The 115,343-nt window shown below is 40.5% G+C and carries 110 protein-coding genes, 1 tRNA gene and 6 pseudogenes (2 of these 117 only partly in view); 108 read left to right on the top strand and 9 right to left on the bottom strand.

Features of this window, described 5'->3' with window-relative positions; all coding sequences use genetic code 11:
* The 11 genes from RIL182_RS19655 to RIL182_RS19605 all read left to right on the top strand — a co-directional run.
* Positions 1 to 661, top strand: the 3' portion of a protein-coding gene (locus tag RIL182_RS19655) for a type II secretion system F family protein (protein ID WP_006855371.1). It extends 77 nt beyond the left edge of the window; the window shows 661 of its 738 coding nt (coding positions 78-738); the start codon falls outside the window, past its left edge; the stop codon is at positions 659 to 661.
* 39 nt (positions 662 to 700) lie between these two features.
* A complete protein-coding gene (locus tag RIL182_RS19650) occupies positions 701 to 1,945 on the top strand; it encodes a type II secretion system F family protein (RefSeq protein ID WP_242863460.1) in 1,245 nt (414 codons plus the stop codon).
* 83 nt (positions 1,946 to 2,028) lie between these two features.
* Complete coding sequence (locus tag RIL182_RS19645) at positions 2,029 to 2,199, top strand: Flp1 family type IVb pilin (protein WP_015561190.1); 171 nt, start codon at positions 2,029 to 2,031, stop codon at positions 2,197 to 2,199.
* On the top strand, positions 2,196 to 3,734 hold the full coding sequence (locus RIL182_RS19640) for a DUF5702 domain-containing protein (RefSeq protein WP_006855368.1): 1,539 nt from the start codon (positions 2,196 to 2,198) through the stop codon (positions 3,732 to 3,734). The genes RIL182_RS19645 and RIL182_RS19640 overlap by 4 nt, the downstream gene beginning before the upstream one ends.
* Positions 3,735 to 3,743: 9 nt before the next feature.
* On the top strand, positions 3,744 to 4,622 hold the full coding sequence (locus RIL182_RS19635) for a TadE/TadG family type IV pilus assembly protein (RefSeq protein WP_006855367.1): 879 nt from the start codon (positions 3,744 to 3,746) through the stop codon (positions 4,620 to 4,622).
* A 4-nt stretch (positions 4,623 to 4,626) separates the two neighbouring features.
* Positions 4,627 to 5,067, top strand: a complete 441-nt coding sequence (locus RIL182_RS19630; protein WP_006855366.1) for a prepilin peptidase — start codon at positions 4,627 to 4,629, stop codon at positions 5,065 to 5,067.
* Positions 5,064 to 5,264 carry a hypothetical protein gene (locus tag RIL182_RS19625; protein WP_006855365.1) on the top strand — a complete coding sequence of 67 codons (201 nt, stop codon included), beginning with the start codon at positions 5,064 to 5,066 and terminating at the stop codon, positions 5,262 to 5,264. The genes RIL182_RS19630 and RIL182_RS19625 overlap by 4 nt, the downstream gene beginning before the upstream one ends.
* The gene (locus RIL182_RS19620; protein ID WP_242655442.1) at positions 5,261 to 6,364 is read left to right on the top strand and encodes a DUF6382 domain-containing protein; all 1,104 of its coding nucleotides are present in this window, start codon (positions 5,261 to 5,263) and stop codon (positions 6,362 to 6,364) included. Before RIL182_RS19625 ends, RIL182_RS19620 begins: the two co-directional genes overlap by 4 nt.
* A 127-nt stretch (positions 6,365 to 6,491) precedes the next feature.
* Entirely contained in the window at positions 6,492 to 7,538 is a 1,047-nt protein-coding gene (locus RIL182_RS19615) for a rhomboid family intramembrane serine protease (protein ID WP_044998448.1), read from the top strand.
* 64 nt (positions 7,539 to 7,602) lie between these two features.
* Positions 7,603 to 8,598, top strand: coding sequence for an SCP2 sterol-binding domain-containing protein (locus RIL182_RS19610; protein ID WP_006855362.1), 996 nt, complete (start codon positions 7,603 to 7,605; stop codon positions 8,596 to 8,598).
* Between the two features lie 91 nt (positions 8,599 to 8,689).
* Positions 8,690 to 9,106: an HIT family protein gene (locus RIL182_RS19605; RefSeq protein WP_015561195.1), complete on the top strand. Its 417-nt coding sequence runs from the start codon at positions 8,690 to 8,692 to the stop codon at positions 9,104 to 9,106.
* Between the two features lie 96 nt (positions 9,107 to 9,202).
* Here RIL182_RS19605 and RIL182_RS19600 read toward each other — a convergent pair whose 3' ends face one another.
* Positions 9,203 to 10,273 (bottom strand): undecaprenyldiphospho-muramoylpentapeptide beta-N-acetylglucosaminyltransferase, encoded by a 1,071-nt coding sequence (locus RIL182_RS19600; RefSeq protein WP_044998477.1) that lies wholly within the window; start codon positions 10,271 to 10,273, stop codon positions 9,203 to 9,205.
* A gap of 265 nt (positions 10,274 to 10,538) precedes the next feature.
* On the opposite strand from RIL182_RS19600, the gene RIL182_RS19595 reads away from it, so the two are divergent.
* The 8 genes from RIL182_RS19595 (at position 10,539) to RIL182_RS19560 (ending at position 19,371) form a co-directional block, all read left to right on the top strand.
* Positions 10,539 to 10,895, top strand: a complete 357-nt coding sequence (locus tag RIL182_RS19595; RefSeq protein ID WP_006855359.1) for a hypothetical protein — start codon at positions 10,539 to 10,541, stop codon at positions 10,893 to 10,895.
* 156 nt (positions 10,896 to 11,051) lie between these two features.
* Positions 11,052 to 12,470: a cell wall hydrolase gene (locus RIL182_RS19590; protein WP_006855358.1), complete on the top strand. Its 1,419-nt coding sequence runs from the start codon at positions 11,052 to 11,054 to the stop codon at positions 12,468 to 12,470.
* A 320-nt stretch (positions 12,471 to 12,790) separates the two neighbouring features.
* Positions 12,791 to 13,840 (top strand): 3-deoxy-7-phosphoheptulonate synthase, encoded by a 1,050-nt coding sequence (locus RIL182_RS19585; protein WP_006855357.1) that lies wholly within the window; start codon positions 12,791 to 12,793, stop codon positions 13,838 to 13,840.
* Positions 13,841 to 13,845: 5 nt separating this feature from the next.
* The gene (locus RIL182_RS19580) at positions 13,846 to 14,517 is read left to right on the top strand and encodes a response regulator transcription factor (RefSeq protein ID WP_044998476.1); all 672 of its coding nucleotides are present in this window, start codon (positions 13,846 to 13,848) and stop codon (positions 14,515 to 14,517) included.
* On the top strand, positions 14,514 to 15,557 hold the full coding sequence (locus tag RIL182_RS19575; protein WP_006855355.1) for a sensor histidine kinase: 1,044 nt from the start codon (positions 14,514 to 14,516) through the stop codon (positions 15,555 to 15,557). Before RIL182_RS19580 ends, RIL182_RS19575 begins: the two co-directional genes overlap by 4 nt.
* Positions 15,558 to 15,778: 221 nt before the next feature.
* Positions 15,779 to 16,546: an ABC transporter ATP-binding protein gene (locus tag RIL182_RS19570; protein WP_006855354.1), complete on the top strand. Its 768-nt coding sequence runs from the start codon at positions 15,779 to 15,781 to the stop codon at positions 16,544 to 16,546.
* Positions 16,539 to 18,578 (top strand): ABC transporter permease, encoded by a 2,040-nt coding sequence (locus RIL182_RS19565; RefSeq protein ID WP_006855353.1) that lies wholly within the window; start codon positions 16,539 to 16,541, stop codon positions 18,576 to 18,578. The genes RIL182_RS19570 and RIL182_RS19565 overlap by 8 nt, the downstream gene beginning before the upstream one ends.
* Before the next feature lie 157 nt (positions 18,579 to 18,735).
* Positions 18,736 to 19,371 (top strand): HAD family hydrolase, encoded by a 636-nt coding sequence (locus tag RIL182_RS19560; protein ID WP_006855352.1) that lies wholly within the window; start codon positions 18,736 to 18,738, stop codon positions 19,369 to 19,371.
* Between the two features lie 215 nt (positions 19,372 to 19,586).
* Here the strand turns inward: RIL182_RS19560 and RIL182_RS19555 are convergent.
* A tRNA-Gly gene (locus RIL182_RS19555) sits at positions 19,587 to 19,657 on the bottom strand.
* A 108-nt stretch (positions 19,658 to 19,765) separates the two neighbouring features.
* On the opposite strand from RIL182_RS19555, the gene RIL182_RS19550 reads away from it, so the two are divergent.
* Positions 19,766 to 20,848, top strand: coding sequence for a S66 family peptidase (locus tag RIL182_RS19550; protein ID WP_006855350.1), 1,083 nt, complete (start codon positions 19,766 to 19,768; stop codon positions 20,846 to 20,848).
* Positions 20,849 to 20,859: 11 nt separating this feature from the next.
* Here RIL182_RS19550 and RIL182_RS19545 read toward each other — a convergent pair whose 3' ends face one another.
* A complete protein-coding gene (locus RIL182_RS19545) occupies positions 20,860 to 21,588 on the bottom strand; it encodes a hypothetical protein (RefSeq protein ID WP_242655441.1) in 729 nt (242 codons plus the stop codon).
* A gap of 136 nt (positions 21,589 to 21,724) precedes the next feature.
* Here RIL182_RS19545 and RIL182_RS19540 point away from each other — a divergent pair, with 136 nt between their 5' ends.
* The 3 genes from RIL182_RS19540 to RIL182_RS19530 are packed head-to-tail and all read left to right on the top strand — an operon-like array spanning position 21,725 to position 23,999.
* Entirely contained in the window at positions 21,725 to 22,183 is a 459-nt protein-coding gene (locus RIL182_RS19540; protein ID WP_006855348.1) for an NfeD family protein, read from the top strand.
* Between the two features lie 2 nt (positions 22,184 to 22,185).
* Complete coding sequence (locus tag RIL182_RS19535; protein ID WP_006855347.1) at positions 22,186 to 23,037, top strand: patatin family protein; 852 nt, start codon at positions 22,186 to 22,188, stop codon at positions 23,035 to 23,037.
* 17 nt (positions 23,038 to 23,054) lie between these two features.
* On the top strand, positions 23,055 to 23,999 hold the full coding sequence (locus RIL182_RS19530; protein ID WP_022111722.1) for a D-2-hydroxyacid dehydrogenase: 945 nt from the start codon (positions 23,055 to 23,057) through the stop codon (positions 23,997 to 23,999).
* A gap of 176 nt (positions 24,000 to 24,175) precedes the next feature.
* Here RIL182_RS19530 and RIL182_RS19525 read toward each other — a convergent pair whose 3' ends face one another.
* Positions 24,176 to 25,144 (bottom strand): zinc dependent phospholipase C family protein, encoded by a 969-nt coding sequence (locus tag RIL182_RS19525; RefSeq protein ID WP_044998447.1) that lies wholly within the window; start codon positions 25,142 to 25,144, stop codon positions 24,176 to 24,178.
* Between the two features lie 335 nt (positions 25,145 to 25,479).
* Between RIL182_RS19525 and RIL182_RS19520 the strand changes: the two genes are divergently transcribed.
* The 14 genes and pseudogenes from RIL182_RS19520 to RIL182_RS22215 form a co-directional block, all read left to right on the top strand.
* Positions 25,480 to 26,877, top strand: coding sequence for a radical SAM protein (locus RIL182_RS19520; RefSeq protein WP_015559611.1), 1,398 nt, complete (start codon positions 25,480 to 25,482; stop codon positions 26,875 to 26,877).
* 6 nt (positions 26,878 to 26,883) lie between these two features.
* Positions 26,884 to 27,918 carry a lysylphosphatidylglycerol synthase transmembrane domain-containing protein gene (locus tag RIL182_RS19515; protein WP_330368861.1) on the top strand — a complete coding sequence of 345 codons (1,035 nt, stop codon included), beginning with the start codon at positions 26,884 to 26,886 and terminating at the stop codon, positions 27,916 to 27,918.
* Between the two features lie 99 nt (positions 27,919 to 28,017).
* Positions 28,018 to 28,950, top strand: coding sequence for an SPFH domain-containing protein (locus tag RIL182_RS19510; RefSeq protein WP_006855342.1), 933 nt, complete (start codon positions 28,018 to 28,020; stop codon positions 28,948 to 28,950).
* A 100-nt stretch (positions 28,951 to 29,050) separates the two neighbouring features.
* The gene (gene argF, locus RIL182_RS19505; RefSeq protein ID WP_022111725.1) at positions 29,051 to 30,040 is read left to right on the top strand and encodes an ornithine carbamoyltransferase; all 990 of its coding nucleotides are present in this window, start codon (positions 29,051 to 29,053) and stop codon (positions 30,038 to 30,040) included.
* Between the two features lie 79 nt (positions 30,041 to 30,119).
* The gene (locus RIL182_RS19500) at positions 30,120 to 31,097 is read left to right on the top strand and encodes a biotin--[acetyl-CoA-carboxylase] ligase (RefSeq protein ID WP_006855340.1); all 978 of its coding nucleotides are present in this window, start codon (positions 30,120 to 30,122) and stop codon (positions 31,095 to 31,097) included.
* Positions 31,090 to 31,431: a DUF6145 family protein gene (locus tag RIL182_RS19495; RefSeq protein ID WP_006855339.1), complete on the top strand. Its 342-nt coding sequence runs from the start codon at positions 31,090 to 31,092 to the stop codon at positions 31,429 to 31,431. The genes RIL182_RS19500 and RIL182_RS19495 overlap by 8 nt, the downstream gene beginning before the upstream one ends.
* A gap of 21 nt (positions 31,432 to 31,452) precedes the next feature.
* Positions 31,453 to 32,244, top strand: coding sequence for a type III pantothenate kinase (locus RIL182_RS19490; RefSeq protein ID WP_006855338.1), 792 nt, complete (start codon positions 31,453 to 31,455; stop codon positions 32,242 to 32,244).
* 72 nt (positions 32,245 to 32,316) lie between these two features.
* Positions 32,317 to 33,309 carry a tRNA dihydrouridine synthase DusB gene (gene dusB / locus RIL182_RS19485; protein ID WP_006855337.1) on the top strand — a complete coding sequence of 331 codons (993 nt, stop codon included), beginning with the start codon at positions 32,317 to 32,319 and terminating at the stop codon, positions 33,307 to 33,309.
* 167 nt (positions 33,310 to 33,476) lie between these two features.
* Complete coding sequence (locus tag RIL182_RS19480; protein WP_242655440.1) at positions 33,477 to 33,959, top strand: hypothetical protein; 483 nt, start codon at positions 33,477 to 33,479, stop codon at positions 33,957 to 33,959.
* Positions 33,960 to 34,031: 72 nt separating this feature from the next.
* Positions 34,032 to 34,511 carry a transcription elongation factor GreA gene (gene greA, locus RIL182_RS19475; RefSeq protein ID WP_006855335.1) on the top strand — a complete coding sequence of 160 codons (480 nt, stop codon included), beginning with the start codon at positions 34,032 to 34,034 and terminating at the stop codon, positions 34,509 to 34,511.
* Between the two features lie 58 nt (positions 34,512 to 34,569).
* Positions 34,570 to 36,507 (top strand): lysine--tRNA ligase, encoded by a 1,938-nt coding sequence (gene lysS, locus RIL182_RS19470; RefSeq protein WP_006855334.1) that lies wholly within the window; start codon positions 34,570 to 34,572, stop codon positions 36,505 to 36,507.
* A gap of 252 nt (positions 36,508 to 36,759) precedes the next feature.
* A complete protein-coding gene (locus tag RIL182_RS19465) occupies positions 36,760 to 37,644 on the top strand; it encodes a MerR family transcriptional regulator (protein WP_006855333.1) in 885 nt (294 codons plus the stop codon).
* 133 nt (positions 37,645 to 37,777) lie between these two features.
* The gene (locus tag RIL182_RS19455; RefSeq protein ID WP_006855332.1) at positions 37,778 to 38,035 is read left to right on the top strand and encodes a zinc-ribbon domain-containing protein; all 258 of its coding nucleotides are present in this window, start codon (positions 37,778 to 37,780) and stop codon (positions 38,033 to 38,035) included.
* Positions 38,016 to 38,249: pseudogene (locus RIL182_RS22215) on the top strand (reverse transcriptase domain-containing protein); the annotation flags it as partial. The gene RIL182_RS19455 and the pseudogene RIL182_RS22215, both read left to right, overlap by 20 nt.
* A gap of 44 nt (positions 38,250 to 38,293) precedes the next feature.
* On the opposite strand, the gene RIL182_RS19445 reads toward RIL182_RS22215, so the two are convergent.
* Positions 38,294 to 38,983 (bottom strand): IS630 family transposase, encoded by a 690-nt coding sequence (locus tag RIL182_RS19445; protein WP_118210885.1) that lies wholly within the window; start codon positions 38,981 to 38,983, stop codon positions 38,294 to 38,296.
* Positions 38,980 to 39,444, bottom strand: a complete 465-nt coding sequence (locus RIL182_RS19440; protein ID WP_006855331.1) for a helix-turn-helix domain-containing protein — start codon at positions 39,442 to 39,444, stop codon at positions 38,980 to 38,982. The genes RIL182_RS19445 and RIL182_RS19440 overlap by 4 nt, the downstream gene beginning before the upstream one ends.
* Positions 39,445 to 39,535: 91 nt before the next feature.
* On the opposite strand from RIL182_RS19440, the pseudogene RIL182_RS19435 reads away from it, so the two are divergent.
* The 23 genes and pseudogenes from RIL182_RS19435 to RIL182_RS19325 all read left to right on the top strand — a co-directional run.
* Positions 39,536 to 40,291 (top strand): annotated as a pseudogene (locus RIL182_RS19435) (reverse transcriptase domain-containing protein); the annotation flags it as partial.
* Between the two features lie 228 nt (positions 40,292 to 40,519).
* Positions 40,520 to 44,164 carry a M64 family metallopeptidase gene (locus RIL182_RS19430; RefSeq protein ID WP_006858468.1) on the top strand — a complete coding sequence of 1,215 codons (3,645 nt, stop codon included), beginning with the start codon at positions 40,520 to 40,522 and terminating at the stop codon, positions 44,162 to 44,164.
* Positions 44,121 to 44,375, top strand: coding sequence for an InlB B-repeat-containing protein (locus RIL182_RS22365; RefSeq protein WP_082241386.1), 255 nt, complete (start codon positions 44,121 to 44,123; stop codon positions 44,373 to 44,375). Before RIL182_RS19430 ends, RIL182_RS22365 begins: the two co-directional genes overlap by 44 nt.
* 455 nt (positions 44,376 to 44,830) lie before the next feature.
* Positions 44,831 to 45,184 carry a DUF5640 domain-containing protein gene (locus RIL182_RS19420; protein WP_006858465.1) on the top strand — a complete coding sequence of 118 codons (354 nt, stop codon included), beginning with the start codon at positions 44,831 to 44,833 and terminating at the stop codon, positions 45,182 to 45,184.
* Positions 45,185 to 45,199: 15 nt separating this feature from the next.
* Complete coding sequence (gene srtB / locus RIL182_RS19415; RefSeq protein ID WP_082241384.1) at positions 45,200 to 45,973, top strand: class B sortase; 774 nt, start codon at positions 45,200 to 45,202, stop codon at positions 45,971 to 45,973.
* Positions 45,974 to 46,019: 46 nt separating this feature from the next.
* Complete coding sequence (locus RIL182_RS19410) at positions 46,020 to 47,003, top strand: helix-turn-helix transcriptional regulator (protein WP_006858463.1); 984 nt, start codon at positions 46,020 to 46,022, stop codon at positions 47,001 to 47,003.
* A 183-nt stretch (positions 47,004 to 47,186) separates the two neighbouring features.
* Positions 47,187 to 48,476 carry an IS110 family RNA-guided transposase gene (locus RIL182_RS19405; RefSeq protein WP_006858462.1) on the top strand — a complete coding sequence of 430 codons (1,290 nt, stop codon included), beginning with the start codon at positions 47,187 to 47,189 and terminating at the stop codon, positions 48,474 to 48,476.
* 421 nt (positions 48,477 to 48,897) lie between these two features.
* Positions 48,898 to 50,760 (top strand): Eco57I restriction-modification methylase domain-containing protein, encoded by a 1,863-nt coding sequence (locus RIL182_RS19400; RefSeq protein ID WP_006858483.1) that lies wholly within the window; start codon positions 48,898 to 48,900, stop codon positions 50,758 to 50,760.
* 164 nt (positions 50,761 to 50,924) lie between these two features.
* On the top strand, positions 50,925 to 51,317 hold the full coding sequence (locus RIL182_RS19395) for a pyridoxamine 5'-phosphate oxidase family protein (RefSeq protein WP_006858461.1): 393 nt from the start codon (positions 50,925 to 50,927) through the stop codon (positions 51,315 to 51,317).
* Positions 51,317 to 51,682, top strand: a complete 366-nt coding sequence (locus RIL182_RS19390) for a DUF4186 domain-containing protein (RefSeq protein ID WP_006858460.1) — start codon at positions 51,317 to 51,319, stop codon at positions 51,680 to 51,682. Before RIL182_RS19395 ends, RIL182_RS19390 begins: the two co-directional genes overlap by 1 nt.
* A gap of 11 nt (positions 51,683 to 51,693) precedes the next feature.
* Positions 51,694 to 52,065 (top strand): VOC family protein, encoded by a 372-nt coding sequence (locus tag RIL182_RS19385; protein ID WP_006858482.1) that lies wholly within the window; start codon positions 51,694 to 51,696, stop codon positions 52,063 to 52,065.
* A gap of 21 nt (positions 52,066 to 52,086) precedes the next feature.
* A complete protein-coding gene (locus tag RIL182_RS19380) occupies positions 52,087 to 52,560 on the top strand; it encodes a YaiI/YqxD family protein (RefSeq protein ID WP_006858459.1) in 474 nt (157 codons plus the stop codon).
* Positions 52,547 to 52,765, top strand: a complete 219-nt coding sequence (locus RIL182_RS19375; protein WP_006858458.1) for a hypothetical protein — start codon at positions 52,547 to 52,549, stop codon at positions 52,763 to 52,765. The genes RIL182_RS19380 and RIL182_RS19375 overlap by 14 nt, the downstream gene beginning before the upstream one ends.
* A 3-nt stretch (positions 52,766 to 52,768) precedes the next feature.
* Positions 52,769 to 53,290 (top strand): O-acetyl-ADP-ribose deacetylase, encoded by a 522-nt coding sequence (locus RIL182_RS19370; protein WP_006858457.1) that lies wholly within the window; start codon positions 52,769 to 52,771, stop codon positions 53,288 to 53,290.
* A gap of 89 nt (positions 53,291 to 53,379) precedes the next feature.
* Positions 53,380 to 53,805, top strand: a complete 426-nt coding sequence (locus tag RIL182_RS19365) for an EMAP domain (protein WP_015559630.1) — start codon at positions 53,380 to 53,382, stop codon at positions 53,803 to 53,805.
* Between the two features lie 241 nt (positions 53,806 to 54,046).
* Complete coding sequence (cls, locus tag RIL182_RS19360) at positions 54,047 to 55,606, top strand: cardiolipin synthase (RefSeq protein WP_006858456.1); 1,560 nt, start codon at positions 54,047 to 54,049, stop codon at positions 55,604 to 55,606.
* A gap of 254 nt (positions 55,607 to 55,860) precedes the next feature.
* Positions 55,861 to 57,225 carry a citrate/2-methylcitrate synthase gene (locus RIL182_RS19355; protein ID WP_006858480.1) on the top strand — a complete coding sequence of 455 codons (1,365 nt, stop codon included), beginning with the start codon at positions 55,861 to 55,863 and terminating at the stop codon, positions 57,223 to 57,225.
* Position 57,226: 1 nt separating this feature from the next.
* Entirely contained in the window at positions 57,227 to 57,652 is a 426-nt protein-coding gene (locus tag RIL182_RS19350; protein WP_006858455.1) for a MarR family winged helix-turn-helix transcriptional regulator, read from the top strand.
* A gap of 127 nt (positions 57,653 to 57,779) precedes the next feature.
* Positions 57,780 to 59,213 carry a phospholipase D family protein gene (locus RIL182_RS19345; RefSeq protein ID WP_006858454.1) on the top strand — a complete coding sequence of 478 codons (1,434 nt, stop codon included), beginning with the start codon at positions 57,780 to 57,782 and terminating at the stop codon, positions 59,211 to 59,213.
* Positions 59,192 to 59,902, top strand: coding sequence for a response regulator transcription factor (locus RIL182_RS19340; protein ID WP_003693048.1), 711 nt, complete (start codon positions 59,192 to 59,194; stop codon positions 59,900 to 59,902). The genes RIL182_RS19345 and RIL182_RS19340 overlap by 22 nt, the downstream gene beginning before the upstream one ends.
* Positions 59,902 to 60,945 carry a HAMP domain-containing sensor histidine kinase gene (locus RIL182_RS19335; protein ID WP_006858453.1) on the top strand — a complete coding sequence of 348 codons (1,044 nt, stop codon included), beginning with the start codon at positions 59,902 to 59,904 and terminating at the stop codon, positions 60,943 to 60,945. The genes RIL182_RS19340 and RIL182_RS19335 overlap by 1 nt, the downstream gene beginning before the upstream one ends.
* A 31-nt stretch (positions 60,946 to 60,976) precedes the next feature.
* A complete protein-coding gene (locus RIL182_RS19330) occupies positions 60,977 to 62,041 on the top strand; it encodes an FUSC family protein (protein ID WP_006858452.1) in 1,065 nt (354 codons plus the stop codon).
* Positions 62,031 to 62,603 carry a CDP-alcohol phosphatidyltransferase family protein gene (locus RIL182_RS19325; protein ID WP_006858451.1) on the top strand — a complete coding sequence of 191 codons (573 nt, stop codon included), beginning with the start codon at positions 62,031 to 62,033 and terminating at the stop codon, positions 62,601 to 62,603. Before RIL182_RS19330 ends, RIL182_RS19325 begins: the two co-directional genes overlap by 11 nt.
* Positions 62,604 to 62,835: 232 nt before the next feature.
* Here RIL182_RS19325 and RIL182_RS19320 read toward each other — a convergent pair whose 3' ends face one another.
* Positions 62,836 to 63,018, bottom strand: coding sequence for a hypothetical protein (locus RIL182_RS19320; RefSeq protein ID WP_044999425.1), 183 nt, complete (start codon positions 63,016 to 63,018; stop codon positions 62,836 to 62,838).
* A 160-nt stretch (positions 63,019 to 63,178) separates the two neighbouring features.
* Between RIL182_RS19320 and RIL182_RS19315 the strand changes: the two are divergent.
* The 13 genes and pseudogenes from RIL182_RS19315 to RIL182_RS19255 form a co-directional block, all read left to right on the top strand.
* Positions 63,179 to 63,361 (top strand): annotated as a pseudogene (locus RIL182_RS19315) (hypothetical protein); the annotation flags it as partial.
* 21 nt (positions 63,362 to 63,382) lie between these two features.
* Positions 63,383 to 64,372, top strand: coding sequence for a choloylglycine hydrolase (gene bsh / locus RIL182_RS19310; RefSeq protein WP_134523456.1), 990 nt, complete (start codon positions 63,383 to 63,385; stop codon positions 64,370 to 64,372).
* A 50-nt stretch (positions 64,373 to 64,422) separates the two neighbouring features.
* Positions 64,423 to 66,237, top strand: a complete 1,815-nt coding sequence (gene ftsH, locus RIL182_RS19305; protein WP_006858448.1) for an ATP-dependent zinc metalloprotease FtsH — start codon at positions 64,423 to 64,425, stop codon at positions 66,235 to 66,237.
* Between the two features lie 332 nt (positions 66,238 to 66,569).
* Positions 66,570 to 66,821: pseudogene (locus RIL182_RS19300) on the top strand (DUF4368 domain-containing protein); the annotation flags it as partial.
* Between the two features lie 98 nt (positions 66,822 to 66,919).
* A complete protein-coding gene (locus RIL182_RS19295; protein ID WP_082241383.1) occupies positions 66,920 to 67,615 on the top strand; it encodes a class I SAM-dependent methyltransferase in 696 nt (231 codons plus the stop codon).
* 104 nt (positions 67,616 to 67,719) lie between these two features.
* The gene (locus tag RIL182_RS19290; protein WP_044999424.1) at positions 67,720 to 68,433 is read left to right on the top strand and encodes a lantibiotic protection ABC transporter ATP-binding protein; all 714 of its coding nucleotides are present in this window, start codon (positions 67,720 to 67,722) and stop codon (positions 68,431 to 68,433) included.
* Positions 68,426 to 69,157: a lantibiotic immunity ABC transporter MutE/EpiE family permease subunit gene (locus RIL182_RS19285; RefSeq protein ID WP_006858445.1), complete on the top strand. Its 732-nt coding sequence runs from the start codon at positions 68,426 to 68,428 to the stop codon at positions 69,155 to 69,157. The genes RIL182_RS19290 and RIL182_RS19285 overlap by 8 nt, the downstream gene beginning before the upstream one ends.
* 1 nt (position 69,158) lies before the next feature.
* On the top strand, positions 69,159 to 69,899 hold the full coding sequence (locus tag RIL182_RS19280) for a lantibiotic immunity ABC transporter MutG family permease subunit (protein WP_005330844.1): 741 nt from the start codon (positions 69,159 to 69,161) through the stop codon (positions 69,897 to 69,899).
* A gap of 14 nt (positions 69,900 to 69,913) precedes the next feature.
* Complete coding sequence (locus tag RIL182_RS19275; protein WP_006858444.1) at positions 69,914 to 70,576, top strand: response regulator transcription factor; 663 nt, start codon at positions 69,914 to 69,916, stop codon at positions 70,574 to 70,576.
* Positions 70,564 to 71,940, top strand: a complete 1,377-nt coding sequence (locus RIL182_RS19270; RefSeq protein WP_006858443.1) for a sensor histidine kinase — start codon at positions 70,564 to 70,566, stop codon at positions 71,938 to 71,940. Before RIL182_RS19275 ends, RIL182_RS19270 begins: the two co-directional genes overlap by 13 nt.
* Before the next feature lie 204 nt (positions 71,941 to 72,144).
* Complete coding sequence (locus tag RIL182_RS19265; RefSeq protein ID WP_006858475.1) at positions 72,145 to 72,645, top strand: DUF5597 domain-containing protein; 501 nt, start codon at positions 72,145 to 72,147, stop codon at positions 72,643 to 72,645.
* A gap of 304 nt (positions 72,646 to 72,949) precedes the next feature.
* Positions 72,950 to 74,143 carry an ATP-binding protein gene (locus RIL182_RS19260; protein ID WP_015559645.1) on the top strand — a complete coding sequence of 398 codons (1,194 nt, stop codon included), beginning with the start codon at positions 72,950 to 72,952 and terminating at the stop codon, positions 74,141 to 74,143.
* 288 nt (positions 74,144 to 74,431) lie between these two features.
* A pseudogene (locus RIL182_RS19255) lies at positions 74,432 to 74,614 on the top strand (transposase); the annotation flags it as partial.
* Between the two features lie 171 nt (positions 74,615 to 74,785).
* Here RIL182_RS19255 and RIL182_RS19250 read toward each other — a convergent pair.
* On the bottom strand, positions 74,786 to 75,628 hold the full coding sequence (locus tag RIL182_RS19250; protein ID WP_006858442.1) for a helix-turn-helix domain-containing protein: 843 nt from the start codon (positions 75,626 to 75,628) through the stop codon (positions 74,786 to 74,788).
* A 170-nt stretch (positions 75,629 to 75,798) separates the two neighbouring features.
* On the opposite strand from RIL182_RS19250, the gene RIL182_RS19245 reads away from it, so the two are divergent.
* The 15 genes and pseudogenes from RIL182_RS19245 to RIL182_RS19175 form a co-directional block, all read left to right on the top strand.
* Complete coding sequence (locus RIL182_RS19245) at positions 75,799 to 77,178, top strand: MFS transporter (protein WP_006858441.1); 1,380 nt, start codon at positions 75,799 to 75,801, stop codon at positions 77,176 to 77,178.
* A 24-nt stretch (positions 77,179 to 77,202) separates the two neighbouring features.
* On the top strand, positions 77,203 to 77,955 hold the full coding sequence (locus tag RIL182_RS19240; protein ID WP_006858440.1) for an alpha/beta hydrolase: 753 nt from the start codon (positions 77,203 to 77,205) through the stop codon (positions 77,953 to 77,955).
* Between the two features lie 29 nt (positions 77,956 to 77,984).
* On the top strand, positions 77,985 to 79,919 hold the full coding sequence (bilR, locus tag RIL182_RS19235; protein ID WP_006858439.1) for a bilirubin reductase, long form: 1,935 nt from the start codon (positions 77,985 to 77,987) through the stop codon (positions 79,917 to 79,919).
* A gap of 278 nt (positions 79,920 to 80,197) precedes the next feature.
* On the top strand, positions 80,198 to 81,013 hold the full coding sequence (locus tag RIL182_RS19230; protein WP_006858438.1) for a class I SAM-dependent methyltransferase: 816 nt from the start codon (positions 80,198 to 80,200) through the stop codon (positions 81,011 to 81,013).
* 312 nt (positions 81,014 to 81,325) lie between these two features.
* Positions 81,326 to 82,639: an IS4 family transposase gene (locus RIL182_RS19225; protein WP_118413678.1), complete on the top strand. Its 1,314-nt coding sequence runs from the start codon at positions 81,326 to 81,328 to the stop codon at positions 82,637 to 82,639.
* A gap of 162 nt (positions 82,640 to 82,801) precedes the next feature.
* Positions 82,802 to 83,014 carry a hypothetical protein gene (locus tag RIL182_RS21835; RefSeq protein ID WP_243128717.1) on the top strand — a complete coding sequence of 71 codons (213 nt, stop codon included), beginning with the start codon at positions 82,802 to 82,804 and terminating at the stop codon, positions 83,012 to 83,014.
* Between the two features lie 88 nt (positions 83,015 to 83,102).
* Entirely contained in the window at positions 83,103 to 83,909 is an 807-nt protein-coding gene (locus RIL182_RS19215) for an ABC transporter permease (RefSeq protein ID WP_006857425.1), read from the top strand.
* 99 nt (positions 83,910 to 84,008) lie between these two features.
* A complete protein-coding gene (locus tag RIL182_RS21830) occupies positions 84,009 to 84,641 on the top strand; it encodes a TetR/AcrR family transcriptional regulator (protein WP_006857424.1) in 633 nt (210 codons plus the stop codon).
* A complete protein-coding gene (locus RIL182_RS19205) occupies positions 84,622 to 85,443 on the top strand; it encodes an alpha/beta fold hydrolase (protein WP_006857423.1) in 822 nt (273 codons plus the stop codon). Before RIL182_RS21830 ends, RIL182_RS19205 begins: the two co-directional genes overlap by 20 nt.
* A gap of 78 nt (positions 85,444 to 85,521) precedes the next feature.
* Positions 85,522 to 85,671, top strand: a complete 150-nt coding sequence (locus RIL182_RS21420; protein WP_157579701.1) for a hypothetical protein — start codon at positions 85,522 to 85,524, stop codon at positions 85,669 to 85,671.
* Between the two features lie 19 nt (positions 85,672 to 85,690).
* Complete coding sequence (locus RIL182_RS19195; protein WP_006857422.1) at positions 85,691 to 85,891, top strand: hypothetical protein; 201 nt, start codon at positions 85,691 to 85,693, stop codon at positions 85,889 to 85,891.
* A gap of 402 nt (positions 85,892 to 86,293) precedes the next feature.
* Positions 86,294 to 88,021 (top strand): ABC transporter ATP-binding protein, encoded by a 1,728-nt coding sequence (locus RIL182_RS19190; RefSeq protein WP_044999092.1) that lies wholly within the window; start codon positions 86,294 to 86,296, stop codon positions 88,019 to 88,021.
* Positions 88,021 to 89,868: an ABC transporter ATP-binding protein gene (locus tag RIL182_RS19185; RefSeq protein WP_006857421.1), complete on the top strand. Its 1,848-nt coding sequence runs from the start codon at positions 88,021 to 88,023 to the stop codon at positions 89,866 to 89,868. The genes RIL182_RS19190 and RIL182_RS19185 overlap by 1 nt, the downstream gene beginning before the upstream one ends.
* Before the next feature lie 7 nt (positions 89,869 to 89,875).
* Positions 89,876 to 90,316, top strand: a complete 441-nt coding sequence (locus RIL182_RS19180; RefSeq protein WP_242655572.1) for a MarR family winged helix-turn-helix transcriptional regulator — start codon at positions 89,876 to 89,878, stop codon at positions 90,314 to 90,316.
* 52 nt (positions 90,317 to 90,368) lie between these two features.
* A pseudogene (locus tag RIL182_RS19175) lies at positions 90,369 to 90,506 on the top strand (adenylate kinase); the annotation flags it as partial.
* A 60-nt stretch (positions 90,507 to 90,566) separates the two neighbouring features.
* Here RIL182_RS19175 and RIL182_RS19170 read toward each other — a convergent pair.
* Entirely contained in the window at positions 90,567 to 91,160 is a 594-nt protein-coding gene (locus RIL182_RS19170) for a hypothetical protein (RefSeq protein WP_006857455.1), read from the bottom strand.
* Between the two features lie 308 nt (positions 91,161 to 91,468).
* Here RIL182_RS19170 and RIL182_RS19165 point away from each other — a divergent pair, with 308 nt between their 5' ends.
* From RIL182_RS19165 to RIL182_RS19070, 20 genes are all read left to right on the top strand, one after another.
* Entirely contained in the window at positions 91,469 to 92,977 is a 1,509-nt protein-coding gene (locus tag RIL182_RS19165; protein WP_006857419.1) for an ABC transporter substrate-binding protein, read from the top strand.
* Positions 92,978 to 93,039: 62 nt separating this feature from the next.
* On the top strand, positions 93,040 to 93,957 hold the full coding sequence (locus RIL182_RS19160; RefSeq protein WP_006857418.1) for an ABC transporter permease: 918 nt from the start codon (positions 93,040 to 93,042) through the stop codon (positions 93,955 to 93,957).
* Positions 93,958 to 93,971: 14 nt separating this feature from the next.
* Positions 93,972 to 94,874 (top strand): carbohydrate ABC transporter permease, encoded by a 903-nt coding sequence (locus RIL182_RS19155; protein WP_006857417.1) that lies wholly within the window; start codon positions 93,972 to 93,974, stop codon positions 94,872 to 94,874.
* 27 nt (positions 94,875 to 94,901) lie between these two features.
* Positions 94,902 to 95,699, top strand: coding sequence for a hypothetical protein (locus RIL182_RS21485; protein WP_197730451.1), 798 nt, complete (start codon positions 94,902 to 94,904; stop codon positions 95,697 to 95,699).
* A gap of 224 nt (positions 95,700 to 95,923) precedes the next feature.
* Positions 95,924 to 96,160 (top strand): hypothetical protein, encoded by a 237-nt coding sequence (locus tag RIL182_RS21480; RefSeq protein ID WP_197730450.1) that lies wholly within the window; start codon positions 95,924 to 95,926, stop codon positions 96,158 to 96,160.
* 46 nt (positions 96,161 to 96,206) lie between these two features.
* Positions 96,207 to 97,256: a sensor histidine kinase gene (locus tag RIL182_RS19145; RefSeq protein ID WP_134523454.1), complete on the top strand. Its 1,050-nt coding sequence runs from the start codon at positions 96,207 to 96,209 to the stop codon at positions 97,254 to 97,256.
* The gene (locus RIL182_RS19140) at positions 97,253 to 98,857 is read left to right on the top strand and encodes a response regulator transcription factor (RefSeq protein WP_006857415.1); all 1,605 of its coding nucleotides are present in this window, start codon (positions 97,253 to 97,255) and stop codon (positions 98,855 to 98,857) included. Before RIL182_RS19145 ends, RIL182_RS19140 begins: the two co-directional genes overlap by 4 nt.
* On the top strand, positions 98,854 to 101,067 hold the full coding sequence (bglX, locus tag RIL182_RS19135) for a beta-glucosidase BglX (RefSeq protein ID WP_006857414.1): 2,214 nt from the start codon (positions 98,854 to 98,856) through the stop codon (positions 101,065 to 101,067). Before RIL182_RS19140 ends, bglX begins: the two co-directional genes overlap by 4 nt.
* Before the next feature lie 279 nt (positions 101,068 to 101,346).
* The gene (locus RIL182_RS19125) at positions 101,347 to 101,580 is read left to right on the top strand and encodes a hypothetical protein (protein WP_006857413.1); all 234 of its coding nucleotides are present in this window, start codon (positions 101,347 to 101,349) and stop codon (positions 101,578 to 101,580) included.
* A gap of 193 nt (positions 101,581 to 101,773) precedes the next feature.
* Entirely contained in the window at positions 101,774 to 102,946 is a 1,173-nt protein-coding gene (locus tag RIL182_RS21825) for a histidine kinase dimerization/phospho-acceptor domain-containing protein (protein WP_243128716.1), read from the top strand.
* Complete coding sequence (locus tag RIL182_RS21820) at positions 102,906 to 104,372, top strand: response regulator (RefSeq protein ID WP_243128715.1); 1,467 nt, start codon at positions 102,906 to 102,908, stop codon at positions 104,370 to 104,372. Before RIL182_RS21825 ends, RIL182_RS21820 begins: the two co-directional genes overlap by 41 nt.
* Complete coding sequence (locus RIL182_RS19115) at positions 104,267 to 104,947, top strand: response regulator (RefSeq protein ID WP_134523452.1); 681 nt, start codon at positions 104,267 to 104,269, stop codon at positions 104,945 to 104,947. The genes RIL182_RS21820 and RIL182_RS19115 overlap by 106 nt, the downstream gene beginning before the upstream one ends.
* Positions 104,948 to 105,182: 235 nt before the next feature.
* Positions 105,183 to 107,123 (top strand): LTA synthase family protein, encoded by a 1,941-nt coding sequence (locus tag RIL182_RS19110; protein ID WP_006857410.1) that lies wholly within the window; start codon positions 105,183 to 105,185, stop codon positions 107,121 to 107,123.
* 94 nt (positions 107,124 to 107,217) lie between these two features.
* On the top strand, positions 107,218 to 108,246 hold the full coding sequence (locus tag RIL182_RS19105; protein ID WP_006857409.1) for an aldo/keto reductase: 1,029 nt from the start codon (positions 107,218 to 107,220) through the stop codon (positions 108,244 to 108,246).
* Between the two features lie 56 nt (positions 108,247 to 108,302).
* A complete protein-coding gene (locus RIL182_RS19100) occupies positions 108,303 to 108,959 on the top strand; it encodes an HAD family hydrolase (RefSeq protein ID WP_172606729.1) in 657 nt (218 codons plus the stop codon).
* A gap of 130 nt (positions 108,960 to 109,089) precedes the next feature.
* Complete coding sequence (locus RIL182_RS19090) at positions 109,090 to 109,989, top strand: PdaC/SigV domain-containing protein (protein WP_006857453.1); 900 nt, start codon at positions 109,090 to 109,092, stop codon at positions 109,987 to 109,989.
* A 23-nt stretch (positions 109,990 to 110,012) separates the two neighbouring features.
* On the top strand, positions 110,013 to 110,837 hold the full coding sequence (gene larE / locus RIL182_RS19085; RefSeq protein ID WP_006857408.1) for an ATP-dependent sacrificial sulfur transferase LarE: 825 nt from the start codon (positions 110,013 to 110,015) through the stop codon (positions 110,835 to 110,837).
* Positions 110,838 to 110,990: 153 nt separating this feature from the next.
* Positions 110,991 to 111,743 (top strand): tRNA threonylcarbamoyladenosine dehydratase, encoded by a 753-nt coding sequence (locus RIL182_RS19080; RefSeq protein WP_006857407.1) that lies wholly within the window; start codon positions 110,991 to 110,993, stop codon positions 111,741 to 111,743.
* Positions 111,744 to 112,589: 846 nt separating this feature from the next.
* Complete coding sequence (locus RIL182_RS19075) at positions 112,590 to 114,305, top strand: peptide ABC transporter substrate-binding protein (protein ID WP_006857405.1); 1,716 nt, start codon at positions 112,590 to 112,592, stop codon at positions 114,303 to 114,305.
* Positions 114,306 to 114,612: 307 nt separating this feature from the next.
* Positions 114,613 to 115,343, top strand: the 5' portion of a protein-coding gene (locus tag RIL182_RS19070; RefSeq protein ID WP_006857403.1) for an ABC transporter permease. 205 nt of this gene lie beyond the right edge of the window; the window shows 731 of its 936 coding nt (coding positions 1-731); the start codon lies at positions 114,613 to 114,615; the stop codon falls past the right edge of the window.

The raw sequence follows: 115,343 nt of genomic DNA, 5'->3' as shown, positions 1-115,343 counted from the left end.
GATCGCGTGGCTGTTTTACCGTTCATGGTATGGAATGGTGCTGGTTATTCCTGTAAATTATCTAATCGTTTCTTATTACAAAAATAAAAAAAGAGATGAACGTGCAAAAAAGCTGATGATTGAATTTCGGGATGCGATCCAGGCCGTTGCAGCGGCATTGCTTGCAGGATATTCCATTGAACATGCATGGAAAGAAGCGGAGCGGGAAATTATGGATCTGTATGGAAAAGAGGCAATGATCACTAAGGAATTGATTCAGATGAATGCAGAAATAAAATTAAACCGGAATGTAGAAGAGATTCTGCATGATCTGGCAGTGCGGAGCGGTGTGGAAGAAATCCAAAGTTTTGCAGAGATTTTTGGTTTTGCAAAAAGGAGTGGGGGAGACTTCCCTCAGATTATCCGGACAACAGCAGCACGCATATCCGCAAAGATAGAAGTAGAGAGGGAAGTGGATACAGTCATTGCCGGAAAGAAGCTGGAGGGGAAGATTATGAGTGTGATGCCATTTTTTATTCTCGCCTATCTGAATCTTGCATCAAGAGAATTTATCGATCCGTTGTATGGCAATCTGGCAGGTGTTCTTGTCATGAGTGCAGCATTATTGGTTTTTGTGGGGGCAATGGCAATAAACAGACGAATTTCAGATATCAGGGTGTAAGGGGAGAAACGGATGATTTTGTGTATTGGAGTTTTGTGCGTGGCAGTTTTGGTGCCGGTTGTGGGAAGAAAAAAAGTATCATCAGAAGTAAGACGTGCGGCAGTTGTTATGATTTTAGTATCGGCTCTTGCAATTTTAGCACAAATTTCAGAAGAAATGGAAAGCGGTGGAATAGAATTAGAACTTGTGCGCCCATCATATGGGGAAGGGGATTATGAGGAAGAAATGACGGTCGATGCAGAAGGTATTTTAGATGGGTATTCCTATCAGGTGGTGGTTCCGGAACGTATTTTGTCGAAACAGGAGGAACAAAAATTACTTGAGGCTGCACAGCAGGAAATTGATGATGAATTTGTGAAAAACAATGGGGAAGTGCGGGAAAAGGCAGAGATAAGAAAAAATTACCAGGAGGGAGCGGTAAGCGCAGACTGGGAATTTGAACCGTATGATGTAGTGGACGATGAAGGGAGAGTGGTTGAGGAAAATATACCCGAAAATGGGATTCTGGTAAAAGCTGCAGTAACGTTAAGATGCGAATCATCAGAGTGCATCAGTGAACGGTATTTTCGTGTAATGCCAAAGGAGCTTGATGAAGAACACAAAATGATCCGTGAAATAGAGAATTATTTAAAGAAGCAGTCAGCAGATCCGGGGGATAGCATCAAACTTCCGGAGCAGCTAAACGGAAAAAAACTGATCTGGAATACCAAAAAAGAACATTTATCTGAAAAAATTCTGTTCCTTGGAGGGGGAATAGTAATCATCCTTCCTTTTGTGGAGCAATCGCGTAAAAAAGAAAGAGAAAAGAAGCGCAAAGCGTTGTTGGAACTGCAGTATGCGGATATGGTAAGTAATCTGGTACTTTTACTTGGCGCAGGAATGACTGTTTCTAAAGCATGGAACAGATTGACAGAAAATTATATGAATGAGCGGCAAAAAAGGACAATTTGCAGAAAAGAAGTCTATGAAGAGATGCAGCGGACTTCATTTGAAATAAAAAATGGAATGGGGGAAGAACGTGCTTATGAGCGTTTTGGAGAAAGATGTGGCGGCTACCGCTACCGCAAATTTGGCAATCTTTTGGCGCAGAATCTGAGAAAAGGAAGCAGGGGTCTGACAAGGCTGTTAGAGCAGGAGGCGGAAGATGCCTTTGAAGAACGAAAAAGTATGGCGCGAAAGCTGGGGGAGGAAGCCGGGACAAAGATGTTGTTTCCGATGATTCTGATGCTCGGTGCGGTGATGTTAATACTGGCATTTCCAGCTATGCGTTCCATGGAATTATAATTTAAAACAAAGGATTTGCCGGTAAAGTGTGTAATGATCATTTCATGAAATTATGGATTGTAAGATTAGAAAGGAGAAATTGTATGAAGGGGTTTAAAGAATTTTTAGGGGAAGAAGACGGGGTGGCCATTATTGAGATCGTGTTGATACTTGTTATTTTAATTGGGCTTATCGTTGTATTTAACACGAAAATCAAGAGCTTAAATACAAAAATTCTTAAGAAGATAACAATAGAGAGTAACAAATTGTTATGAAGACAGAGGAAGAAGGAAGTCTGACCATATTTTCTGCCCTGAGTCTGTTGTTGATTTTATCTTTTCTGCTTGCATTACTGGAAGGAGCAAGGGTATCGGGATTGCAAATGATGGATACCCTTGCGGCAGATACAGGAATGGACTGTGTGGCAGCGGAATATCAGACGGTATTATGGGATAAATATCATTTACTGTATTTGGATGGTGCATATGGTTGGGATCAGTTTGATGAGAATAAAGTGAGCTCCCGTGTCATGGACTATGTGGCTGGAAATTTGTCTGAAACCGGGGAAAACAGTGTGTTTCGAACAAAGCTGTGCGAAGCTTCCCTGCTGGAATATATGTTTGCAACGGATAATGATGGTACAGGTATGCTGCGTCAGGCATCTGCATATATGAAGAGGCATCTGCCGGAGGATGTTGCAAAGAAAATGTATCAGCAATATCAGGATGGAAAAAAGGCGGAGGCAGATGGAAAAACAGAATATAGTGTAGAGGATGCAGATCAGGCCATCATAAATGCAAAAAAGGAAAAAGAACAGGCGGATCAGAATGCCAAAGAGGGTGCGCCGCAGGAGGAGGCTGGAGAAAAAAACATCCAGGACAATGAGAATAATCACGCACAGGATGCAGAAGACAGCAAAAAGGAAAGCCCAATCCAGATTGTCCTGCAATTAAAACAGAATGCGCTCCTTGGAATGACGGTATCAGATATGTCGTCTTTATCGGCGAAAGCAGTTGAAGCAAAAGATATGGTTTCGAACAGACAGTGTGAAACTGGGCGGTATGATATGAAAAAGGCAGAAAAAATGAATGTATCTGATCGTGTCATGGTACTGGAATATATTGGAAAACATTTTTCGGATTATACAGAGCCGGGAAAAGGAGATCTAACTTATGAGATGGAATATATCCTGTGTGGTAAAGATACGGATAAGAAAAACCTGGAATCATCCATAGAACGTCTGATGCGGATGCGCGAAGCTGCAAATGTTGCACATATTATAGCGGATAGAGAAAAATTAAATCAGACATTAATGATTGCAACATCACTTGCCGGTTTTTCCGGGAATCCGGCAGTTGTCAAGATTGTTCAAATTGGTGTGGTGGCAGCGTGGGCATATGTGGAAAGTATACTTGATCTGCGAACTCTTCTTTCCGGTGGAAAAATTTCACTCATTAAAAGTGCAGCAGAGTGGACCACGGATCTAAAAAAGCTGGGTGAAATAGTGACGGGTGAGGGAAAAGCAAGAGAATGTAAAAACGGCTTATCCTATCAGGCGTATATAAAACAGCTGCTATTTGCGATGAAAGAGAAAAAAATGGCATATCGTATGATGGATATCATGGAACTTGCCATGCAAAAGGAGCAGAATGGTAAAAATGCCAGAATGGATCATATGATAGACAATATGATCTGCGAACTGCGGTTTGAAGCTAAGCCGTTATTTGCAAAGAGAAGCTTATATGGAGATATGGAAATGGGGGGATATACGTTTTTTAAAAGACAGAAACTGTCATACATAAATGAATAAGGAGGGGATATGGCGGTGTTTCTTACAGAGAAGGGAAAAAAGAAATATAAAATATACAAAAAAGGATCTCTCCCGGAAAGTAATAATATTCTTTCTCATCAGGCGGAGGCCTGCCGCCGTCAGGAGACACCGCCATGTCTCTGGCTGGAAGGATCATTTACATTAGAGGCGGCTGTTATCTTGCCGGTTATGGCATTATTTTTTGTAATGATTCTAATGTTTTTCCGGGTAATGCAGGTTCAGATGGATGTACAAAAGGCATTGGATGATACCGGGCGTAAACTTGCAGTTATGGCAGCGCAGGAGGGTGAAGATCATGAGAAGATCGTTGGGATGGCTGCAGCAAATGTACTTTTCAAGAAAAATATAAAGAAAAGTGACAATATCAACCACTATGTAGTTAATAAAGTGGCAGGTATTAATCTTTTGAAATCAAAATTCACGGAGGATAAAATTTATCTTGTAGCATCTTATGGTGTCAAAATGCCGGTGTGGCTGCCCGGAAAGCCGTATCTTAAAATCAGACAGCATGTCATTTGCCGTAAGTGGACAGGATGGGTGGAAGATAACGGTAATATGGAGATATGGGTGTATGTGGCAGAAAAGGGGAGTGTATATCATACATCGAGAGAATGTACATATTTGAAATTATCAATATCAGCTGTTAATTATACAGATATAAAGAATAAAAGAAATAAATATGGAGAAAAATACCGCGAATGCGAAGTCTGCGCGGAAAAAATAAAAGGCAAAAATACGGTGTTTATTACAGATCAGGGAAACAGATTTCATTATGATTTAAATTGTGGTGGAATTAAACGCACAATTTATATGATACGTCTGTCAGAAGTGGGAAATAGAAAAAAATGCAGTAGATGCGAAACTTAGAAGAATGCAGGAGGATTATGGGAAAATGCTGCAAAATACATTAATACTTGGATTTTTTTCGATATCTGCATTTCAGGATTACAGAAATAGAAAAATAAATATATATTTTTTACTGACCGGAGGTATTATAGGACTCTTATTTCATCTCTATAGTATGGAGTTGAGTATCATAGAGATTTTACTCGGAATGGGGATTGGAATGATGATCTTGTTTTTTGGGTTATGGTCAGGTGGAAGTGTCGGGCGTGCAGATGGAATGATTCTGGTGGTCAGCGGGATATTTTTGGGATTTGAAAAAAATGTGGAGGTATTTGTTATGGGACTATTTTTAGCTGGGATAACATCTTTATTTTTATCGGTGATCAGAAGGAAAGGACGAACCTACAGGATTCCCTTTGCCCCTTTTTTACTGGCGGGTTATCTGTTCGTAATGGTGATGGAATGAAGGAATGGGAAGCATCCATTACCATTGAGGCCGCAATCATTATGTCAATGGCGATGTTATTATTTTTCGTTATTATGAAACTTGGACTGCAGTTGTATGACGAGACGAGAACACTTGCAGGGGGAATTATAAAAGATCAAACAGTAAATGCGGTAAAATTGTTTTATGAGCTGGAAAGGGTGAGAGAATTATTTTGAGTATTCAATTTAGTTATTACAGAAATATTCATGCCAGTCATATGATTTTAACACCGGCATTAGAAGGAGAACCATGGGAAAAAGAAATGCTCTGGAGAAACAGACCCAGGGAACTTATATTGCCGGAGTATAATAGCAGAAACGGACAGACACAGTTGTGGTATGACATAACAGGAAAACAGGCAGTGGATATGTTAGCGGAATTGTCAGATATCAGTTATGAGATATTTATTAAAATATGTGAGGCGGTTGTTGCGATGGCGGAGGTACTGGATGGCTTGCTGATATCTCCGGATATATTGCTGCTGCGCCCGGAAAGTATTTTTTTTGACAATCAGACAGAAAATGTCAGTTTTTGCTGTTATTTTGGAAATGAAAAGGAGATAGGAAAATCATTTCATGAGCTATTAGAGTATCTTCTGGCAAAATTAGACCATAAAAATGTGAATGGAGTTCAGACGGCATATGAGTTATTTGAATATACCAGAATGGATGGATACTGTATTGCAGAAATAAAAAAGATACTGAGAAAGGCTGAATATACAGAGAATGTACCGGAAAAAATTACAGAGACGGTGTGGAAGGAAGAGGAGTCTGAGTATATGTCGATTCCTGTGGAAAATAAGAAAAAAGGGATCCTGCGTTTGTGGCAGCAAAAAGAGCAGAACATATTTGGAAGGATCCGTAAATTATTACAAGGGGGAAAAATACCGGAGAAAAAAGTGGAGCCATTTGTATTTGAACCGGAACCAGAAATTAACATGCACCAGCAGAATCCAACTGTTTTACTTGCTGATCTACCCAAAAAGGAATATGGAATACTAAAATATGAAGGAAATGGCACCTGCAGTGAACTTTCGATAGATCATACCCCATATATTATAGGAAGTGAATTGGATTGTGATGGTGTGATACCGAGTGGAACAGTGAGCAGGCATCATGCGCGGATCACCAGAAAAGGGGAGGTTTACTTTATAGAGGATCTTAATTCTTCCAATGGGACCATGGTAGGCGGAGAGTTACTGAATTGCAGGGTAAAAATGAGCCTTCAGGCGCAGGAAACGGTTATGTTTGCGGACGAAAAGTTTAGATTTATTTAAGAAAATAAAAAGACATACATATTTGCAATCTTTTTTTGCTACGTTATAATGAACTTTAGCAAGTTCATATTATGTGTGGAAAACATGCACAATAAATACGGCTATAATTAAATCAGAGGGCAAATATATGAACAGAGAGATAGAACAGGCAATACTTACAGAAGGTTACCGGTTTTGCAGGGTACAGCCGGAAAATATCGGCGTTTTTTATAAATACTACCAGCAGGGATTTCATGTGGTAATGATGATATCGCTGGAAGATACACAGGCTTTGACAGTAGAACAGCATCAGGTAATGCAGGAACGTGTGATGGATCTGTTTTATCATCCGCAGGGAAGACTTGCAGATTTTCCGGAAGGCTATCCGGTTTATCATGTGGAATTGCTTACACTGCTGTCTGGTAATAATACGGATATGATGCATCAGTTATGCTGTATGCAAAAAAACGTCTGGGGTTACGACATGAAGCAGGGCAGACTGATCATTTATGAGAATCAGCCGGGGGATTTCTGGGGACTTAAAAATGCACTGGAGAATTGCAGAGCCGAATCAAAAAGTACCGGAAGTACAAATCCAGGTTTTTCTCTGAAGGGACTCTCCTATACTACGATAGCGATTGCTGCCATAAATGTGATCGTATATCTGATACTGGAAATTCTGGGAGATACGCAGGATCCGTTTTATATTGCATCCCATGGCGGAATGTACCCGGAGTTCATACAGATCAATCATCAGTGGTGGAGGATATTTACAGCGATGTTTATTCATTTTGGTTTACCACACCTGGTAAACAATATGGTAATATTCTTCTGTGTTGGATCGAGACTGGAGCGGGCAGCAGGTCATTTTAAAATGTTTGTAATATACATGTTATCCGGAATTGGTGGAGGATTATTATCCTATTTTATGATGTTATACAGCGGAGATTATGCAGTATCAGCAGGCGCATCCGGTGCGGTGTTTGGCACGATTGGCGGTTTGATCTGGGTAGTGATAAGACATCGGGGCAGATTTGAAGGTTTAACGGTAAAAGGAATGATCCTTATGGCGGTATTGAGTCTGTACTATGGTTTTTCCACAATTGGAATTGATAACTGGTGTCATGTTGGAGGAATTCTTACCGGATTTCTTGCGGCGATGATTTTATACCACAAAAAAGTGGAAAATTGTTGATTATAAGAATAAAACTTTATATACTGAAAACAGTATTTGGTGAACATGCAGGAAGAGGTAGAATATGAAAGTAAACATTTATTATGGTGGACGGGGATTGTTAGATGATCCTACATTATATGTGTTGAACAAAATGGAAGAAGTATTGCAGGAACTTCGCGTGACAGTGGAACGCATTAATATTTATGAGCATAAAAATGAGATCGCAACGCTTCCGCAAACGATGAAAGATGCGGATGGTATTATTCTTGCGACCACCATCGAGTGGCTTGGGATAGGCGGCTACATGCAGCAGTTCCTGGATGCCTGCTGGCTGTATGGCGATAAGGAAAAGATAAAAACGACTTATATGCAGCCGATTGTCATGTCTACAACATATGGAGAGCGCGAGGGCGAACTGACATTGCAGAGTGCATGGGAGATTTTAGGTGGACAGCCATGCCCGGGACTTTGCGGATATGTTGAGGATCTTGTCAGTTTTGAGATGAATAAGGACTATACCGTTCTGATTGAGAAGAAAGCAGAAAATCTTTACCGGACGATCTCGCAGAAAGTAAAATGTCTTCCAACCAGCAATCAGGCAGTAAAACAGACCATATTAAGGACTCCTCAGTTAGAGCTTACCCCACAGGAGAGTGAGCAGTTGTCAAAGTATGTGTCGGATGACACATATGTGAAAAAACAGAAGGAAGATATCGAAGAACTTGCAACGATGTTTAAGGGAATGCTTGGTAAGTCCGAAAAAGAGGATGAAGAGGCTTATATTGAAACATTTCGTGCACAGTTTGCACCGCAGCCAGAATTTAGGGCAAGATATCTGTTTATTATAGAGGGCAGGAAAAAACCGCTGTTTCTGGAAGTAAATGAAGGCGAGCTTACCATTCACTATGGCCAGGAAGAAAATATTGATGTCTATGCAAAATTAAAACCGGAAGTTATGGACAGTATCGTAGATGGACGGATGACATTTCAGAGAGCATTTATGACAGGGGAAATGACTGCGAAAGGAAACTTTAAGATCCTGCGTATGTTAGATACCATGTTTAATTTCGCACATTGATGCACAAAATCTGCAGGACGTCGCAGCAAATACGTTGATTACGCAAATAAAAGGAAGTGCAGATGCACGGAAATGGAGGATAATAGATAAAATGAGAGATGCAAATTGTATTTTTTGTAAAATTATTGGAGGCGAGATTCCGTCCAATACGATTTATGAAGATGATGAGTTCAAAGTAATTCTGGATGCAAGCCCGGCATCAAAAGGACATGCATTGATCCTGCCAAAGGAACATTATGCAGACATTTATGAGATTGATGAAAAGACTGCAGGACATGCAATGCAGCTTGCAAAAAAACTTGCAAAACATATGACGGATGTTTTAAAGTGCGATGGATTTAATATTGTGCAGAATAATCATGAAATTGCTGGACAGACAGTATTTCATTTTCACATGCATCTGATCCCTCGTTATAAGAATGCAAAAAATAATGATATTCTGATCTGGGATCATGAAGAGTTTACACCAGAAGAGATGGCGGAGATCAGAGATTCTTTAAAGATGTAAAAAGATTGCTGAATAATCAGTTTTTTGACCATAGTTATACAACGAAAGAGGAACAGACATATAAAAAATATATATCCGTTCCTCTTATCTTAAAAATCATTTTTTAGATGCGTCTAAAATCAGTCCGATAATCGTATCAATGGAATTACGGCTGTTACTGTTTTCCATTGCCTCAATATATGCTTCCTTTTTGTGGAAGACATGTTCAATTGCTTCAAGAAGTGTTGTGTTTGACAGTTCTTCTTCCTCTAACACATAACTAAATCCCTGGGAACGAAACGAATTTGCATTCAGAATCTGATCTCCACGGCTGGCAGCGGCGGAAAGAGGAATTAAAATATTAGGCTTGCGCAACGCAAGAAGTTCACAGATTGCGTTTGCACCTGCGCGGGAAATGACAAGATCTGCAAGAGCAAACATATCGGAAAGCTCTTTGTTGGCATATTCAAACTGTGCATATCCATCTGTCGCAGTTAATGTATCGTCCAGATTACCTTTTCCACAGAGATGAATCACATTATAATTTTTCAAAAGTTCAGGAAGCAGGCCGCGGATCGCTGTATTTATTACACGGGAGCCGGAACTTCCACCAACGATCAGAATTGTCTGTTTACTGTGATCTTTAAAATGACAGAGCGAAAAAGCAAAGTCGGCATTTCCTGTTAAAAGTTCCTGACGAATCGGGGAACCGGTCAGTACCGCCTTTTCTTTCGGAAGATAAGAAAGTGTTTCAGGAAAATTACAGCAAACTTTTGTTGCGCTCGGAATGGCAAGTTTGTTTGCAAGTCCCGGAGTCAGATCAGACTCATGTATAATGGCAGGAACTTTGCAGTGTTTTGCAGCTAAAACAACTGGGACAGAGACAAAGCCGCCTTTAGAAAAAACGACATCCGGTTTTATCTTTTTTAAAAGCCGGATCGACTGCGCATATCCTTTTAATACTTTAAATGGATCTGAAAAATTCTTAGGATCAAAGTAACGTCTTAATTTTCCAGAAGAAATGCCATAGTAAGGAACACCCTGTTCCTCGATCAGCCGTTTTTCAATTCCTTCATAGGAACCTATATAAGAAATTTCAAAACCTTCATTTCGCAAGGCTGGCATCAATGCGATATTTGGTGTGACATGTCCTGCAGTGCCGCCCCCGGTCATTACGATTTTTTTCATAGAATAATCCCTTTCCTGTAACATTTTGCACTTCCCTATTTATAATACCCTTATGCATAAAAGTCAAGAAAAGACTTATAAAATGGAAAACAGGAAGAGAGAGAATTGATAAAAAGCAAAGAATTGAAAGGGAAAAATGTCGGAAGTTGCGGTCAAAACACGGCCGAAAGACCTTTTCAAATGGTTCTGTTCTTTCTATAATTAATAAGAAAAAGGGACAATACATAAATTTATTGATAAGTCCCGGAAAAGAGAGGTGGTATACATGGAGCAGATGGGAACCTTTATGGCAGAATATGCAGAATGGTTTTATATGGGAAGCAGTATTGTGATATTGATCCTTCTGATTTATGTATTACACAGGATAAAAAAAACAGAGCGAAAAAACCTTATGATGAACAGGGAAATAGAAAAAAGATTGCAGCAAATAGAAAAACAAAACAGACAAAAAGAAACCGAAGATAGAACAGAAAACGAACATGAAAAAATGACCGGTAAAATAAGGCTGAAGGAAGACACTGATTTACACCAGACGCAGGTATTGCAAGGTCTGGAGAAAGGAAAGCAGAATGCAGAGTCCGTGACCGTGATCCATGATGTTATAGAGGAGGTTTTTTCGTAAAATTTGGAATAAAATGTCAGATGCTTGACATTTCATGTTTGCTTTGCTATAATCCTCATTGTAATAAATCCGTAATAATTGTAACAAAGATGAATAAAACGAAACAAAGGTGTAATACTATTTACATAAGATGGTAAACACTGATGGAGGTTTTCTATGAATTTAAGAAAAAGAGCAATCAGCGGAATCATGCTTGCCGGTTCTATGGTAGTGATGTGCGCGATTGCAGATGCAGCCAGTACAGTTTCAGCAGAGGCAGTAGCGGTTGTAGCAGACACAAGGACGGACTTAGCTACAGATGGGACAGCAGGTGTTGTTGCACAGTTAAACCAGATAAACACAGATATAGTGGAGATGGCAGCAGCAGGGATTGAACACTCCCAGACCATACTTGTTGCTTCAGCAGATGAGGAAGCGCAGGCAGTGGAAGATACAGATACATTGGAAAATGCATCTGTAGTACAGAATGAAGCAGCATCCATAGAGGAATCTGCACAGATTGAATCAGAGGAAGATGGCACGGCACAGGATGCGGGTACTACAGAAGATATACAGGAAACAGTTGAAGAAAACGCAACAGATATAGAAAATACAGAAAACACTGAGACCGAGAATACAGAAGAGACAGAAAACATCGAGAATGCTGAGGATGCCGGGAATACGGAGAATACAGAAGATGCTGAGTGGCAGAACCGTCTGATGGCAGATGTTGATGAGTTTTTATATGTCAGGGCATCTGGCGATGCGGATGCAGAGATTATCGGTAAATTATATAAAGGTGATGTGGCAGATGTTGTCGAGAGCGGAGATACATGGACTCATGTGGTATCCGGTGATGTAGACGGATATGTCAACAATGATTATTGTGTATCCGGTGAGGACGCACTTGCCTATGCACAGGAAAATGTTGAAACAGAGGCACAGGTCAATACGAATGGACTTCGTGTCAGAAATGAAGCGTCCGAGGATGCGTCCGTTATCACTGCAGTTTCCGAAGGAACGACATTGACGGTCGATACAGATGCTGAGGCAGAAGATGGCTGGGTAGCTGTAAAATATAAAGGACAGACCGCATATGTCAGTGCAGATTATGTTACGACAGAACTTGCACTTGGCGAGGCAGTTACAATCGAAGAAGAAAAGGCAGCATTAGCAAAGAAAGCTGAGGAAGAGGCAGCGGCAAAAGCAGCACAGACTACAGAGACATCCACCGTACAGAATGCTTCAGTTTCAGCATCTTATGATGATGTGACACTTCTTGCAGCACTGATCCAGTGTGAAGCAGGAAATGAATGTTATGAAGGACAGCTTGCAGTTGGGGCAGTTGTTATGAACAGACTTCGTTCCGGTGCATATCCATCCAGTATTTCTGGTGTTATTTACCAGAGCGGTCAATTCCCGCCGGCAGGACAGGGAATGGTTGCGAGTATCGCAGCAAACGGACCAAAGAGCAGCTGCGTACAGGCAGCACAACAGGCATTGGGCGGTTCTGATAACACTGGTGGTGCAACCTGTTTCTCAAGAGCAAGTTCCGGACGCGCCGGTGTTGTAATTGGAAACCATGTATTTTATTAAAAACGGCATAATATGATTTTAGACAGGTATTTCGGAAACGGAATACCTGTTTTCGCGTTTTCCTATGTTAAGGAAGAAGCTGTTAAATTATTCAAAAGGGATTGACAGATCACAAAGAACAAAGTATTATTTAAAGGAACTTCATACTGCAATGCTTTAAAGTGAAAAAGAAAAACGCATTATGAACACAATAGATTCAATGTTTTACAGGCAAATCTATTGATATAAATAAAAAAGTCAGCGCAAAGAGTACAAAATGTCTTTTAACAGGATGATATCGATAACTGATATAGAAAAACGGCGCAGAAACGGAGGACAAAATGGAAATGGAAATGGAGTTCTTACGGAAACTTCCGACACCGGCAGAATTGAAGGAAGAATATCCGGTAAGTGCACAGGTTGTTGCAACTAAGGCAGAGCGTGATGATGAGATCCGCGCAATCTTTGAGGGAAAAGAAGATAAATTAATTCTGGTGATCGGACCGTGCTCTGCGGACAACGAGGATGCGGTAATTGATTATATTTCAAGACTTCGCAAAGTACAGGATAAAGTTGCAGATAAGATTTTTATGATTCCACGTATTTACACGAACAAACCAAGAACGATTGGAATCGGTTATAAGGGTATGCTGCATCAGCCGGACCCGGAAAAAGAAACGGATATGTTAAAAGGAATCATAGCGATTCGCCAGATGCATAAACGTGCAGTGGAAGAGACCGGTTTTACCTGTGCGGATGAGATGTTATATCCGGAAAATCACAGATATTTGTCAGATCTGCTTTCTTATGTAGCAGTAGGTGCACGTTCCGTGGAAAACCAGCAGCACAGACTGACGGCAAGCGGTGTTGGCATTCCGGTAGGTATGAAAAATCCAACCGGCGGTGACATTGCAGTCATGATGAATTCCATCATTGCTGCACAGAACAGCCATACATTTTTATACCGCGGCTGGGAAGTAAAAACACAGGGAAATCCATATACGCATGCAATTTTGAGAGGTTATGTGGATAAATTCGGAAGAAATATTCCGAATTATCATTACGAAGATCTGCAGAATCTGCTGGAGCATTATGAGGATGCCAATTCGTCAAGCAATCCGCTTGCAAATCCGGCAGTTATCGTGGATGCAAACCATTCCAATTCCGGTAAGAAATTTGAGGAACAGATCAGAATCAGCAAGGACGTACTGCATAGCTGTAAGATGTCGGCAGATATTCATAAGCTGGTCAAGGGACTGATGATCGAGAGTTACATCGAGGACGGAAACCAGAAAGTTGGAGAGCACTGCTATGGCAAATCCATTACAGATCCTTGTCTTGGCTGGGAGAAAACAGAGAAGCTTATTTATGAGCTGGCAGAACTGTGGTAAATGCCATGTACCGTATTTTGATTGTAGAAGATGACGAAAGTATAGCACGGAGTGTCAAAACTCATCTGGAAAGTTGGAATTATGAGGTATGCTGTGCCGAAGATTTTTCCAATGTGGCCGGTACGTTCGCGGCGTTTGATCCGCAGCTTGTACTGATGGATGTGAAACTTCCTTTTTTCAATGGCTACCACTGGTGCAGTGAGATCCGTAAAGTATCAAAAGTGCCTGTTATTTTTGTATCGTCCGCGTCGGATAATATGAATATTGTCATGGCAGTCAGTATGGGCGGAGATGATTTTATCGCAAAACCATTTGATCTTGAGGTGCTGACTGCAAAGGTACAGGCAATGCTTCGCAGAACCTATGATTTTACAGGACAGAGTGCTGTTTTAGAGCATAAGGGTGCCATGCTGAATCTGACAGAGGCAGCATTATTTTATGAGCAGGAAAAAATAGAATTGACGAAAAATGAATTTAAGATCCTGCAGGTACTCATGGAAAATAAACAGAAAGTTGTATCAAGAGATACGCTGATGGTAAAATTATGGGAGAGTGACAGTTTTGTGGATGAAAATACGCTTTCTGTCAATGTAAACCGTTTGCGGAAAAAACTGGAATCAGTGGGGCTTTGTGATTTTATTGTAACGAGAAAAGGAATCGGGTATCAGATCGGATGAGCGGAATTATTTCTTATGTAAAAAGAATTGGTGTCTGGCTGTGCATTGTCATTGCATGTGAAACGATCATGATCATCACGATGATGCTCAATAAAATACCATTCGCAGAAATTGGTTATGGAATATTTATTTCACTGTTTCTGCTGCTGATACTTCTGGCTTTTGATGCGATGAGGTATTACAGGCATTATCAGAAGGTAAAGGAGTTAGAGCATACCATCATGCTCTCCACGGACGGGATGCCGGAAAATGCAGACCTGCTGGAAAATGAATACCAGAAGCTTCTTCGGATATTATCGGATGAATATACAGGGGCGCAGAGCCGGGCAGCCACAAGACAGAAAAATATGCAGGAATATTATGCCATGTGGGTTCACCAGGTCAAGACACCGATCGCAGCACTGCGGCTTCTGCTTCAGAATAAAAATGATGAGGGGCAGATGACAGAGGAACTTTCCGAGCTGTTTGGGATTGAACAGTATGTGGAGATGGCATTGCAGTATCAGCGTCTTGATTCGGAAACGACGGATTTTGTATTTGAGGAGACCGATTTAGATGAGATCATACGGACTTCCGTGAGAAAATACGCCAGGCAGTTTATTGCAAAAAAAATCAGTCTGAGCTATGAGCCGGTTGAAACAACGGTGATCACCGATAAAAAATGGCTCTCATTTGTCATAGAACAGGTGATATCGAATGCGGTCAAATATACAAAAACAGGCGGTATTAAAATTTATCTGGAGGATGGGGATGGAACCATGTCGGTGCCAGTGCAGAAAGCATCTCATAGAAAAGAAGATGATGGGGAGAACAGCGGCATGAAATCGGTTCGCCTTGTCATTGAGGATACCGGAATCGGGATCCGGGCAGAGGATCTGCCGCGTATCTGTGAGATGGGATATACCGGCTGTAACGGACATGAGGGACAGCATTCGAGTGGAATCGGTCTGTATTTGTGCAGCCGTATTTTAAAGAAACTGGGTCACACATTTTCCATTACTTCAAAAGAAGAGGTGGGAACGGTTGTAAAAATTGGTTAAAGCGGCTATTTCAGGTAAGAATGTATAATGGAATAAAAATGCAATCTTACAGGAATGTAAGATACGGCAGGGAAATGTAAGCTGGTTCGATGGCATACATTTCCCTGTTTTGCTATACTGGGTACAGTCCTTGAGAAAATGAAATAAAATTGCTGCGGTAAAAACGATGCTTACAGCAGCAGAAAAAATATGAGAGTAGAAAAGACGGGGAGGAACCTGATATGGCACTTTTAGAGGTAAATAATTTAAAGAAAATATATACCACGCGGTTTGGAGGAAACCAGGTGGAGGCATTAAAATCGATGAATTTTTCGGTGGAGGAAGGCGAGTATGTGGCGATCATGGGAGAGTCCGGCTCTGGAAAAACGACGCTTCTCAATATTCTTGCCGCACTGGATAAGCCGACTGCGGGAGAAGTCCTTTTGAACGGGAAAAATATTGTGACGCTCCGTGAGAAAGAGATCTCTGCATTCAGACGGGATCATCTCGGATTTGTTTTTCAGGATTTTAACTTATTAGATCAGTTCTGCTTAAAGGACAATATCCTGCTCCCGCTTGTACTTGCCGGTGTAAAACCGGAGCAGATGGAGCCAAAAGTATATCCGCTTGCAAAAAAACTTGGAATTGAAGAACTTTTGGAAAAATATCCGTATGAAATCTCCGGTGGACAAAAACAGCGTGTGGCAGTGGCGCGTGCACTGATTACAAATCCACAGCTGATCTTAGCGGATGAACCGACCGGGGCACTTGATTCGAAGGCGACCGACAGTATCCTGGCATTATTTAACCAGATCAATGAGGATGGACAGACGATCCTTATGGTAACACACAGTATCAAGGCAGCAAGTCATGCGAAACGGGTGCTGTTTATCAAAGATGGAGAAGTATTCCATCAGCTGTACCGCGGAGATATGAGTACCGAGGAACTTTATGCGAAAATATCCGACACACTCACTATTTTAACGACAGGTGGTGAGCGTCATGAATAAACTTTATCTGAAACTTGCATGGAGCAACTTAAAAAACAGCAGACAGTTTTATCTGCCATATGTGATCGCAGGAATGTTGTCAGCCATGATGTTTTATACGATGTGTGCGATCCAGGGGAATGAAGGGCTCTCAAAGATGCGCGGAGGAACCAGTGTCCAGATGGTTCTTTTCTTTGGAGTGATCGTCGTAGGTGTGTTTGTCAGTATCTTTTTGTTTTATACGAACAGCTTTATTATGAAGCGCAGAAAAAAAGAACTTGGGATCTATAATATTCTTGGCATGGAAAAAATCCATATTGCCAAAATCATGGCATGGGAAACGTTTTTTTCTTTCCTGATCGCAGTTGGCGGCGGCCTGATACTCGGTATCGTATTCCAGAAATTACTGACTATGTTTTTGTACCGGCTGACCGGATTAGATGCAGCAATTCCGTTTTACATTTCAGGATGGGGATGCCTTCATACCGCAGAACTTTTTGGTGCCATTTATGTATGTATTCTTCTTTACAATCTGATGCAGATCCGGCTTTCAAATCCGGTGGAATTGCTGCATAGCGGAAGTACGGGAGAACGTGAACCGAAAACCAAAATTCTGCAGGCAGTGCTTGGAGTAGTTTGTATTGCAGCCGGTTATTATATGGCAATCACTGTGGATAACCCGGTAAAGGCGATTACTCTGTTTTTCGTTGCAGTCATGCTGGTTATTATCGGAACCTACTGGCTGTTTAATGCCGGCAGTATCGCATTTTTAAAATTACTTCGGAAAAACAAGCGTTATTATTACCAGACCAGACATTTTACAACGGTTTCCGGCATGATCTACCGGATGAAACAGAATGCTGTGGGACTAGCAAATATCTGTATTTTGTCAACAATGGTACTGGTTGTGATTTCTATGACAGTATGTATGTACGCCGGACTTGAAGATGAGTTAAAAACACAGTATCCGGCAGAGCTGGAAGTACTGTTTTATGACCCGGATGGACAGCAGGATTCCGGGACATTTGACCGGATGACAGATGAGATTGAAAATGTGATAAAAGAAAATGGCAGAGTAATAACAGGCAGACAAAAAGGAATCTATGCGGGGGCGGCAGTCATGCTGTCTGGAAATAAGGTTATAGCACTGGATCGTTCGAATATGGATTTTTCCAATATGTATATGCTTGAAGTTATGACAAAACAGGTATTTGAGGAATATATGCAGGAATCAATCCCGGATATTTCAGATGGAAGCGTGGCAATAATGGCAGATCCTGTGTATGAGCTGGAGAGCATTGTGATTGGTGATGATGAGTATCCGGTGGAACAGACCATGAAAATTCCGGGGAAAGATGCAATGACGGAATTAGTGGGAGGTACTGTAATCGTGATTGCAAAAGATGAAACTGCATTAGAAAAGATGCGTCAGCAGTTATCAGATATGGAGACGGCTGCCTATGGGGAAGATCGAAAAGTTGACCTTACCTATATGATGAACTTTGATATGAGTGGATCTGTGGAAGAAAAAATTGCCTGCGCAAATGCTGTGCGGGAGCACCTCAATGAATGGCAGAATGATGAGACAAATCCACAGATCATGCGGCTGGATTGCAACGTAGTGTCAAGAGCGGAGGGCCGCATAGATTATGAGTCAAGCAATGGCGGTTTGTTTTTCCTTGGATTGTTTTTGGGAAGCATGTTTTTGATGATCACGGTACTGATTATTTATTATAAGCAGATATCCGAAGGTTATGAAGACAAAGAACGGTTTGCCATCATGGAGAAAGTCGGAATGAGCAACGCCGAGGTAAAGGCCTCGATCCGTTCCCAGGTGCGCACGGTATTTTTCCTGCCGCTCGTCACGGCAGCATGTCATCTTGCAGCAGCATATCCGATGCTGAAAAAACTGCTTGCACTGGTGGCTTTGTATAACGGAACCCTGTTTGCATGGTGCTTAGCAGGCACAGTGCTGGTATTTGGACTGATCTATCTGGCTGTCTTTGCAGTTACATCAAGAAGTTATTATAAAATTGTGGGAAATCAGGTATAAGACGGCTGCCGCATCTGTTTTGCAATGGACAGATGCGGTATTTTTGACATTGGAATCCGTTCTGTGTTAGAATCAGTCGAAATTAAAAAATGAGAGTTTGAAGATGGAGATCGTGTGACTGTGCATTGTCCCTAAAAGGATAGAAACGAGGAAGATTATGGAACAGATAAAAAATATTATTTTTGATGTGGGGGATGTTTTACTCTCCTACCGGTGGAAATATATGCTGATGGATTATGGTCTTACAGAAACGGAAGCAGTACGCATTGGAACGGAAATGTTTGATGATCCGGAAGGATTGTGGGGACTGCTTGATCTGGGAACCGTCCCGCAGCAGGAGATCATTGAGCGTTATTGTAGAAAATATCCGGCAGATGAAAAGGTGATCCGCTGGTTTATCGGGCATGGAGAGTATATGCCCGTAGCAAGACCTGCAGTCTGGGAACTTGTACACAAATTGAAAAAGCAGGGGTACGGGGTGTATCTGCTATCCAACTATTCAGAGGAATTATTCAAAAAGCATACAGAATACGCGGATTTCATGAATGATATTGACGGACTGATCGTGTCCTATATGGTGCACAAAGCAAAACCGGATCCGGCGATTTATGCGGCACTCTGCGAGAAATATGAGTTAAATCCATCTGAATGTTTGTTTTTTGATGACCGTCTGGAAAATGTACAGGCGGCGATAAGCTACGGCATGCAGGCGAAGCAGGTGTTGTCGAAAGAGGGGCTTGCGGAGGATCTGGAGGAAATTGTGCAGGTGTATAAGAGTTTGCAAAAGAAATAGGGGTTGTTTTTTTTCCTATTATCTCTAACAAGCGTAATGATCGCACATATCAGGATAACAAATGTAAATAAGTCTGAGTATGTAACCATATTGCCGTCCTCCTATATCAAGACTCGGAGGAGCAGGTGCAACCGTCCACCGGCTGCCTGGGTAAATATATTATATTGTCAATGTGTCACAAGGGAAAATAAGAACTTCTATGAAAAATAAAAGAGAGCAGACAACGGGAATCGAACCCGCCTCCTCAGCTTGGGAAGCTGATATACTACCGATGTACTATGTCTGCCCGTAATGAAATAACTACTAATTATTATAGCAAAACGAAAAAAGATTGCAACCGTTTTTTTGACGGTGTAAACTGAGAGAGAGAAACATTGGAGGAAACGATAACGATATGAAATATCCAGAATTTTTACCGGAAAACGGAACGATCGGTTTTGTGGCACCATCTTTTGGCTGCAGTATAGAGCCGTACCATACAGCATTTTTAAATGCACAGAAGAAATTTACCGGACTGGGACATAGATTAGAACTTGGACCAAACTGTTATGCGTCGGAAGGAATCGGCATCAGCAGCACTCCGGAAGCATGCGGGGCGGAGCTGACAGAATATTATTGCAGCGATAAAAATGACATACTGATCTCCTGTGGCGGCGGTGAACTGATGTGTGAAATCTTAGACAAAGTAGATTTTGACAGGATCAGGGTGACAAAACCAAAGTGGTATATGGGATTTTCCGATAATACTAATATGACATTCCTGCTTGCCACGCTGTGCGATACAGCATCTATATATGGACCATGTGCGGCGGCATTCGGCATGGAACCGTGGCATGAGAGCCTTTGGGATGCCTATCATCTTCTGCGTGGAGAAAAAAGCAGTATAGAGGGCTATGCACTGTGGGAAAAAGAAGGAAAAAAAGACGAGGAACATCCGCTTGAACCATACAATGTGACAGAAGAGAAAAAACTTATGGTATGTCTGCCTGAAAGACAGAAAAATAATGTGCAGTACAAACCATTGGTGCAGCCGGCAGAGGAATTACAGGAAGAAATCACCATGCAGGGAAGACTGCTTGGCGGCTGCATGGATTGTCTGGTCAACCTGCTGGGAACAGAGTTTGATAAAGTACAGGAATTTACAGAGAAGTATCAGGATGACGGAATCATCTGGTTTTTAGAGTCCTGTGATCTGAATGTGATGTCTATCCGCAGGGCGGTCTGGCAGATGAAACATGCCGGATGGTTTTCGCATGTAAAAGGTTTTTTGATTGGAAGACCGGCGGTGTTCGGACAGGAAATGATGGGATTAGACCAGTACCATGCGGTTACAGACCTGCTTGCCGGGTATCAGGTACCGGTCATTATGGATGCGGATATCGGACATATCCCACCGATGATGCCGCTTGTCTGCGGAAGTTATGCGGACATCAGTGTCAGTGGAAATGCGTTGAAAGTAAATATGCAGTGGAAATAGATTCCCCCAAATTATAAAATGACATTCACATTGCTGCCGATTCCGGTGTTGAGCAGTGTGTTTAAATCAGCAGTTACCGGTGTAACAGATGCGATGTTAAGTGCATTCACAGCGGTAGAACCGGTATCAGCAGAATCGGTTTTGCCGGTGGTGCTGTCGGAAACAGACGAGGATGTCTGTTTATTTGCATTGCGCTTTGCCAGTGCATCATTGTATTCGATCTGTGTCAGAATATTGCTTCTGTTTTCCAGACGTCTGGCATAGGAATTGACACGCTGCATGTACTCTGAATCTGAAGAAAACAGAGACTCAAATTTTGAAATATCCGCGGAACCAAAAAGAGAACTGCGCGATTCGAGCGTGCCGTTGCCTTTTACGGTAATACCGATCTTGTCAAGCTGGCTTTCATACTCTGCAGTCAGATTCTTCAGATTTTTCTGGGTGTTTTTGACGGTACGGTCGTCTGATGCACCGGATGAGTTTATCATATTATTGTAGGTGCTGATGAACGCTGAAACACTGTTTTTGATATTTATTTCATTATCGTCATCATATGTAAATGAGCCAAGGGAACGTATCGCACGGCGCAGCGCATGCGAATCGGCACCCGTGAGGGTGGAATTGGACAGATTACTGCGTGATGTGGTGGTACGTGCATCCGCATTTGCTGCATAAAAACGACGCATATAATAGGATGTACCAAGTGTGGTTCCGGCTCCGACATAAGCGGTATTGGCCATAAGAAAGACCTCCTTAAAAATCATCTGTTATATGTTTCGGTCGAAAAGCGTAGATAATTAACCATGGCATTGAAAATTTATTTGCGTTATACTACTATAGAAACAGCAGAAATATTACGACAGGAGGGAGAAGATTATGGAGATAATAGTTTGGTTGGCATTGATCATTTTCTTTGTGGTATTGGAGATCGCTACCGTTGGTCTGACATCGATCTGGCTGGCAGGAGGAAGTCTTGCAGGACTGATCTGTGCGGCATTTGGAATGGGAATCACGGGACAGATCATCGTGTTTGCAGCAGTGTCATTTGTACTGCTTTATTTTACAAGACCCTGGGCTCTGAAATATTTAAAACCGCATCTGGTTAAGACAAATTATGAGGAAGCAGTTGGAAAAAATGTCTGTGTCACAGAGCAGATTGATAATGTCAGGGGAACCGGAACCGCGGTTATGAATGGTCTGGAATGGACAGCCCGCTCGGTGGATGATGAAAAGACCTTCGAGCCGGGGATGATCGTGATGGTAAAGGAAATCAAGGGTGTCACTCTTTATGTGACGGAGAGCAGTGATATGCCTCAGATGAATGGAGATAAATAGAAATGAAACTTGGAATGGTATTTGAAGGCGGGGCAAACCGCACGGTTTTTTCCTGTGGAGTAATGGATAAATTTCTGGAAGAAAATATCATGCCGGATTATTACATCGGTGTTTCCGCTGGAATGGCATATGGATTGTCGTATCTTTCCGGGCAGAAAGGACGTAATCTGGAACTGATGGAAAAATATATGGCGGATAAGCGCTATATGGGTATGCGCCATCTGCTAAACCGCAAAGAACATGCGTATTACAATACGAAGTTTGTGTTTGAAGAAGTACCGAATGAGCTTCTTCCGCTTGATTATGATGCTCTGGCACGTTTTCCAGGAGAGATTGAAGCGGCAGTCACAAATATTCACACAGGAAAAGCAGAATACATGGAAGTCCCGCGTGGGAAAGAGATGAAGGATCTGCTGATCGCAACCTGTTCACTGCCGATTCTTTTTCAGCCGGTAAAGATCGGCAGACATTATTATCTGGACGGCGGACTTGCAGATTCGGTTCCTTATGAACATGCTATGGAAATGGGCTGTGAAAAACTGGTTGTTGTTCTGACAAGGGAACGCGGCTATGTAAAGACACAGGAAAAGGCGGCAGGCGTTATGAACCGTCTTTATCAGCGATATCCGAAGATCGTGGAGGATATGAAACTTCGCGCGGAGCGCTACAATGTTTCCATGGAAAAACTGATGCAGTTAGAGAAAGAGGAAAAAGTATTTGTGATCGCACCGGAGTCGACCTATGGAGTTGGCAGGACGGAGACGGATACCATAAAATTGCGCAGGCTTTATGATGAAGGTTATCGTATTGCCACAGAACAGACAGACGCCCTTCGCGCCTATTTGAATAAATAATGCAAAGGAGAAAAAAGATGAACATTGTATTTCTGGATGCAAAAACTATCGGGGAAGACATTGATCTCTCCGGGTACGACAAACTTGGAACAGTTATAAAATATGGATTTTCCACAACGGAAGAGGCAAGAGAGCGCACCAAAGATGCCGATGTGGTGATCGTAAATAAAGTACAGATCAATGAGACATCGATCGGTGAGGCAGAGCACTTAAAACTGGTCTGCGTGACTGCAACCGGAACGAACAATCTGGACAAAGCATATCTGGATGCACATGGCATTGCCTGGAGAAATGTTGCCGGATATTCCACGGAGACGGTGGCACAGCACACATTTGCCCTGTTATTCTATCTCTGGGAAAAATTAAGATACTATGATGACTATGTCAAATCAGAAAAATACGTTGGAGATATCACATTTACCCATTTTGATAATGTATTCCATGATCTGAATGGTAAGACATGGGGAATTATTGGGCTTGGAGCGATCGGACGAAGAGTTGCGGACATTGCCAAAATGTTTGGCTGCCATGTGATCTACTATTCTACAACAGGGAAAAATAACCAGCCGGGTTATGAGCGTGTGGAGTTTGATGAGCTGCTTGCAAAATCAGACATCGTGTCCGTACATGCGCCGCTGACAGAGCAGACAGAAGGGCTGATGAATGCAGAGGCATTTTCTAAAATGAAACCGTCTGCCATCTTTTTAAACCTCGGCAGAGGACCGATCGTTGTGGAAAGAGATCTTGCAGATGCGTTGGAAAATAAAACGATCGCAGGAGCCGGACTTGACGTACTTACCGTAGAACCGATGAGTGCAGAAAATCCATTGAAACGGATCAAGGACAGCGACCGTCTGATCATTACCCCTCATATTGCGTGGGCAAGCCTTGAGGCGCGCACCAGACTGATGAAAATCATTGAGGGACAGATCCGTGACTTCTTTGGCGGAAGTGATAAATAAACACTAGAAGGTACACTTTGCAAACAGCCTATTAGCCTGTTATCAGAAGTAATATACAAAAACAAAATACAGAAATAAAAATACCGCGCAGATTTGCGCGGTATTTTTATTTGAGGTGAGCTGCCTTTTGTCACATGGATCTTCATAGAAAATTGTAGAGTCGTTACTTCAGGCAATCAGCTCGGAATCGTAGCACTCAACCCGCTGTGAAACGAAAGATTTCCATATTCCTGCAAAAAATCTTGTATAGCAGCGTCCTGCCTTGCTGAATCAGCACCTGCATGAAGTGCAGCATACAGCGAATGGATCCGGGACAGGTACAGCTCTTTGGATTTATCATACAGTTCAAAGAAACTCTCATTGGAAGTAATGGAAGAATCCCATGGATTTTTCCACAGTGCATGTCTTAAATTAAATGGATCCGTGCGGAAAAACAAGGTATCACTCGGGATCAGTGGTGAAAACAGCGGATATCCGAGACAGATCCGCTCCGTCAGCCGGACAATGGCCTTTTTCTTTCCGGAATCATCGTGCATCAGCCAGAGACCAAGCTGCATGGAAAAAATAGCAAGGTACATGGTATATTTGCGGAATTTGACATCCGGAAAGGCATAGCGGTAGGCATAATAGAGCATACTTGCAATAACATGTTTCTGGCGGTGTGTCAGCCGGATCGTGTCCTCGGTATGGAAATTGCAGGGCTGGCGGTGCAGTTTTAAATCGAGCAGTGCGGTATCGATATCTGTTTCCAGATAGGCATGTCTTGAAAAATAGGCGTTTTCCTTTTTATCCTTATAGTGTGTCATGGCATAAATATACGGATGACATATTGTATCCAAGGTATAGTGCCCGAGAAAACCAATCAGGTAGGCTTCTGCAATGTTAAGATCCGTGCGGGAGGAAAACTGGTTACGGCTTTCAATCAGACCCTGGAAAAAGGCACTGGTCTCGCGGACATGGGCAAGAGCACCGATATTGTGACCTTCTAACACATAGGAAGGAAGATAATAAAAGAAAATATCCGGTCCCTGAAGTCCGAGACCGTAGGCAGCGCGATTATAATAAAGATTCTTTTTTAAAGAATTATTTTTCAGGTTATGATAAACCTCTCTTCCGAATATATAATGGGTAACATATCCAGGCATGATTAAAAATCTCCTTTCCATGAAATGAACCATCGTTATTATAACCAGTTTGGAAAGAACTGTTAAGCATGGTAGTTAAGATTTAAGAAAAAAGTAATAATCGCTGATTGACAAAGTTTATTGGAATGATATAATACAACATAGTTATCAATACTACATGATGACACATGAATGCTATGCAAATATTGCCTGATGTAGTCGGAAAATAGACAAAAAAGCAAATTTGTATATTAGATGGCTACATTAAAAAGTCATTGCATATTTAAAAAAGAGTGCAATTTTTTTATACTTGCTTCTAGTAAAAGAATGTGAAAAAAATAACGGAGGTCGGAGTTATGGCAAATTTAGCACTGACAGTAGAGAGAAAAGCATTCAGCGTCGCAATCGATGCTGCACTGAAAAGTCTGAACAAGGATCGTGAGAAAGGATTGTTACAGATCGTAGATCTTACAGAGAAATTTATGGGAGATAACTTCCGTAAAGAAGCTTATGATGGTGTAAGAAAAATGATCCAGAATCCGGATCACAAATGGATGCGCTATGTCAATCGTCTGTTGGATGAGACAGATCCGCATGTTGCAAAAATGACCGCATTAAACCTTGGTTTTCAGGCTGCATTTTATGGAACAAAGACCATCCGTAAAATGAGAGAGGTTCATGACTGTAATATCCCGTGGCTGATCTTAATGGATCCGACAAGTGCATGTAACCTTCACTGTACCGGATGCTGGGCAGCTGAGTACGGTAATAAATTAAATCTTTCCTTTGATGAACTTGACAGCATCGTAACACAGGGAAAAGAACTTGGTATTTATTTTTACATGATGACCGGTGGAGAGCCTCTGGTTCGTAAAGCAGACATCATCAAACTCTGTGAGAAACACAATGACTGTGCATTCCACTGCTATACAAATGGTACACTCGTAGATCAGAAACTCTGCGATGATATGAAACGTGTCGGCAACCTTTCCTTATCCATCAGCCTTGAGGGATTTGAAGATGCGAATGATTTCCGCCGTGGAGAGGGCGTATATGATAAAGTTCTTCATGCAATGGATCTTTTACATGAGAACGGATTGATTTTCGGAAACAGTGTATGCTATACTAGCAAAAACATGGATGCTGTTACATCTGACGAATTTTTTGATCTTCTGATCGAGCATGGAAGCCGTTTTGCATGGTATTTCCATCTGATGCCGGTAGGTATGAAAGCTGCTCCGGATCTGATGCCGACCAAAGAACAGCGTGAATATATCTATCACAGAATCCGTGAGGTTCGTGCGATGGAAGGTGGAAAAGAAATCTTTGTTATGGATTTCCAGAATGATGGTGAGTTTGTAGGCGGATGTATTGCAGGAGGAAGAAACTACTGCCATATCAACCCGAAGGGTGACGTGGAGCCATGTGTATTCATTCATTATTCCGGTGCAAATATCCGTGAAAAATCACTGTTAGAATGTTTGAAACAGCCATTGTTCATGGCATACAGAGATAACCAGCCATTCAACGACAACATGCTGCGCCCATGTCCGATGCTTGAGAATCCTGAGATCTTACAGCGTATGGTACATGAAACAGGTGCGCACTCCACAGATGTTGAGGAGGCAGAGCCGGTAGAACATTTATGTGGAAAATGCGAAGCATATGCATGTGAATGGAAAGAAACGGCAGACAGACTCTGGAAAGAGCATCCATATAAACAAAAAGGATACACCAACTTCAAAAAGAAATAAGGGGCGATTGTTATCAGTAAAGTACAGAAGCAGCTTTTAAAATGGGGACTGGTACTGGCGGTCATCGGGATCATTGTATATACATTCCGCGATTCGGCAGGACCGATTTTAGAACAGCTTACGAAAACATCACCGGCCGTTGTCATTGGCATTTGCCTGATGGCAGCGGTATATCAGATCATAGAAGGCATAATCACGACCGTGCTCGCAAAGCAGTATCGGTCGTCTTTTGCATGTAAAAATGGTATTACGAATGCGTTTTTATGCTCTTTTTACCGGGTGGCGACATTGGGGAGCGGTTCTGGTGTTGCGGCGATCATTTATCTGGGGGAGCAGGGAATCGAATACGGCGGTGGATTTGGGCTGTATATGATACAGTATGCACTCCATAAAATGAGCATAGCGTTGTTTTCCGCGATTCTTTTTGTGATGAACTGGGAATTTATGAAAAGCTGGTTTGGAGATTACGCGGGACTTTTAGCAGGCGGATATGCGGTCACATTTGTGATCACCATCGGTCTGTTCCTGTTCTGCTGTTCAAAGAAATTCCACCGGCTGATCTTCCGGCTGCTGGATATCGTAAATCAAAAATTCCACGGAAGATTTGAAATAATGGAAGCGGAGATCAAAAGACAGTGCATGATGCTTGAGGATGCCTCGAAGCATTTACTGAAAAATAAAAAAGCAACCACAGGCGTGATCTTTCTTTGTCTGTTGAAATGCTGTTTCTGGTATGGAATCCCGTATCTTCTTTTTAAAGGCGTCCAGTTTCAGGGAAATCCGGCATTGACTCTGTCGCAGGTGCTTGCGATCACGTCACTGTCCGTTATGCTTGCGGCGGTGATTCCGTCTCCGGCGGGAATTGGCTCTACAGAGTTTGTGTTTACGACACTTTTTGCCGGAATCGTTGGGACAGGCATGGCGGGATCGGCATCGCTTTTGTACCGCTTTGGCACATTTGTATTTCCATTTCTGGTGGGAACCGTTGTCGTGCTTATCAGGCATTTTAGAAGAAAAAAAATATCTGGTAACCGCATATGAAAAGATTAGTTGTAATCTCAAAGTAAATATAGTAATATGAATAAAGGCACAAAACAGATAGTATACTGTATTTAAAATTGAATTAGGGAGGAGTTTTATATGCCAGGAGTAATTGTAGCACTGATTATTTTAATTATTGTAGCACTGCTGATCGCAGTATCCTGTGTTAAGATCGTTCCACAGGCGACTGCATGCGTGGTAGAACGTCTGGGAGGTTATCTCGCAACATGGTCTGTAGGTATTCATTTCAAAGCACCGTTTATCGACCGTGTGGCAAAGAGAGTTGTATTAAAAGAGCAGGTGGTGGATTTCCCGCCACAGCCGGTTATCACAAAAGATAACGTAACGATGCAGATTGATACCGTTGTATATTTCCAGATCACAGATCCGAAACTTTATGCATATGGAGTGGAAAATCCGATCATGGCGATCGAGAATCTGACAGCAACCACACTGCGTAACATCATTGGTGATCTTGAACTTGATGAGACACTGACATCGAGAGAGACAATCAACACGAAGATGAGATCTTCTTTAGATGTTGCGACTGATCCATGGGGAATCAAAGTCAACCGTGTTGAGTTAAAGAATATCATCCCGCCTGCAGCGATCCAGGATGCGATGGAGAAACAGATGAAGGCAGAGCGTGAGCGACGTGAAGCGATCCTGCGTGCAGAGGGTGAAAAGAAATCAACAGTCCTCGTTGCAGAAGGTAAGAAAGAATCTGCAATTCTTGACGCAGAGGCAGAGAAACAGGCAGCAATTTTACGTGCAGAGGCAAAGAAAGAGGCAACGATCCGCGAGGCAGAAGGTCAGGCAGAAGCTATTTTAAAGATCCAGCAGGCAAATGCAGACGGACTTCGCATGATCAAAGAAGCTGCACCGGATCAGAATGTGATCCAGTTAAAGAGCTTAGAGGCATTTGCAAAAGCAGCAGACGGAAAAGCAACCAAGATCATTATTCCGTCCGAGATCCAGGGAATCGCAGGTCTTGCAAAATCTGTTACGGAAATTGCAGCAGATCATAAATAAAATCAGAAAAATTTATCAGAACGGATGGTGCGCATGGTGTACCATCCGTTGTGGCATAAAAAGAAAATATGCGCAGCCATGCAAAAGGAGAGAAAAGGACATGAACTTAAAAGGACGTAATTTTTTAAAACTAATGGATTTTACACCGGAAGAGATTACATACATGATCGACCTTGCGGCAGATCTGAAAGCGAAGAAAAAACAGGGCATCCCGCATGACAGCCTGACCGGAAAAAATATTGCACTTATCTTTGAAAAGACAAGCACCAGAACACGCTGCTCTTTTGAGGTGGCAGCACATGATCTCGGCATGCATGTTACTTACCTTGACCCGTCAGGTTCCCAGATCGGCAAAAAAGAGAGCATCCCGGATACCGCCCGTGTGTTAGGACGTATGTTTGATGGTATTGAATACCGTGGATATGGACAGGATATCGTCGAGGAGCTTGCAAAATATGCAGGCGTACCGGTATGGAACGGCCTGACCAACGAGTTTCATCCGACACAGATGCTTGCAGATATGCTGACGATCCGTGAGCACCTTGGCAGATTAAAAGGTGTGAGACTGGTTTACATGGGCGACGCACGTTATAATATGGGTAATTCCCTGATGGTGACCTGTGCAAAACTCGGTATGGATTTTGTTGCATGTACAAGCAAAAAATACTTCCCGGATGCAAAACTGGTAGAGTATTGCGAAGGTGTTGCAAAAGAAACGGGCGCTTCTATTACCCTGACAGAGGATGTTAAAGAAGGAACAAAAGATGCAGATGTTATTTATACGGATGTCTGGGTATCCATGGGTGAGCCGGATGAGATCTGGGAGGAGCGTCTCCACGATCTGATGCCATATCAGGTAAATAAAGAAGCTATGGCAAATGCAAAAGAGGGTGCCATTTTCATGCACTGTCTGCCGGCATTCCACGACTTAAAGACCAGGATCGGCAAGGAAGTTTATGAGAAATTCGGTTACAGTGAGTTGGAAGTAACGGATGAAGTATTTGAGGGCAGACAGTCTGTCGTATTTGACGAGGCGGAAAATCGTATGCATACGATCAAGGCAGTGATGCTTGCAACGCTTGGAGATTAGTGTGAAAATTTGTGCTGGCACACAAATGTAAGATGAGCAAAGAACAGTGTACCGGGTATGGATATTTTGGAGGAAACAGATGAGGACACAGCTACTAGCGGCATTAAAGGAAGCCGATGATTATATTTCCGGTCAGGAACTGTGTGAGCACTTTGGAGTATCGCGCACTGCAATCTGGAAAGCGGTGAAGCAGTTAAAAGAGGCTGGATATGTGATCGAGGCAGTGCAGAATAAAGGATACAAGATCGTGTCGACACCGGACTGCCTGAATACGGCAGAACTGGAAAGCATCCGGAAAACAAAGTGGGCAGGTCGTGAAATTTTTTATTTTGATACAATTGATTCCACAAACACAAAGGCAAAACAGCTTGCGGAGGAAGGACATCCGACTGGAACGCTGGTTGTTGCGGAAAAACAGGAAGCAGGCCGCGGCCGCCGTGGAAGAGGATTTGAATCACCGGCGGGTGTCGGGATATTTATGACTCTGGTGCTCAAACCGGATTTTGCACCGGATCGCGCTTCTATGCTGACGCTCATAGCAGCGCTTGCAGTATCGAAAGCCATCTCGGAGAAAACTGGACAGGAAGCAGAGATCAAATGGCCGAACGATATTGTGATGAACGGCAAAAAAGTTTGTGGAATCTTAACGGAGATGAGCGCACAGTTAGATTATATCAACCATGTTGTCATCGGTATCGGTATTAACGTCCAGAATGAGTCATTTCCAAAAGAAATTGAACAGGTGGCGACCTCGATTCTGATGGAGACCGGACAGCATGTGAACCGTGCAGAGCTGATCGAGGCAGTGTTAGAACAGTTTGAACGTTATTATGAAATATTTTTAGAAACCGAAGATTTAAGCGGTCTGGTCAAAGAATATAATGCACATCTGATCAATATGCAAAAACAGGTCAGGGTATTAGATCCCAAAGAACCTTATGAGGCAAAAGCAATGGGAATCACGCCGCATGGTGAGCTGATCGTGGATACCTGGGAAGGCAGAAAACTGGTATCCTCCGGCGAAGTTTCCGTGAGAGGAGTATACGGATATGTCTGAGAGAGAAGAAGTGGTGCTCTGCGGAGCGAGCGCTTACAATAAAAAATTTTATCTGAATCAGGATTTTAAGGGACTGCCGGACTCGATCAAAGATGAATTAAAGATTATGTGTGTCCTTTTCACGGAGGATATCGGTGGTATTTTTCAGGTCGTCTTTGATGAGGAAGGCAATTTAGAGTTCCGTACTTCCAGTGATGAGAATGATCTTTTGTATGATGAGATCGGATGCGGACTAAAAATACGTGAGCTGCAGCGCACAAAAGAAGAACTGCTTCGCGCTTTAGAGATGTATTATAAAGTGTTATATATTGGTGTGGACGAATCAGAAATGTAAAGAAAAAGGTAGGAAAATACGATGGTAATCACGATTGACGTAGGAAATACAAATATCACTGTAGGAGTATTCCGTGGGGATGAGGTAATGGCAACTTTTCGTATCACGACGAAGATGCCGCGTACTTCGGACGAGTATGGAATGCTTTTGTCAAATCTGTTAGAGCAGAATAAGATCAGACATGATGACATCGAGGATGCAATCATAGCTTCTGTTGTTCCAAATGTTATGCATTCCTTAGAGGGTGCGATCATCAAATATTTTGGTATCAATCCAATCATTGTGGAGCCGGGTACCAAAACAGGAATCCGCGTGGTAACCGAGAACCCGCGGCAGATCGGTGCAGACCGTATCGTGGATGCGGCAGCAGCATATGAGCTGTATGGCGGACCGGTACTGGTACTTGATTTTGGCACTGCCACTACTTATGATCTGGTCGATAAAAACGGAGCATTTGTTTCCGGGGTAACTGCACCGGGAATCCGCATTTCTGCAAAGGCACTGTGGGAAGATGCGGCGAAACTGCCGGAGATCGAAATTCGCAAACCGGAGAGTATTCTGGCAAAAGAGACGATCTCAAGCATGCAGGCTGGTCTTGTATATGGACAGATCGGACAGACGGAATATATCGTGAAACATATGATCGAAGAGGCTGACATGGGACCGGTCAAGGTTGTTGCAACCGGTGGATTGGGACGTATCATTGCAAATGAGACAGATGTGATCGATGTGTATGATCCGAACCTGACATTGAAGGGAATGAACCTTATTTATAAGAAGCAGAACCGTAAATCAGGTAAGATTAAGAAATAAGAGATATCTGACCGGGAGATTCAGGATGCCCGGATCGGGTATAAGAGAGCGAATTATTTAGGAAATGGTGGCATGGGAGAAATCAGACGACTTCAGATTGGAAATGTAACGTTAGAAAATAACCTGATATTAGCACCGATGGCAGGCGTGACAGACCTGCCATTTCGTTTGCTTTGCAAGGAACAGGGAGCGGGACTGCTGTGCATGGAGATGGTCAGCGCAAAGGCGATCCTTTATAAAAACAGAAATACAGAAGAACTTTTGACGATCGACAAACGCGAGAATCCGGTGTCGCTGCAGCTGTTTGGCTCTGACCCGGATATCATGAGTGAGATTGCAAAACAGATCGAGGACAGACCATTTGACATTTTAGACATCAACATGGGCTGCCCAGTGCCGAAAGTGGTCAACAACGGCGACGGTTCTGCGCTTATGAAAAATCCAAAGCTCGCCGGGGAGATCATTGAAAAGACTGCCCGTGCAATCAAAAAGCCGGTTACGGTCAAGATCCGCAAAGGATTTGACGAGGAACATGTCAATGCGGTTGAGATGGCTCACATTGCGCAGGAATCCGGTGCTGCAGCAGTGGCAGTCCACGGAAGGACAAGGTCACAATTTTATTCGGGAAAGGCTGACTGGGATATCATAAGACAGGTAAAAGAGGCAGTTTCTATCCCCGTGATCGGAAATGGTGATATTTTAACGGCGGCGGACGTGATCGCAATGCAGAAACAGACCGGCTGTGACGGCTTTATGATCGCACGCGGTGCGGAGGGAAATCCGTGGATCTTTGCGCAGATCCTTCATTATTTTAAGACGGGTGAAGAACTTCCGAAACCGACGTTCGAGGAAGTGACGCAGATGCTTCTTAGGCATGCGCGCATGCAGCTTGAGTTTAAAGGCGAATACACCGGGATCCGTGAGATCAGGAAACACGCGGCGTGGTATACGTCCGGCTACCGCAATTCTTCGAAGCTGCGCGGCAGGATCAATGAGGTGGAGACGTATGAGCAGCTGGAGGCACTGTTTCAGGAGGTTTGCCATTTCCCGATCGGTAGGTTGTGAACCACCTTTTTTTACGTCCAAACTTTATAAAGTGAAAGTCGTGGGGAAAGTAATGAAACGGGAAACGTTGTCATAAAGATGGAAAAAGGGATATTGCAGGGAGAAGTTCGATGTCTTTTTCCAACGAGTTTTTATATGATTTTAAACCGGTGTATGAGGGGATTCTTATGGCAAAAGACGTAAAGCCGGAGCGTGCAGTCGTCGAGGTGATCGATGAGGAGCAGGAGGGAGCGGGCATGTTTGAGCCGGCAGGCGCACTTGAAGTGTTAGAGCAGATCGGGGATGACGTAAACACGCTTACAATTTATACGGACCGGGCTGCATATTTTAGGGAATTTGCAGAGACAATGTATGAGAAGAACGGACTGGTTTCGCTTATCGTATCAAAAAAGCGCCTTGGACTGGCAAAAAAAACGGTGGGATGCAGCAGTATTTTCCTGTTTGATTTTGAGTGGAACAGTGCCTTTTATGAAAAACAGATCGCGCTGGGAAAACATTATATCCCCATCCATAAAAGAGCCTGGCGGACAGCTGAAAATCTTGACATAGCAGTGCCTATCGGTTATAATACTGTGATTGTTAAGAGACCAAAAAAGAAAACGGGGGCGCCGTGGCAGGACAGATTTGAGAAGGCTTTTTATCGTTCATAGCGTCTGGTGCAAAGTATTGTGCCGCCGTATACATGAACCGAACAATAATTATTATAAAGAAGGGTAAATGCAATGGACAAGAAAAACATTCTGACTTATGAAGGACTCAAGAAACTGGAAGACGAATTAGAGAACTTAAAAGTTGTAAGAAGAAAAGAAGTTTCACAGAAGATCAAAGAGGCAAGAGAGCAGGGAGACTTATCTGAGAACGCTGAGTACGACGCTGCAAAGGATGAGCAGAGAGATATCGAGGCACGTATCGAAGAACTTGAGAAAATCTTAAAGAACGCAGAAGTAGTTGTAGAGGAAGAGGCTGACTTAGATAAAGTAAGCATTGGATGCAGCGTAAAGATCCTTGACTGCGAATTTGAGGAGGAATTAGAATATAAGATCGTTGGTTCTACCGAGGCAAACAGCTTAAAAGGTAAAATCTCAAACGAGTCGCCGGTTGGTAAGGCACTGCTTGGCAAACAGGTGGGTGATACCGTTACTGTCGAGACACCGGCAGGTGAGTTTTCATACAAAGTGCTTTCAATTCACAGAGCAAACTAAGAGATATAACGCAAGGGCAGACCGTCTGTCCGTGGAATAAAACAAGTGGAGGATAAACATGGCAGAGCAGAACAATAACCAGCAGGATTTAAATCAGCTGCTTCAGGTACGTTATGACAAGCTGCATGAACTGCAGGAAAACGGAAAAGATCCGTTTGTCATCACAAAATATGATGTGACAAGTCACTCAACCGATATCATTGACAATTTTGAAACAATGGAGGGCAAGCAGGTATCGATTGCCGGCCGTATGATGTTCAAACGTGTGATGGGAAAAGCATCATTCTGCAATATTCAGGACTTAAAGGGACGTATCCAGGTATACGTTGCAAGAGACAATATTGGTGAGGAGATCTACAAAGATTTCAGGAAATCTGATATCGGCGATATCTGGGGCGTAAAGGGATACGCTTTCCGTACCAAAACAGGCGAGATTTCTATTCATGCTGAGGAGATGACACTGCTGTCAAAATCATTACAGATCCTTCCGGAGAAATTCCACGGACTGACTGATACAGATATGCGTTACCGCCAGAGATATATCGACCTGATCATGAATCAGGAGAGCAAGGAAGTATTCATCAAACGTTCCAAAATCTTAAAAGAGATCCGTAATTTCTTAGCTGACCGTGATTTCATGGAGGTTGAGACTCCGATGCTTGTATCTAATGCAGGCGGAGCAGCGGCAAGACCGTTTGAGACACATTATAATGCTTTAAATGAGGATGTAAAACTGCGTATCTCTCTGGAATTATACTTAAAGAGACTGATCGTCGGCGGACTTGAGCGTGTATACGAGATCGGCCGTGTATTCCGCAATGAGGGTGTTGACACCCGTCATAACCCGGAGTTCACACTGATGGAGCTGTATCAGGCATACACAGACTATGAGGGCATGATGGAACTGACAGAGTCCATGTTCCGTTATCTTGCAGAAAAAGTCTGCGGAAGTACAAAGATCAGCTACAATGGCATCGAGATCGACCTTGGCAAGCCATTTACACGCATGACCATGAACGATGCGATTAAAAAATATACCGGAATCGACTTTGATACCGTAGCAGATGATGCAGCAGCAAAGAAACTTGCTGAGGAGCATCACATTGCATACGAGGAACGCCACAAGAAAGGTGATATCATCAACCTCTTCTTCGAGGAGTTCTGTGAGAAAGAACTGATCCAGCCGACCTTTATCATGGATCATCCGATTGAGATTTCTCCGCTTACCAAGAAGAAACCGAGCGATCCTACAAAGGTAGAGCGTTTCGAGCTTTTCATCAATACATGGGAAATGTGTAACGCATACTCCGAGTTAAACGATCCGGTCGACCAGCGTGAGCGTTTCGCAGCACAGGATGCAAATGCAGCAGCCGGTGACGATGAGGCAGAGCACACAGACGAGGATTTCTTAAATGCATTGGAGATCGGTATGCCGCCAACGGGTGGTATCGGATACGGAATCGACCGTCTTGTGATGTTACTCACAGACAGCGCAGCAATCCGCGACGTTTTACTGTTCCCGACAATGAAGTCCTTAGATGGTGTAAATAAGAAAAATGATGTCAATAATACAGCTTCTGAAGCACCTGAAAAAAATGTAAAAACTGAGTCTGAAAAGATTGATTTTTCTAAGGTAAAGGTAGAGCCTTTATTTGAGGAATTTGTTGATTTTGATACATTCAGTAAGTCAGATTTCCGTGCAGTAAAGGTTAAAGAGTGTGTTGCAGTACCGAAGTCAAAGAAACTGTTACAGTTTACGCTTGATGACGGAACAGGCACAGACAGAACCATTTTAAGCGGTATTCACGCTTATTATGAGCCTGAAGAACTGGTTGGAAAGACGCTTATCGCTATCACAAATCTTCCACCGAGAGCTATGATGGGCATTGACTCTTGCGGTATGCTCCTCAGTGCTATCCACGAAGAAGAAGGCGAAGAAAAGCTCCATCTTCTGATGGTTGATGACCATATTCCAGCAGGTGCAAAGCTCTATTAAGATGATGTAAAGATGTACCGTTTTACCGAATAGACGGGACGTACTTCATTTGATAAAAAACTAAAAAAACAGCGATTTACATCAATTGATGCAGAAATCGGTGCAAGCAAGAAAAAATCGCATAATTGGCAGAATGAATGGGCAGTCCTGAAATCGGGATTGCCCATTTTTAGAAGAAAGACGAAAAACTCTTGACCTGCACGCAGCGTATACGCTTATACTATCAACATAAATCATAAGGAGGTGCATCGGATGTTATTAAATGAAATTATAAATGAGGTTGGAATGACAAAGCGTGCAGTTAAGTATTATGAAGAAAAAGGATTGCTGTCAGTGGATAAAGATAACAATGGTTATCGTAACTATACTGCACAAGATGTTGAAACTTTAAAAAAGATTTCAGTATATAGAAAACTCGGTATTAGTATTAAAGACATACAGAGCCTTTTGGAAACTGGCGACAAAAGTATTCTTCTTCGTATTTATCAAGAAAAAGTGCAGGAAAAAGTTTTAAAAGACTCAGAACTTGAAGCTTTGAAGCAATTTATAGATGATGGTGACGCAGACAAAGCAAATGAGGCACTTGATTATCAAACCGTTGAAAATGCAATTGAGTCTTTGCTACCGGGAAAAGAATGGGGAGATTATTTTAAAAGTCATTTCAAACCATTTCTTAATGTAAGGTTGAAGACTCTGGAACAGAAGCAGGCACTACATAATATATTAGAATATTGCGATGAAACGACATTGAAAGTTCCTTTTATTATGGGAATAGGTGCGAAGATGATAGGTGGGATTGCACAAGAAACCAGAAACGCAGATGAGATGATAGCCTATTATCGTGATATGAGTGAAAGTGAATATGAAAGACTAAAAGAAAAAGTATGGAAAGGTGCTAAAATGAAAAACGGTATAATGAAATACCATCCAGCATTTATTGCACAGAGAAAAATGCAGAAAGAGTTACAAAATAAAGGATATAACGATATATTCATTCCTAATTTAATGGTTCTGTCTCCAACGTATGCAGAATATAAGAAAGCGTTAGATAATGTGAACGATAGAATGTGTAGAGAACTTGGACTGTATTATGATAGCAATTATAACTTAGTTATTAAAAAAGATAATTCTAAGTAAAAGTTAAACTACCCTTTGGGAGAGGAGAAATCCTTTTCTCAAAGGGCTTTTTCTATTTATACGGATATTCGCAAACTACAAGATAAAGCCAAAACTTCATATACTCTAAGCACAAGGAGGTTGAGGTTTGGCTATGAACAACAGTTTAGCAGAAGTACACCCAGAGCTTATTACGGAATGGTCGGAGAAGAATTTACCGCTTACACCTGATGATATTACCTTTGGTTCAAATAAAAAAGTATGGTGGAAAGGTACTTGCGGACACGAATGGCAAACAAGCGTTAAGGCTCGTTCTAATGGAGAAAAATGTCCGATATGTTCCGGTGCGAGAGTGATTGCAGGTATTAACGATTTGGCGACATTAGAGAGCAGTTTTAACACCAATCTATGAGGAACAATTCCATGACCATAGCTATGGATTCAGACCGAACAGATGTGCACAGCAAGCAATCCTTACAGCACTCGATATGATGAATGACGGAAATGATTGGATTGTAGACATTGACTTGGAAAAGTTCTTTGACACAGTAAATCATGACAAACTTATGACTATCATAGGTAGAACTATTAAAGATGGAGATGTTATCTCTATTGTCAGAAAATACCTAGTGTACTGTATCATTGAAATTTAGTATATCTGCCACTTTAATTAAAAAGTGACAGATGATAGTGTCGGATACAGTGATATCAGTTTTTCCCGTGCATCCCCTGTTTGGAAATGCCACTGTATCTTAGCTGTATCCCGATTACGTTCCATTTCCCATGCTGATAACTCACATTTAAGTTTGTCAAGGGTGGATATTCGACGCGAAAGACATTGGCGTGTCATTACATTAAGCTCAATTTCTGCCATGTCAAGCCAACTTCCATGTTTAGGCGTATAGTGGATTTCCAGTCGTTTTATGATCCTTCTTGCTTCTGATGGTGGAAATGCTTTATAAAGTGAAGCAGCTTTATGGGTGTTTAGATTGTCCATTACCAGTATGATTTTCTTTGCATCTGGAAACATTTCATCTGACAGATATTTGATTTCCATTGCCCAGTCAATTGCAGTACGGTGTTCATGGACACTCACATGGTGTCTGCCGCCAAGTGGTTCAACAAAAGCAAATATGCTGCAGGTGCCATTCCTCTTATATTCGGAATCCGTTTTCTGGTTGTCACCCGGACGAACAGGCAGTGGCTGCCTTACATCATCCAAAAGCTGGTATGGCTTTTCATCCATACAGACAACAGGGTACATCGGGTCATATGGGAGTTCATAAACATCAAGGACATCTTCCATGCAGGCTACAAAATCAGCATCTTCTTTTGACGGAATACACCAGTAATCATTCATGTGAGGTCGAAGTTTATTTTTTTTAAAGCCCTGCCGATGGTATCTTTACTGACTGGAACATCAAGTACAATTTTTGCCTGTTCTTCCAGCAGACGGAGTGTCCAGCGGGAATGTCCTTCCGGTGCAGGACTGCACGCAATTTCAATAATACGAGCCTCAGCACGCCCATCAAATTTTCTGCGTGCATTATCAGAATTGACATTCCGGTTCATTGTACGGATACCCTGGATGCCTTTTTCGGAATAAAGCTTTACAGTATTCATGATAGTAGCCATACATACACAATTTGTTTTGGCAGACTGTGCATGGGTAAGAACTTTACCGTGTGCCTCATCTAGATCAATGATAATCTGGCATCTGTTTCGAACAGTTTTGGTTGTTTGCTTTTTACGCATAACAGATTTTAGTTCCTTGAGTTCGTCATCCGTTAATGAAATATTATATTTTTTTGGTCTTGCCATCTAAAATCACCGCCGTTTCTTTTTAGTATATCATGAAACGGTTTGTCAGACCATAAAATTAATTAAATATCAATGCTACAGTATACTAGTCAGTGGAATCATGATTGACGATGAGTATGAGGATTCTATCGTGGGAACACCTCAAGGTGGAAATCTCTCGCCATTATTGGCAAATATTATGCTGAACGAACTAGACAAGGAAATGGAAAAGAGAGGACTTAACTTTGTACGGTATGCGGATGACTGTATCATTATGGTCGGAAGTGAAATGTCTGCGAATAGAGTTATGAGAAATATCTCACGATTCATTGAGGAAAAACTAGGACTTAAAGTCAATATGACGAAGAGCAAAGTAGATAGACCAAGAGGAATTAAATACCTTGGGTTTGGATTCTACTACGATACAAGTGCACAGCAATTCAAGGCGAAACCACATGCAAAATCAGTAATGAAGTATAAGAAGAGGATGAGGGAACTCACTTGTCGTAGCTGGGGCGTTAGCAACAGCTATAAAGTGGAGAGACTTAATCAGCTTATCAGAGGATGGATTAACTACTTTAAGATAGGTAGTATGAAAACTCTCTGTAGAGAACTTGATGGAAACATTAGATATAGAATACGCATGTGTATTTGGAAACATTGGAAAACACCACAAAACAAAGAGAAGAATTTGGTTAAACTCGGCGTTCCAAGATGGGCGGCACATAAAGTTGCAAATACTGGCAATCGGTATGCACACATGTGTCACAATGGATGGATACAAAAGGCTATAAGCACAAAGAGACTAACTTCATTTGGATTAGTCTCAATGTTAGATTACTACACCGAAAGGTGTGTTACTTGTTAAGTTGATTGAACCGCCGTGTACCGAACGGTACGCACGGTGGTGTGAGAGGTCGGGAAATCACTCAGATTTCCCTCCTACTCGATCATATTTAATAAGATTTTCTTCTTCGTGTAATATTAAATGTGTCGGCTGTAAAATTAACAAAAATCTAATTGGATTTTCATTGACACATATAACACCTTACAATATAATAAAAGCAAATATATAGCTTATAAAGGAAGTTCCTTAATGACAAAAAAAATAACCGCAATATTCTTGGCATTGTGCATGGCAATTTCCGTTTTGCCGATGACCATTCAGGCGGCATCAAAGCCCGATATTAAAGTTGGCGACTATGTTAAAATGGGCGCGTATAACAATGCCTCAATTCTTTGGCGATGTGTAAGCATTGACAATAACGGACCGCTTATGCTTGCAGACAAAATTGTTGACACCCTTGCATATGATGCCAAAACAAATGACAACAGCAATTCAAAATCACACAGCAGAAGCTATAAGCGTGATGATTACGGTTCTAACTATTGGAAAGACAGCAATATGCGTTCTTGGTTAAATTCGACCGCAGCTGAAGGCAAAGTCGATTGGCTTTGCGGCAACCCTCCGAAAGACGGATATGTAAGCGGTGTGGGAGCGTACAACGAAAAAGCGGGTTTTCTCAACGCTTTTTCAAAATCTGAAATTGCGGCAATGAAAACCGTTACCCAGCGTTCTCTCGTTTCTCATCCCGAATACAACAAGGGCATAGTTGATGGAGACGCAAATTCGGATTTGTTATACTACACCGATATTTCGGAAGCGGTGGCAAACTACGACAGTTCATATTTTGAAACTACAACCGAAAAGGTTTTTCTTCTTGATGTAAAGCAGGCTAATGCCGTGTGGAAAAATCTCAAAGGTTATTATGTTGCGTATAATAATGACGGTATGGCTTGGCCTTATTGGCTTCGCACTCCTGTTACCGATTGCAATCATGATATGCGTTATATCAGTTCATCGGGTCAGGTCGGTCGTTATGCTCCGTGGTATTCCGATTTGGGCGTAAGACCTGCATTTTATCTCGATTCCGAATATTTTGTTACAACTTCCGGCAGCGGCTCACAAAGCAGTCCTTATATCGGCTCTGCTCCAAATAAGCAAGAGGATGATTATACAATTTCGGAACCTGCCGAGGACGCAAATCCCGATTGGAATGTCAGCACCGAGCAAAGCATTCAGCTCACCCTCGGCCCGTGGTATTCAAATGACGGAAAATATTCTAATCCTACCATCCCTGTTTATACCATCCAAAAAACACGCAGCGACACGGAAAATATGGTTGTTGTCGTTTGCGGCGAGGGATACACAAAAAGTCAGCAGGGCAAATTCATCAATGATGTCAAACGACTTTGGCAGGACGCTATGAAATATGAACCGTATCGCAGTTATGCCGACAGATTCAATGTTTACGCTCTTTGCACAGCTTCCGAATCGACTTTTGACAATGGTGGAAGCACCTTCTTTGATGTTATAGTCGACAAACATAATTCGCCTGTTATTTCTAATAATCTCCACGGAAGTCAGTGGAAAAATCATATTTTTGAGAGATGTATCGGTCCTGAATTTATCGAGAAAATTCACGATGCTCATATCAAAAAAAAGTGTGATCCAAACACAATTCCGTCCGGTTCGGAATATGAGCCTTATTATTATGTTCACGATTATATTGCTCAGTTCGCTATGGTTGTAAACACAAAATCAGATTTCGGCGGTGCTTATAATAACCGTGAATACGGCTTCCATTATTTCATTTCGCCATCAGACAGTTATCGTGCGTCAAAAACTTTTGCACACGAGTTTGGACACGGTTTGCTCGGTCTCGGTGATGAATACAGTGACGGATATTTGCTTGACGATAAGGAACTTAAATCACTCAATCTTTCCTCGGTTGAAGACCCGGAAAAGATAAAATGGCGACAGCTTTTAGGTTTTAGAAACACATATACCTGCCGCAATGCTTACGGCTCAAAAATGCTTGTTTCAAGTTATGAGTGCATAATGAGAGACACAAACTATCAATTCTGTGAGGTTTGCCGTTTGCAGGGCTTCAAGCGAATGTCTCAGCTTGTTAAGGATGTAGACCTTTATGTTGCAACTCCCGAGGTTAAGGAATATACGGGCGCTTATTCAAAGCCGTCTGATTTTACCGACCTTGAAACAAGTTCATATTATAATTACACATATAATCGCAATGACCGACTTTTGAGCGGCAACAGCAAAAGCAGATTTAATACTAATATGAACGGTAAAAAAATCGAGCTTAGAACTGTTATTCAAAACATTTCAGATAAAAATGCACGACAATTAAAATTCAAAATGTGGATTAAGCACTCCGACGGAAGCGTTGCGACCGATTCATCGGGGAATCCGCTTCAAACAGTACAAACCTTTGACATTCCTGTTTGGAATGATAAGGCAAATTTCTGGCCGCTCGGTGCTTTGGATCACATCAAAAGCGACTTTAATTCAGGCTTAAAGAGTTGCTCGCTTATTTATCAAATTCCGTCTGATGCACAGCTTAAGAGCGGCGATACCGTGGCATTTCAGGTGCTCGATGAAAACGGAAATGTGCTTGCAGACGACAATACGGAAACACAGCGCTACACAACCGTTTCAATTCAGTATAAATTTGAGGACGGCTCTGAAATTCCAAACACTGCCGGCGGAACATTTACCGTGCCATACGGCACAAAGCTTGATTTAACACCGGCAAAAACACTTTATGATTATGAATTTATAAAGGTTGACGGCTTGAATAAGCCTATTGTTTCGGACGGAACGGTTGTTACATATTATTACAAAAATAAAAACGAAGAACACACTCACAATCTGACTTTGGTTGCTGCGAAAGCTGCCACCTGCACTACTGCGGGCAATTCCGCATACTACACCTGCGATGGCTGTGACAAGTGGTTCGCAGATGCAACAGGATCGGTAGAAATTACCGATAAAACCAGTGTGAAGATTCCGGCTCCCGGACATACCGCAGGCACAGAATGGAAGTCTGATGATACTAACCACTGGCATGAATGTTCTCGTTGCCACGACAAAAAGGACGAAGCGGCTCACGATTACGGTTCTGACAATGTTTGCGACACCTGCGGATATTACAAAACTGTACCGCACACTCACAATCTGACTTTGGTTGCTGCGAAAGCTGCCACCTGCACAGAGAGCGGTAAGGAAGCATACTACAAGTGCGAAGGTTGTGGAAAGTTCTATGAAGATGTACTCGGTACAAAGGAAATAACCGACCTTGCATCTTGGGGCAATATTGCTAAGATTGCCCACACCACAAAGCAAACCGTAACAAAGGCATCAAGCATAAAGCTTAAAGCAACATCATTAACATATAACGGAAAGGTTAGAACACCTAAGGTTATTGTTAAGGACAGAACAGGAAAGACACTTGTTAAGAATACTGACTATACTGTGTCTTATGCAAAAGGCAGAAAGTATGTTGGCAAGTACGCAGTAAAGATTACCTTTAAGGGTAAATACAGCGGAACAAAGACGCTTTATTTCACAATCAAGCCAAAGGCAACAAGTATTTCCTCACTTAAAGCAGGTTCAAAGAAGTTTACAGTAAAGTGGAAGAAGCAGGCTACACAGACAACAGGCTATCAGGTACAGTACAGTGCCTCAAGTAAATTCAGCAAGGCTAAGACCGTAACAGTAGGCAAGAATACAACAGTATCAAAGAAAATTTCAAAGCTTTCGGGCAAGAAAAAGTATTATGTAAGAGTTCGCACCTATAAGACAGTTAAGATTAACGGCAAATCCATAAGGATTTATTCAGGCTGGTCAAAAGCTAAGACTGTTACAACAAAGAAATAAAAACTATACCGTAACCTTTGATTCTGCCGGTGGCTCTGCAGTAACGACTCAGACTATCGAAGAAGGTCAGAAGGCAACCAAACCTGCCGCTCCTACCAAGTCTGACGATACCACCAAGCCTTCGGATGATGTTCAGAATCCGCAGACCGGCGACAACAGTATGAGTGGCTGTGGATCGCTCTGCTGTTCGTCAGCGGCTTCGGAGTTGTGACAACTACTGTTTATACTAAAAAAGAAAATCTGTGAAATAACAGATAGCTAACCATTTAAGGATGGCGGTAGCGGAGCTTCCGCTGCCGCCTTTTCCTTACGAAAAGGATTTCTTCGGAAGTCCCTTTCCGAAAGGCGGCAAAAAAAGCGCTTTGCCGATTTTCGGAAAGAAATCGAACAAGGAGAAATCAAATGGACGAACAAGAAAAAGAAATTGAAGAAATACTCAGAACATTTGACAAAGCACCTTCGCCTTCGTCAGAGAATAGTGTTCAAAATCAAGCATAGCAAAACAATAAGCAGCCTCGGCAAATTTCCCAAAAACCAACTGACACCGAACGGATTGCCCGCACATCAAATCAAACAGAATACAAAAGACAAGCTCAGTCAAGCAAAGGCAGGTATCTCTCCCCTACACGCAAAACCGCAATAAAGCGAAGAAAAAGGCAAAGAGCTGTGATTGTTTCGTTATTAGCACTCCTTTTTGTTGTTCTGATTATTGTGCTGATTTGTAAAGGCTGCTCTGGCAGAATAGATGCGCTTGCCGGCAAATGGGATTTTGATGGGACTACTGCCTATGAATTTGACGGCAAAGGCAGCGGTGCAATGCTCCTCACCCTTGCAGATTATGATTTTACCTATGAAATCAAGGACAATCAGCTATATATCGACTTTGTGAACGAATCGGCACATGACGCAACCTATGAGTTTAGTGTCAAAGGCGATACCCTCATCCTCATCGGCGGCGAAGGAACAATCGGCGGCACTTATGAGCTGACTAAGGTGCATGATAAAAAAGCAGACAAATAAGGACGGTGTTACGCTATAAAAAAGGTATGGAAAATCCTGATTTTATCTGTATGTATAACTGTTTTTTCTTTATCTGCATATCACATTTATGATTATTGGAAAGAAACACAGGACAGTCAAAGACAGAATGATGTGCTGATTGATAAAGCGGTAGAAACCGCACCACAAACACAGCAAACGGAGAATGGACAAACAGAATCTGCGATAAAGCCTGTTTCTGAAACTGCACCAATTACGGTAGACTTTGAGCGTTTGCAGGAAGAAAACAAGGACATTATTGCTTGGCTCTATTGCCCGGATACCGAAATCAACTATCCGGTAGTACAGAGCAAGGATAACGAGTATTATCTTCGCCGACTGCTTGACGGTACTTGGAATATAGCGGGAACGCTTTTTATGGATTACCGAAACGCCGCCGATTGTTCTGATCTGCATACCATTATCTACGGTCATAATATGAAAAACAACACGATGTTCGGCTCTCTGCCTAAATACAGTAAGCAGGAATATTACGAAGAACATTCTGTTTTGTATCTGCTCACACCAAAGCAGAATTATAAAGTGAAGCTGATCGCCGGATATGTTACACCGTCAGATTCAAAGGTGTATGAATTTGAGAAAACGAAAGAGGAACGCAGCGGACTGCTGAAAACAGCGCTGGATAATTCCTTGTTTACCTCCGGGACAACTGTATCCGATGAGGACAGACTGCTTACACTGTCTACCTGTTCCTATGAATATGACAATGCTCGTTTTGTACTGATGGGTATTTTAAAAGAAATCGGGTGAAATTTACTGTAATTTGCGGTGAGTCTGTTCGAGAAAGGATAAATGTATGGAAGCAAAACCAAGAATACTATATCTACTGAAAATCTTGTTGGAGCGTACTGATGAAGAACACCCGCTTTCTACAACGCAGCTCATCGGGATTTTGAATGAGGAATATGGGATTTCTGCTCACAGGACAACCATAACGAAGGATATAGCAGCTCTTGTGGAATATGGACTGGATATTGTAACCATTCATTCGACGCAAAGCAAGTATTTTGTAGCCAGCCGAAAGTTTGAACTGCCGGAGCTGAAACTGCTGATAGATGAAGTAGAGTCATCGAAGTTCATTACAAAGAAGAAAAGCGAAACGCTGATTGAGAAGATACATACGATGACCAGTCCGGGGCAGGTGGCAAAGTTGAAGCGTAATAATTATGTGGTCAATCGAATTAAGCCAGATAATGAGCAGATATATTACATCATCGACGCTATAAATGAAGCCATTAACGCAGGTAAACAGATTTCTTTTCAGTATTATGATTATACCGGATTAAAGAAAAAGGTTCTGAAGAATAAGGGCGAGATTTATAAGCTGAACCCGTATAAACTTCTCTGGTGTGGGGACTATTATTATGTTCTCGGATACTCTGAGAAGAAAAGCAAGGTTATCAATTTCAGGGTAGACCGTATTGCTTCCAAGCCGGAGATACTGGATAAGGATATTATTCCTATGCCTGATGATTTTGATATTGAGAATTACACAAAAGAAGTATTCTTTATGTTCTCAGGCGAGAAAGTCCTTGTGGATTTACGATGTGATAACAGTCTGATGAAAACAATGGTTGACCGTTTCGGAGAAGATGTGACAACCCTTGCGTATGATATGACTTCTTTCAGGGTACAGACCGAAGTATCAGCCAGTCCAACCTTTTTTGGTTGGGTATTTGGTTTTAATGGCAAGGTACAGATACTTGCACCGGAAAGTGTAAAAGAACAGTACAGACAGATGATTGCACAAGCCGATGAGGATATGCAGGAAAGCGAATAGTGCAGATTTGAATTTGTGCAGACGGTCTGCATAAAGCGTAAAGTCAATATTAAAGAATGGAGAGCTTCCTGTATAATTCAAAGTGTAGAGAGTAAATGATTTTACAAAAATAGATACCTAAGTTAAACTGTCATTGCTGACCGGCCAGTTAGCAAATGAGCAGAATAAGGAAGGTATCTACAAATGAATTCTACACAAAACAAGAAGATTGAGCAAGTAAAAGAAACAACAATGATTGTTGGTATTGATGTTGGCAGTGAAAAGCATTATTTCAGAGCTTTTAACTGGAGAGGCATTGAGCTTACCAGAAAGCCTGTAGCGTTTTCAAACTCTATGGAGGGATTCAATAGCTTTTACAATACGATTGTGGAGCTGATGCAGAAAAGTGAACTTGAAGAGGCACTGGTAGGAATTGAACCAACCGGTCATTACTGGTTTGATCTTGGGCAGTTCATGGGCGAAAAGAGTATAAAGTTTGTGATGGTAAATCCGCACCATGTGCATAAGACCAAAGAGTTAGATGACAACAGTCCATCTAAAAATGACAGAAAAGATCCGCGTGTTATTGCAGGGCTTGTAAGGGATGGACGGTATTTTTATTCCTATATGCCGACAGGTGTATATGCAGAACTGCGGAATGCGTCAAACCGCCGGTTTGTGCTTGTAGAAGAACAGACCAGGGCGAAGAACCGTCTGCAGAAATGGATTGCGGTGTATTTTCCGGAATATAAGGGAATTTATACACACATAGATGCCAAGGGAGGTCTGCTGGTATTAAAACAGGCACCGACTCCCGAGGAGATAGTAAAGCTTGGAGAAGAAGGCATCATAAAGATATGGAAAGATGCCAAACTCCGGAGAAATGGGAATAAAAAGGCACTGAAGATCCTGAATGCGGCAATGAGAAGCATAGGATTAAGAACAGGTCTTACAGAAGCCCGGATGGAGATACAGGATCTGATAGAGGATTATGAACTCCAGACAAAACGCCTTGAACGGGTCAATGATCTGATCAAAGAACTGTGCCAGCAGATCAGGTATGCGGATAAGCTGCTTGAAATAAAGGGCATAGGAATAACAACAGTAGCTGGTTTCATAGCAGAAGTTGGTGATATCACGCGCTTCGATAGCACGAAAGAACTTCAGAAACTGGCAGGATTAGAACTGGTGGCAGATAGTTCCGGTAAGCACAACGGAAAGACAAAGATAAGCAAAAGAGGGCGCAAGCGTCTCAGATATCTTCTTTTCGAGGCGGCGATATCGGTGGTGGGAAAGAATGAAGAATTCAAAGAAATCCACAGGTATTACACCACCAGGGAAAAGAATCCATTAAAAAAGATGCAGTCGTTGATAGCAGTAGCATGTAAGCTGATAAGAGTATTCCATGTGATCCTTACCAAGGGAGTTAGCTATGATGCATCAAAGATGTTGGAAGGCATCCGACATCCGGGAGAGCAGCTAAAGTCTGCGTAAAAGAGTAATAAAGAACAACCATAATGATTACAGGAAGCGTCCACCGAAAGGTGCTGTAATCGGAGTGTTAGATCAGTAATGAAAGTACAAAGAATGAGCTGGTAGCCGGCAGGAATTTTCTCCGGAGGGCAAGACCCTGATGAATAGCTAAGCTGGCACCCTGGTTATGGACAGGCAGAACGAAGGAAGTGAGGACCCGCCGTAAGGAGGATGATCCTGTTGGACATGAGAGGTGAGCTGCCATATAGGGATGGGTACAGATCGAGGCCATTTAGAACGGATAGTGATGACGTTTTATTTGGTGCACCCATTATTACTATATATCTGCCCTGTATGAGGTAAAGATCACTCCATAACCTTAGTTTCATTTAACAACAGGTATCAAAAAGTATTGAATTTATTGAAAAAAGCACTTGATTATATGGAGAGGATTATTGCAATAAAGAAACAGCTTGGAGTGTTGTTTAAGCATGGAAAAGATGAACTCCTAACAGAATATGATATAGATGTTATAGATGATATATTAAGTGTATATGATGGTCAGGGAAAGAGTTTTCATTATGATAAAAACAATGTATTATCTCAGTCGGTGCAAGAAACACTGTTCAATGAAAAAAGAACTATTATTGAAAACTGTTTATTTGGCGTAGATTTAAACTCAAAAGCAGTTGCTATATGTCAACTTCGTCTATGGATTGAGCTATTAAAAAATGCATACTATAAAAATGAAGTAATGGAAACTTTACCGAATATTGATATAAATATTAAAAGTGGAAATTCTTTGATAAATAAATTAAATTTTGCTATTGGTAGTAAGATAGGACAAGGTGGTGTAGAACTAGAAAAAAATACTCAAAAATTAATTAATCAGTATAAGAAACTAGTAGCAGCTTATAGAGGAGTATCAGATAAAAGTGTAAAAGCAGAAATACGAAAAAATATAGAAAGTATTAAAGCGAATCTACATAGCATATATAATCAAATCTCATTTTCTGTGAATAAGAATATGGAGATCGTATTTGACTATGGTAGTGATTCATCTATATATAGAGATGCTTTTGAATGGGCTATAGAATTTCCAGAATTATTGGATGAAAAAGGTGTATTTACAGGATTTGATTGTATCATAGGAAATCCTCCATATGGATTGCTTAATAAGAAACAAAATCAAAATACAAGTATTTCGGTTGCACCAGAATTATTAGATTATTACAAGACGAGTAAGGTATATGAATGGGCAAAAGGCGGTGTTTTAAATATATACCGAATGTTTATATGCCGGTGCTTTTCGTTGTTGAAGAATGATGGTCATTGCTGTTTGATTTTTCCATTAGCATTTATGGGAGATGCTACGAATTCAAAAATTCGTCAATTCGTTATGGAAAATACACAAGTGGATTTTATAGAAGCATTTCCTGAAAGAGATATTGAAAGTAAGAGAGTGTTTAAGGAAGTCAAGATGTCAGTATGCATTTTGGGAGCAACTAAAAGGAAGGTGCCTTCTTCATATAAATTTAGCGTGCGGATACATCGTGACAAATATGTAGACGATAATAACGAAGCTATGTTTATTTCGTATGACGAAATAAAGGCAATTGATAATAAGTATTTGTCTATTCCATTGATCAGACAACATGAATTATCAATCTTTTTAAAGATGACAAATGAATGTAAGAGAATGTCGGAGATAAGTAAATGCTACACTGGAGAAATAGACATATCACTTCATAGTGAATTTATAACAAATTCAAGTAGTGATCATTCCATGTTGAGAGGGGCACAAGTGCAGAAATATTACATTACAAACGACATTAGCCAAGGAGATATTCTTTTCTTAAAGGCAGATGGTTATTTAGATAAAAATAGGGGCGAGAAAAGCCAACATCATAATAGACGTCGGATAGTAATGCAAGGGATTACCGGAGTTAATGAAAAGTGGAGACTAAAAATGACGATGGCGCAGCCACCTTATTTTTGTGCAAATTCTGTAAATTATTTAATACCAGATATGACAGATGATTTTGATTATTTCATACTTGGAATACTGAACTCGAAGTTATTAAATTGGTATTTTGCCAAATTGAGTACAAACAGCAATGTTAATGGGTATGAAATTGATGGATTGCCAATTAAGATGGGAATCGTTGAGCAAAGAAATGAAATTATTCAATTGGTTGGTGAATTACTTCAATCTTATGACGAAATTAAAGTCAAAGAGATTGATGATATTGTATATCAGATATATGGAATTACTGAGTATGAGAAACCTATAATTGAGGGATAGAAATAAGTAAACAATTTATCTATTTGTATTTAAGATAAATTAATCAAATTTAAGCAATATGGCATAAAATATTTATGTGTTGTTTTGTCGCTTTTCATGCGACCAGCTCTGTTACTTTTGCAGATACAATGTGATTAGAAACTTATTGATAGGAGGATTACATCATGGAACGAGTAGCACAATTTTTAAAAGAAGCAGAGACATATTATTTGGCAACAGTAGAAGGTGACCAGCCAAGAGTTAGACCTTTTGGTACAGCACACATTTTTGAAGGAAAGCTGTATATTCAAACTGGCAAGGTAAAGGATGTTTCAAAGCAGATTCACACAAACCCGAAGGTAGAAATCTGTGCATTTAAAAATGGCGAGTGGCTTCGTGTAGCCGGAGAACTTGTAGAAGATGACAGAAGAGAAGCAAGACAGTCTATGCTCGATGCTTATCCATCTTTACAGAATATGTACTCAGCAGATGATGAAAATACAGAGGTGTTCTATTTTAAAAATGCGACAGCTACATTTTCAGCATTTACACATGAGCCGGAAGTAGTGAAGTTTTAATGACTAAGGATGAATGGTACAGGCAGTTATTTGAGCGGTTGGATAGTTCCAAGTTCCGAAGCAGTTTTCACTTGAAACAGAAAGATATTGATTACATAAATGAGAAGGGACTTGATACCATCAGACAACACGCTGCGGACTTTATTGCAAAGAGGGAAGCTCCGGCATATATAGCAAATGATGGCAAACAGACACCAATGCGTGGACATCCAGTATTTATTGCCCAGCACGCAACAGCAACATGCTGCAGGGAGTGCATCCGAAAGTGGCATAAAATGCAGCCGGGCAAGGAACTAAGTCAGGTGCAGCAGGATTATCTTGTAGATGTAATTATGACATGGATTCAACGACAAATGGAGATGTAGGAACATATAATATGAGTTTGAAAAATGTATTGATCATTGTTGATAATATTGACGAATCAATTGATTTTTATGAAGAACTGTTTGGATTGCGTGTGATTACAAGGCTGGAAGGTAATGTAATAATGTCTGAGGGGCTTGTATTACAGGATGTAGATGTATGGTATGATAGTACAAAAATACATACAACTCCACATAATAATATGACGGAACTTTATTTTGAAGATAATGACATAGAAGGTATTATTGAAAAACTGGAGTCTGGCAAGTATGTTGTAAGTTATGTTACGGATTTAATGGAACTTGAAGGTGGACAGAAGCTTGTAAGATTCTATGATCCATCAGGAAATCTTATAGAAGTACGAACACCAGTTAGTTACAACTGAAGAAAGCGGATTTGAGAAAAAATGCAGATATTTGTAGATGCGGATGCGTGTCCGGTAGTGGACATTGTCGAGACAATAGCAGAGAAATACAATATTTCCACCACATTGCTGTGTGATACGAATCATATTTTGTATTCTGATTACAGCGAGGTGATTGTGGTAAGTGCAGGAGCAGATGCAGTGGATTATAAACTGATCAGCATTTGTCATAAAGGGGATGTAGTAGTATCGCAGGATTATGGTGTCGCTGCTATGGCACTTGGGAAAGGTGCATATGCTATTCACCAATCCGGTAAGTGGTACACGAATGAGAACATAGATCAGATGCTTATGGAGCGACATCTTAATAAGAAGGTAAGGCGCAGCTCTCATAAGAATCATATGAAAGGACCGAGAAAGCGTACAGAAGAAGATGATGTACGCTTTGCACAGTCCTTTGAAAAACTTATACTGATGGCAAAATCAAAAGAAGGTGCTCAGAGTGGGACTATTTAAGAAAAATATAGTTACAAAGACATATGATAAAGAAAATAAGAAACCAGTAATCAAGGCGAGCATATGTAATGGCGAGCAGGTTGCCGGATTTAAGAATATTCATACAGGTAAGATAGACGAGGTTATGTTGATTAAGAATCATGCAGACCTTGATGCATTCAAGAAAATGTATGGAATAGATGGTGCGATAGAGAAGGAATATTGAACAATGTATTTGATTAAGACGATAAAAGGTGACATAACAAAAGTAACAGATGTGCAGGCAATCGTGAATGCAGCAAACAATTCCCTTCTTGGCGGAGGTGGTGTAGATGGTGCGATTCACAGAGCAGCAGGACCGGAGCTTCTGGCAGAGTGCAGGACACTTCACGGATGTGAGACTGGAGAAGCAAAGATAACAAAAGCCTATAATTTGCCATGTGATTATGTGATACATACTGTAGGACCGATATGGAATGGTGGAAGGAATAGAGAAGAGGAACTTCTTGCTAACTGCTATTTTAATTCCATGAAGCTGGCAATGGATAATGGAATCAGGTCTATTGCATTTCCTTCTATATCAACGGGAGTATATAGTTTTCCGGTTGAGTTGGCAGCAAAGATTGCAGTACATACAGTAAATAGGTTTTTGCAGGATAAACCGGATTGGTTTGATCTGGTGGAGTGGGTGCTATTTGATGCTCATACTGAGGCGGTATATGAGGCTGAGGTGGATAAGATATATGAATAATAGAAACGAAATGTCTAGTATATCTGTTGATGATTTTGTTTTTGTCGATATAATATATTGTGAGAAATGAAGAAAAGGAGATTAACCAAATGGATAACAATGAAGTAGTAGTAGCAGAAGAAGTGGCAGCAGTTGCTGAAAATAATACAGGTATTGAAATTGAGCCTTTATTTGAAGAGCAGGTTGATTTTGATACATTTTCAAAGTCAGATTTTCGTGTTGTAAAGGTGAAGAATTGTGAAGCAGTTCCAAAGAGCAAGAAGCTTCTTAGATTTACACTTGATGATGGAACTGAGAATGAGAGAACGATTCTTTCAGGAGTACATGCTTTTTATGAGCCAGAGGAACTTGTTGGAAAGACATTATTGGCAATCGTAAATCTTCCACCACGTTCTATGATGGGAATAGATTCATGTGGTATGCTTCTTTCTGCAATTCACAATGTAAATGGAGAAGAAAAACTGAATCTGGTAATGTTAGATGATGCAATTCCAGCAGGTGCAAAATTGTATTAAGAGTATAAATGTCACATGGGTGTTAATAACTGTGTGGCATTTTATCGTTGTTGTTGATAAGAATGTGAAAAGCAGGAGGAACTACGGAGAGAGGTAAAACATATAAGGTTATTATGTGACTTTGATGATAAAGTAGCATATATCATTGGTTATGTTACATACAAATGAGGTTGCAGATATTAGTGAAAGAATGATTGAGTAGAATAAATTATTAGTATTTTATTAGGAAGGTGGAATATATATGAAGCAAGATACTTTAGAGGGCAAAGCAAAAACAAAAAATGGGGTAAAACGGCTGTGTTTTTCCATAGTCTGCATTCTTCTGGAAGTAATTTTTATTATTACTATCGTAACACGCTTGAATGAATATGCAGAAATTATAAATTTATTTACAAGGATTTTGAGTGGAATCTTGGTCTTGGGATTGTACGCATCAGATAAGACCTCTTCTATGAAAATGCCTTGGGTCATCTTAATTCTAATTTTCCCAATTATGGGTGTAGGCCTGTATTTGTTGATTGGTTTGAATGGTGGCACACATAAAATGCGTGAGCGATATGCAGAAATTGATAGCAAATTGTTACCAATGCTTCCGGACAGTCAGGAGTGTTTGAGCAGAATAAAAGAAACAATTCCGAAAGCAGGAAATATAGCAAGTTACATACAAAGAAATTCGCAGTATCCAATCTATCAGAATACGGATATTGTGTATTTTGATGAAGCAGTGAAAGGATTAGAGGCACAGCTTAAGGATTTGGAGAAAGCACAGAAGTTTATCTTTATGGAATATCATGCGATAGAAGACGCTGAAGCATGGCATAAGATTCAAGATGTTCTGGAAGAGCGAGTAAAAGCAGGTGTGGAAGTCAGGGTATTCTACGATGATATGGGTTCTATAGGCTTTATTAACACAGATTTTGTGAAAAAGATGGAGGCAATAGGAATTCATTGCCGTGTATTCAATCCGTTTATGCCAGGTTTAAATCTGTTTTTGAACAATCGTGATCATAGAAAAATAACAGTTATTGATGGAAAAGTCGGATTTACAGGTGGATATAATCTAGCAAACGAATATTTTAATTACACACACCCGTATGGACAGTGGAAAGATACAGGTATTCGTTTAGAAGGAGATGCTGTTCAGTCGCTTACGGTGACATTTTTGGAAATGTGGAATGCAGTAAGTGATAAGGATGCTAATGATTCTGATTTTAGTAAATACCTTTTCCACTATGATTATGCGGCACAGCAAACTGGGTTTGTTCAACCTTATGCAGACAGCCCTATGGATAATGAGCAAGTAGGAGAAGAAGTTTATATCAGTATGATAAATAAAGCTGAAAAATATTGTTGGTTTATGACTCCATATCTAATCATAACAGATGAAATGACGCATGCGTTATGTCTGGCTGCTAAGCGAGGGGTAGACGTAAGAATTATCACACCTGGTATCCCTGATAAAAAATTCATTTATAATATAACTCGTTCTTTTTATCATGGATTAGTTAAACATGGTGTTCGTGTTTATGAGTGGACTCCTGGTTTCTGTCATGCAAAAATGAGTGTGGCAGATGACTGTATGGCAACTTGTGGAACAATTAATCTGGATTATCGAAGTTTATATCACCATTTTGAAAACGGCTGTTTTATGGCAGATTGTCAGGCAGTTGTGGAAATAAAAAATGATCTGATAAGAACGATGGGAGAATGTCGTGATGTGACAGACCAATATCAAACCGGACGAAGTGCATATTTGCGACTGGGACAATTATTTATGAGATTATTTGCTGGATTGCTATAAGAATCTGATGAAACGACCTTTCAAAAAACAGTTGATTTAGAAGTTAACTGTTTTTGAAAGGCCGTTTTTGCTATATCTAACAGTCTGTTGTACAAAGAAGATTTTGCATGGATGAAAAAACAAACCTTGTTGAGGTTAAATTGAGTTTTCCATTGTATTGTATTGCTAATGAATAAGAATAAGAAAAAGAACAGACAATGCTGAATGCTCTGGAAACAAGAATATCTGAGTATAGTATGTAAGTTCGTAACAGAATGAAAGGAGCGATTCAAATGAGCAATTTGGAAAATTATATGAAACAGCAAGCAATTTTTTGTGAACAAAATGATAGCATTAGTAAGAATCTGTATTCAGAGTATGGTGTAAAAAGAGGCTTACGAGATGAAAAAGGCCAAGGTGTGTTGACGGGGCTTACAAATATTTCTGATATAAAAGCTTTTGAATATCGTGATGGAGTAAAGAGTCCATGTGATGGCGAGTTATCTTATCGTGGTTATAATATAAAAGATTTAGTAACAGGAAGTAAAGGAAAAAGGTTTGTCTTTGAAGAAGGAGCATATCTTCTTTTATTCGGAGAATTGCCAACTGATACACAGTTAATGGAATTTCAGGGAAGACTATCTGATTGTATGGAACTACCGACTAACTTTACCAGAGATGTCATTATGAAAGCACCTACATCAGATATTATGGGTTCTATGACTCGAAGTATTCTTACATTGGGCTCTTACGATAAGGAGAAAGAAAGTCTTGAAATTCCGAATGTGCTAAGGCAGAGTATGCAGTTGATCGCAGTATTTCCTATGTTAGCAGTATATGCATACCATGCTTATTGTCATTATGAAAAAAACGAAAGTATGTATATTCATAGACCTGAAAAAGATTTATCTATTGCTGAAAATTTCCTGCGCCTATTAAGACCAGATACAAAATTCACAGAACTGGAAGCAAGAGTACTGGATATAGCATTATTGTTACATATGGAACATGGTGGTGGTAACAATTCTACATTCACTACACGGGTAGCAACATCTTCAGGTTCAGATACTTATTCTGTTATTTCAGCAGCAATGTCATCCTTAAAAGGAAAAAAACATGGCGGTGCAAATCTGATGGTAATGAATATGATGGATGATATTAAAAGTCATGTGAAAGATTATGAAGACGAAGAGGAAATTGCATCATATCTGAGTAAGATTTTGAAGAAAGAGGCGTTTGATCAGAAAGGACTTATTTATGGAATGGGACATGCTGTATATTCTATTTCCGATCCGAGAGAAAGGGTGTTCAAAGGCTTTGTAGAACAACTCGCAAGGGATAAAGGACGTGAGAAAGATATGACCCTTTATAACAATATTGAGAAGATTGCACCTAAGTTGATTGCAAAGCAGCGTCAGATATTCAAAGGAGTAAGTCCTAATATAGATTTCTATAGTGGTTTTGTGTATGACATGTTGAATATTCCAAGAGAATTGTACACGCCATTATTTGCGATAGCAAGAATTGCTGGTTGGAGTGCACATCGCCTGGAAGAATTGATAACTACAGATAAGATCATTCGCCCGGCATATAAGAGTCTAGTCAGCAAAAAAGAATATATAGAAAGAGAGGAACGATAATATGGGAGCAGGAACCAGTGCAGAGGAGTTTTTTTTAAAGAGCATCAATGTTGAAAGTATATTTGAATTTGTCGAAAGAACAGATTATTTGTTCCTTTATAGTATAAAGGAATGTGTTGAAAAATCAGACTGTCATGAAGGAGTATATCTTTCAGAAGTGGCAGAATACATGAAATTATCGATTCCAGAAACATCTAAGATGGTAAAAAGTCTTGAAAATAAAGGATATATTATCTGGAAATTAGATGAAAAAAAAGAAAGAACATACCTTGTTTTGACGAACAAGGCAATTGAATTAAGTAATTGTCAGAAAGAAAAAATGATAGAAGCGTATGAAAAAATCATATCGAATATACAAGAAGATGACCTGGCAGTTACACGGTGTACATTGAGAAAAATCCGACAGCTTATGGAAGAAATAAAATAGTGATTAATACAACGGAGTAAGAAAAGCTCCTTCATATATTAGAATAAAAATAAATTTTGTTGAGGTTAAATTGAGATTGACTTTGTATTGTATCAGTATGAAATAAAAAGGAATCAGGTAATGTACAATGAAAAAGTATAAAATATGTAAAATCCTTCTTGTTATACTGGCAATTTTTTTATGTATGGCTTTTTATGAATTGCTCGGAATCTGCGTTGCATATAAAAAGCAGCCGGAAGTGTCCAATACAACCAAAAAAGAAACAAAAAATGGGTCATGGAACGAATGCAGTGAAAATACAGAACGGGCAGTAATCATAGAAAAGAATCCAGAAGCGCTTTTACAAAGAGTGCGTTTGATCAAGAATGCAAAAAAGGAAATTATTCTTTCTACTTTTGCATTTCAATCCGATGAAAGTGGAAAATTGATTTTAGGAGCACTGCATGATGCGGCAGACAGAGGTGTACATATTCGTCTGTTAGTAGATGGAATGGAGAGCTGGATTGATATGGAAGGCAATCCGTATTTCTATGGATTATCTTCCCATGAGAATGTTGAAATTAAACTATATAATAAGGCTAATCCGTTGAAACCATGGAAGATGATGGGTAGAATGCATGATAAATATTTGATTGCAGATGGAAAGAGATATATTCTTGGGGGAAGAAATACATACAATTATTTCCTGGGTGATTTTCCGGGACATAAGAACTATGACAGAGACGTGTTAGTAGTTTGCGATGAACCTGAGAAAGAAAATTCAGTTAACCAGTTGTTAGAGTATTTTGAAACGATATGGGAACAAGAAGACAGTGGTTATTTTCATGACAATAAAAAACTGGCAAATAGAAAATCTGTAAAGAACGCAGTTTTAGAGCTGCAGAACGGCTATCAGAAATATTTTGAAGAGAATAAGGAAAGAATCTGCGATACCGATTACACGGACGAAACTTTTGAGACAGAAAAGATTGCATTAGTGTCAAATCCTATTCACACAGGTTCCAAAGAACCAGTAGTGTGGTATCAGTTGGGAGAATTGATGAAAAATGCAAAAAATCGTGTGAAGATCCACACGCCATATATTATCTGTAATGATATGATGTATAATACATGGGAGGAGATTGCAGAGAACGTTTCAGATTTTTCTATCATGACAAATTCAGTTGCGAATAATGGGAATCCATTTGGGGCTGCCGATTATGCGAAAAACAGAAATAGAATCTTAAGTACAGGAATTAATATCTGGGAATATGAAGGCGGTTATTCATACCACGGAAAAAGTATTCTGATTGACGATGATCTGTCTGTAATCGGTTCCTTTAATATGGACATGAGAAGTACATATCTGGATACGGAACTGATGCTTGTAATACGCAGTAAAGATATTAATAAACAGTTGGAAGAGGGGATGATGGAATATGAAAAAGTGTCCCGCCAGATATTAGAAGGCGGAACTTATAATGATCCATATCATGTAGAGCCAATCGAATTAACAAAGAAACGTCAGAGAAAAATATTTTTAGTACAGCATCTGCTTGGATGGGCAAGGTATCTGTTTTAATAAGGAGGAAGGAAAACGTGTTTCAAATATTGATTGTAGAAGATGATAAAGAATTAAGCCAGCTATTCCAAAAAGTGCTTGAGAAGAATGGATATCAGGTCAAAAGTGCATCGGATGGAGCACAGGCATTAGAAGTATTGGATAAGGAATATATTGATCTGATCATTTCTGATATTATGATGCCGGTTATGGATGGCTATGAACTGGTGTCGGAACTTCGTTCAGCAGGATATCAGATACCAGTGCTTATGATCACTGCGAAAGGTTCCTTTGATGATATGCGCCAGGGATTTCTTTCGGGAAGTGACGATTATATGGTAAAACCGGTAAATGTGAATGAAATGGTTTTAAGAGTCGGAGCACTGCTTCGCCGTGCACAGATACTGAATGAACACAAAATTGTGATCGGTTCAACAGAGTTTGATTATGATGCAATGACGGTTACAACTGATAAGGAAAGTCTTGTTTTGCCTAAAAAAGAATTCCTGCTTTTATATAAGCTTGCAGCTTCGCCAGGCAGAACATTTACAAAACAACAGTTGATGGATGAAGTATGGGGATACGAGACGGAGGCAGACCCACATACGATAGAGGTACATATAGGAAGAATCAGAGAGCGTTTTAAAGATAACCCTGATTTTGAAATCGTAACAATGCGTGGAATTGGATACAAGGTGGTGAAAAAATAATGGAACAAAAGAAAGAAAAAGGATTGCGGATCCGATCCTGTCTGACTGGTGCAATCTGGCTGGCACTTGTATTTTCAACAGTCATATCTGCTTTATTATTTGCTTTTTTGAATCATTTTTTTAATCTGCCGGGCAGCATACCTGTGCTTGGCTGGCTTTTGATTTTCAATACATTGATTGCAGGGCTGATCACTTCCTTTATTAATGCAAAGTTACTAGAACCAATTACCAGACTTAGTAAAGCAATGAAGGAAGTTTCTCGGGGAGATTTTGAACAGCATTTGGAAACGAACAGCCGTATCGCAGAAGTTGGAGAATCTTATCAGAGTTTTAATGTGATGACAAAAGAGCTTCGTGCAACAGAGGTGCTGCAGATGGATTTTGTATCTAATGTTTCTCATGAGTTTAAGACCCCGATTAATGCCATTGAAGGGTATACAATGCTTCTTCAGGGAGAAGAACTGTCTCAGGAGCAAGAGGAATATGTAGAAAAAATCCTGTTTAATACCCAAAGGCTTTCCGGATTGGTTGGAAATATTTTGCTGTTATCCAAGTTAGAGAATCAGAACATACCAATGAAAAAAACAGAATATCGTCTGGATGAACAGATCCGTCAGGCATTTCTTTCCCTGGAGACAAAATGGACAGAAAAAGAAATTGGTTTCCAGGTAGAGCTGGAGGAAGTTAAATATACTGGAAATGAAGGACTTTTTATGCATATATGGATGAATCTTTTAGATAATGCGATTAAGTTCAGTCCTGCAAAGGGGACAATTATGATGTTTCTGAAGCAGGAAAAGGATTCTGTAATGTTTATTCTGGAAGATGAAGGACCGGGAATAGAGGATGATGTGAAAACCAGAATATTTGATAAATTTTATCAGGCAGACGGTTCTCACAAAGCAGAAGGAAATGGTCTCGGCCTTGCACTTGTGAAACGGATCGTAGATAGTGCTGGCGGGACAATCAAGGCAGAAAACCGGGAATATGGTGGATGCAGATTTGTTGTAGAGCTTCCAATACAGAAAGATGAGACCATATAAGTTTAAGAAAAACAGATAGAGGAGGAATTACATGACATTTTATCAGGAATTGCAGTTAAATCAGGCAGGTTCTAAAAATCTGTTGAAAAAGAGTGAAACAGTGAAAGAAAAATCATATCATATACTGGTATATTTGGTAAAGATAGCTGTTACAATGGCATTTTGTTTTTTATTTGTTACTATTTTCAGTATCTTATTTGGAAATGAGAATAGTATTGTGGGTGTAGTAGTTTTATTATGCCTTATGGTATTTCGGAATGCGGATCTGGGGATCCACACCGGACAATCTACGATGCTTTTGGCTTTGTTCTTTGTAATTATGACTGTATGTCCGCATTTAGCAAATCAGTTTTCACCGGTATTGGGAATGCTGTTAAATATTGCGGCACTGGCTGTGTTGATTCTGTTCGGATGCCATAATCCATTCATGTTTAATCAATCTACATTGGTTCTTGGGTATCTGCTGCTATATGGTTATGATGTTACGGGAAAAAGCTATCAGATGCGATTAGTCGGAATGGCTTTAGGTGCAGCACTTACCTGCTTCGTATTTTATCGAAATCATAAAAACAGAACTTATAAAAGAAATCTGAAAGATCTGATACAAGAATTTGATATCACTTCTTCCAGAACAAAATGGCAGATATGTCAGATTTTATGCGTGCCGATTGTCCTTTGCATTGCAGAACTTTGTAATATGCCACGTGCAATGTGGGCTGGTATTGCGGCCATGTCCGCGATTTTGCCATTTATGGAAGATATGCACTACAGAGTCCGTAAAAGGATTGTCGGAAATATTGCAGGTGTTATATGTTTTACAGTGTTATATTTTCTGCTTCCTTCGTCAATCTATGCATATATAGGAATTCTTGGTGGAATCGGTGTAGGATTTTCAGCACAATATGGCTGGCAGGCAGTATTTAACACATTTGGTGCTTTAGCCATTGCTGCAGAGACTTATGGACTACAAGGAGCGGTTAGTCTTAGAGTGATTCAAAATGTTTTTGGTGTTGTGTTTGCTTTAGCATTTTGTGTTATATTTTATTGGTTTATGTCTAAAAAAAAGGAAAGTGATGTGACCGTACATGCAGAGTGAAGTGAATCAGGAAGAAAATTTGAATAGAATTATTACGGTTCCTAATCTTCTTTCTTTTTTTCGGCTTTGTCTGATTCCGGTAATTATATGGAGTTATTGTGTAAAGAAAAATCCTCTGTTAGCTGGTGAAATCTTATTGCTGTCTGGTCTTACGGATCTTGCTGATGGATATATCGCAAGAAGATTCCATAGGATTAGTAATTTAGGAAAAATACTTGATCCGGTGGCTGATAAGCTGACACAGGCAGCGATGTTAATCTGTCTGTTTACTCGTTTTCCGCATATGCTTCTTTTAATCGTAATAATGGCAGGTAAGGAGCTGTATATGGTAGTCAGTGGATGTCTTGTGATACGAAAGACAGGAAAAGTACATGGTGCAGACTGGCATGGAAAGATAGTAACCTTTTTATTATATGGAACTGCAGCGGTGCATATTATATGGTTCCAAATTACACCGATGGTATCAGATCTGTTGATTGGTTTGTGCGCTATAATGATGGTCATATCGGTCGCTCTGTATATTATCCAGAATACCAGGACTCTTAAGGGAGAGACTGTATAAGCAATTTTATATTGCAATGACTAGAAAAATATTTAGGAGAAGATAGATATAAACATTAAGTCAAACACACAAACTATGGAGTCTTTAGTCGGTTTAATAAAATTTTAGATAGAAAATAAATCATTCAATGTCATTTAGATAAGATTTTTTATGACAAAAAGACAGATTGCTTATCTGCCTTATAATGCAGTATAATGGTAACGAGATTTATGCAACCCGATACATGAAATCCCTATTTCTCTTTGGACGGAGGTGGCATCTGGAGCATAAACTGAATATACTCGCGGAAAGAAAGTTTGCGGTTCCTAGTAAAATCACTTTCCGGATTACGGCAGAACATGGAGTGAATTTCATCGAGTTCTGTGATGCAGTTGTCGAGTGTGGATTTTAAATTAGATAAGAAAAAATCAGCCATAATGAGCCTCCTTGAAATATGTTTATAATCAAGGCTTACGCAACATATATTGGCTTACTTGTCAACTGTTTTTTGTAATATTTTTAAAGTTTTTAGGTATAAAAACAGTGGCTTTCTATGACAGAAAACCACTAAAATGATGCTTAACTGAATGGCATTGCTTTATCACCACTTTGAAAATGGTTGTTTTATGGCGGATAGTCAGACAGTTTTGGATATAAGAGATGATCTGGGAGCAACCATGAATGAATGCAGGGAAGTGACCGAAAAGTACCGCACAGGACGGAGTGCATATTTACGGCTCGTACAGTTGTTTATGAGATTGTTTGCAGGACTATTATAGCAGAAAGAAGAGGTGTTCGATATGTGTACAGCAGCAACTTACAAAACAAAAGATTTTTATATGGGCAGAACGCTTGATTATGAATTTTCCTATGGGGAACAGATCACGATAACGCCAAGAAATTACGAATTTGATTTCCGGTTTTCCGGGAAGATAAAAAGCCATTATGCTTTGATCGGAATGGCATTTGTTGCAGAAGTTTATCCGCTTTATTATGATGCTGTTAATGAAAAAGGCCTTGGAATGGCAGGTCTTAATTTTGTCGGCAATGCGGCATATGAAGAGGCTTTGCCGGAAGATGAAACAGAAGTCAGCCAGGTGGCACAGTTCGAGTTCATCCCATGGATCCTTACACAGTGTGCTACTGTAGCAGAGGCGAGAGAGAAGCTGGCAGCAATGAGACTGACAGGTACAGCATTCAGTGAACAGCTGCCGACAGCACAGCTTCACTGGATCATTGCAGACAAAGACTCCTGTATCGTTGTTGAGTCTATGAAAGATGGGCTGCATGTATATGATAATCCGGTAGGAGTGCTTACCAATAATCCCCCATTCCCGAGTCAGATGTTTGCACTGAATAATTATGCCGGAGTATCCAGAAAACAGCCGGAGAGTACTTTTGCAGGAGTATTACAGCTTGATGCATATAGCAGAGGAATGGGTGGAATGGGAATACCTGGAGATCTTTCCAGCCAGTCAAGATTTGTGAAAGTTGCCTTTACAAAATTAAATTCGATCTCCGGTGAAGAAGAGGATGAGAGTGTAAGCCAGTTCTTCCATATCTTAGGATCCGTAGATCAGCAGCGTGGATGCTGTGAGGTGACAGAAGGCAAATATGAGATCACGATATACACGTCCTGTTGTAATACAGCAAAAGGTATTTATTATTATACGACTTATGATAATCATCAGATCACAGCGGTTGACATGCATGCAGAAAATCTGGATTCAGATCAGCTGATCTGTTATCCGCTTCTGTCCAAGGGCGAAGTCAGATGGCAGAATAAATAATACGAAAATGCACGGAGAAAGCATAACGCAGAACAACAGGAGGAAAGACCATGAAAGAAGTTAAAACACCGAAAAAACCACTGGCATATTATTATGGGATTGTGTTAATAATGCTGATCGTATTTAATCTGGTTGTCACACCAATCCTTATGGAGCATCAGGTAAAGGAAACGGATTATGGAACTTTTATGAGCATGATCGAGAAGAAGAATATTGGTGAAGTAGAAGTTGAGGACAATCAGATCATCTTTACAGATAAAGATCAAAAAAATATTTATAAAACAGGTCTGATGAACGATCCGAACCTGACGGACAGGCTATATGAATGTGGAGCAGTATTCGCAAAAGATATCGATAAGCAGATGTCACCGATCATCAGCTTCCTGCTGACCGGGGTTTTGCCATTGATTCTTTTTATCGCACTGGGAAATTATATGGCGAAGAAACTGATGGAGCATGCCGGAGGAAAAAATTCGATGGCTTTTGGAATGGGAAAAAGCAATGCGAAGATTTATGTGCAATCCAGTGAGGGAATCCGTTTTTCAGACGTTGCAGGAGAAGATGAGGCGAAAGAAAACCTTTCAGAGATCGTTGATTATCTTCACAATCCGAAGAAGTATACCGATGTAGGTGCGTCTATGCCAAAAGGTGTCCTTCTTGTAGGACCTCCGGGAACCGGCAAAACAATGCTTGCAAAAGCAGTTGCGGGTGAATCAAATGTACCATTTTTCTCAATGTCCGGATCAGAATTCGTTGAGATGTTTGTCGGTATGGGAGCTTCCAAAGTTCGAGATCTTTTCGGACAGGCAAAGGAAAAGGCACCATGTATCGTGTTTATTGATGAAATTGATGCCATTGGTAAAAAGCGTGACGGACAAATGGGCGGAAATGATGAGAGGGAGCAGACCTTAAACCAGCTTCTTACAGAGATGGACGGATTTGAAGGAAATAATGGTGTCATCATTCTTGCTGCAACGAACCGTCCGGAGTCGTTAGATCCGGCACTTACACGTCCGGGACGTTTTGACAGACGTGTGCCGGTTGAACTGCCGGATCTTGCAGGCCGTGAAGCAATTTTAAAGGTTCATGCAAAGAAGATAAAAGCATCTGATGATGTTGACCTGCATACGATTGCACGTATGGCATCGGGGGCATCCGGTGCGGAGCTTGCCAATATTATAAATGAAGCAGCATTACGTGCTGTCCGTAGTGGAAGGACCGTTGTAAATGAATCTGATCTCGAAGAAAGTATAGAAGTGGTTATTGCAGGATATCAGAAGAAGAATGCGGTTCTTTCAGATCAGGAGAAGAAGGTTGTTGCATATCATGAGATAGGACACGCTCTGGTAGCTGCATTGCAGAGTCATTCAGCACCGGTCCAGAAGATTACGATCATCCCGCGTACCTCAGGTGCACTCGGCTACACTATGCAGGTTGAGCAGGGTGATAAATATCTGATGACGAAAAAAGAACTTGAGAATAAGATTGCTACATTTACAGGCGGACGTGCGGCAGAGGAGATCGTATTTGGTGAGATCACGACCGGAGCCTCCAATGATATCGAACAGGCAACAAAAATTGCAAGAGCGATGATCACCCGCTATGGCATGACAGATGAATTCGACATGGTGGCAATGGAAAACGTGACCAACCAGTATCTTGGCGGCGATACGTCTCTTTCCTGTTCTGCAGATACACAGAAGGAAATTGATGAAAAAGTCGTGCAGCTCGTAAAAGCAGAGCATGAAAAAGCAAGAAAAATCCTTGCTGAAAACAGGGAAAAACTGGACGAACTGGCTATGTACCTGTATGAGAAGGAAACAATTACAGGTGACGAATTTATGGATATTTTAGACAGAAAATAATGTAGTTTATTAGATAATCAATGTCATTTAGATAAGGTTTTTTATGATGAAAACAGTATATCATATGCGTTCATGCATTGAAAATACTGTTCAGTTAAGAAATGCTGTATTTTTTTGGTACACTAATGCGTAGAAAGCAGGTGTATGATGAGTTCAAATCATTTTTTTGTGTATGACAAAAAGACAGATTGCATATCTGCCTCATAACGCAGTATAATGGTAACGAGATTTATGCAACTCGATACATGAAATCCCTATTTCTCTTTGGACGGAGGTGGATAGGATATTTTCGATTGTACCTGACAGATGTCAGATACTTTTGTATGAGAAGCAAGGCCAACCAGAAGCGCCTGCACGACCTGTCAGTGATGCAGAGCCGGGCGGACGCACAGGAAAGCGAAGTCCGCACCTTTATCAAGGAAATCCGGCGCTATGCTGCCATTGAGAAACTGGACGAGGTAGTATTGAACCGGCTGATCAGCAAGATCCTGATCGGCGAGGTCAAGAAGGTGGACGGTCAGAAGGTGCAGAAAGTCAGGATCGTTTATAACTTTGTCGGGGAAATCCCGGAGATTGCAGCGTAAAAAGTAACTCTCCATCTCTCAGATATTGTGAGGGATGGGGAGTTATTTTTTCAAATATAGTTCAACGGCATCTTAATTATTGATACTCTTTTCTCTGCCTGCCAAGTATCCTAACACCGTCAATAGATTTTCTAATCAAGCAGTTACATTTAAAAGGAACGGAAAAAATACTTGATCTTGCATGTGGATTTGGTCGGCACTCACTGGAGTTTGCCAGACGTGGGTATGATGTTACCGGTATTGATATTACACCGGCGTACATAGATTATGCAAACGAGCAGGCAAAAAAAGAAAATTTGAATGCAAAGTTCATTTGTCAGGACATTCGCACGATCACATTTGATAAGGAATTTGATGTTGTGCTGAATATGGCGGATGGAGCAATAGGATATCTTGAAGACGATGGGGAAAATCATAAGATTTTTTCTGTCATTGCGAAAGCATTAAAAAATGGTGGAAAGCACTTTATGGATATCATGAATGGAAGCTATGCCCAAACACATTTCCCTTGCAAGTTATGGGATGCAGGAGAAAAGGGACTTACATTATCTGCTTTTGAATGGGAGAAGGATAGAAAAACGCTGATATATGGGCAGGTAGACTATATGTATGGAGAAGCACTTTATAAGCCTGAAATGAAAGAAGGAAATCCTATAAGGTTATATAGTTTGGATGAAATCACGGAGATATTCGGTAAATTAGGACTTCGTATTTGTAACAGCTTTGCTGATTTCAGTGGAAAGCCGAGTTCTGATAATGATATTCAATTGACGGTTTATTCCATACGAGAATAAAAATAGAGTAGACGAATTATTTAGCAATCTTCATCAAATCTTTATTTTTTTCTGTTAGGTTATATTTCAGTAAGAAATGAAATATGGAAGGAAGGATAGTAAAGATGGAAATGATGTTGCAGACACAAAATTTGTGTAAATATTTTAGAAAGCAGAAAGCGGTAAATAATGTTTCACTTAATATAGAAAAGAAACAGATTTATGGACTGCTTGGACCGAATGGTGCGGGAAAATCTACCACATTGAAAATGTTGACTGGTATGATGAAACCAACTGCAGGAAAGATTTACTTTGATGGAAAACTTTTGGATAGGAAAGATTTATCAAAAATAGGAGCGTTAATTGAAAATCCGCCTATTTATGAAAATCTTTCCGCCAGAGAGAATTTGAAGGTAAGACAATTATTGCTTGGTACAGATGAAAACAGAATTGATGAGGTCTTGCAGATTGTATCACTTACAAACACCGGAAAGAAGAAAGCAGGACAGTTTTCTTTGGGAATGAAACAAAGACTAGGAATTGCAATGGCATTGCTTGGAGAACCGGAACTCTTGATATTGGATGAACCTACGAATGGATTAGATCCAATAGGCATCGAGGAATTACGAGAGCTGATCCGGTCTTTTCCGGAACAGGGAATCACTGTAATTCTCTCCAGTCATATTCTCTCAGAGGTACAGTTACTTGCAGATAAAGTCGGGATTATTTCAGGTGGAATCTTAGGATACGAAGGAGCATTAAAGCAGGGAGATAATCTTGAAGATTTGTTTATGAATGTGGTAAGAAAAAACCAGAAAGCAGGTGAAATCCATGGTTAATATTATAAAAGCAGAACATCAAAAAGCCAAAAGAACCATGCGAAAAAAGTTTATCTGGGGATTTCCTCTTCTTACATTTGTCATGGCATTTATATTTACTCTTGGGATGACAAATGCTTATGCAGAAAGTGTTTGGAACTGGTGGTATACACTTTTGCTGCCGGGGATGATTGCTCTATTTTGTTATCTTTCTGTGGCGCAGGAGAAAAAGATAAAATACTATCATTTAATGACTATTCCCACAGACAGAAGAAAATTGTTGCTGGGGAAAATTATTTATATTGGGTACATGATTTTGTTTTCTAATGTGATTGTGTTTGCAGGAGCAACGCTTGGAGGCTTTCTTCTAACGACACATGTTCCAGTGAAAGGAGCGTTGATTGCAGTATTGTTTCTGACGGTTTCTGAGTTATGGGAGATTCCGGTAGCTTTATTTTTAAGTGAACGATTTGGAATGATTGTAAACCTGTTCGTCTGCCTATTTATTACCGTCAGCGGTGTGGTAATATCACAAACCAGAATCTGGTATGTACTTGTTTCTGCAATCCCTATGCGAATGATGTGCCCGTTGCTTCATGTTTTACCAAATGGACTTGCCGCAGAAGCAGGGAATCCTCTTTTGGATACGGGAGTCATTGTTCCGGGAATGTGTCTCTCAATCATCTGGTTTGTTTTTGTAACGGTTCTGTTTTTGAAATGGTTTGAGAGAAGAGAGGTGAAATAAGATGATTGGAAGATCTCTTAATGCAGACTTGCGAAAGATGAAAGGAACATCTGTGATTCTGGCACACTTACTGATTCCGATTATAACCAGCGTTATATTTTTAATATATTACTTTTTTTCACCATGGAATGAAAATATGAAAGTGATTGCATTTTATCAGGCAATAGGAGCAGGACTTCCGGTACTTATTGGAATTTTTACAGCAAGTGTGATGGAACAGGAACAAAATGCAGGTGATTTTCAAAATCTGTTGTCTTTACCGGATAAACCTGCAGCATTTTTATCGAAACTGTTGATGCTACTGGTTTTGTGTCTGTGCTCTATCCTATTGACAGCAATCATATTCGGAATTGGATTTGGAAGAATCGCATCAAGCGATATCGAAATCATGAAAGGATGTATATTTGCAGCATTGCTGCTGTGGGGAAGCAGTGTTCCACTTTATCTGTGGCAGCTGATTCTGGCTTTTCAGTTTGGAAAAGGGGTATCCATTGGAGCAGGGATTATATCAGGACTAATTAGTGCATTGATGCTTACCGGACTTGGAGATTATGTGTGGAAATATGTATTTGTCTGCTGGACGGGTAGAGTACCATATACTTATCTGCAATCTGTATTGGGAGAAACTAGTGTAGGTGAATGGTTGTCATTCATACCAGGTTGCTTAATATTTACAGGGATTAGTATGGTATACTATTTTTGGTGGGTAAACCACTGGGAAGGAAACAGAATATCGGAATAGAATCGAGGGAAACTATGGCAAAAATACTGGCAGTTGATGATGAACCGGCAATTTTGGAAATGATAGAAAGCATTTTGAATAAGGATGGACATCTGGTTACAAAAGTAAGTAATCCACTAAAAATTAATATGGAAGAATTACATCGTTATGACCTGATTTTACTGGACATTATGATGCCTGGAATTGATGGCTTCGAATTATGCAAAAGAATCAGGGCACTTGTGGATTGTCCGATTTTGTTTCTTACGGCAAAAACGGAGGAAAACAGTCTGGTAAACGGACTTTCTTTAGGAGCAGATGATTATATTTCAAAGCCATTTGGAGTGATGGAACTTCGGGCAAGGATCAATGCACATCTTAGAAGAGAGCACAGGGAACATTCTGTCCGGATGGTTTTGGGGAGGGTCTGTATTCAAATATCTCAAAAGAAACTATTGGTTGATGATAAGGAACTTCCTCTTACGAAAGCGGAGTACGAAATCTGTGAATTTCTGGCTAAAAACAGAGGACAGGTTTTCTCGAAGGAACAGATATTGGAAGCGGTCTTTGGCTTTGACAATGAGAGTAATGACAGTACCATTATCACGCATATCAAAAATATAAGAGCAAAATTTGCGGATTATGATTATACACCGATAAAAACAGTCTGGGGGATTGGATATAAATGGGAAGAGTAAAGAGAAGCAATGCACTCAGCAGGATTTTTATGAGATATGTACTGGTCATGCTTGGATCATTAGTAGGTTTGGTGATTGTTGCTTGGCTGCTGCTGTACCTTTTGATTAGTGTGGGCTGTATTTATCCGGCAAATTATGCAGAGCAAAAGATTAATGAAGCATATGATACGATTCTACGTGCAGATAAAGTGACTGCTGAGATGATTCCCGCACTTTGTGATTATGTAATCTTTTCAGAGAATGGAGAGAAAATAGGTGGAGATCTGTCAGAACAATACGAACAGATAGCATGGAATGTTGCAAAGTACGGAAACGCATCCGGGAAATATTTTTATAAAGTAATTGTAAGGGAAAATGAATATGTTGTATTGCAATATCGCCTGACACCTCAATATCATTCAGCTTTTTTGAGGGAGCATTTTATAGGGCCACAGAATGTGATGATTATTATGTCTGTGATTGGAGCGGTAGCGATTATCATCATTCCGTCCATACGTTTTGGAAAAAGAATCAAAAAGCAGATGCAGCCTGTATTAGACGCAATCAGACAAATAAAGGATCAAAATCTGGAATATGAGACATCCTGTTCCGGTATCAAAGAGTTTGATGACTGTTTATCGGCAATCGATGATATGCGAGATGCATTGCGAGAATCTTTAGAAAAGCAGTGGAAAACAGAGCAGGAAAAGAAACAGCAGATGTCTGCTTTGGCGCATGATATTAAAACACCTCTTACGATTGTACGGGGAAATGCAGAACTACTTTCAGAGACTGAACTGACCACAGAACAGAAGAAAAATATCACTTATGTTTTGAACGGCACAACACAGATACAAAGTTATGTAAAACAGTTGATAGATGTCACAAAATCATGGAATTGCAATGATGTTACCTATACAACGGTGAGGTTAGAAGATTTTTTCGCAGATATAAAGGAACAGGCACTCGGACTGGTAGAAATCTATCACCAGAAGATAGATTGGAAGGCGGAACAAAGTGATAAAAAGGTAACGATTGCTTATGATCCAATGTTCCGGGCCGTAATGAATGTGATTCAGAATGCAGTGGAGCATACAAAAGAAAATGGAATCATTTATATTGACGCAAAGGAGCAGGATGACCGGCTGACATTCATTGTGGAGGATAGCGGATCAGGATTTACAAAAGAAGCATTATTGCATGGCACAGAGCAGTTTTTTATGGATGACACAAGTAGAAATGGCAAAGCCCATTATGGGATTGGGCTTTTTTTCGCAAAAACTGTGGCTGAAAAATATGGCGGAGGGATTAAACTTTCAAGTTCTGAAAATACAGGTGGGGCGAGGGTAGAAATATTTTTCCTGAGTAGTCAGGAAACAAGCTAAATAGACCGCAATTGATAGACATTACTACTACGTTTGCTGTAATCTCATGGAAGAAGGAGGCATACAGAATTATGATAGCTGATAAAATTAAAAATGCTCGTACTATTCTTTATTACATAACTATAATTATAGTTGGGATTATATGCACATATAAGAAGAGAATAATATAACTTTTGTTATGATATCAAATGATTTTTTCATTTAATGGGGAAACCATTTAACAATACTCAGGGAACTTTGTTTGGCATAGATGTAACGGATCCCCTTTTAGAGAAACCGCAGAACATTGATGAGTATCGGTTTTGTGCAAAAACGCTTAAAAGCATGATGGAACTTTTGGTAGAAAGATACGGCACAAACAGACTTCAGGCGGTGATTTCCGAAAACATGAACGGACCAATAAAACTTAGTTTTGAAGAATATGGATTTGAAATAGATATGTTTTGTGATGAAGTCACGAGAGAAGATGGAGTTTGCTTAGTCTTGGAAGAAGAAAAAGATACCTTTTTCCTCATTATAAACGGATGTAAGATAAATCCTTTTTCCAGAAACGATCAAAAGCGCAATTGTGATTTTTTATATATGGAGGAGGGAAGTTTTCAAGATGGAGAGTGGAAAAGAGGGCGCCGTTTGAATGGAGACGAAATCTTTTCACCAGTTTTTAATCAATTTACACTGCTAAAAGTCAAATTATTCGCGTATTAGGTTGTAATTTGTCAGGTAGTAACATTACCTGGAACATCGCACTACCGGCATCAATGGAACGAAATTTCTGCTGTGACTATTCCTGGCAGATGCGCCCAGCCGCTGACAATACTGCCAGACGGCTTTATTTCTCAAACAGAGATGACATCCTGCGGATTAAACGGAGTATTCCTATTAGTAAAAAGTCTGAAAGAAAAGTTCTCGTCAATACCACTACAACTATTAGCCAAAAATGAAAAAATATTGATTTTGGCTAATAGAAACAGTATAATAAGTACATACTGTTTGTGAAAGGATGATGCAGATGAAGCTGATAGAGCGTAGACAGTATTTAGATAAGTTAATCAATGTACTTGGGACTCCGGATATCAAGGTCATTACCGGTGTAAGACGAAGCGGAAAGTCAAAGTTGCTAGAAGCATTTAGAGCATATATTGAATCGGAGAACCCGGATTGCAATATTATACAGATAAATTTTAACCTGCCTGATTATGACGATTTACTGACTTATCGCGCATTATACGATTATGTAAACGCACATTATGTTGCAGGTAAAGGGAATTTTGTCTTTATTGACGAAGTGCAAATGTGCAAAGATTTTGAGAAAGCAGTCAATGGACTTCATGCCAGCGAGAAGTATGATATCTATATTACCGGTTCAAATGCCTTTTTGCTAAGTTCGGATTTGGCTACGTTATTTACAGGGCGTACTTTTGAAATAAAAGTATATCCGTTTTCCTTTAGTGAGTATATGAAGTACTTTGGCTTGAAAGACCGCTACGACGCTTTGGATAAGTATGTGCTAGAGGGTGGAATGTCTGGTTCCTATCTTTATAAAGATCAGGAAGCAAAGTATGATTATATAGCTGATGTGTTTGATACACTGATAGTGCGTGATATACGCAAAAAATACAAGATAAGAAATACGCAGCTTATGGACAGAATTGTGGATTTCCTTATGGATAATGTGTCGAATCTTTCGTCTGCGCGTAACATTACCAATACTCTGGGAAGCATGCAGGAGAAGATACACCATACGACGGTTGGCAATTATATGCAATACCTGTGCAATGCATTCGCGTTCTACAAGGTTAGGAGATATGATATTAAGGGGAAAAAGTATTTATCGAGCAACGACAAATACTATTTGAGTGACCATACTTTCCGTTATGCAAAGCTTGGGACAAAGAATATGGATTACGGGCGGATACTAGAGAATATCGTGGCGATTGAGTTGTTGCGTAGAGGATATGAGGTATATGTGGGCATATTATATAAGAAGGAAATAGATTTTGTCGCAGTGAAGCGGAGTGAGAAAATCTATATTCAGGTATCTGATAATATCAGTGAAGAGAAGACCTTTGAAAGAGAGGTTGCTCCACTTTTGCAGATTAAAGATGCATACCCTAAGTATGTGATAGCCAGAACCAGGCATGATGAATACCAGTATGAGGGAATCAAGGTTATTGACATTGCGGATTGGTTGTTGGACAAATAAATCTATTAGCCCAAAATGAAAAAAATAAGAAATTGGCTAATAGAACAAAGCGAACCAAATAAAGGATAACGTATAAGGCATTGGTCATAATCGGCTGATGCCTTTTTTGTGCACAATTTTAAACAGATATAAAGTGGTTTATAAGGAAATAATTGAAAATAAATCATATTTTTTTGACCCTTTTTTGCAATCAGCTATTTTTTACTCCAAATAAATGATAGAAGCCAGTAAATAAAGGATGGCAACAGAAAGGAGAAGCTGATATGCAGGAACAGAAGAACTGTACCGGGAAGATTCGAATTTGTATTCACTCCCAAACATGGATCATGGCTCAATATGGTTGAAGGTTTCTTTAGCAAGATGACTCGTCAGATGCTCAGAGGTATCCGTGTTAAATCTAAGGAGGAACTTACTAATCGTATCTACAGATATTTTGCAGAAATAAACGAAGAGCCGATTGTGTTCCATTGAAAATATAATCTCGATGATATTGATGTATCGGAAGAAATCATTGTTGATACACTGCCTGTCAAAAAGTCGAGTTAATTAAAGGATGAAATACTAGAAACCACCTATGTGTTCGTTCATATTTTAAGCCCGCTTAATTGCGGGCTTATTTGCTTTATTCTACAAACACAATCATTACTTTTCATTCCTGTCAATCTGTAAATTATTGTAATATTGCATTGGAGTAACACCATATTCTTTCTTAAATGCTCTAAAAAAATGATTATACCCTCCAAATCCACCAAGCGCATATACCTCACGAATACTTTTCCCCTGCTCTATATAATGGCGGCATAAATCAAGTCTGCTCTTTACAATGTATGAATGAGGTGTCTCACCTGTCATTTTTTTAAACTCTCTTACTATATGATAACGGCTTACATAAAATTCATTTTCCAAGCGCTCCAACGAGATATCTTCTGTCAAATGTTCTCTGATATAAATAAAAATATCATCCATTACAACGTGTTTTTTCTTATTCGTCTTAATCTGTACATCCTCCTGAACAGATGAGCGAAGTGCAAGTACAAGAATCATAGTTAATAGGCTTTTCTCGTATAATGAGCGGGCAAATTTAGGCGGCTCATTATTCATAGAATAGAGCTTTTTGGATATATTCTTTATAAGCATAGCCGATTCACTCTCAGAATGAACAATCTTAACTTGATACGGAACAAAATCAAACGCTTCATCAAGTCTTGTTTCTTCATCTGACAATTTCCTTAAAAGTTCTTCACCTATATAAAGAACATAAACTTCAAGAGGATACTTATTTTTACGATATTCAAGCTTTACTTTATTACCTGGCTTAATAAATATCAAATCCTCCATAGTACATACAATATTATCATCCTCCTGGTGCATATACCCTATCCCACCAGCTATAAATACAATTGTATAGCTCTTCTTTTGCCCAAAGCTTCGCTGGGTACTATCCAATATTTTCAAATATTCCATTTTGTAGCCTTGCTTTTTCATATGTCTATTTTGCACACTTTCCTATTATATTTTTTGTTCATTTTGTCAAAATATACAATATATCAATTTTTCGTAGTTTGCAAGCAATATTTGTATATGGATATCAGCATAACCACAATATAATAAGATTGTAGCTACCAAAACAATATAAATTTGGGAGGTAAATTATCATGAAAGAAACAAGACCTTTTTCCATGAAGGACAAAATTGGTTACACTCTTGGCGATTTGGGATGTTGCTGTACTGAGCAGTTCCGTGCCATGTATCTTGCTATTTTTTATACACTGGTATTAAAAGTTAATCCAGTACACGTAGGAATCCTTATGCTTATTACAAAGTTTTGGGATGCTATAAATGACCCTTTAATTGGTGCACTTGTTGATAGCCACAAAAACAAAGGAAAAGGAAAATTTATTCCTTGGATTAAATTCTTTGCTTTTCCAACTGCAGTACTCTGTATATTAGGATTTGTTAACGTAAGCAATTTCGCTTATGGTGCACGTATTGCTTATATGTTCATTACATATATTGTTTACGAAATTATGTACACATGTGTCAGCGTTCCATTTGGTAGTCTTTCAAGTGTAATGACTGATGATGTTAACCAACGTACTGACCTTTCTCGTTTCAGAAGTCTTGGCGGTACAATTTTTATGACAGTTATCGTTATTGCTGGACCATTATTCTTATATAAAGATAACCAGCCAGTACCTAGCCATTTCCTTATTATGTCAGCAATCTGTGCAGTTATTGGATTAATCTGTCTTATGTTTACATCTCATTGGTGTAAAGAGCGTATTATTACAGAGCCAGTTGTTGAGAAAAAAGAAAAGCTTAACTACTTCCAGGTAATTAAAGATATTACTAAAAACAAAGCATTACTCGGAGTTATGTTATCAAGCTTTATCGGTATTGTTGGAGCAGGTATGGTTAACGGATTAAATACTTATTTATTCCGCGATTATTTTGGAAATGTTGCCATCATGGCAGTTTCAGGTATGTTAAGTGTAATCTGGTCACTTATTGCATTTGTAGGCACAAAATTTGTTGCTAAGAAATTTGGAAAGAAAGAATGGATTATGTACAGTGCAACTTTCTCAGTTGTTGTTTATGCTATTTTATTCTTCTTCCCACTTGAAAATCCTATGCTCTTTATTATCATCAACGGAATCTGCTATCTTGGAGTAAGTGGTTTCCAAGTATTAGTTTGGGCACTTGTAAATGATGCAATTGATTATCAGGAACTTCAGACAGGAAAACGTAATGAAGGAATTGTATATTCAGCATATACATTCTTCCGTAAACTTGCTAATGCTGTATCAGGAAGTATGAGTAGTTTTGCACTTGCAATTGCTGGATTCCAGGTTAATGAAGCTGTCCAGAATGAAGCATTCTCAGGACGTCTTTGGAAAACATATACAGGTTTATATGTTGTAGGATATTTATTAGCTGTTCTGGTATTAAAATTTATCTACCCTCTTACAAAAGAGAAAACAGCTGAAATGTTACAGGATTTAGCTGACAAGCGAAATGCTGCTACTGCAGAATAAAATTAGAAACGGAGGTATTTTAAATTGACAAAACAAGTAGAAATCACAAACCGTGATGGACACATCTTACGCGGAATAGTTAACATTCCAGAAGATGGCACAAGATTTCCTGCTATTGTAAATGTACATGGCTTTACAGGGAATAAAAGCGGTTACAAAAGTATTTATACTCACACAGCCAGATTCTTAGCTGAACATGGATTTGCCAGTGTCCGTTTTGATTTATACGGAAATGGTGAAAGTGATGGTGAATTCGAGGACATGACCTTTACAGGTATCCTACACGATATCGAGGATATTATAAACTGGACTAAAACACAAGATTTTGCCAATCCAGATAAGATTATCTTATCTGGTCAGAGTATGGGAGGATACGCAGCTGCTACTGCCGCTCCTATTGTTAATCCTTATGCTCTCATGCTTATGTGTCCAGGTGCTGGAATGTGGTTTGGATGTAAGGATCGTGCTGAAGCCATGGAAGCTCAGGGAATCACCAAGGCCGATATTGAAGGACTCACTTTCCCAACATCCTTTAATCATGATTTATTTAATTATGAGCCATTCTCGTCAGCAGAAGGATACAACGGACCAGTCCTCCTTATAAGAGGAACTGCAGATGATTTGGTAGATGATGCAACATGCCATAGATATGAGTCACTTTACAATGGAAAATGCAATTATAAAACGATTGAAGGCGCTAACCACAATTTTGCCAGTGCTTTTGCAAGAGCAGAATTAGACAAATTAATGTTAGAGTTTTTAACACCACTTAAATAGTATACTCACTTTGAAAGGAAGTATGAACAATGAAATTATTAGAGCCTATAAAAGTTGGAAATATTGAGTTTAAAAACCGTATTATGTTCCCACCACTTACAACAGGATATGAGGAAAAAGATGGTTCAATTGGAGAACAAAGTTTTCGTTTTTACGAGCGTCTCGCAAAAGGCGGTGTCGGATATATAGTAATTGGAGATGTTGCACCACTTCCAACATTCTCTCCTACACCAAAGCTTTATTCACCTGAGCAGGTTCAAAGCTTCAAAAAACTTGCTGACGCATGTCATGAAAATGGTGCAAAGCTTGGAATTCAGTTATTCCATCCTGACTACAATGTCAAAGCTTTAAACGATATGTTCCATCAGGGCAAAATGCAGGAAGCAAGAGCTAAACTTCACCATGATATGCAGCACTTTGTAAATGAAGTAACTGCAGAAGAACTTGATGAAATAATAAAGCATATGGAAAACTGTGCTATCTTAGCACACGAAGCTGGTGTTGATTGTATTGAAGTACATGGAGACCGTCTTGTTGGTTCTCTCTGCTCTCCTATTTTAAATCATAGAACTGATGAATATGGCGGTGACCTGGCTAATCGTACACGTTTTGCATTAACACTTGTAAAAAGATTAAAAACAATCGTACCTGACATGGTTATCGACTACAAGCTTCCTATAGTTACTCCTCTTGGAGAAAATAGTTTTAGAGGAAAAGGTGGTCTTCCATTTGATGAGGCTTGCATTTTTGCAAAAGAATTAGAAGCTTGCGGTGTTGACACATTACATGTTGCACAGGCTAACCATACAGGAAATATGGGTGATACAATCCCTGCCATGGGAACACAGCCATACGGATTTATGGTTTCTTATTCTAAAAAAATAAAAGAGCTTGTATCTATTCCTGTATCTGTAGTAGGCCGTATCGTTACACCAGAAGCTGCCGAAGCAGTTATTGCAAATGGTTCTGCTGATATCATTGGATTAGGTCGTTCTCTTCTCACAGACCCTGACTTTGCAAACAAATGCGCAGATGGACATTGCTGTAATGTCAGAACATGTATGATGTGCAATAAGGGATGTACAGATAATATTCAGAATCGTGCTTTCTTAAGTTGTGTACTTAATGCTGAAAACGGTTACGAAGCAACACGACATATAACTCCTGCAGCATCATCAAAGAAAATAGCTATTATTGGTGCTGGTATTGCTGGACTTGAAGCTGCACGTGTTGCTGCATTAAGAGGTCATAGTGTAACCATTTTTGAGAAATCACTTCAGATTGGTGGTCAGTTACTTATTGCTAGTGTACCTCCAAGAAAAGAAGAAATGATGAGAAGTATTAATTATTATGCAAATGTACTTCCTGAATTAGATGTTACATTCAGGCTAGGTGAAGAATTCACATCACAGGATTATAATTCATTCGATGAAGTAATTGTGGCAACAGGTGCGAACAACGCAATAATCCCTGTTCCTGGCAAAGATCTTCCAACTGTTACAAGTGCATGGGATGTGCTTGCCAAGAAAGAAATCGTATTCGGTAATGTTTCTGTAATCGGTGGTGGTCTTGTAGGTGTTGAGACAGCTGAATATCTGGCTTCACGTGGATGTAAGGTTACAATTATTGAAATGATGGACCAGATTGCAAAAGAAGAAAGCAACACTGTTCTACCTACTCTAATGAGTGAATTAGAGCATTATAATGTTCAAATAGTAACATCTGCAAAATTATCAGAAATCAAAGATGATTCTGTAGTTGTTGAAAAAACAATAGACGACAATACATCAACAGAAGAAATTGCTTCAGACTTTGTTGTAATGGCTGTTGGTGCAAGAAAGAACCTTCCAGAGCTTTCTGATTGTCCTCTCCCACTTCACTATATTGGTGATTGTGCTGGAGAACGTCCAAGTAATATTGATCATGCTATTAAATCAGCATATGATGTGGCATGTGAAATATAAATTATTAATTACCCCATTACCACAAAATCCATGTTCCAATTTAAGGAACATGGATTTTTATTATAATATATTTAAATATTATTGTTTAAAGTTCGTAAACGCTCCATACGTTTACATTCCGTCTTTATCGTTTCCTCAATCGGAATTTGTGAGGATAAAATGCAACTTAGAAAATACACAACTTATGACTGTGGGTATTTGGCTGAATTGTTTATTTTCATAAAATGTGTTACAATCAAGTTAGCCGAAACTAATTATATTGCAAAAAAGGTAAATGTATGAGTGAAAGAATAAAACCTACTATCAGTGGCAGTGCTGAGACAATGCTCCAGAGCTTTTATGCCAGAGCCCAATATTCCAAAAGTAAGCATAATAAATTCTATGATGCAAAGGCGGTAGAATTAGTCGACAAAATTGATTATGATTTTTCTACAGCGGCTAGGGATTCTACGATGGGGAAAGGGGTAATTGCTAGAACGATAGTTTTTGATGAATTAGTAAAGAATTTTATAGAGAAAAATCCTGATTGTACGGTGGTTAATATTGCCTGTGGTCTGGATACGAGATTTTATCGCATGGATAATGGTAAAATCACCTGGTACAATCTGGACCTGCCAGAAACGATAGCAATCCGCAATCAGATTTTCGAGGAATCAGGACGTGTTTCTACGATAGGAATTTCTGCACTTGACCCTGCATGGTCAAAAGAAGTAAAAGTGCGGGGGAAAATGCTTTTTATCATTGAAGGATTATCAATGTATCTGACAGCAGAAGAAAACGGTAAGATATTAAAAATAATAAAGGACAACTTTGATAATGCCTGTATTCTTATGGAATGTCTGGCAAAGGCATGGGTAAAGAAAGAAGGAATAGAAAAATCCATACAGCAAACAGGCTCAAAATTTGTCTTCGGTGCAGATCATTTTGAAGACCTTGGGAATATGACAACAGGGTATCATAAAATAAAAGATGATAATATTCTTCGTGGCATGGAGTTATTTTCATCTGCATACAGACTTTTGGCGTTATTACCGATTGCAAAAAAGGTTACGCAGAAGATTCTGATATTTGAAAAGGACGAACAAAGCATGTGAAAGAGGCTTTATACGTGAATGTAAAGAGGCGGTGCAGATATGAAGGTTGAAGCAGCGAAAGAAGTGCCAATGGTAAGGACAGATAAAGCCAGATAGTAATTGGGGCGTGGGAGTAATCCCAATGTCATTTAGATAAGGATTATACAAAGAACAGTGTATATAGAAATATGTACCCTGTTCTTTTTTTGTAAAATTATGTTAAGCACTTGACATGATAATCAAAATGTGCGGTCGCTCTAACTATCTTTTTTAAGATAGTTAGAGCGACCCTTGTAATTAAGAAAATATCTTGATTGCAAGGAGAATTACACGATGAATTATTCTACAGAGGTAAAACAAAAATTACTATCAATTATTACAAAAATGGATTCTTACTATTGGCTATTTACAAAGCATCCAAAAACGGACTTTTCCCGTAAAAAGAAATGGTCATTTGAAGAGGTTATGAAGTTCATGCTTACAATGGAAGGCAAAGCATTAAGAGATGAACTGTTGGAATATTTTGAATTTGATAATACTACACCATCAAATTCTTCATTCAATCAGCGTAGAGCACAGATATTGCCTGAAGCATTTGAATTTTTATTCCAAGAATTTACAAAGTCTTTTACGGATAATGTTACATATAATGGTCTTAGACTGATTGCATGTGATGGCTCGGATTTGTGCATTGCACACAATCCCCAAGATGAAACAACCTATTTTCAAACTCTTCCTGACAGAAAAGGGTACAACCTATTGCATTTAAATGCTTTTTATGATTTATGCAGCCGCCAATACACAGATGCAATTATCCAGCCTTCACGCTTGGCGAATGAAAGACGTGCAATGTGTGAAATGATTGACCGATACAATGATACATCAGCTATTTTTATCGCAGACAGGGGTTATGAGAATTATAATATATTTGCCCATGTGGAACACAAAGGAATGTATTATTTAATTCGTGTCAAAGATATAACAAGTAATGGTATAACTTCAAAACTTACAATGCTTCCAGAGAGTGGGGAATTTGATGAATGGGTTAATGTTACGCTTACTAAAAAGCAGACAAATGAAGTAAAAGCAAATCCCAAAAAATACAGAGTTATTGATAAGAAAACGCCTTTTGATTATCTTGATCTGCATTTTAATAATTTTTACGAAATGAAAATGAGAGTGATACGTTTTCCAATACCTCAAGGTTCTTATGAATGCATTATTACAAATCTGCCACAAGATAAATTTAATTCTGATGAAATCAAACGGTTATATGCAAAACGTTGGGGAATAGAAACCTCTTTTCGAGAATTGAAATATGCCTTAGGACTAACACGTTTTCATTCAAAGAAACCAGAATATATTATGCAGGAAATATGGTCAAGAATGACTCTGTATAATTTCTGTGAAATTATAGCAACTAATGTTGTTATAAATGAGAAAAAAGGCTGTAAACATACATATCAGCTCAACTATACCCGAGCAATTCGGATTTGCTGTTACTTTCTATCGATTAAAAAAGAAAAAGCTCCACCCGATGTAGAATATCTAATCGGACATGAGCTTCTTCCTATACGTCCTGGGAGAATAGACCCTCGCAAAGTCAAGACCCAGTCGGCGATAAGCTTTCTATATAGAGCAGCTTAAACAAATATTAGTATATACCATTTTTAAGGCAGATGAAAGCATCTGTCTGTTTGTTGTGCAAATTTATTATGTTAAAAGTGTTATAAGATAGAAATACAGCAGATAAACAAAATGTTTATCCGCTGTATAAGAATTTCTGACTATAAAGCAATCCTTATCTAAATGACATTGGGAGTAATCCTGCGTCCTTTTTGTGTTTTAATGCATCTTGGTTCATATATTATGCATCTTAGTAATGCTCATATAGACATTGAAGCAACAAAGCTTATAGTTAAACATCAGGATATATTTAGAGATTACGAGGTAGTAAAGGGCGGAATGGATGATGTATTTCTTGCGGTAACAGGCAAGGTACTGGGAGGTGAAAACGAATGAAGGCAGTTATTTCTCTTATGAATAGGAACAGGAAATTATTTTTTAGAGATAAAGGAATGTTTTTTCGGCACTTATCACACCATTTATTTTGATTGTATTGTATGCAACATTTTTAGCAAAGGTTTATAAGGACTCTTTTACATCAGCATTTCCGGAAGGATTTACGATTGCGGAAAAGTTGATTGATGGGACAGTTGCATCCCAGCTAGTTGCCGCTCTCTTAGCAGTAAGCTGTGTAACAGTTACATTCTGCGTGAATCTTACAATGGTTCAGGACAAGGTGAATGGTATAAGGAAGGACTTAAATGTTTCACCGATAAGTCGCTCAAAGATATATCTTGGATATTTCCTTGCAACAGTGCTGAATTCATTGCTTGTAAATGGGCTGGCACTTGTGATCGGACTTCTTTACATAGGAAAAATGGGCTGGTATTTAAGCTTTGTGGATGTGCTTTGGATTATTATTGATGAGATTCTTCTGGTGCTATTTGGAAGTACACTTTCAAGTATTATAAGCTATCCGCTTACTACGCAGGGGCAGATGTCAGCAGTAGGAACGATTGTCAGCGCAGGCTATGGCTTTATCTGTGGAGCATATATGCCAATCTCTAATTTTGGCTCTGGATTGCAGAAAGCATTGTCATATCTTCCGGGGACTTATGGAACTTCACTTATTAAGAATCATATGCTTCGTGGCATATTTGAGGAGATGGAGAGTGAGAAGCTTCCAGAGGAGCTGATAACGGCAATAAGGGAAACGTTAGACTGTAATCCGCAGTTTCATGGAAATGTAGTTAATACAACACAGATGATATTAATTATGGCGGGCAGTATCGTGGTATTGGGAGCAATTTTTCTTCTTATGACTTGTCTGCCGGAAAAAGAAAACAGGTAAAGGAGCCTAGTCATTGAAGTGATGGTCAAATGAGGTCTTCCGTTAATCGGTCAATGGGTATATACTCGCATTAACCGAATCGGTCAACGGAGGCAGCTTATGAATGAAAAATTTTATGCATTGTCGGAAGAAAAACAATCTCAAATATTGAATGCTGCATATAAAGTATTTGCAACGAATCAATATAAGAAGGCACCAACCTCAGAAATTGCGGCAGAAGCTGGAATATCCAAGTCACTATTATTTCATTATTTTCATAACAAACTGGAGCTATATCTTTTTCTATGGAAGCATGCAGCAGATTTGACAAAAAAATACATGTGTAAATATAAGGTATATGAAACAGATGATTTTTTTGAAATGCTGCGTCGAGGTTTGATGGCTAAGTGTGCAGTGATGAGAAAATACACATTTTTATCCCTGTTTTCCATTAATTCATACTTTGAAACAGAGCCGGATATTCAATCAACAATTCAACAGGATGTACAGGATGCTACTCATACGACATTGGAATTACTTCTGTCGATTTTGGATCTCGATTTCATCCGCAAGGATATAGAGTTTGCTCGTATATATAAAGAAATTCTGTATGCTTCAGATGGGATGCTAAAGTACTGGTACAGAACAGGGAATTATGATGTAACTGTTTTTGAACAGGAATATCTGGAAATGATAAATCATTGGGAAATAGTTTATGGAAAGGGGAAGGAAAATGACAGAAAACAGTTATAAAACACGCTGTGGCTGCATCCATTATTTTGTAAATCTAATAGATAAACAGAAAATTACGTTAGTCTTTTTGCCGGGACTTACAGCAGATCACAGGCTTTTTGAGAAGCAGACAGAATATCTTGAGAAAAAACAGAATGTGTTTGTATGGGATGCACCATCACATGCATTATCCAGACCATTTACGAATAATTACAGTCTGTCTGACATGGCAGAATGGCTTGATGAAATCTTAGCAAAAGAAGAAATTTATAATCCCATCATTATCGGTCAGTCTATGGGGGGATACCTGGCTCAAATGTATATGGAATTATATCCGGATAAGATAAAAGGCTTTATCTCCATCGATTCTGCACCGCTTCAAAAGTCTTATATTAGTGCAATAGAAATATGGCTTCTTGAAAGAGCAGAGCCATTATATAGAATATATCCATGGAAAGCGCTTCTTAGGGCTGGTTCAAGAGGGTGCGCAGAGACGGAATATGGACAGAAGCTTATGCAAAAGATGATGATGTCCTATGATTCAGACCCTAAAGAATATGCAAGGCTTGCCGGTTTTGGTTACAGAATGCTTGCTGAGGCGATCAAAGCGGATCTCCCATATCGTATCAGTTGTCCGGCATTACTTATCTGTGGAGAAAAGGATAAAGCGGGTTCAGCCAAAAGCTACAATAAAAAATGGCATCAGAGAGAAGGTTTACCGCTTAAATGGATAAAGAATGCTGGCCATAATTCCAATACGGATCAGCCGGATGAAATAAACAGTCTTATAGAAAAATTTATTAGAGGGGTAGAATGTATATGAAAGTATTATTGTTTTGCTGTAAAGGTTTTGAAATGATGGAGTTTTCTGCTTTTTACGATGTTTGCGGGTGGGCGAAAAGTGAATATGAATGAGCCTATTGCAGCGGACAAAAATATTATTACTTCGTATTCCCCGCAAACTGCCAATGATGTTGCATTTATAATGCTGGAACGATTGCTTGGAAAAGAGAAAACTGATATGGTTATAGCAAATTTGTCAGCGAAGTAGATAGAAAAGGAGAGTCCAGATGAAATTAAATATACAGTGGAAAAAAGTATTATATGGAATTGCATTGATAGTTATTGGTATAATATTGGCTGCTTTTCATTTCATTGTGGCTGGAGATGGTATCAGAGATTTCATTTCCAGTATTATTGCAGTTATATCAGTATTGGTAATATTAGTAGGAACTTATATTACATTAAGTGAAATCAAAAACTGTAAATGATAAATTTTAAAGTACCGTGATGATGCTCTCCCTCTTTTGGAGTTATTGAATGTGATATTCCTTTCCATACAAATAACATAGATAGATCAAATAAAATACATTATCGTCTTACACACAAGACAATAATGATATAAAATTGTCTTGCAAACATATTGGCGGGCATATGAACAGAGATTGCCGAAAACAAATCATGATTGATCAAAAAGAAATATACCTGAAGAGGAATTAAAAAATATCCTGGAAGAAAATGACGAGTCGATAGAGGAAGAGATTTATGAATATAAGTTGATGCCGGAGATATTTTGGTGAAAGTTTGAAAGAGAAGCAGTCTGGTTTCCCTCTTGACATCCACTCCACCCCGCAATACAATACTTGCATATGCAACTATTGGAGGTGCAAGTAATGTTAAAACGAGTTTTTTCTTATATGAAAGAATATAAGAAATATGCATGGTTAGGTCTGTTATGCATCGGCGTGGAGGTGATCTTAGAGATCACGGTGCCGCTTCTTATGGCGGACCTGATTGACTATGGAGTCACAAATGCGGATGAGACTTACATTATAAAAAAAGGTCTGCAGATGGCACTCTGTGCAGTGCTGGCATTGATCCTTGGTGTCGGAAGTGCAAAATTTTCCGCGCTTGCAGGACAGGGACTCGGTGCAAATATAAGAAAGGCGGAGTACGAAAAACTCCAGTCTTATTCATTTTCCAATATAGACCATTTCAGCGTGTCGTCGCTTGTCACGCGTCTGACGAGCGATGTGACGAACATCCAGAATGCAGTGTCCACCGGTATGCGTCCGTTTGGGCGGAGTCCGGTCATGCTTATTTTTGCGACATCGTTTGCATTTCGGATCAATTCGACACTGGCGCTGGTCTTTCTTGTGGCACTGCCGACGTTAGCAGTGCTTTTAATTCTTATCATTATCAATGTCGGACCGCTTTACGGGCGCATGCAGAGTGCAATTGACCAGGTAAACCGGTGCATTCAGGAAAATCTTACGGCAATCCGTGTTGTGAAATCCTATGTCAGAGGCGATTACGAAGTGGAAAAATTCGGTGTCGTCAATGAAAATTTAAAATCAGAGTCCGAAAAGGCGTTTGGAACGGCAGTGCTGAACATGCCAGCCATGCAGTTTGTCATGTACGGGACGATCCTTGGAATCCTTTTGATCGGTGGAAAGCTGATCAATGAGGGGAAGATGATGATCGGACAGCTTACAAGTTTTTTGAGTTATGTGCTGTTAATTCTTAATTCCCTGATGATGATGTCAAATGTGTTCCTGCTCATGACAAGGTCGCTGGCATCCGCAGAGCGGATCATGGAAGTCATTGATGAAAAAATCGATATCACAGACGAAAATGCAAAAGACATTGCCGTGGCAAAAGGTGAGATCGAATTTGACCATGTGTGGTTCAAATACAAGGACACTGCAAAGGAATATGTGCTCTCCGATGTTTCTTTCCATATCAAACCGGGGCAGACGGTCGGCATCATCGGTCAGACCGGTTCGTCAAAGACTACACTGGTGCAGCTTATCCCAAGGCTTTACGATGTGACAAAGGGCGAGGTAAAGATCGACGGAATCAATGTAAAAGAGTATCCGGTCAGACATCTTCGGGACGCAGTTGCGATGGTACTGCAGAAAAATACGCTGTTTTCCGGTTCACTGATCGATAACCTCCGCTGGGGAAATGAAAATGCAACATTGGATGAGATTAAAGAAGCATGTCAGATTGCCTGTGTGGATGAGTTTGTGGAACGGCTTGCGGATGGTTATGATACCGAGATGGGACAGGAGGGAGTCAATGTGTCCGGCGGGCAGAAACAGAGGATCTGCATTGCCAGAGCCATTTTGAAAAAGCCGAAAGTACTGATCTTAGATGACTCCACAAGCGCGGTGGACACCGCGACGGAGGCGAAGATACGAAGCGGGCTTGCAGAAAAACTGCCGGATATGACAAAGATCATCATTGCGCAGAGGATATCGTCTGTCCGCCATGCTGACCAGATCATTATCATGGACAGGGGGCATGTGGAGGCAATCGGCACACATGAGAGTCTGCTCCGTGACAATCAGATCTATCAGGAAATCTATGCATCACAGAAGGAAGGAGCTGATCTTTAATGGCAAAGTATGTGGGATATAAAAGACCAAAAGATACGAAAAAGACCATGAAGCACTTCCTGACTTATCTCGGTCATTACAAGTGGGCATTTTTCCTTGTGGCAATTCTTGTATTTATCAGTGCGGGGGCAGGAATCTGCGGCACATATCTGATCAAACCGCTCGTCAACAATTTCATTGTGCCGGGAAATATGAAGGGACTTCTTTTGGCAGTCATCGGCATGGGTGTGATGTACCTGTGCGGTGCGCTCGCAACGCTCGGCTATAACCGGCTGATGGTGCACACCTCGCAGAAAGTCGTGAGCGAAATCCGCATGGATCTGTTCCGGCACACACAGAAACTCCCACTGAAATATTTTGACGACAACACGCGCGGCGAGATCATGAGCCATTTTACCAACGATGTCGACACGGTGCAGGAGGCGATGAACAACAGTTTTGCTATGATCATCCAGAGTTTTCTGACATTGTTTGGAACGATCACAATGATGATGGTGCTCAGCGTAAAACTGACCATGCTCGTGGTGGTATTTTTAGTCATTACCTTTTTGTTCATGCAGTACAATGGAAAATGCAGCAAAAAATATTATCACAGACAGCAGCAGGAACTCGGAAACATCAACGGTTTTGTGCAGGAGATGATGGCAGGACAGAAGGTGGAGAAAGTTTTCAACCATGAAAAGGAAAACTTTAAAGAGTTCTGTGAAATGAATGAGCGGTTTCGCAGGGAGTCTACAAATGCACTGGCACATTCAGGTATGCTCGTGCCGGTGATCGTGGCGCTTTCCTATTTTAACTATGCGCTCTCAGCATGTGTCGGCGGCATGTTTGTGATCCGCGGGCTCATGGATTTGGGAAGCCTGTCGGCTTATCTTGTATATGTGAGACAGAGTGCGATGCCGTTAAATCAGTTTACACAGCAGGTCAATTTCCTGTTGTCGGCGCTCTCAGGTGCAGAGCGTATTTTTGACATGATGGACGAGACGGAGGAGATTGACGAGGGAAAAGTGACACTCTGCAATGTCTGTAAAAATGCGGATGGCACACTGACAGAATGCGCGGAAATTACAGGATTGTATGCGTGGAAACTGTCATCAGGAGAACTGGTACTGTTAAAGGGAGATGTGCGTTTCCATGATGTCGTATTCAGCTATGTGTCGGAGAAAACGGTGCTGAACGGAATATCATTGTTTGCAAAACCGGGACAGAAGATCGCTTTTGTCGGATCAACGGGTGCCGGAAAGACAACGATCGTAAACCTCATCAACCGGTTTTATGATATTCAGGCGGGACAGATCACATATGATGGGATCGACGTCAAAGATATTCGAAAAGATGACCTGCGGCGTTCCCTTGCCATGGTCATACAGGATACACATTTGTTTACCGGGACGATCGCAGACAATATCCGTTACGGGAAACTGGATGCGACGGATGAGGAGATCCGGGAGGCGGCGAAGATCGCCAATGCGGATTCCTTTATCAGCCGTCTGCCGCAGGGGTATGACACGATGCTTTACGGAGATGGGAGCAATTTATCGCAGGGACAGCAGCAGCTCATCGCGATCGCAAGAGCGGCGATCGCAAAACCTCCGGTACTGATCTTAGACGAGGCGACAAGTTCGATCGACACAAGGACGGAGTGTTTGATCGAAAAAGGCATGGATGCCATTATGGAGGGAAGAACCGTATTTGTCATTGCACACAGGCTCTCAACCGTAAGAAATTCCAATGCGATCATGGTACTTGAAAAAGGTGAGATCATTGAGCGCGGCAGTCATGACGAGCTTTTAGAGCAGAAAGGCAGATATTATCAGTTGTATACAGGACAGTTTGAATTGGAGTGATGTTAGGGTGAAAAATGAGATTTTTGATGTTGAAATGTTAAGAAGACGGTTTATCCGGCCGTATTTTATAGAGCTTGGACTTACGGTGGGACAGGGACAGCCGCACATTTTAAAGGAACTGAGGGAGCACGGTGCAATGAACCAGAAAGAATTGTCTGATGCCTGCCTGATCGAAGTTACGACGATGTCGCGGACGATCGACCGGTTAGAAAAGATGGGACTTGTAAAGCGGGAGAGCAATCCCGCCTGCCGCCGTTCCTGGACGATTGCACTCACGGAAGAAGGATGTGAGATGGCGGATAAAGTTATTGAGATATTTGAGATGACAGATGGTATAATGAAAAGCGGAATGAGTGAAGATGAACTTGAGATACTGTCTGCAGGTCTTGAAAAAGTAAAGAGCAACCTCTGGACGGCAATCAGGAATAACGAGGAAAATACGAAATAAAATCAAATGTGCAATAGAAAATGCCGTATTTGACGAAAAGGAGAGAAATGCAATGGGTTATTTAATTTCAGAGACAACAAAAGAAGAACGCGAGAAGATCGTGGCGGAATCATTAGGAAATATTGATGCAGCCTGTGATGGCTGCATGTCCGGACTCGTGGAGATGTATCAGGATTATATCGACGGGAAATTGAACATAGCGGGTACTATGCCTTGAAAAATCTTATGGAATCGCTTAAGATATCATTAATTAGGCGGTAAATCCTAATAATGATTTTTGAAATGCCTCAACAGATGGCATTTCCCAGGCATCAAGATGTTGTAGCATCATGATGCCATAGAGGCGGCAGTACCACATCTTAGTCGATCGGTGCCTGCCGTCTTCTAATTTATAGTCTTCTTTCTCACGCTTATTAGAGCGTTCCACGGAAGTTCTTCGATTGTATTCCTTTTCCCATGCTTTTGAGTCTCTTGGCGGTATGTTAAACAGACTTGGATTATCCTCGGTAAAGATGTGCACGGTTCTGCCGTATTTTGCTGGCGAACAGGGATGTTCACAGAAACAGCCACGTTTCCGGTTAGCCTTTGGACACCGGTATTTCGCCCGGTGTTTAGCAGCTTCATAACCATCTTTATGCATGCGTAAGCCCAACTTACAGACAGGAACGCCATCATCGTCGATTGTGAAATCATTCTTATAAGTGAAGTGTCCGGTATGACCGGGGTTCAAGTCGATAAAAGGCGTGATCTTTTCCCGACAACAGTATTCATAGACAGCATAAGCATCATGGGCGGAATCCAGAAGGAGTTTTTCAATCCGGAATTCAGGAAGATATGCTTTCATCGTGAAAAAGGAATGTAGAAACGAAAGCATGTCATGCCGGGAAGCCCGTTCCAAAAGCGGAAATATGGGAAGGTCGCTGTGAGAATCGGATGCCACGTACATGTAGAGATGGTAGCCGAAAAAATAGCATTGGATAGGAGGATATCTTAAGTATCTTCCATTTTAGAGTTATTTTGTTAAAAAGTGTCAAAAGAGTGATATTGACGAGTCAGTTCAGTTATAGAGATGATGAAAGAAAATGATTAATATAAAGATACACCAGAAGAGAGGTGGATTTATATTAACCTGTCACAGAGAGGAGAAAATGTATGAAAAAAAGAATTCTAGCAGCTATGCTTACTTTGTCTATGGTTGTGTCCATGACAGCATGCGGAAATTCAGAAGCAGGAGGATCAAAGGATTCAGCTAAAAATAACGGTAATGGGGATGAACCATATACAGTTACCATGGTTCTGAATGGAAGCACACAGCCGGATGAAGAAAGAATCGAACAAAAAATCAATGAGATTCTTGAACCGGAACTTAATGCGAATCTTGATATTGTTGTGCTGCCGTGGGCAAGTGCAAGCCAGCAGTTACAGCTTATGTTATCAGGGGATGAAAAAATTGATGTCTTTTATACCCAGGCAACCAATGCAGTGCAGTATATGAATGCAGGACAGATTGTAGACATGTCTGAACTGATTGATAAATATGGAACAAATATCAAACAGATTTATGGAGAGGATATAGCTAAGATCAATCAGGTCGAAGGCTTTGTATATGGCGTGCCAAATCAGATTGAACGAGGAAGTATTCCTGCCATATTTATGAGAAAAGATCTGGTGGAAAAGTACAATATTGATACAACACAGATTAAAGAACCAAAAGATCTGGAAAGTGTTTTTGAGACAGTAAAAGCGGGAGAGCCGGATATGACAATGTTATATTCGAGCAGTGAGAATGATGCACCGGCTACAAGATTATTCCGTGGAGATACTCTGTCAGATAACAATTATCTTGGTGTACTCATGGATCAGACGAACAGCACAAAATTAGAAAACTTCTTTGCGACGGACTGGTTTAAAGATACAACTACCATGCTGCATAACTGGTATCAGAAGGGATATATCAGCCAGGATGCAGGAACTAACACAGAGAACTGGAGAACAGTATGCAAGGCTGGAAATTTATTTTCACTGTTTTTTTCTTATCATCCTGGAACACCGGTAGAATTTGAAAGCTCCACCGGCTATGATTTTGAGATCGTGCCATTTTATAACGAACCGATCATAAATAGCTCATCCTATAATGGTGTTACATTCTCAATTGCCCAGAATTCAGAAAATCCGGAGAAAACAATGGAAGTACTGGATTATATCTACGGAAGTTCAGAGATCATGAATCTTTTAAACTGGGGTGAACAGGATAAAGACTATGTGATAGAAGATGCTGATAATGGCATTATCAATTTCCCGGAAGGAATCACTTCTGATAATGCAGGCTATAACTTAAACCTTGGATGGGAATTGCCAAATCAGTTTATTGCTTATAAATGGACTGGTTCAGATCCGCAATTATGGGAAAAAATGGAAGAATTTAACGGTTCTGCAAAGAGCTCCAAAGCAGTAGGATTTTTATTTGACAGCAGTAATTGTTCAAGTGAGATCGCAGCTCTTTCCAATATTGTAAAACAATACAGCGGAGCACTTTACAGCGGTTCCGGAGATCCAGATGAACTTATTCCGGAATTGTTAGAAGCATTAGATGATGCGGGAATCAATGAAGTGATCCAGGCAAAACAGGAACAGTTAGATGCTTTTCTTGCAGCAAAATAATCAGGTTCAGAAGGAAAGTCCCACAGATACAACGTGGGACTTTTTCATAAAAGGAGAAACTTATGAAGAAGAAAAAGAACAAAGTTAAGGAATATCTGCCGCTCTATCTGATGATGCTTCCGGGATTATTATATCTGCTGATCAATAATTATCTTCCGATGACAGGTATTATACTTGCTTTTAAAAAGTTGAATTTTTCAAAAGGAATTTTGGCAAGCCCGTGGGCAGGACTGGATAATTTTAAATTTTTGTTCTCGTCAAAAGATGCCTGGATTATTACAAGAAATACATTGCTATATAATATAGCGTTTATTCTTGTCAATATGGTCGTTGGAATTGCAATCGCAATTTTAATCTGTGAAGTTAAGAACACAAAAATGAAAAAAATATACCAGAGTGCTATATTATTGCCATTTTTGATGTCGATGGTCATTTTAAGCTATATTGTGTATGCACTTTTAAGTGCCGAAAATGGTCTTGTAAACAATACGATCCTGCCATTACTGCATATAGATCCGATCCAGTGGTATCAGAAACCAAAATACTGGCCGGCGATTCTTATCATTGCAAACTGCTGGAAAGGAGTGGGATACGGATGTCTGATTTATATTGCATCGCTGATCGGTATTGATCCGACTTATTATGAGGCAGCAAGACTGGATGGAGCCACAAAGTGGCAGGAAATCACAAAAATCACATTGCCATGCCTGGTACCGACAATCATTACGCTGTTATTATTGAGCATTGGAAGAATCTTCTATTCTGATTTTGGATTATTTTATCAGGTTCCGATGAACTCCGGTGTGTTGTTCCCAACAACAAACGTAATTGATACGTATGTATATCGTGCATTGATCGAACAGGGAAATATCAGTATGTCATCCGCAGCGGGTGTATACCAGTCATTAGTAGGTTTTGTCATTGTCATGTTAAGTAACTGGATCGTTAGACGTGTAGATAAAGACAGAGCATTGTTTTAGGAGGAGAGTCCATTATGACAAATTCAAAAAAAACAAAGAGATACCAGTTTTGGATCAATCTGATACTGATCGTGATGACATTGACTATTATTTTACCATTTTTGCTGGTATTTATTTCATCCATCACGGATGAAACAGTGTTGATCCGGAATGGATATTCCTTTTTCCCGGAAAAAATAAGCTTTTATGCATATCAGTATATTATCAGACAGGGAGAGAAAATACTCCGTGCGTATGGCGTTACAATTCTTATTACGGTAGTAGGTACCTTTTTTAATCTGATGTTTTCAGCATTACTGGCATATCCGCTGTCTGTGAAGACATTGCCTTATAGAAGGCAGATTACTTTTTTTGTATTTTTTACAATGTTATTTAATGGCGGTTTAGTACCTACATATCTGATGTATGTAAATTATTTTCATATAAAAAATACAATATGGGCACTGATAATTCCTAATTTGTTGCTGAGTGCGAACAATGTGCTGATGATACGGAGCTATTTTATGACAAGTATTCCGGAAGCATTGTATGAAGCGGCAAAAATTGATGGCGCAGGACATACAAAAATCTTTTTTCAAATTACGTTTCCACTTGGTAAACCTATCCTTGTAACCATGGGATTATTTTCGGCACTGGCATATTGGAACGACTGGACAAATGGTTTATACTATTTATCAGGAAATCAGGGACAGAAATTATATAGTATCCAGAATCTTTTGAATCAGATGATCACTGATATCCAGTATCTTGCAAGCGGTAAGGTTGCCGGAAATATAGGGGCAGAAGTTGCAAAACTTCCGACAACGTCCATAAGGATGGCAATTGCTTTTATAGCAATGCTTCCATTATTTATCATTTATCCGTTTTTACAGAAATATTTCGCAGAGGGTATTACGCTAGGGGCAGTAAAAGGTTAAAGGAATATCATGGCGTTTGGAAAAAAGATGAATTTAAAAAGACGAAAAAAGAAATCTTTAGCACAACAGAGTAAGCAAATATTAATTTTAATGACAGTCATTCTGGTAATTATTCTGGGAGGATGCACTTATGTTTTAAACAAAACAAGTGGGCAGATTTACGAACAGATGAGCCAGATGGCACAGTTGTATGCGCAGGAGCTTGACAATCGTTTTTTGAGGATCAGCCGGAATCTTTTTTCTGCGATCATGGATACCAATGAGACAAATTCCACGTTCTGGGGAAATGTAAATCTGATGAAGAATGGGGATTATTCGGAGTATGCGATCGGAAAACTCAGAGAAGAATATTTTTCTTCAGCATGGGAATATGGAACGGAATACAGGATTTTTTTATACACACATGATACGGATAAATTATATCAGCTTTCCCTGTCTTCTGATGGAAATTACACAATGTCACCCGAGATTGCAGCGTCTATCCGTGAGCAGATAGACAAATTAGATGAAAAGGCATATGCAGTGAAGCGGAAGTGGGATGTTTTGGAGTGTGATGATGAGGTATATATCTGCAAAATTGCACAAAAAAATGGAATTGCCTTAGGATGCATTGTAAATGTAAAAAGTATCTTAGAACCATTCTCAAAGCTTTCGTTGGGAAAGCATGGATATGTAAGCCTTGTCGATCAGGATGAGGTCTGTATAGGTATGTTAGACCAGAGCGGAATCATATCAGAGCCGCAAAGTATGAATACCAAAAATACTTATACGATCCGTCAGGGATTATCCAGAGCACCCTTTGAGATCAGGATCGGGATTCTTTAGGCGGTGTCTTAAGCCTGATGGCGGGAAGTCTGCTCGGAATGACAGTATTGATCTTTATGATTCTTATTATGAGTGGGATATCGCTATTTCATGTGTATTCCAATATTATGAAACCGCTTAAAGTGTTCACACAAACCTTCAGCAATATGATGAGGGTGGATATATGCTAATATGACGAAGGAAATCTGCTTGAATTAGAGCAGATTGATGGAAAATTCCGTACAATGATCCATCAGATCCGCAAATTGAAGATCACGCTATATGAACGGGAATTAGAGAAACAGAAAATTGAGATGGATTATCTGAAAATGCAGATCCGGCGCATTTTATTTGAATTGCCTGAACTTTATTTACAGCATGATCGACTTTGCGATTATGAACACGCAAGGGCAATGACAAAATCACTTCGGATTATCTTTCATATATTTTTCGGAATACAACGGACAGAGTTCCGGTTTTAGCGGAATCAAAGCATTGTGAACGATCCTGGATGAGGTCTGTATAGGTATGTTAGACCAGAGCGGAATCATATCAGAGCCGCAAAGTATGAATACCAAAAATACTTATACGATCCGTCAGGGATTATCCAGAGCACCCTTTGAGATCAGGATCGGGATTTCTTTAGGCGGTGTCTTAAGCCTGATGGCGGGAAGTCTGCTCGGAATGACAGTATTGATCTTTATGATTCTTATTATGAGTGGGATATCGCTATTTCATGTGTATTCCAATATTATGAAACCGCTTAAAGTGTTCACACAAAACCTTCAGCAATATGATGAGGGTGGATATATGCTGAATATGACGGAAGGAAATCTGCTTGAATTAGAGCAGATTGATGGAAAATTCCGTACAATGATCCATCAGATCCGCAAATTGAAGATCACGCTATATGAACGGGAATTAGAGAAACAGAAAATTGAGATGGATTATCTGAAAATGCAGATCCGGCCGCATTTTTATTTGAATTGCCTGAACTTTATTTACAGCATGATCGACTTTGGCGATTATGAACACGCAAGGGCAATGACAAAAATCACTTCGGATTATCTTTCATATATTTTTCGGAATACAACGGACAGAGTTCCGGTTTTAGCGGAATCAAAGCATTGTGAAGATTATTTAAAAATCCTGCTGCTGAGGTATCCGGATAAGTTTACCTATTATATTGAAGTTCATGATGAAGTGGCAGATGCGGAGATATTTCCATTCTTAATACAGGTTTATGTTGAAAATGCTGCAAAACAGGCATTGATGGCAGATGAAAAAATGCTGATCTCAGTTACGGTATATCCTGAGGACAGGGACGATGAAAAATACGTTAATATTTTTATCTCGGATACGGGAAAGGGATTTCCGGACGAAATATTATGTAAACTACAAAATGGACAAAACATTTCTGACAATGGAAAACATATCGGTATTTGGAACTGTATGAGGCGGTTTCAGTATTATTATGGGGATCAGGGAGAGATCCATTTCAGCAATAGTCCATTAGGTGGTGCCGTTGTGGATATTCATGTTCCATATAAAATCGGAAGGAGCGATACACAGGAATGAAATTATTGCTGGTGGATGATGAACGTTATGTGATTGAAAGTATAAAGAAAAATATCTGCTGGGAGCGGACAGGTATTACTGAGATTTATACAGCATTTACAATGAAACAGGCGCAGGAAATTATAACAGCTGTTAAAATGGACATTATTATCAGTGATATTGTGATGCCTGCTGCAACAGGATTTGATCTGGTGCAATGGGTGAGGGAGCAGAATTTCAGGATACAGGTTATTTTTCTGACCAGTTATGCGGAATTTGACTATGCAAGACGTGCGATACAGCTGGAAAGCGTTGAATATCTGCTAAAACCAATTGATTTTGAAAAACTGGAAGAAGCATTAAAAAAAGCAGAACAGGCAGTGCTTCAGGAAAAACAGATAGAAAAACTTACAGAAGCGAGTGAACAGTGGGAAAAAGACCGGACAATCCTGCAAAAGGATATCTGGAGAAATTTGTTGAGCGGTAACATGACACGAAACCAGTTCTGCGAATCCGCAAAAAGGATGGATCTGTATCAGGATGGATTGATATATTTTAAACTGATCTGCTTTTATATGGATCATAAAGCGGAAGAGACACAAAAGTGGGAACCTTCCACCATCGAATTTATTATGCAAAATGTGTTGACGGAGTTATTTCATTCCTTTTATGCCAGAGTGGACACTGTATTTTGTGAAAATGAATGTCGATACTGGGTGGTTCTGTCAACGGATAAAATGCCGGAAGAAGGAGAAAAAATAAGGGAAAAAGATCTGCTCAATCATTTTGTGCAATGGATGACAGATCATGTACATTCCTATTTTTGGTGTGGAGCGGGAAATTGGAGTGGATTTTCTGAAGTGACTGCACAGGCTGACGATTTGCGGAAGATGCGCGAAAGCAGTCTGTCGGTATGGAACGAGGTTATATATCTGTATGAGTTCCAACCAAGTGGAACAGTCTATAAAAATGCGGAGCTGGATACATGGAAAACCCTTTTGGCAGGGGAGGAAGTGGAAGCAGTCATAGCAAGCATACGCAGTTATCTGGAGACAGTCAGGAAGAATGAGATGATCACGCGGCAGTTTTTGCTGTCATTAAGGACGGACGTTACACAGATGGTGTATGTATGGCTGTCAGAGATGGGGATTTATGCCAATGCACTTTTTTCAGATAAAGAGAGTGAGAATTACATGCTTGGCGCTGTAAATGGATTTAACGAAATGATGGAGTATGTAGAAAATCTGATACGGAAAGCGGTTGGATATAAATTATATATTACAAAAGAAGACTCTGTTGCAGATCAGATATGTACCTATATTGACAGTCATTTCAGGGAAGAGATACACAGAGATGAACTGGCAGAGTTAGTCTATTTGAATACAGACTATATGTCTCGGATGTTCAAAAAAGAAAAGGGAGTATCTATAAGCAATTATATATTGCAGAAAAGGGTAGACGAAGCAAAAAAACTTTTATGTGGCAGCAGTCTTCCAATCAATACAGTTTCATTACATATTGGATATAGTAATTTTTCCTATTTTACAAAAATGTTTAAGGAAAATACAGGCTTGACGCCGCTGGAATATAGAAGAAAATTTGGAGAGGGAGTACGCATATGACAGAACAGAAATTAATAGAACTCTTGCGGGATATGTCACTGGAAGAAAAAGTAAATCAGATGAGCCAGGTGACAGGAGGATTTTTTAATGGGGAGATCGTTGTCACAGGTCCTATGGAGGATAAGGGATTTACAGAAGACAATGTAAATCTTGCAGGATCAGTCATCGGATCCATGGGCGCTGAAACCCTGAAAAGTATACAAAAAAACTATATGGAAAAGCATCCGCACCATATTCCATTACTGTTTATGTTAGATGTCATAAATGGTTATAAGACAGTGTTTCCAATTCCGCTTGCGCAGGGAGCTTCCTTTGAACCGGAATTGTCAGAACAGTGTGCATCTGTGGCAGCAAAGGAGGCTTCGGTCAGCGGTCTTCATGTGACATTTGCACCTATGACAGATCTGGTAAGAGATGCAAGGTGGGGACGTGTCATGGAATCAACGGGAGAAGATCCTTACCTGAACAGTCTATTCTGTGCAGCAATGGTGCGTGGATTTCAGGGAAACAGCTTAAAAGATAATTATGCAATCGCAGCATGTGTCAAACATTTTGCAGGATATGGTGCACCGACAGCAGGGAGAGATTATAATACGGTAGAACTTTCCGAACATACATTCAGAGAGTTCTATCTGCCATCGTATCAGGCGGGAATAGATGCAGGTGCAGCTCTTGTTATGACATCTTTTAATACAGTTAACGGAATCCCGGCAACCGGAAATAAAAAGTTGATGCGGGACATTTTAAGAGAGCAGATGAAGTTCGATGGTGTACTTATATCAGACTGGGCAGCCATCGAGGAGACCATTTATCACGGATATTGTGCAGACAGAGAAGAAGCAGCAGTGCGTGCAGTGGAAGCAGGCGTAGATATTGACATGATGACAGGAATTTACAGTGAAAATCTGTGTCAGATGGTCAGGGATGGAAAAATAAGAGAAGAGCTTATAGATGAGGCATGTCTTCGTATTCTGCGGCTTAAAAATAATCTGGGACTCTTTGAGAATCCATATAAAGATGCAGATCAGAAAAAAGAAAAGGAATACATTTTATGTGAGGAGCACCGGAATCTGGCGAGGGAAGCAGCAAAGAAATCTTTTGTTTTGTTGAAAAACGAGGAACATATCCTGCCTTTAGATCAACAAAAAAGGATCGCTTTTATTGGTCCGTATGTAGATAGCAGAAACCTGCTTGGAGCCTGGTCATTTATCGCAGATGCCAAGGATGTTATGACGCTGCATGAGGCAGTACAGGAACAGTACGTTTCAGAAAACAGTACATTTTGCCAGGGATCACCAATGTTAGGGGCGGATGTATGTCTGGAAGGATTTGGAGAACAACAGCAGCAATCCTATACTAAGGAGCAGGAGGAACATATGCTGCAAGAGGCGGTACAGGCAGCAGAAGAGGCAGATATCGTAGTACTTGCAATAGGAGAAGACCGTTTACAGTCGGGTGAAGCAACCAGTAACGCAAATATCAGAATCCCTGAGGTACAGGAAGCATTGCTTGATAGAATTGCGGAAGTCAATCAAAATATTGTAGTGGTTTTATTTTCAGGACGTCCGTTAGACATACGTGAAATAAACAAAAAGGCAAAATCTATCCTTCAGGTGTGGCTGCCTGGAACGGAAGGGGCGCGGGCAATTGTGGACACTTTATTTGGAAAGTATAATCCAAGTGGAAAACTGCCTATGAGCTTTCCATATTGTGTAGGACAGGTACCGGTACATTATAATGAATATTCAACAGGACGCCCACATATAGAAGGCAAAGATAAAGACAGATTCCGCTCGAAATATCTGGATATTCCAAATGAGCCATTGTATCCATTTGGATATGGCCTGAGTTACACAACATTTGAGGTATCAGATATTCATTTAGATCGGACATGGATGGATACATCGGGACAGATTGAAGCGGAGGTGACTGTAAAAAATACAGGAAACTGCACGGGAACAGAAACCCTGCAGCTTTATATCCATGATATTGCGGCTTCTGTAGTGCGTCCGGTCAAAGAATTGAAAGATTTTAAGAAGGTTACGCTTTTGCCTGGAGAGGAAAAAAAGGTAGTCTTTACCATAACAGAACAGGAACTGCGTTTTTTGACAGAGGATGGAATCTATGCGAGCGAAGCAGGAGAATTTGAAATATTTATCGGAAAAGACAGTTTGACAGGTAATAAAGCTTCATTTGTATTGAAAAAATGATCTGCATAAGTCTGAGATTTTTCATGATACTCTAAATAGAATGTCATCGGTTATGACACAGCATTTATGTGAAGAAATTTAAGAGCCCGGCTTCGAAAAAGTCGGGCTCTTGGTATAAAATGAATGTATGATCAATGGAATCTCCGGAGTGAGCTTTACCTGGCAAAGCTGATACTGCACTCACGGAAAAAGGATGTGAGATGGCGGATAAAGTTATTGAGATATTTGAGATGACAGATGGTATAATGAAAAGCGGCATGAGTGAAAAGGAGAAATGCAATGGGTTATTTAATTTCAGAGACAACAAAGGAAGAACGCGAGAAGATCGTGGCGGAATCATTAGGAAATATTGATGCAACCTGTGATGGCTGCATGTCCAGACTCGTGGAGATGTATCAGGATTATATCGACGGGAAGAAAGAACTGCGCGAGATCAATATGGAGTTCAATGCCCGCTATGTGAAAAGTGAAGATATGCCGGGAAGAGAAGGCTGTGGGTATCAGGGAAGATAAGGAGGAAAATCAAATGAGTTTCGTAAAAGGAATCCATCATGTATGTTTGAAAAGAAGCCAGATTTGAAAAAAGGAGAGTGCGGGCGGCTTTGGCAGCAGATGTTGAAAATTAAAGTCAACTAAAATTTACGAAAAAACATTTATCAAACCCACCAGGACATGGTATAATGGTAATTTCTGTGCCCTCATGTTTATGATACGCTGGAAAAATATAAAAATTCCACAGTGGGTGATCCATCTGCTTCTTGTGTTAAACATGGGATTTTATGTTATGATCGCAACCGTTGATTATCATCATCTATACTATAAAGATTACTGGCTGGCTCCTTCGAAGGCAAACCTGAACGGATATACGCTGGAAATCTCTCCAGCACCAATGTACTATGTCTATATGGCTTTCTTACTGGCAGAAATCATGACCACGATCGGCATCATCATCTCTTCCTACTGCTCTCAGAGAAGTATGCCCAATAAAGGAAAAATCCATTTTCTTATGATCGCAGCGATGCTTTCACCAATGCTTCTGTTGTCTCTTCGCATTTTAAAAATTCTAAAAGGAGATGATCCAACACCTCTTGGAATTCTGTTGTCCTGTATCTTTATGAGCATTGCCGTTGTAAAATACGGCTTGTTTGATCCTGTCAAAAATGCAAAAAATTATATTATTGATAATCTGAAAGAAGCTGTCATTGTAACAGATGCGGATCACCGTTTCCTTTTTTTAAATTCGATGGCGGATAAAATTATTACTTCTATAAATAAGGAACAGGGATATAGCACGGATGATAAGATATATGCATTTATTCAGGGCAGTCAGGATTTTTTTGACTGGAAAGATCGGCATTATCAGGTGGAAGAAACGGTATTAAAGGACAATGAACTGATACAGGGATATATGATGACGATTGTTGATGTGACAAAGATCATAGAGCAGAACCATCTGATGAAGCGTCTTGTATTACAGACGGAAGATGCCAACCGTGCCAAAACCAACTTCGTTTCGAATATGTCACATGAGATACGTACGCCGATGAACTCTATTGTGGGAATTACAGAGATTTTACTGCGTTCCCGGCATTCACCGAAGGAGCAGGAATATCTGCTGAATATCCAGAGTTCCGGGCGTGTGCTTCTTACAATCATCAATGATGTGCTGGATTGTTCAAAGATGGAAGCCGGTAAAATGCAGCTGTTTGATGAACCGTATGATACATGTTCACTGTTTCATGATCTGAGGATCAGTATGGAAAACAGGATCGGACATTCCGGTCTGGAACTGATCTATGATATTGATCAGGATATTCCATGTAAGCTGAAAGGGGGATATGGGGCGTATCCGTCAGGTCATCATAAACCTGGTGAATAACGCCATTAAATATACAGAGAAAGGCAGCGTCCGCTTTTCCGTGCATGTCAGACAGAAAAATACGGATAAAGTAATGCTTTATTATGAGGTGGCAGATACCGGGATCGGAATCCGCAAGGAAGATCAGAAAATTCTGTTCGATGCGTTTCAGCGCGTGGAGATGGACAGAAACCGTTATGTGGAAGGAACCGGACTGGGCTTGACAATTTCCCAGAATTTAGTCAATATGATGGGAGGGGTTATCGAAGTAGAAAGTGAATACGGAAAGGGAAGCAGGTTTTTCTTTACGATAGAACAGACAATCATTGATCCGACACCTGTTTCTGCGGTAAATTATAATGGACAGAAAGATAATGTGACGGAAAAAGAAGCGGAATGTCTGTTTATTGCCCCGGAGGCACACATTTTACTTGTGGATGATAACGAATTGAATCTTGTGGTGGCAAAAGAACTGCTAAAACCTCTCCGGATGCAGATTGATACGGCAGAAAATGGACTGCAGGCAGTAAAAATGGTCAGGGGCAGCCAGTATGATCTGGTGCTGATGGATCACATGATGCCGGTTATGGATGGAATAGAAGCTGCAAAAGCTATTCGTGCACTGCCGGAGGACAAGTATCAGAAGCTTCCGATCATTGCACTCACTGCGAATGCAATGGTAGATGCCAGAAAGGAATTCCTGAATGCAGGAATGAATGGTTTCGTTGCAAAACCGATTGATTTTGCACGGATCTGTAACCAGCTGAAACTGTGGCTGCCAAAAGATCTTGTGCGTGATGTCCCGAAGGAGGAGGCAAAGAAGCTTCTTGCAGATGATCTCTCTGACCGTGAGATACAGCCGGAAGATCCACAGATGGGATTTTCATTCGAGGAGGGGGTAAATCACTGTGGTTCGAAAGCTGCACTTATGAAAACGATCCGGATATTTTACCGTACGATCGACAGTAAGGCAAATAAGATCGAACAGTGCCTGAAAGAGGGGCTGATCAGTGATTATGTGATTGAAGTACATGCGTTAAAAAGTTCTGCACTTCTGATTGGTGCAGTACCGTTGTCGGAGGCAGCAAAGGAACTTGAGGATTATGGAAAACAGGGTAAGACAGAGGTGTTAGAGGAAAAAACACCGGATGTGCTTACCATGTACCGTGATTTAAAAAATATATTGCGCCCCTATGCAGAGAAGGAAGAGGATGCAAAAAAAGAGTTTTCGGACGGGGAGTGGATCACTGCATTACAGCAGATACACCAGTGCATAGAACAGTTTGACCTTGATGGAGTGGATCAGATCATGGAACAACTTGAAGAATATCAGGTTCCGGAATGCATCAGGGAATCCATGGATCAGCTGCGTGTTTATGTGGCGGATGTATCGATGGAAGAGATTATGGAATTGACAGATACCATGACAGGGTTATTGCGGGATTAAAGGCGGTTGGGGTTAAAGTGATCGTAGATCATGCAATCAAGCATAAAACGCCTGTGTTTGTCATGGGAAATGTGGAAGAGCTTGAGAAACTCTGGGAAACACTTCCAAAACAGATGTTTACCGATATTTTTATAAGACCGATCAATGTGGTGGAGATGGTGGAAAACATCAAAAGGCAGATGGATGAATATTATAAAATGAAAAAAAGAACTATTTTAGCGGTGGATGATTCGGGAGTGATCCTCCGGAATATTAAAACACTGCTGGAAGATAAATATCAGGTAATTCCTGTCAATTCCAGCGAGATGGCGATCAAATATCTTGCCTTAAATATACCGGATCTGATCTTGTTAGATTATGAAATGCCAATCGTGGATGGCAAACAGTTTATGCAGATGATTCGTGAAGATACGGAATTTCAGAACATTCCGATCATTTTTCTTACCGGAAAAAACGATGCACAGACGGTTATGGACGTGATGTCGTTAAAGCCGAATGGTTACCTGTTAAAAAGCATGGATGCGCAGAAACTGCATGCAGCGATCGATGATTTCTTTAAAAAACAGACAAAATAAAGGCTGGCCAATCAATAGGAAACGCACAAAGATATGTATGATCCCCCTTAAGCAGACAGGGTAAATGTTTCCAAACTGCTTAAGGGGGATTTTATGTATATAAAACTATATTCCGTAAATGAAAAAGAAAAAAACTAAGAAAAGTTTAATCTTCACAAAATTGACAAATCTGTATGTAATGATAGAATAACTTTGTTGAAAAAGAGACTATGAGAGATGGAAATATGAGGAAATCATGAAGATAAAGTTATATTTTGAAAAAGAGAATCTGATCCGACTTGCTGTGGCAGTGGTCTTTGCAGCAGTGCTGTTTGCAGTGATAAGGTTTCCGGTATGGGTACTGTTTGGATTTGGAGTACTTTATTTTGGAATTAAAAGTTTAAAGATTGAATTAAACGAAAAGCTTTCATGGCTGTGGAGTGCGATCATGCTTGGGACAGGCGGCATTTTTACGGCGTATCATATCCAGTATCTGTTACTGGATACGGAACTGAGAGCAAAAATATCCGACAATAAAATGCTGTTAAATGTATTGTGCTGTCTGGTAGTTTTTCTGGCTGTTCAGGTATTTACAAGCAATACAGGACTGACCTGTCTGATTTCGCATATTGTGCTGTTGTCCCTTGCCGGGATCAACTATTTTGTATATCTGTTTCGTGGAAATGAGTTTATTTTCAGTGATTTAAAGTCCATCCAGACCGGGCTTTCTGTGGCGGGAAATTATGAATTTGTCCTGGATGAAAGGGCAGGGTATGTAATACTCCTTTCCACGCTGTACATTGCGTTTATCCGAAAATTACATGTTTCCTTTCAGAAAAGGATTCCGATGTCGATCGTGTGCATTTCACTTGCCGTGCTGTGCTGTGCATACATTGGAAAGCATACGCAGGGTGTTGTGACGGAGACATGGGAACAAAAAGGAAGTTACAGAAACGGCTATATCTTAAACTTTGTGTTAAGTATCCGCGACTGCTTTATTGCGCAACCGGATGGGTATTCGAAAGAGGCAGTCAAGGAACTTGAGGATCAGTACAGCAAAGAGACGGATACAGCCACCGGAGAAACGGAGAAGAAGCCGACCATTATTGTGGTTATGAGTGAATCCTATGCGGACCTTAGTGTGGTGGGGAATTTTTCAACCAATATCGATCTGACACCGTTTTACGATTCACTGGAGGAAAATACGATCAAGGGGCATGCGCTCTCTTCCGTGTTTGGCGCCAAAACACCAAACTCCGAGTGGGAATTTTTGACGGGAAATTCCATGGCATTTCTGCCGAGCGGTTCGGTTGTCTATCAGCAGTATATCACGGATACACCGACTTCTCTGGTGTCAAATCTGAAAAATATCGGTTACACCTGTGTGGCAATGCATCCTTATTATGATACCGGATGGAGCCGCAATATCGTATATCCGAATATGGGATTTGATGAAACGCATTTTATCGATGATTTTGACCAGACGAAGATATTGCGTGATTATATTACAGATCAGGAACTGTATGAGAAGATCGTCGACCGTTATGAGAGTAAGAAATCCAACGAGGATTTATTCATTATGAGTATTTCCATGCAGAATCATGGCGGTTATACGGAGAAATATGACAATTTTGATGAAAAAGCGCGTATGCTTGGCATCAATTATCCGGACGTGAACCAGTACCTGTCATTGATCCACGAGAGTGATTCGGCATTAGAGTATTTGATCTCCTATTTTGAAAAAGTGGATGATCCGGTTGAGATCGTCTTTTTCGGGGATCATCAGCCGAGTTTATCATCCAGTTTTTATCCGTATCTGAATGGAAAAGGATTGGGCGGACTGACGCTGTCTGAACTTGAGAATCTTTACACTGTACCGTTTTTTATCTGGACGAATTATGACAGCGGCAAAGAAAGTGTGGAACTGACAAGCCTTAATTATCTGTCAACATTGGCGTTGGAGCGCGCGGGCATTGCGCTTCCGGCATACAATCAGTTTTTAGCCGACATGATGGAAGAAATTCCGGCGGTCAATTCGAGAGGATTTTATTCCAAATCGCAGGGAAAATTTTTACATGTGGAAGATGCGGCCGGCGAGGATGCAAAATGGCTGAAAAATTATGAGATACTGCAGTATAATAATATGTTTGATAAGCGGAATAAGAGCGGGTTATTTTTCCCTTATTTAAAACAATAGAATGTTCGTGGGTGTGCATTCTGCTGCATAGATGATGTTGGGCGTAAATAGTGGTTAAAACACGATTGATTTAAGGAGGAAAACGATAAGAGTTATGGAAGCGGTAGTTTTAGGAAGTACAGGGATCAAAGTAAATAAGAATGGATTTGGCGCACTGCCGATCCAGAGAGTCAGCACGGAGGATGCGGTAAAACTGGCGAGAAAAGCGTATGAAGCGGGCATTACGTTTTTTGATACGGCGCGGTTTTACACGGACAGTGAGGAAAAATTAGGCGAGGCATTCGACGGAATGCGTGAAAAAGTCTACATTGCGACCAAAACGGCGGCAAAAAATGCGGACGAATTCTGGGAACAGCTTGGGATTTCCTTACATAATTTAAGGACGGATTACATTGATATCTATCAGTTCCACAATCCTTCTTTCTGCCCGAAACCGGGAGATGGAACAGGACTTTATGAGGCGATGCTTGAGGCAAAGGCGCAGGGGAAGATCCGTCATATCGGTATCACGAACCACAGGCTTGCGGTTGCCGAGGAGGCAATCGAATCCGGGCTGTATGAGACACTGCAGTTTCCGTTCTGCTATCTGGCAACGGATAAGGATATTGCACTGGTGGAAAAATGTAAAAAGGCAGACATGGGATTTATCGCAATGAAGGCATTGTCCGGCGGTTTGATCACGAACTCTGCGGCAGCCTATGCATTTGAGGCGCAGTATGAAAATGTACTGCCGATCTGGGGTGTGCAGCGGGAAAAAGAGCTGGATGAATTTATTTCATATATTGATAATCCGCCAACAATGACGGATGAGATCCGTGCACTGATCGAGAATGACCGAAAAGAACTGGCAGGCGATTTCTGCCGCGGCTGCGGTTATTGCATGCCGTGTCCGGCGGGCATTGAGATCAACAACTGTGCGCGTATGTCGCTTTTGCTGCGCCGCTCTCCGTCTGCACTGCAGCTCACACCGGAGGTTCAGGCGAAAATGAAAAAGATCGAAAACTGCCTGCACTGCAATAAATGCAAGAGCAAATGTCCGTATGGACTGGATACACCGGCGCTCCTTGCAAAGAATTACGAAGATTACAAACAGGTGCTTGCGGGAAACGTGAGTGTCAATTAGAAAAAGGAAATATGTGTGGATCAAAAGATTTATCACAAGCAGAAATGAGGATTATTATGAAAAAATATGAAACAGTCGTATTTGACCTGGATGGAACTTTATTAAATACGTTAGAGGATCTGGCAGATGCCACAAACTATGCGCTGCGAACGATGCAGATGCCAGAGCGCACGATCGGGGAAGTGCGTGCATTTGTTGGAAACGGTGTGCGTCGTCTGATGGAGCTTTCCGTTCCGGGCGGATTTGACAATCCGAAATTCGAAGAAACATTTGCTGTTTTTAAAAAGTATTATGGAGAACACTGCAATGACAAAACGAGAGCTTACGATGGTGTTGTTCCGGTGCTCCGCAAATTAAAGGAAAAAGGTTATGCGCTTGCAATCGTTTCGAATAAGATTGATTTTGCAGTCAAAGAGTTAAACGAGATTTATTTCGAAGGCATTGTGCAGGCTGCGATCGGGGAGGAGCGCGAAGGTGTGGCGAGAAAACCAGCGCCGGATATGGTGCACACGGCGCTTGCAGAACTTGGAAAACCGGCGGATACGGCAGTCTACATCGGTGATTCGGATGTGGATGTCATGACGGCAAAAAATTCAGGACTGCCGTGCATCTCAGTGCTTTGGGGATTCCGTGATAAGGAGTTCCTGATGGAACACGGGGCGACAAATTTTGCAGAAAAACCGGAAGATATTGTGAAGTTTTTGGAGCAGTAGATGCTGGCAGACTAATTTATCTATAAAAAAAAAGGAATTCAGTGCGAAAAATAAGATTTTTCACACACCGGATTTGTGCTGGCGCACAAACTTGATATGCGCAAAAAACTGCGCAGAAAAGGGGATCTATATGAGAAGAAGAAATCTTATATTAATTACGGTATTATCACTGTCACTCACGTTTGCAGCAGGCTGTGGTGAAAATAAAAACACTGGTGCGGCAGGCTCTATGGATCAGCAGAAAACCAGTGAGACTACAGTACAGAATGAAACGGAGCCAGAAACCTCACAGGTTTCGGAGGATTCAGAACAGGACGAAACAGAAGCCGCTGCCACAACAGAGGCAGGGCAGGACGCACAGTCTGATTATCAGATAGAGATGGTAAGCTACAAAAAGACGGATCTGATTGATATTTCTTATCCGAAGATTACAGGCTGGAGTGATACCGAAAAACAGGAAGAATGGAATACTTACTTTGAAAATATGGCAAAAGAAGCTGCCGGGGAAATGACGGGAGATACGGAGGAGATGAACCCTGGTGCAAATGATTCCGTGGTGCTCACATATACCGTGCAGGAACAGACAAAGGATATGCTTTCTCTGACCTGTCAGAGTTATTATGATTATGAAGGATCAGCGCATCCTTCTGCAGCACTTACTTCCGTTAATATTAACATGAAGACCGGAGAAAAAATGACATTTTCTGATTTTGCAGATCCGGATGAGACGGCTAAAATTTTATTTGCCGGAAAAGACAATACAGATACTGCACAGGGCTATACCGTGCTGGATCCGGAAGGAAATCCGACTACTGAAATTACGATGAAAGATATTTTGGAATTTAATTTCATCTGGATGGAACCGACGGAGGAAGCACTTGCGGCAAGTCTTACCCATTTTGACGGAGGTGTGGACGATTACGGAGCCGATGAGACGATGGGAGAGTCTTATGTGCACGACGGAAAAGTATATGTGATCTTTTATGTCAGTCATGCCATGGGCGATTATACAGTGGTAAGAATAGATTAAATTATATGAAATAAAGGATTATTATGCAGTCAGTACAGGAAAAATATAAAAATTTACAGGAATATTTAAAGTCACTGGGCAGTGTTGCAGTCGCTTTTTCCAGCGGCGTGGATTCGACATTTCTGCTTGCAGCGGCAAAGAAAACACTTGGTGCGGATCATGTGATCGCAGTTACGGCATCCTCCTGTTCTTTCCCGAAAAGGGAGTTAGAGGAGGCAAAGCAGTTTTGCAAGGAGCAGGGAATCAGGCACATTGTATGCAAGTCGGAAGAACTTGATATCGAGGGATTTCGTCAGAATCCGAAGAACCGTTGCTATCTCTGCAAACATGAATTGTTTGAGAAAATACTGGAAATTGCAAAAGAATATCATATCAATGCCGTGGCTGAGGGATCTAACATGGATGATAATGGTGACTATCGACCGGGACTGGTCGCAGTTGCAGAGCTTGGTATCAAAAGTCCGCTCAGGGAGGCTCTGTTGAACAAAGAAGAGATCCGTACACTTTCCAAAGAGATGGGACTGCCCACCTGGGACAAGCAGTCATTTGCATGCCTTTCCTCCCGGTTTGTCTATGGGGAGACAATTTCCGAAGAAAAACTCGGCATGGTGGATAAGGCGGAGCAGCTTTTGCTGGATATGGGCTTTCATCAGGTGCGCGTAAGGATCCATGGGGATATTGCGCGTATCGAGGTGCTGCCGGATGAGATCGCAAAACTGGTAGAAGGGGAAAACAGGGAAAAGATTTATTCTTACCTGAAACAGCTTGGATTTTCCTATGTGACGCTTGACCTTGGCGGATACCGTATGGGAAGTATGAATGAGACACTTGATATAGAGAAAAAATAATTTTGTACAAGACGCAAGAATGCACTTCCCGATATGGAAAAAGTAATTTTGTACAAGAGGCAGGAATGAACTTCGCGATATGGAAAAAATAATTTTGCACAAATGATAATAGGAACTAAGAGATAAGGAAATAACAGGAGAAAAGCACAGGATATGTTGAATCAGTTTTCAAGAACCCAGTTACTGCTGGGTTCAGATAATATGGAACGGCTTGCAAATGCAAAAGTTGCAGTTTTTGGAATCGGCGGAGTCGGCGGTTATGTGGTTGAGGCGCTTGCCAGGAGCGGAGTCGGTTCTTTTGTGATCGTGGATGATGACAAGGTATGTCTGACGAATATCAACCGTCAGATCATTGCGACCAGAAAAACGGTTGGAAAATATAAAGTTGATGTGATGACGGAGCGTATCTTAGAAATCAATCCGGATGCAAAAGTGGAAGCGAGAAAATGTTTTTATCTGCCGGAAAATGCGCATGAGTTTGATTTTTCTGAGTATGATTATGTCGTGGATGCAGTAGATACGGTCACTGCAAAATTAGAGATCATCATGCGCGCAAAAGAGTGCAATGTGCCTGTCATAAGCTGCATGGGAGCTGGCAATAAATTAGACCCGACCCAGTTTGAGGTGGCTGACATTTACAAGACGTCAGTCTGCCCGCTCGCGCGTGTCATGCGCCGTGAGTTAAAAAAACGCGGGGTCAAAAAATTAAAGGTCGTATATTCCAAAGAGCAGCCGACAAGACCGATCGAGGATATGAGTATCAGCTGCCGGTCACATTGCGTCTGCCCTCCGGGAACCGTCCACAAATGCACCGAGCGCCGTGATATCCCTGGAAGTATTGCGTTTGTGCCGTCTGTGGCGGGACTGATTCTTGCAGGAGAGGTCATCAAAGATCTTACAAAGTAAAATAGACTGTATTTTTGGAATGGATTTGTTGTTTTTAGTTACAAAACTCCAGTTTGAGAACTGCCCTCCGGAAGTTAGATGAAAAATCTAATGGCTGGAGGGCTTTTTTTCTTTATAGGATTAGGGTGTCAAAAGGTGGTTCATAACTTAGCGATTGTCAAATTGCACAAAGCCGAGACTGTTTTTGTGACTTTGGGAGAAAATTAGAAAATCTTAGTATGCCTGTCTATTTACAGTAATGTTCTGCCACGGACGGCAGAACAAGGCTTCACGAGCCATGGAAGGCTCGTTGAATGCCGTTTACGTCACTCTGTGAAAAACTAATTCAGGCATACTTAGTTTTTCTTATTTTCGGACAACGGAACAAAACAAGTTCGGTTTTGTGCAATTTGACAGACCCAAAATTGAAAACCACCTTTTGACACCCGAATCTTTATAGGATGACAATAGTACATGCAAGATTTTTGATTGACAAACTGCACTATTTGAGCTCAACATCATAGGATTAAGGTGGCAAAAAATTTTAAAATCATGATTGTTTGAGTGAGGGAAAATAAAAGCTATTCACCCATTATATTAACGGAAAAATAGTACGAAAGTACAAAATGTATAACATAATACTTGCATTTTGTAATGTGATGTGCTAAAGTGTTATCAGCGTAAAGGGGCGCAGAGGAAAAGAGCCATCTTTGCGCATTTTTATTAAGGAGGAAAATCCTCTCCTCGTCAGAGGACTCGGATTTTTGCTCCGCAAAACAAGGAGGAAAATCCTCTGCTCCTGCAAGAGGCACATGCTATGCAGGCATAGCAGACATTTTGCTCCGCAAAACAAGGAGGATTACTATTATGAAAAAAACCAAAGCAGTTTTGGCTATTTTGATGGCCGGAACAATGATGCTTGGTCTTGCAGGCTGTGGCGGGAACAGTTCTTCTGCAACACAGGGAACAACCGCAGGCACAGAGACAGGCAGTGCAGCAGGTGATGCTGCAGGAACAGATGCCGCAGCAAGCGCATCAGACATGAATGTTATGCTTGAAACTCCGGTCGAGTCACTCGATCCGCAGCAGGCTACCGACGGAACATCCTTTGAGGTAATCGCTGATTATACCGACGGTCTGATGCAGATGGATGCAGACGGACAGGCAGTTCCGGCAATCGCAGAAAGCTATGATTTATCAGACGATGGTTTAACTTATACATTCCATCTTCGTACCGATGCAAAATGGAGCAACGGCACACCGGTTACCGCAGCAGATTTCGTATTCGGATGGCAGAGAGCTGTTGATCCGGATGTCGCATCTGAGTATGCATATATGTTAAGCGATATCGGTCAGATTAAAAATGCAGCAGAGATCATCGCAGGTGAGAAAGACAAGAGTGAACTTGGTGTGACAGCAGTAGACGACAATACACTTCAGGTCGAACTGAATGCACCAGTCAGCTATTTCACTTCTCTGATGTATTTCCCGACTTTCTATCCGGTAAATGAGGAGTTCTTTACTTCCTGTGGAGATACATTTGCAACAAGTCCTGAGACAGTATTATCAAACGGTGCATTTGTGCTGGATTCTTATCAGCCGGCAGCAACTGCATTCCATTTAACAAAAAATGCAGACTACTATGATACCGACAGAGTAAAACTTTCCGGATTAAGTTATCAGGTAATCCAGGATTCACAGCAGGCATTAATGAGCTACCAGACAGGTGCACTTGATACAACATTAGTAAACGGTGAGCAGGTTGACCAGGTAAAAGACGATCCTGAATTCACAACTGTTGGTGCAGGCTACTTATGGTATGTCAGCCCGAATATGAATTCTGTTCCTGAACTCGCAAACTTAAATATACGTCTTGCAATGACAATGGCAATCGACCGTGATTCCATCACAGCAGATGTATTAAAAGATGGTTCCGCTTCTACATACACAGCAGTTCCGATGCAGTTTGCAGCAGGTCCTGACGGATCTGACTTCTCCGAAGATCAGACGAAATTCTCTGATGTGTGTGTATATGATACAGAAAAAGCAGCAGATTACTGGGCAAAAGGTTTAGAGGAACTTGGAGAATCTGAGATCACTTTAGACATGGTAGTAGATGCAGATGACGCACCTCAGAAAGTAGCGCAGGTATTAAAAGAGCAATGGGAGACAACTCTTCCTGGACTGACCGTAAATCTGGTTGTTGAGCCGAAGAAACAGCGTGTGGAAGACATGCAGAACGGTAACTTCCAGTTAGGTTTAACACGTTGGGGACCGGACTACGCAGATCCAATGACATATCTTGGAATGTGGGTAACAGATAACTCTAACAACTACGGTCTGTGGAGCAACGCAGATTACGATGCAATCATTGATGAGTGTACAACCGGTGATCTTTGCACAGATGCAGAGGGACGCTGGGCAAGACTTTACGATGCTGAGAAGATCGTTATGGATGAGGCAGTTATTTATCCGCTTTACACACAGTGCAACGCAGAGATGCTTTCTTCTAAAGTAACAGGCGTTGAGTATCATCCGGTAGCTATCAACCGTGTATACAAAGATGCTGTAAAGACTGAATAAAGAAATTTAGACAGTAGAAATCCTGTTTTACAGGAAAATGAATATAGCCGCACTAAAGTGCAAAACTTTGGTGCGGCAATTTCATCATATTGTTGACGCTATAGGAAATGAGGCAGGAATTTCCTATGTCGTGAACGGAAAAACAAGGAGGAAAATCCTCTGCTCCTGCAAGAGGCACATGCTATGCAAGCTATTGAGCATAGCATGCATAGCAGGCATTTTCCTTCGGAAAACTAAAGGAGGAAAATCCTCTGCTCCTGCAAAGGCAGTCGCATTTTGCTCCGCAAAACTAAAGGAGGATTAGAACGTGAAAAAATATGCACTTAAGAGAATCGTAACGTCTCTGTTTACGCTGCTTGCAATTTTGCTCGTTCTGTTTATTTTGATGCAGCTGATGCCGGGTTCTCCATTCAACGATGAGAAGTTAAATGCAGACCAGAGAGCAGCACTGTATACGAAATATGGACTGGATCAGCCATTGCCGGTACAGTTTGTGAAATATGTAGGCAATATGTTAAAAGGAGACCTTGGCGTAAGTTACAATATCTCAAAGAATACACCAATCTCCCAGTTGATAAAGACAAGGCTTCCGATCTCCATCAGTATCGGAGGATATGCGGTGTTGATCGGCGCCGTGGTCGGGCTTTTACTTGGACTTCTCGCGGCATTAAAACATGACACGATATGGGATTCGTTAGCGACGATCATTTCGGTTATCGGTGTGTCGGTACCGTCGTATGTGTTTGCGCTGGCACTCAGCTATAACTTCGGATTTAAATTAGGATGGTTCCCGATGCTGTTTTCGGAGAGCGATATTTTCGGATCAAGCGTGCTGCCCAGTATCTCACTTTCTATGTTTACGATGGCGTCGATCGCCCGTTTTACGCGAAGTGAAATGCTTGAAGTACTCGGCAGCGATTATATGCTGCTTGCGGAGAGTAAAGGAATTTCGGGTTCAGCGCTGATTTTTAAACATGCGCTGCGAAATGCACTGATCCCGATCATCACTGTGCTTGCACCGCTGATCGTCGATCTGAT

It is taken from the genome of Roseburia intestinalis L1-82 (genome assembly GCF_900537995.1).
Lineage (GTDB): Bacteria > Bacillota > Clostridia > Lachnospirales > Lachnospiraceae > Roseburia > Roseburia intestinalis.
Note: the sequence above shows the minus strand (reverse complement) of the source record. Positions and strands in the feature narration are given on the sequence as shown.

Coding starts and splice junctions, on each gene's coding strand:
- RIL182_RS19645 (WP_015561190.1), top strand. CDS start 2,029: ATGAAGGGGTTTAAAGAATTTTTAGGGGAAGAAGACGGGGTGGCCATT.
- RIL182_RS19640 (WP_006855368.1), top strand. CDS start 2,196: ATGAAGACAGAGGAAGAAGGAAGTCTGACCATATTTTCTGCCCTGAGT.
- RIL182_RS19635 (WP_006855367.1), top strand. CDS start 3,744: ATGGCGGTGTTTCTTACAGAGAAGGGAAAAAAGAAATATAAAATATAC.
- RIL182_RS19630 (WP_006855366.1), top strand. CDS start 4,627: ATGCAGGAGGATTATGGGAAAATGCTGCAAAATACATTAATACTTGGA.
- RIL182_RS19625 (WP_006855365.1), top strand. CDS start 5,064: ATGAAGGAATGGGAAGCATCCATTACCATTGAGGCCGCAATCATTATG.
- RIL182_RS19615 (WP_044998448.1), top strand. CDS start 6,492: ATGAACAGAGAGATAGAACAGGCAATACTTACAGAAGGTTACCGGTTT.
- RIL182_RS19610 (WP_006855362.1), top strand. CDS start 7,603: ATGAAAGTAAACATTTATTATGGTGGACGGGGATTGTTAGATGATCCT.
- RIL182_RS19605 (WP_015561195.1), top strand. CDS start 8,690: ATGAGAGATGCAAATTGTATTTTTTGTAAAATTATTGGAGGCGAGATT.
- RIL182_RS19600 (WP_044998477.1), bottom strand. CDS start 10,273: ATGAAAAAAATCGTAATGACCGGGGGCGGCACTGCAGGACATGTCACA.
- RIL182_RS19595 (WP_006855359.1), top strand. CDS start 10,539: ATGGAGCAGATGGGAACCTTTATGGCAGAATATGCAGAATGGTTTTAT.
- RIL182_RS19590 (WP_006855358.1), top strand. CDS start 11,052: ATGAATTTAAGAAAAAGAGCAATCAGCGGAATCATGCTTGCCGGTTCT.
- RIL182_RS19585 (WP_006855357.1), top strand. CDS start 12,791: ATGGAAATGGAAATGGAGTTCTTACGGAAACTTCCGACACCGGCAGAA.
- RIL182_RS19580 (WP_044998476.1), top strand. CDS start 13,846: ATGTACCGTATTTTGATTGTAGAAGATGACGAAAGTATAGCACGGAGT.
- RIL182_RS19575 (WP_006855355.1), top strand. CDS start 14,514: ATGAGCGGAATTATTTCTTATGTAAAAAGAATTGGTGTCTGGCTGTGC.
- RIL182_RS19570 (WP_006855354.1), top strand. CDS start 15,779: ATGGCACTTTTAGAGGTAAATAATTTAAAGAAAATATATACCACGCGG.
- RIL182_RS19565 (WP_006855353.1), top strand. CDS start 16,539: ATGAATAAACTTTATCTGAAACTTGCATGGAGCAACTTAAAAAACAGC.
- RIL182_RS19560 (WP_006855352.1), top strand. CDS start 18,736: ATGGAACAGATAAAAAATATTATTTTTGATGTGGGGGATGTTTTACTC.
- RIL182_RS19550 (WP_006855350.1), top strand. CDS start 19,766: ATGAAATATCCAGAATTTTTACCGGAAAACGGAACGATCGGTTTTGTG.
- RIL182_RS19545 (WP_242655441.1), bottom strand. CDS start 21,588: ATGGCCAATACCGCTTATGTCGGAGCCGGAACCACACTTGGTACATCC.
- RIL182_RS19540 (WP_006855348.1), top strand. CDS start 21,725: ATGGAGATAATAGTTTGGTTGGCATTGATCATTTTCTTTGTGGTATTG.
- RIL182_RS19535 (WP_006855347.1), top strand. CDS start 22,186: ATGAAACTTGGAATGGTATTTGAAGGCGGGGCAAACCGCACGGTTTTT.
- RIL182_RS19530 (WP_022111722.1), top strand. CDS start 23,055: ATGAACATTGTATTTCTGGATGCAAAAACTATCGGGGAAGACATTGAT.
- RIL182_RS19525 (WP_044998447.1), bottom strand. CDS start 25,144: ATGCCTGGATATGTTACCCATTATATATTCGGAAGAGAGGTTTATCAT.
- RIL182_RS19520 (WP_015559611.1), top strand. CDS start 25,480: ATGGCAAATTTAGCACTGACAGTAGAGAGAAAAGCATTCAGCGTCGCA.
- RIL182_RS19510 (WP_006855342.1), top strand. CDS start 28,018: ATGCCAGGAGTAATTGTAGCACTGATTATTTTAATTATTGTAGCACTG.
- argF (WP_022111725.1), top strand. CDS start 29,051: ATGAACTTAAAAGGACGTAATTTTTTAAAACTAATGGATTTTACACCG.
- RIL182_RS19500 (WP_006855340.1), top strand. CDS start 30,120: ATGAGGACACAGCTACTAGCGGCATTAAAGGAAGCCGATGATTATATT.
- RIL182_RS19495 (WP_006855339.1), top strand. CDS start 31,090: ATGTCTGAGAGAGAAGAAGTGGTGCTCTGCGGAGCGAGCGCTTACAAT.
- RIL182_RS19490 (WP_006855338.1), top strand. CDS start 31,453: ATGGTAATCACGATTGACGTAGGAAATACAAATATCACTGTAGGAGTA.
- dusB (WP_006855337.1), top strand. CDS start 32,317: ATGGGAGAAATCAGACGACTTCAGATTGGAAATGTAACGTTAGAAAAT.
- RIL182_RS19480 (WP_242655440.1), top strand. CDS start 33,477: ATGGCAAAAGACGTAAAGCCGGAGCGTGCAGTCGTCGAGGTGATCGAT.
- greA (WP_006855335.1), top strand. CDS start 34,032: ATGGACAAGAAAAACATTCTGACTTATGAAGGACTCAAGAAACTGGAA.
- lysS (WP_006855334.1), top strand. CDS start 34,570: ATGGCAGAGCAGAACAATAACCAGCAGGATTTAAATCAGCTGCTTCAG.
- RIL182_RS19465 (WP_006855333.1), top strand. CDS start 36,760: ATGTTATTAAATGAAATTATAAATGAGGTTGGAATGACAAAGCGTGCA.
- RIL182_RS19455 (WP_006855332.1), top strand. CDS start 37,778: ATGAACAACAGTTTAGCAGAAGTACACCCAGAGCTTATTACGGAATGG.
- RIL182_RS19445 (WP_118210885.1), bottom strand. CDS start 38,983: ATGAATGATTACTGGTGTATTCCGTCAAAAGAAGATGCTGATTTTGTA.
- RIL182_RS19440 (WP_006855331.1), bottom strand. CDS start 39,444: ATGGCAAGACCAAAAAAATATAATATTTCATTAACGGATGACGAACTC.
- RIL182_RS19430 (WP_006858468.1), top strand. CDS start 40,520: ATGACAAAAAAAATAACCGCAATATTCTTGGCATTGTGCATGGCAATT.
- RIL182_RS19410 (WP_006858463.1), top strand. CDS start 46,020: ATGGAAGCAAAACCAAGAATACTATATCTACTGAAAATCTTGTTGGAG.
- RIL182_RS19405 (WP_006858462.1), top strand. CDS start 47,187: ATGAATTCTACACAAAACAAGAAGATTGAGCAAGTAAAAGAAACAACA.
- RIL182_RS19400 (WP_006858483.1), top strand. CDS start 48,898: ATGGAGAGGATTATTGCAATAAAGAAACAGCTTGGAGTGTTGTTTAAG.
- RIL182_RS19395 (WP_006858461.1), top strand. CDS start 50,925: ATGGAACGAGTAGCACAATTTTTAAAAGAAGCAGAGACATATTATTTG.
- RIL182_RS19390 (WP_006858460.1), top strand. CDS start 51,317: ATGACTAAGGATGAATGGTACAGGCAGTTATTTGAGCGGTTGGATAGT.
- RIL182_RS19385 (WP_006858482.1), top strand. CDS start 51,694: ATGAGTTTGAAAAATGTATTGATCATTGTTGATAATATTGACGAATCA.
- RIL182_RS19380 (WP_006858459.1), top strand. CDS start 52,087: ATGCAGATATTTGTAGATGCGGATGCGTGTCCGGTAGTGGACATTGTC.
- RIL182_RS19370 (WP_006858457.1), top strand. CDS start 52,769: ATGTATTTGATTAAGACGATAAAAGGTGACATAACAAAAGTAACAGAT.
- RIL182_RS19365 (WP_015559630.1), top strand. CDS start 53,380: ATGGATAACAATGAAGTAGTAGTAGCAGAAGAAGTGGCAGCAGTTGCT.
- cls (WP_006858456.1), top strand. CDS start 54,047: ATGAAGCAAGATACTTTAGAGGGCAAAGCAAAAACAAAAAATGGGGTA.
- RIL182_RS19355 (WP_006858480.1), top strand. CDS start 55,861: ATGAAAGGAGCGATTCAAATGAGCAATTTGGAAAATTATATGAAACAG.
- RIL182_RS19350 (WP_006858455.1), top strand. CDS start 57,227: ATGGGAGCAGGAACCAGTGCAGAGGAGTTTTTTTTAAAGAGCATCAAT.
- RIL182_RS19345 (WP_006858454.1), top strand. CDS start 57,780: ATGAAAAAGTATAAAATATGTAAAATCCTTCTTGTTATACTGGCAATT.
- RIL182_RS19340 (WP_003693048.1), top strand. CDS start 59,192: ATGGGCAAGGTATCTGTTTTAATAAGGAGGAAGGAAAACGTGTTTCAA.
- RIL182_RS19335 (WP_006858453.1), top strand. CDS start 59,902: ATGGAACAAAAGAAAGAAAAAGGATTGCGGATCCGATCCTGTCTGACT.
- RIL182_RS19330 (WP_006858452.1), top strand. CDS start 60,977: ATGACATTTTATCAGGAATTGCAGTTAAATCAGGCAGGTTCTAAAAAT.
- RIL182_RS19325 (WP_006858451.1), top strand. CDS start 62,031: ATGCAGAGTGAAGTGAATCAGGAAGAAAATTTGAATAGAATTATTACG.
- RIL182_RS19320 (WP_044999425.1), bottom strand. CDS start 63,018: ATGGCTGATTTTTTCTTATCTAATTTAAAATCCACACTCGACAACTGC.
- bsh (WP_134523456.1), top strand. CDS start 63,383: ATGTGTACAGCAGCAACTTACAAAACAAAAGATTTTTATATGGGCAGA.
- ftsH (WP_006858448.1), top strand. CDS start 64,423: ATGAAAGAAGTTAAAACACCGAAAAAACCACTGGCATATTATTATGGG.
- RIL182_RS19290 (WP_044999424.1), top strand. CDS start 67,720: ATGGAAATGATGTTGCAGACACAAAATTTGTGTAAATATTTTAGAAAG.
- RIL182_RS19285 (WP_006858445.1), top strand. CDS start 68,426: ATGGTTAATATTATAAAAGCAGAACATCAAAAAGCCAAAAGAACCATG.
- RIL182_RS19280 (WP_005330844.1), top strand. CDS start 69,159: ATGATTGGAAGATCTCTTAATGCAGACTTGCGAAAGATGAAAGGAACA.
- RIL182_RS19275 (WP_006858444.1), top strand. CDS start 69,914: ATGGCAAAAATACTGGCAGTTGATGATGAACCGGCAATTTTGGAAATG.
- RIL182_RS19270 (WP_006858443.1), top strand. CDS start 70,564: ATGGGAAGAGTAAAGAGAAGCAATGCACTCAGCAGGATTTTTATGAGA.
- RIL182_RS19265 (WP_006858475.1), top strand. CDS start 72,145: ATGGGGAAACCATTTAACAATACTCAGGGAACTTTGTTTGGCATAGAT.
- RIL182_RS19260 (WP_015559645.1), top strand. CDS start 72,950: ATGAAGCTGATAGAGCGTAGACAGTATTTAGATAAGTTAATCAATGTA.
- RIL182_RS19250 (WP_006858442.1), bottom strand. CDS start 75,628: ATGAAAAAGCAAGGCTACAAAATGGAATATTTGAAAATATTGGATAGT.
- RIL182_RS19245 (WP_006858441.1), top strand. CDS start 75,799: ATGAAAGAAACAAGACCTTTTTCCATGAAGGACAAAATTGGTTACACT.
- bilR (WP_006858439.1), top strand. CDS start 77,985: ATGAAATTATTAGAGCCTATAAAAGTTGGAAATATTGAGTTTAAAAAC.
- RIL182_RS19230 (WP_006858438.1), top strand. CDS start 80,198: ATGAGTGAAAGAATAAAACCTACTATCAGTGGCAGTGCTGAGACAATG.
- RIL182_RS19225 (WP_118413678.1), top strand. CDS start 81,326: ATGAATTATTCTACAGAGGTAAAACAAAAATTACTATCAATTATTACA.
- RIL182_RS21835 (WP_243128717.1), top strand. CDS start 82,802: ATGACATTGGGAGTAATCCTGCGTCCTTTTTGTGTTTTAATGCATCTT.
- RIL182_RS21830 (WP_006857424.1), top strand. CDS start 84,009: ATGAATGAAAAATTTTATGCATTGTCGGAAGAAAAACAATCTCAAATA.
- RIL182_RS19205 (WP_006857423.1), top strand. CDS start 84,622: ATGACAGAAAACAGTTATAAAACACGCTGTGGCTGCATCCATTATTTT.
- RIL182_RS19195 (WP_006857422.1), top strand. CDS start 85,691: ATGAAATTAAATATACAGTGGAAAAAAGTATTATATGGAATTGCATTG.
- RIL182_RS19190 (WP_044999092.1), top strand. CDS start 86,294: ATGTTAAAACGAGTTTTTTCTTATATGAAAGAATATAAGAAATATGCA.
- RIL182_RS19185 (WP_006857421.1), top strand. CDS start 88,021: ATGGCAAAGTATGTGGGATATAAAAGACCAAAAGATACGAAAAAGACC.
- RIL182_RS19170 (WP_006857455.1), bottom strand. CDS start 91,160: ATGAAAGCATATCTTCCTGAATTCCGGATTGAAAAACTCCTTCTGGAT.
- RIL182_RS19165 (WP_006857419.1), top strand. CDS start 91,469: ATGAAAAAAAGAATTCTAGCAGCTATGCTTACTTTGTCTATGGTTGTG.
- RIL182_RS19160 (WP_006857418.1), top strand. CDS start 93,040: ATGAAGAAGAAAAAGAACAAAGTTAAGGAATATCTGCCGCTCTATCTG.
- RIL182_RS19155 (WP_006857417.1), top strand. CDS start 93,972: ATGACAAATTCAAAAAAAACAAAGAGATACCAGTTTTGGATCAATCTG.
- RIL182_RS21485 (WP_197730451.1), top strand. CDS start 94,902: ATGAATTTAAAAAGACGAAAAAAGAAATCTTTAGCACAACAGAGTAAG.
- RIL182_RS21480 (WP_197730450.1), top strand. CDS start 95,924: ATGATCCATCAGATCCGCAAATTGAAGATCACGCTATATGAACGGGAA.
- RIL182_RS19145 (WP_134523454.1), top strand. CDS start 96,207: ATGTTAGACCAGAGCGGAATCATATCAGAGCCGCAAAGTATGAATACC.
- RIL182_RS19140 (WP_006857415.1), top strand. CDS start 97,253: ATGAAATTATTGCTGGTGGATGATGAACGTTATGTGATTGAAAGTATA.
- bglX (WP_006857414.1), top strand. CDS start 98,854: ATGACAGAACAGAAATTAATAGAACTCTTGCGGGATATGTCACTGGAA.
- RIL182_RS19125 (WP_006857413.1), top strand. CDS start 101,347: ATGGGTTATTTAATTTCAGAGACAACAAAGGAAGAACGCGAGAAGATC.
- RIL182_RS21825 (WP_243128716.1), top strand. CDS start 101,774: ATGATACGCTGGAAAAATATAAAAATTCCACAGTGGGTGATCCATCTG.
- RIL182_RS21820 (WP_243128715.1), top strand. CDS start 102,906: ATGGGGCGTATCCGTCAGGTCATCATAAACCTGGTGAATAACGCCATT.
- RIL182_RS19115 (WP_134523452.1), top strand. CDS start 104,267: ATGCATCAGGGAATCCATGGATCAGCTGCGTGTTTATGTGGCGGATGT.
- RIL182_RS19110 (WP_006857410.1), top strand. CDS start 105,183: ATGAAGATAAAGTTATATTTTGAAAAAGAGAATCTGATCCGACTTGCT.
- RIL182_RS19105 (WP_006857409.1), top strand. CDS start 107,218: ATGGAAGCGGTAGTTTTAGGAAGTACAGGGATCAAAGTAAATAAGAAT.
- RIL182_RS19100 (WP_172606729.1), top strand. CDS start 108,303: ATGAAAAAATATGAAACAGTCGTATTTGACCTGGATGGAACTTTATTA.
- RIL182_RS19090 (WP_006857453.1), top strand. CDS start 109,090: ATGAGAAGAAGAAATCTTATATTAATTACGGTATTATCACTGTCACTC.
- larE (WP_006857408.1), top strand. CDS start 110,013: ATGCAGTCAGTACAGGAAAAATATAAAAATTTACAGGAATATTTAAAG.
- RIL182_RS19080 (WP_006857407.1), top strand. CDS start 110,991: ATGTTGAATCAGTTTTCAAGAACCCAGTTACTGCTGGGTTCAGATAAT.
- RIL182_RS19075 (WP_006857405.1), top strand. CDS start 112,590: ATGAAAAAAACCAAAGCAGTTTTGGCTATTTTGATGGCCGGAACAATG.